108 protein-coding genes and 1 other annotated feature (1 of these 109 running past the window's edge) are annotated in these 115,343 nt (G+C 45.1%); of the genes, 9 read left to right on the plus strand and 99 right to left on the minus strand.

All coding sequences use genetic code 11. From position 1 onward, the window contains the following. Positions 1 to 368: 368 nt before the first annotated feature. Positions 369 to 1,841 (minus strand): DUF4179 domain-containing protein, encoded by a 1,473-nt coding sequence (locus tag G9G57_RS20610; protein WP_164965491.1) that lies wholly within the window; start codon positions 1,839 to 1,841, stop codon positions 369 to 371. Then, positions 1,828 to 2,355, minus strand: coding sequence for a sigma-70 family RNA polymerase sigma factor (locus tag G9G57_RS20615; RefSeq protein ID WP_164965492.1), 528 nt, complete (start codon positions 2,353 to 2,355; stop codon positions 1,828 to 1,830). The genes G9G57_RS20610 and G9G57_RS20615 overlap by 14 nt, the downstream gene beginning before the upstream one ends. A 550-nt stretch (positions 2,356 to 2,905) precedes the next feature. Between G9G57_RS20615 and G9G57_RS20620 the strand changes: the two genes are divergently transcribed. Then, positions 2,906 to 3,733 carry a copper amine oxidase N-terminal domain-containing protein gene (locus G9G57_RS20620; protein ID WP_238799331.1) on the plus strand — a complete coding sequence of 276 codons (828 nt, stop codon included), beginning with the start codon at positions 2,906 to 2,908 and terminating at the stop codon, positions 3,731 to 3,733. A 283-nt stretch (positions 3,734 to 4,016) separates the two neighbouring features. Here G9G57_RS20620 and G9G57_RS20625 read toward each other — a convergent pair whose 3' ends face one another. From G9G57_RS20625 to G9G57_RS20675, 11 genes are all read right to left on the minus strand, one after another. After that, positions 4,017 to 5,399 carry an MFS transporter gene (locus G9G57_RS20625; protein ID WP_164965494.1) on the minus strand — a complete coding sequence of 461 codons (1,383 nt, stop codon included), beginning with the start codon at positions 5,397 to 5,399 and terminating at the stop codon, positions 4,017 to 4,019. Between the two features lie 5 nt (positions 5,400 to 5,404). Continuing rightward, on the minus strand, positions 5,405 to 5,938 hold the full coding sequence (locus G9G57_RS20630; protein ID WP_016821035.1) for a PadR family transcriptional regulator: 534 nt from the start codon (positions 5,936 to 5,938) through the stop codon (positions 5,405 to 5,407). A 404-nt stretch (positions 5,939 to 6,342) separates the two neighbouring features. Further along, entirely contained in the window at positions 6,343 to 7,152 is an 810-nt protein-coding gene (locus tag G9G57_RS20635; RefSeq protein WP_113050538.1) for an SDR family oxidoreductase, read from the minus strand. Positions 7,153 to 7,417: 265 nt separating this feature from the next. Continuing rightward, positions 7,418 to 8,254, minus strand: coding sequence for a hypothetical protein (locus G9G57_RS20640; protein ID WP_016821033.1), 837 nt, complete (start codon positions 8,252 to 8,254; stop codon positions 7,418 to 7,420). Positions 8,255 to 8,266: 12 nt separating this feature from the next. After that, positions 8,267 to 9,019 carry a vWA domain-containing protein gene (locus tag G9G57_RS20645; protein WP_013370788.1) on the minus strand — a complete coding sequence of 251 codons (753 nt, stop codon included), beginning with the start codon at positions 9,017 to 9,019 and terminating at the stop codon, positions 8,267 to 8,269. Between the two features lie 85 nt (positions 9,020 to 9,104). Further along, positions 9,105 to 11,150: a hypothetical protein gene (locus G9G57_RS20650; protein WP_164965495.1), complete on the minus strand. Its 2,046-nt coding sequence runs from the start codon at positions 11,148 to 11,150 to the stop codon at positions 9,105 to 9,107. Between the two features lie 202 nt (positions 11,151 to 11,352). Then, positions 11,353 to 11,628, minus strand: a complete 276-nt coding sequence (locus G9G57_RS20655) for a WXG100 family type VII secretion target (RefSeq protein ID WP_007430133.1) — start codon at positions 11,626 to 11,628, stop codon at positions 11,353 to 11,355. Positions 11,629 to 11,885: 257 nt separating this feature from the next. Next, positions 11,886 to 12,422, minus strand: a complete 537-nt coding sequence (locus G9G57_RS20660) for a WXG100 family type VII secretion target (protein ID WP_164965496.1) — start codon at positions 12,420 to 12,422, stop codon at positions 11,886 to 11,888. A gap of 5 nt (positions 12,423 to 12,427) precedes the next feature. Then, entirely contained in the window at positions 12,428 to 13,270 is an 843-nt protein-coding gene (locus tag G9G57_RS20665) for a hypothetical protein (RefSeq protein ID WP_016821030.1), read from the minus strand. 16 nt (positions 13,271 to 13,286) lie between these two features. Next, positions 13,287 to 17,282, minus strand: a complete 3,996-nt coding sequence (essC, locus tag G9G57_RS20670) for a type VII secretion protein EssC (protein WP_164965497.1) — start codon at positions 17,280 to 17,282, stop codon at positions 13,287 to 13,289. A gap of 67 nt (positions 17,283 to 17,349) precedes the next feature. Continuing rightward, a complete protein-coding gene (locus tag G9G57_RS20675; protein WP_013370783.1) occupies positions 17,350 to 17,670 on the minus strand; it encodes a hypothetical protein in 321 nt (106 codons plus the stop codon). A 389-nt stretch (positions 17,671 to 18,059) separates the two neighbouring features. On the opposite strand from G9G57_RS20675, the gene G9G57_RS20680 reads away from it, so the two are divergent. After that, positions 18,060 to 18,299 carry a hypothetical protein gene (locus G9G57_RS20680; RefSeq protein ID WP_013370782.1) on the plus strand — a complete coding sequence of 80 codons (240 nt, stop codon included), beginning with the start codon at positions 18,060 to 18,062 and terminating at the stop codon, positions 18,297 to 18,299. 128 nt (positions 18,300 to 18,427) lie between these two features. Here G9G57_RS20680 and G9G57_RS20685 read toward each other — a convergent pair whose 3' ends face one another. Beyond that, positions 18,428 to 18,577 (minus strand): hypothetical protein, encoded by a 150-nt coding sequence (locus G9G57_RS20685; RefSeq protein WP_016821028.1) that lies wholly within the window; start codon positions 18,575 to 18,577, stop codon positions 18,428 to 18,430. Between the two features lie 215 nt (positions 18,578 to 18,792). Here G9G57_RS20685 and G9G57_RS20690 point away from each other — a divergent pair, with 215 nt between their 5' ends. Then, the gene (locus G9G57_RS20690; RefSeq protein ID WP_230681838.1) at positions 18,793 to 19,815 is read left to right on the plus strand and encodes a flagellar motor protein MotB; all 1,023 of its coding nucleotides are present in this window, start codon (positions 18,793 to 18,795) and stop codon (positions 19,813 to 19,815) included. A gap of 31 nt (positions 19,816 to 19,846) precedes the next feature. On the opposite strand, the gene G9G57_RS20695 is transcribed toward G9G57_RS20690, so the two are convergent. The 3 genes from G9G57_RS20695 to G9G57_RS20705 all read right to left on the minus strand — a co-directional run bounded on the left by G9G57_RS20695 (position 19,847) and on the right by G9G57_RS20705 (position 22,434). Then, on the minus strand, positions 19,847 to 20,185 hold the full coding sequence (locus G9G57_RS20695) for a L,D-transpeptidase (RefSeq protein ID WP_016821026.1): 339 nt from the start codon (positions 20,183 to 20,185) through the stop codon (positions 19,847 to 19,849). 82 nt (positions 20,186 to 20,267) lie between these two features. Continuing rightward, positions 20,268 to 21,365, minus strand: coding sequence for a ribosome small subunit-dependent GTPase A (gene rsgA / locus G9G57_RS20700; RefSeq protein ID WP_017427963.1), 1,098 nt, complete (start codon positions 21,363 to 21,365; stop codon positions 20,268 to 20,270). A gap of 472 nt (positions 21,366 to 21,837) precedes the next feature. Further along, on the minus strand, positions 21,838 to 22,434 hold the full coding sequence (locus G9G57_RS20705) for a DUF2087 domain-containing protein (protein WP_013370777.1): 597 nt from the start codon (positions 22,432 to 22,434) through the stop codon (positions 21,838 to 21,840). A 260-nt stretch (positions 22,435 to 22,694) separates the two neighbouring features. Here G9G57_RS20705 and G9G57_RS20710 point away from each other — a divergent pair, with 260 nt between their 5' ends. The 3 genes from G9G57_RS20710 to G9G57_RS20720 all read left to right on the plus strand — a co-directional run bounded on the left by G9G57_RS20710 (position 22,695) and on the right by G9G57_RS20720 (position 24,784). Next, entirely contained in the window at positions 22,695 to 23,666 is a 972-nt protein-coding gene (locus tag G9G57_RS20710) for a YpdA family putative bacillithiol disulfide reductase (protein ID WP_016821023.1), read from the plus strand. Between the two features lie 22 nt (positions 23,667 to 23,688). Continuing rightward, positions 23,689 to 24,132, plus strand: a complete 444-nt coding sequence (locus G9G57_RS20715) for a DUF441 domain-containing protein (RefSeq protein WP_013370775.1) — start codon at positions 23,689 to 23,691, stop codon at positions 24,130 to 24,132. Positions 24,133 to 24,271: 139 nt separating this feature from the next. After that, a complete protein-coding gene (locus G9G57_RS20720; RefSeq protein WP_013370774.1) occupies positions 24,272 to 24,784 on the plus strand; it encodes a hypothetical protein in 513 nt (170 codons plus the stop codon). 133 nt (positions 24,785 to 24,917) lie between these two features. Here G9G57_RS20720 and G9G57_RS20725 read toward each other — a convergent pair whose 3' ends face one another. Together G9G57_RS20725 and G9G57_RS20730 are read right to left on the minus strand one after the other, a co-directional pair. Then, positions 24,918 to 25,220 carry a HesB/YadR/YfhF family protein gene (locus G9G57_RS20725; RefSeq protein ID WP_016821022.1) on the minus strand — a complete coding sequence of 101 codons (303 nt, stop codon included), beginning with the start codon at positions 25,218 to 25,220 and terminating at the stop codon, positions 24,918 to 24,920. 334 nt (positions 25,221 to 25,554) lie between these two features. Further along, entirely contained in the window at positions 25,555 to 25,755 is a 201-nt protein-coding gene (locus G9G57_RS20730; protein ID WP_225164874.1) for a hypothetical protein, read from the minus strand. A 50-nt stretch (positions 25,756 to 25,805) separates the two neighbouring features. On the opposite strand from G9G57_RS20730, the gene G9G57_RS20735 reads away from it, so the two are divergent. Beyond that, positions 25,806 to 27,563, plus strand: coding sequence for an ABC transporter ATP-binding protein (locus G9G57_RS20735; RefSeq protein WP_164965498.1), 1,758 nt, complete (start codon positions 25,806 to 25,808; stop codon positions 27,561 to 27,563). Beyond that, positions 27,563 to 29,653 carry an ABC transporter ATP-binding protein gene (locus G9G57_RS20740; RefSeq protein WP_164965499.1) on the plus strand — a complete coding sequence of 697 codons (2,091 nt, stop codon included), beginning with the start codon at positions 27,563 to 27,565 and terminating at the stop codon, positions 29,651 to 29,653. The genes G9G57_RS20735 and G9G57_RS20740 overlap by 1 nt, the downstream gene beginning before the upstream one ends. Before the next feature lie 113 nt (positions 29,654 to 29,766). Here the strand turns inward: G9G57_RS20740 and G9G57_RS20745 are convergent, their stop codons facing one another. The 3 genes from G9G57_RS20745 to G9G57_RS20755 form a co-directional block, all read right to left on the minus strand. Continuing rightward, the gene (locus G9G57_RS20745) at positions 29,767 to 30,735 is read right to left on the minus strand and encodes an S-layer homology domain-containing protein (protein WP_164965500.1); all 969 of its coding nucleotides are present in this window, start codon (positions 30,733 to 30,735) and stop codon (positions 29,767 to 29,769) included. A gap of 276 nt (positions 30,736 to 31,011) precedes the next feature. Beyond that, entirely contained in the window at positions 31,012 to 32,736 is a 1,725-nt protein-coding gene (gene argS / locus G9G57_RS20750; protein WP_017427959.1) for an arginine--tRNA ligase, read from the minus strand. Between the two features lie 60 nt (positions 32,737 to 32,796). Continuing rightward, positions 32,797 to 33,055 (minus strand) — a binding site (T-box leader). A 77-nt stretch (positions 33,056 to 33,132) separates the two neighbouring features. Further along, complete coding sequence (locus G9G57_RS20755; RefSeq protein ID WP_016821017.1) at positions 33,133 to 33,462, minus strand: four-helix bundle copper-binding protein; 330 nt, start codon at positions 33,460 to 33,462, stop codon at positions 33,133 to 33,135. 263 nt (positions 33,463 to 33,725) lie between these two features. Here G9G57_RS20755 and G9G57_RS20760 point away from each other — a divergent pair, with 263 nt between their 5' ends. Beyond that, positions 33,726 to 34,241, plus strand: coding sequence for a MogA/MoaB family molybdenum cofactor biosynthesis protein (locus G9G57_RS20760; protein ID WP_016821016.1), 516 nt, complete (start codon positions 33,726 to 33,728; stop codon positions 34,239 to 34,241). 66 nt (positions 34,242 to 34,307) lie between these two features. On the opposite strand, the gene G9G57_RS20765 is transcribed toward G9G57_RS20760, so the two are convergent. The 77 genes from G9G57_RS20765 to fliP form a co-directional block, all read right to left on the minus strand. After that, on the minus strand, positions 34,308 to 35,771 hold the full coding sequence (locus G9G57_RS20765; protein ID WP_016821015.1) for a nicotinate phosphoribosyltransferase: 1,464 nt from the start codon (positions 35,769 to 35,771) through the stop codon (positions 34,308 to 34,310). Positions 35,772 to 35,897: 126 nt separating this feature from the next. After that, positions 35,898 to 36,464 (minus strand): cysteine hydrolase family protein, encoded by a 567-nt coding sequence (locus G9G57_RS20770; protein WP_102997909.1) that lies wholly within the window; start codon positions 36,462 to 36,464, stop codon positions 35,898 to 35,900. 67 nt (positions 36,465 to 36,531) lie between these two features. Then, positions 36,532 to 37,320 (minus strand): NUDIX domain-containing protein, encoded by a 789-nt coding sequence (locus G9G57_RS20775; RefSeq protein WP_013370763.1) that lies wholly within the window; start codon positions 37,318 to 37,320, stop codon positions 36,532 to 36,534. A 65-nt stretch (positions 37,321 to 37,385) separates the two neighbouring features. Then, positions 37,386 to 37,790, minus strand: a complete 405-nt coding sequence (locus G9G57_RS20780) for a PaaI family thioesterase (RefSeq protein ID WP_058710541.1) — start codon at positions 37,788 to 37,790, stop codon at positions 37,386 to 37,388. Between the two features lie 139 nt (positions 37,791 to 37,929). After that, the gene (locus G9G57_RS20785; protein WP_025679785.1) at positions 37,930 to 38,382 is read right to left on the minus strand and encodes a RicAFT regulatory complex protein RicA family protein; all 453 of its coding nucleotides are present in this window, start codon (positions 38,380 to 38,382) and stop codon (positions 37,930 to 37,932) included. 83 nt (positions 38,383 to 38,465) lie between these two features. After that, on the minus strand, positions 38,466 to 40,019 hold the full coding sequence (gene miaB, locus G9G57_RS20790; RefSeq protein WP_025679783.1) for a tRNA (N6-isopentenyl adenosine(37)-C2)-methylthiotransferase MiaB: 1,554 nt from the start codon (positions 40,017 to 40,019) through the stop codon (positions 38,466 to 38,468). Positions 40,020 to 40,315: 296 nt separating this feature from the next. After that, positions 40,316 to 40,888, minus strand: coding sequence for a phosphate propanoyltransferase (pduL, locus tag G9G57_RS20795; RefSeq protein WP_016821010.1), 573 nt, complete (start codon positions 40,886 to 40,888; stop codon positions 40,316 to 40,318). A gap of 144 nt (positions 40,889 to 41,032) precedes the next feature. Beyond that, entirely contained in the window at positions 41,033 to 42,118 is a 1,086-nt protein-coding gene (locus G9G57_RS20800; RefSeq protein ID WP_064963088.1) for a low temperature requirement protein A, read from the minus strand. Positions 42,119 to 42,306: 188 nt separating this feature from the next. Next, a complete protein-coding gene (locus tag G9G57_RS20805) occupies positions 42,307 to 43,374 on the minus strand; it encodes a dipeptidase (RefSeq protein WP_064963089.1) in 1,068 nt (355 codons plus the stop codon). 118 nt (positions 43,375 to 43,492) lie between these two features. After that, positions 43,493 to 43,753 (minus strand): stage V sporulation protein S, encoded by a 261-nt coding sequence (locus G9G57_RS20810; RefSeq protein ID WP_007430104.1) that lies wholly within the window; start codon positions 43,751 to 43,753, stop codon positions 43,493 to 43,495. Between the two features lie 129 nt (positions 43,754 to 43,882). Next, positions 43,883 to 44,677 (minus strand): TIGR00282 family metallophosphoesterase, encoded by a 795-nt coding sequence (locus tag G9G57_RS20815; protein WP_058710511.1) that lies wholly within the window; start codon positions 44,675 to 44,677, stop codon positions 43,883 to 43,885. Between the two features lie 76 nt (positions 44,678 to 44,753). Then, on the minus strand, positions 44,754 to 46,298 hold the full coding sequence (rny, locus tag G9G57_RS20820) for a ribonuclease Y (RefSeq protein WP_013309958.1): 1,545 nt from the start codon (positions 46,296 to 46,298) through the stop codon (positions 44,754 to 44,756). Positions 46,299 to 46,659: 361 nt separating this feature from the next. Then, complete coding sequence (locus G9G57_RS20825) at positions 46,660 to 47,409, minus strand: regulatory protein RecX (protein WP_164965501.1); 750 nt, start codon at positions 47,407 to 47,409, stop codon at positions 46,660 to 46,662. 208 nt (positions 47,410 to 47,617) lie between these two features. Next, positions 47,618 to 48,679, minus strand: coding sequence for a recombinase RecA (gene recA / locus G9G57_RS20830; RefSeq protein ID WP_025364668.1), 1,062 nt, complete (start codon positions 48,677 to 48,679; stop codon positions 47,618 to 47,620). 225 nt (positions 48,680 to 48,904) lie between these two features. Further along, positions 48,905 to 50,173 (minus strand): competence/damage-inducible protein A, encoded by a 1,269-nt coding sequence (locus G9G57_RS20835; protein ID WP_164965502.1) that lies wholly within the window; start codon positions 50,171 to 50,173, stop codon positions 48,905 to 48,907. Between the two features lie 95 nt (positions 50,174 to 50,268). Further along, entirely contained in the window at positions 50,269 to 50,856 is a 588-nt protein-coding gene (gene pgsA, locus G9G57_RS20840; protein ID WP_016821003.1) for a CDP-diacylglycerol--glycerol-3-phosphate 3-phosphatidyltransferase, read from the minus strand. Positions 50,857 to 51,065: 209 nt separating this feature from the next. Beyond that, complete coding sequence (locus G9G57_RS20845) at positions 51,066 to 51,557, minus strand: YajQ family cyclic di-GMP-binding protein (protein ID WP_013370750.1); 492 nt, start codon at positions 51,555 to 51,557, stop codon at positions 51,066 to 51,068. A gap of 145 nt (positions 51,558 to 51,702) precedes the next feature. Further along, on the minus strand, positions 51,703 to 51,867 hold the full coding sequence (locus G9G57_RS20850; RefSeq protein ID WP_013370749.1) for a hypothetical protein: 165 nt from the start codon (positions 51,865 to 51,867) through the stop codon (positions 51,703 to 51,705). A gap of 84 nt (positions 51,868 to 51,951) precedes the next feature. Further along, entirely contained in the window at positions 51,952 to 53,046 is a 1,095-nt protein-coding gene (locus tag G9G57_RS20855; protein WP_153794924.1) for a helix-turn-helix domain-containing protein, read from the minus strand. Between the two features lie 30 nt (positions 53,047 to 53,076). Further along, positions 53,077 to 53,850 carry a DUF3388 domain-containing protein gene (locus tag G9G57_RS20860; protein WP_013370747.1) on the minus strand — a complete coding sequence of 258 codons (774 nt, stop codon included), beginning with the start codon at positions 53,848 to 53,850 and terminating at the stop codon, positions 53,077 to 53,079. A 229-nt stretch (positions 53,851 to 54,079) separates the two neighbouring features. Further along, positions 54,080 to 54,334, minus strand: coding sequence for a DUF3243 domain-containing protein (locus tag G9G57_RS20865; RefSeq protein ID WP_016821001.1), 255 nt, complete (start codon positions 54,332 to 54,334; stop codon positions 54,080 to 54,082). A gap of 102 nt (positions 54,335 to 54,436) precedes the next feature. Beyond that, on the minus strand, positions 54,437 to 55,204 hold the full coding sequence (gene ymfI, locus G9G57_RS20870; protein ID WP_016821000.1) for an elongation factor P 5-aminopentanone reductase: 768 nt from the start codon (positions 55,202 to 55,204) through the stop codon (positions 54,437 to 54,439). A 20-nt stretch (positions 55,205 to 55,224) separates the two neighbouring features. Then, a complete protein-coding gene (gene yfmH / locus G9G57_RS20875; RefSeq protein WP_019687011.1) occupies positions 55,225 to 56,505 on the minus strand; it encodes an EF-P 5-aminopentanol modification-associated protein YfmH in 1,281 nt (426 codons plus the stop codon). A gap of 2 nt (positions 56,506 to 56,507) precedes the next feature. Beyond that, the gene (yfmF, locus tag G9G57_RS20880) at positions 56,508 to 57,788 is read right to left on the minus strand and encodes an EF-P 5-aminopentanol modification-associated protein YfmF (RefSeq protein ID WP_164965503.1); all 1,281 of its coding nucleotides are present in this window, start codon (positions 57,786 to 57,788) and stop codon (positions 56,508 to 56,510) included. 160 nt (positions 57,789 to 57,948) lie between these two features. After that, positions 57,949 to 58,800, minus strand: a complete 852-nt coding sequence (sleB, locus tag G9G57_RS20885) for a spore cortex-lytic enzyme (protein ID WP_107734221.1) — start codon at positions 58,798 to 58,800, stop codon at positions 57,949 to 57,951. A 225-nt stretch (positions 58,801 to 59,025) separates the two neighbouring features. Further along, entirely contained in the window at positions 59,026 to 61,707 is a 2,682-nt protein-coding gene (locus G9G57_RS20890; protein WP_107734222.1) for an FtsK/SpoIIIE family DNA translocase, read from the minus strand. 103 nt (positions 61,708 to 61,810) lie between these two features. Next, on the minus strand, positions 61,811 to 62,023 hold the full coding sequence (locus G9G57_RS20895; RefSeq protein WP_019687008.1) for a YlzJ-like family protein: 213 nt from the start codon (positions 62,021 to 62,023) through the stop codon (positions 61,811 to 61,813). Continuing rightward, positions 62,020 to 62,868: a ClpP family protease gene (locus G9G57_RS20900; protein WP_164965504.1), complete on the minus strand. Its 849-nt coding sequence runs from the start codon at positions 62,866 to 62,868 to the stop codon at positions 62,020 to 62,022. The genes G9G57_RS20895 and G9G57_RS20900 overlap by 4 nt, the downstream gene beginning before the upstream one ends. Before the next feature lie 229 nt (positions 62,869 to 63,097). Next, the gene (locus G9G57_RS20905; protein ID WP_013370737.1) at positions 63,098 to 64,777 is read right to left on the minus strand and encodes a ribonuclease J; all 1,680 of its coding nucleotides are present in this window, start codon (positions 64,775 to 64,777) and stop codon (positions 63,098 to 63,100) included. 345 nt (positions 64,778 to 65,122) lie between these two features. Continuing rightward, positions 65,123 to 66,004, minus strand: coding sequence for a 4-hydroxy-tetrahydrodipicolinate synthase (gene dapA / locus G9G57_RS20910; protein ID WP_016820993.1), 882 nt, complete (start codon positions 66,002 to 66,004; stop codon positions 65,123 to 65,125). A 41-nt stretch (positions 66,005 to 66,045) separates the two neighbouring features. Next, the gene (gene dapG / locus G9G57_RS20915) at positions 66,046 to 67,263 is read right to left on the minus strand and encodes an aspartate kinase (protein WP_017427947.1); all 1,218 of its coding nucleotides are present in this window, start codon (positions 67,261 to 67,263) and stop codon (positions 66,046 to 66,048) included. A gap of 36 nt (positions 67,264 to 67,299) precedes the next feature. Next, positions 67,300 to 68,337: an aspartate-semialdehyde dehydrogenase gene (locus G9G57_RS20920; protein WP_016820991.1), complete on the minus strand. Its 1,038-nt coding sequence runs from the start codon at positions 68,335 to 68,337 to the stop codon at positions 67,300 to 67,302. Positions 68,338 to 68,471: 134 nt separating this feature from the next. Further along, positions 68,472 to 69,065 carry a dipicolinate synthase subunit B gene (locus G9G57_RS20925; protein ID WP_016820990.1) on the minus strand — a complete coding sequence of 198 codons (594 nt, stop codon included), beginning with the start codon at positions 69,063 to 69,065 and terminating at the stop codon, positions 68,472 to 68,474. Further along, on the minus strand, positions 69,062 to 69,961 hold the full coding sequence (dpsA, locus tag G9G57_RS20930) for a dipicolinate synthase subunit DpsA (RefSeq protein ID WP_016820989.1): 900 nt from the start codon (positions 69,959 to 69,961) through the stop codon (positions 69,062 to 69,064). Before dpsA ends, G9G57_RS20925 begins: the two co-directional genes overlap by 4 nt. Before the next feature lie 191 nt (positions 69,962 to 70,152). Then, positions 70,153 to 70,599 (minus strand): dUTP diphosphatase, encoded by a 447-nt coding sequence (dut, locus tag G9G57_RS20935; protein ID WP_016820988.1) that lies wholly within the window; start codon positions 70,597 to 70,599, stop codon positions 70,153 to 70,155. After that, the gene (locus tag G9G57_RS20940) at positions 70,583 to 71,842 is read right to left on the minus strand and encodes a M16 family metallopeptidase (protein WP_017427946.1); all 1,260 of its coding nucleotides are present in this window, start codon (positions 71,840 to 71,842) and stop codon (positions 70,583 to 70,585) included. The genes dut and G9G57_RS20940 overlap by 17 nt, the downstream gene beginning before the upstream one ends. Before the next feature lie 66 nt (positions 71,843 to 71,908). Further along, positions 71,909 to 72,916, minus strand: a complete 1,008-nt coding sequence (locus tag G9G57_RS20945; protein WP_017427945.1) for a polysaccharide deacetylase family protein — start codon at positions 72,914 to 72,916, stop codon at positions 71,909 to 71,911. Positions 72,917 to 73,140: 224 nt separating this feature from the next. Next, positions 73,141 to 75,243 (minus strand): polyribonucleotide nucleotidyltransferase, encoded by a 2,103-nt coding sequence (gene pnp / locus G9G57_RS20950; protein ID WP_016820985.1) that lies wholly within the window; start codon positions 75,241 to 75,243, stop codon positions 73,141 to 73,143. A 214-nt stretch (positions 75,244 to 75,457) separates the two neighbouring features. Next, entirely contained in the window at positions 75,458 to 75,727 is a 270-nt protein-coding gene (gene rpsO / locus G9G57_RS20955) for a 30S ribosomal protein S15 (RefSeq protein ID WP_007430074.1), read from the minus strand. 132 nt (positions 75,728 to 75,859) lie between these two features. Further along, positions 75,860 to 76,798 carry a bifunctional riboflavin kinase/FAD synthetase gene (locus G9G57_RS20960; RefSeq protein ID WP_016820984.1) on the minus strand — a complete coding sequence of 313 codons (939 nt, stop codon included), beginning with the start codon at positions 76,796 to 76,798 and terminating at the stop codon, positions 75,860 to 75,862. Between the two features lie 167 nt (positions 76,799 to 76,965). Then, positions 76,966 to 77,904: a tRNA pseudouridine(55) synthase TruB gene (truB, locus tag G9G57_RS20965; RefSeq protein WP_017427943.1), complete on the minus strand. Its 939-nt coding sequence runs from the start codon at positions 77,902 to 77,904 to the stop codon at positions 76,966 to 76,968. Then, positions 77,901 to 78,878 (minus strand): DHH family phosphoesterase, encoded by a 978-nt coding sequence (locus G9G57_RS20970; RefSeq protein WP_016820982.1) that lies wholly within the window; start codon positions 78,876 to 78,878, stop codon positions 77,901 to 77,903. The genes truB and G9G57_RS20970 overlap by 4 nt, the downstream gene beginning before the upstream one ends. Positions 78,879 to 78,927: 49 nt before the next feature. Beyond that, positions 78,928 to 79,278 carry a 30S ribosome-binding factor RbfA gene (gene rbfA, locus G9G57_RS20975; RefSeq protein ID WP_013370723.1) on the minus strand — a complete coding sequence of 117 codons (351 nt, stop codon included), beginning with the start codon at positions 79,276 to 79,278 and terminating at the stop codon, positions 78,928 to 78,930. Between the two features lie 20 nt (positions 79,279 to 79,298). Next, positions 79,299 to 81,827 carry a translation initiation factor IF-2 gene (infB, locus tag G9G57_RS20980; protein ID WP_017427942.1) on the minus strand — a complete coding sequence of 843 codons (2,529 nt, stop codon included), beginning with the start codon at positions 81,825 to 81,827 and terminating at the stop codon, positions 79,299 to 79,301. Continuing rightward, positions 81,820 to 82,143 (minus strand): L7Ae/L30e/S12e/Gadd45 family ribosomal protein, encoded by a 324-nt coding sequence (locus G9G57_RS20985; protein ID WP_007430068.1) that lies wholly within the window; start codon positions 82,141 to 82,143, stop codon positions 81,820 to 81,822. Before G9G57_RS20985 ends, infB begins: the two co-directional genes overlap by 8 nt. Then, a complete protein-coding gene (gene rnpM / locus G9G57_RS20990; RefSeq protein ID WP_007430067.1) occupies positions 82,136 to 82,444 on the minus strand; it encodes an RNase P modulator RnpM in 309 nt (102 codons plus the stop codon). The genes G9G57_RS20985 and rnpM overlap by 8 nt, the downstream gene beginning before the upstream one ends. A 23-nt stretch (positions 82,445 to 82,467) precedes the next feature. Then, positions 82,468 to 83,565, minus strand: coding sequence for a transcription termination factor NusA (nusA, locus tag G9G57_RS20995; RefSeq protein ID WP_016820980.1), 1,098 nt, complete (start codon positions 83,563 to 83,565; stop codon positions 82,468 to 82,470). A 101-nt stretch (positions 83,566 to 83,666) separates the two neighbouring features. Beyond that, positions 83,667 to 84,128: a ribosome maturation factor RimP gene (gene rimP / locus G9G57_RS21000; protein ID WP_013370719.1), complete on the minus strand. Its 462-nt coding sequence runs from the start codon at positions 84,126 to 84,128 to the stop codon at positions 83,667 to 83,669. 314 nt (positions 84,129 to 84,442) lie between these two features. Beyond that, on the minus strand, positions 84,443 to 88,759 hold the full coding sequence (locus tag G9G57_RS21005) for a PolC-type DNA polymerase III (RefSeq protein WP_017427941.1): 4,317 nt from the start codon (positions 88,757 to 88,759) through the stop codon (positions 84,443 to 84,445). Positions 88,760 to 88,961: 202 nt separating this feature from the next. Beyond that, positions 88,962 to 90,410 carry a proline--tRNA ligase gene (gene proS, locus G9G57_RS21010; RefSeq protein WP_016820978.1) on the minus strand — a complete coding sequence of 483 codons (1,449 nt, stop codon included), beginning with the start codon at positions 90,408 to 90,410 and terminating at the stop codon, positions 88,962 to 88,964. Between the two features lie 50 nt (positions 90,411 to 90,460). Then, positions 90,461 to 91,732 carry an RIP metalloprotease RseP gene (gene rseP, locus G9G57_RS21015; RefSeq protein WP_017427940.1) on the minus strand — a complete coding sequence of 424 codons (1,272 nt, stop codon included), beginning with the start codon at positions 91,730 to 91,732 and terminating at the stop codon, positions 90,461 to 90,463. Positions 91,733 to 91,840: 108 nt separating this feature from the next. After that, entirely contained in the window at positions 91,841 to 92,980 is a 1,140-nt protein-coding gene (locus G9G57_RS21020; protein ID WP_038978128.1) for a 1-deoxy-D-xylulose-5-phosphate reductoisomerase, read from the minus strand. A 145-nt stretch (positions 92,981 to 93,125) separates the two neighbouring features. Then, positions 93,126 to 93,917, minus strand: coding sequence for a phosphatidate cytidylyltransferase (locus tag G9G57_RS21025; RefSeq protein WP_164965505.1), 792 nt, complete (start codon positions 93,915 to 93,917; stop codon positions 93,126 to 93,128). 17 nt (positions 93,918 to 93,934) lie between these two features. After that, positions 93,935 to 94,702 carry an isoprenyl transferase gene (locus tag G9G57_RS21030; RefSeq protein WP_016820974.1) on the minus strand — a complete coding sequence of 256 codons (768 nt, stop codon included), beginning with the start codon at positions 94,700 to 94,702 and terminating at the stop codon, positions 93,935 to 93,937. An 85-nt stretch (positions 94,703 to 94,787) separates the two neighbouring features. Then, positions 94,788 to 95,342 carry a ribosome recycling factor gene (frr, locus tag G9G57_RS21035; RefSeq protein ID WP_014599669.1) on the minus strand — a complete coding sequence of 185 codons (555 nt, stop codon included), beginning with the start codon at positions 95,340 to 95,342 and terminating at the stop codon, positions 94,788 to 94,790. Further along, positions 95,342 to 96,070, minus strand: coding sequence for a UMP kinase (gene pyrH / locus G9G57_RS21040; protein WP_013309918.1), 729 nt, complete (start codon positions 96,068 to 96,070; stop codon positions 95,342 to 95,344). Before pyrH ends, frr begins: the two co-directional genes overlap by 1 nt. A gap of 120 nt (positions 96,071 to 96,190) precedes the next feature. Further along, positions 96,191 to 96,841, minus strand: a complete 651-nt coding sequence (tsf, locus tag G9G57_RS21045) for a translation elongation factor Ts (RefSeq protein WP_013370709.1) — start codon at positions 96,839 to 96,841, stop codon at positions 96,191 to 96,193. A gap of 132 nt (positions 96,842 to 96,973) precedes the next feature. Further along, positions 96,974 to 97,672, minus strand: a complete 699-nt coding sequence (rpsB, locus tag G9G57_RS21050) for a 30S ribosomal protein S2 (RefSeq protein ID WP_013309916.1) — start codon at positions 97,670 to 97,672, stop codon at positions 96,974 to 96,976. Positions 97,673 to 98,107: 435 nt separating this feature from the next. Beyond that, positions 98,108 to 98,425, minus strand: coding sequence for a hypothetical protein (locus G9G57_RS21055; protein ID WP_226888625.1), 318 nt, complete (start codon positions 98,423 to 98,425; stop codon positions 98,108 to 98,110). Positions 98,426 to 98,856: 431 nt separating this feature from the next. Next, positions 98,857 to 99,504: an endolytic transglycosylase MltG gene (locus G9G57_RS21060; protein ID WP_164965506.1), complete on the minus strand. Its 648-nt coding sequence runs from the start codon at positions 99,502 to 99,504 to the stop codon at positions 98,857 to 98,859. Continuing rightward, complete coding sequence (locus tag G9G57_RS21065; protein WP_164965507.1) at positions 99,501 to 100,025, minus strand: DUF6115 domain-containing protein; 525 nt, start codon at positions 100,023 to 100,025, stop codon at positions 99,501 to 99,503. Before G9G57_RS21065 ends, G9G57_RS21060 begins: the two co-directional genes overlap by 4 nt. 41 nt (positions 100,026 to 100,066) lie before the next feature. After that, on the minus strand, positions 100,067 to 100,387 hold the full coding sequence (locus G9G57_RS21070; protein ID WP_017427934.1) for a hypothetical protein: 321 nt from the start codon (positions 100,385 to 100,387) through the stop codon (positions 100,067 to 100,069). Positions 100,388 to 100,468: 81 nt separating this feature from the next. Beyond that, complete coding sequence (locus tag G9G57_RS21075; protein ID WP_038978127.1) at positions 100,469 to 101,878, minus strand: DUF342 domain-containing protein; 1,410 nt, start codon at positions 101,876 to 101,878, stop codon at positions 100,469 to 100,471. Positions 101,879 to 101,922: 44 nt separating this feature from the next. Further along, positions 101,923 to 102,711, minus strand: a complete 789-nt coding sequence (locus tag G9G57_RS21080; protein WP_016820968.1) for a FliA/WhiG family RNA polymerase sigma factor — start codon at positions 102,709 to 102,711, stop codon at positions 101,923 to 101,925. Positions 102,712 to 102,725: 14 nt separating this feature from the next. After that, positions 102,726 to 103,139, minus strand: coding sequence for a hypothetical protein (locus tag G9G57_RS21085; RefSeq protein WP_013370699.1), 414 nt, complete (start codon positions 103,137 to 103,139; stop codon positions 102,726 to 102,728). 2 nt (positions 103,140 to 103,141) lie between these two features. Continuing rightward, the gene (locus tag G9G57_RS21090; protein ID WP_010346358.1) at positions 103,142 to 103,639 is read right to left on the minus strand and encodes a chemotaxis protein CheD; all 498 of its coding nucleotides are present in this window, start codon (positions 103,637 to 103,639) and stop codon (positions 103,142 to 103,144) included. Next, positions 103,632 to 104,258: a chemotaxis protein CheC gene (locus G9G57_RS21095; RefSeq protein ID WP_013370697.1), complete on the minus strand. Its 627-nt coding sequence runs from the start codon at positions 104,256 to 104,258 to the stop codon at positions 103,632 to 103,634. Before G9G57_RS21095 ends, G9G57_RS21090 begins: the two co-directional genes overlap by 8 nt. 3 nt (positions 104,259 to 104,261) lie before the next feature. Beyond that, positions 104,262 to 104,723: a chemotaxis protein CheW gene (locus G9G57_RS21100; protein WP_013370696.1), complete on the minus strand. Its 462-nt coding sequence runs from the start codon at positions 104,721 to 104,723 to the stop codon at positions 104,262 to 104,264. 62 nt (positions 104,724 to 104,785) lie between these two features. Then, positions 104,786 to 106,882 carry a chemotaxis protein CheA gene (locus tag G9G57_RS21105; RefSeq protein ID WP_016820967.1) on the minus strand — a complete coding sequence of 699 codons (2,097 nt, stop codon included), beginning with the start codon at positions 106,880 to 106,882 and terminating at the stop codon, positions 104,786 to 104,788. Between the two features lie 33 nt (positions 106,883 to 106,915). Then, entirely contained in the window at positions 106,916 to 108,460 is a 1,545-nt protein-coding gene (locus G9G57_RS21110; RefSeq protein WP_164965508.1) for a chemotaxis protein CheB, read from the minus strand. Positions 108,461 to 108,491: 31 nt separating this feature from the next. Then, positions 108,492 to 109,379: a MinD/ParA family protein gene (locus G9G57_RS21115; RefSeq protein ID WP_102997888.1), complete on the minus strand. Its 888-nt coding sequence runs from the start codon at positions 109,377 to 109,379 to the stop codon at positions 108,492 to 108,494. Beyond that, positions 109,376 to 110,821, minus strand: a complete 1,446-nt coding sequence (flhF, locus tag G9G57_RS21120; RefSeq protein WP_107734239.1) for a flagellar biosynthesis protein FlhF — start codon at positions 110,819 to 110,821, stop codon at positions 109,376 to 109,378. Before flhF ends, G9G57_RS21115 begins: the two co-directional genes overlap by 4 nt. Beyond that, positions 110,818 to 112,851 carry a flagellar biosynthesis protein FlhA gene (flhA, locus tag G9G57_RS21125; protein ID WP_016820963.1) on the minus strand — a complete coding sequence of 678 codons (2,034 nt, stop codon included), beginning with the start codon at positions 112,849 to 112,851 and terminating at the stop codon, positions 110,818 to 110,820. Before flhA ends, flhF begins: the two co-directional genes overlap by 4 nt. A 23-nt stretch (positions 112,852 to 112,874) precedes the next feature. Further along, a complete protein-coding gene (gene flhB, locus G9G57_RS21130; protein WP_019686992.1) occupies positions 112,875 to 113,987 on the minus strand; it encodes a flagellar biosynthesis protein FlhB in 1,113 nt (370 codons plus the stop codon). Beyond that, entirely contained in the window at positions 113,987 to 114,772 is a 786-nt protein-coding gene (gene fliR / locus G9G57_RS21135; RefSeq protein ID WP_029514992.1) for a flagellar biosynthetic protein FliR, read from the minus strand. Before fliR ends, flhB begins: the two co-directional genes overlap by 1 nt. An 11-nt stretch (positions 114,773 to 114,783) precedes the next feature. Further along, on the minus strand, positions 114,784 to 115,053 hold the full coding sequence (gene fliQ / locus G9G57_RS21140; RefSeq protein ID WP_107734240.1) for a flagellar biosynthesis protein FliQ: 270 nt from the start codon (positions 115,051 to 115,053) through the stop codon (positions 114,784 to 114,786). 37 nt (positions 115,054 to 115,090) lie between these two features. Continuing rightward, positions 115,091 to 115,343, minus strand: partial view of a flagellar type III secretion system pore protein FliP gene (gene fliP, locus G9G57_RS21145; protein ID WP_013309901.1) — the end only. It continues 503 nt past the right edge of the window; only the last 253 of its 756 coding nucleotides appear in the window; its start codon lies off the right edge, out of view; its stop codon occupies positions 115,091 to 115,093.

The following is a 115,343-nucleotide window of genomic DNA, read 5'->3' on the forward strand; positions in this document are numbered from 1 at the left end:
GGCATGCTCATTTTAACTATACCACATGATTTAGAATCACTTTACTGGTAATCTTGACAAGCTATTAGCTGGTATAGTTCAATAAAAAAGAACGCTCCCGCGCCTTCGCTTGGGCTACGTCCTCCTCATTATATTTCATTTCCAATCACCTATTAAAGAACGTACGCGGGTAGCATGTAGTGCTTAAACAAAGGACTTATCTTAACCTAAGCACTAAGAAAAAACTTTATTTTCTTTTGACACTAAGAGTTAGTCAATTCTATCGCTTAACAATGATGGTTCTTTATATATATTCTATGATCAAAGCGATAAACCCTTAAAAAGAAAAAACAAACTTCTTCCCTGGTAGGAGAATCTCGTTTCTTCTACTATTTGAGCAATACTGTCCAGTCAGGATCTTTGTATCGTTTATCCACCACTTCCCTTACCAGGATAAGCTCCTTCGGAATCTGATTTAGCCTCGTAATTCGGAATTCATAAGGCTGCTTTGCCTTACGATCCCCCATACTGATATATCCCTCTCTCCAATGATTAGTCAGCGTATTTTCAATCGTTGATGCCCCCACAGCAAGTACGTCATACTGCTTACCTGCTGAATCATATGCTCTCCACTCCTCATGCATTATTTCATTATCCATTTTCCCGTAGAATGAGATCACAGTTTCATGTGCGCCTTTATTGACTTGCGATTTCTCAAGTGAGGCCCTAACCAACTCCAGTCTATCATTCATTATTTTAAAAGCTTTGGGCTCAGTCAGCTCAGATGGTCTAAAGGAAATCTTGCTTCCGTCCATTTCTGCAACCGAGTATGCATCCAGGACAAAGCGGTATGGTTCATCCTCAGGCAGGTACTTGAAGGTATAACTCCAATGCATTTTTCCGTTTCCAATAACTCTATGATCAGATGTCATTAAGCTGTCCATGTATCCCGTTTTTCTTGGATTCACCGAGTGAATCTCTTCCCCATCTGTAGTCTCGAAATGAAAACTCAACATCTGCTTTTTCCATAAGTCACCGGAGGATCTTGCCATTGCCCTGTCATCAAGTTCGGTCTCCAGTTCGAAACGTACTCCTTGCACCATTCTCGTTAGTCTTTTTAATGTAACCTTCATTCCGTGCGGCGTTGTATAACTACCTGCCAGCTCCTCTATTTTTTTCTGCTTGTTTGCCTCTTTCATATCAATGTCAAAGCTAAAGTCCCAATTTCCTTTTATTAAGGTTTCGTTACTTTGTCCAAGCGATCCAATACTCCCTTCTATCGTAATCTTGTCTGTTCTGAGTGGATCACTAAAGAAATCAACCATATAATAAAAATCACTCGTGTACCCCATATCGTACATGCTGCCCACTACGTTTCCTTTATCATCTTTGATCGTAATCTTATTCTCATCGCCAAGACCGAGCTTGTCGCGATCATGCTTACCATTTTCATCAAAAAGTTGAAGTGCAATGGTTACTCGAGTAGGATCAGCAACAGCTTCATTAATCACCAGCGTGTAACCTTTGTCTTTCACCTTAATATGAGGATTAATCACCAAGCCCAATTCCTGTGCACGCAAAAGTCCGATATCCGGGTTGTCTTTGGCAAATAATGACCTGATTACTTCGGCAAATGTCGGGACGGTAAGGATAGAAACGGCGCCCAGAATGAAAAAGAAAGCAACAATGGCTAGTGCCCATCTCCACCTTTTAAGGGGGAATCTCTTTTTCACTTTCTTATCAGAAAGGGATGAAAGGGCGTTCCCTACCGCGTTCTCTACTGTATTAGGAATGACCAAGTCTTGTGCTCTGGACTTTAGAAACTGTTTAAGCATAGGGTCAACCGGATCATGATAGTTCATACTTGGCTTCTCCTCCCCCAAGGGCGAGCTTGGATAATTGCTGTCTGGCCCTAAATAAGCGTGATTTTACTGTCCCTTCAGATACATTGAGCACTTTGGATATATCTTTGACCGATAAATCTTCAATATAAAAAAGCGTCACTGTAGTTTGAAGTTGTTCATCCAGCCCAACAATTACCTCAAACAGCTCAATTTGTTCATAGTCACCCTTATATGATGTCTTTCTTAAATCATAAGGGACAAGGAATACTCTCTTCTTTTTCCTGATAATCCGATTACACTCGTTGATCAAAATCCGAATGATCCATGTTTTAAAATAAGCAGGCTCTTTCAGTCCATGTACATTTGAAAAAGCTTTGGCAATGGTCTCCTGTATAGCATCTGCACAATCTTCTTCGTTTTTAATGATTGATCTTGCTACTACATATAAGCTTTGTTGGACAGCTCGTATAATATTCACAAAAGCTTCTTTGTCCCCTTGTGTTGCAAGCTCTGCTTTCTCTGTTAAATCCATGAAATGGTCCCCCCTTTCTTCCTTTTAAAGTTCTTCTATAAATTAGATCATCAAGGAATGGATTTGGTTTACAAGAAAATCAAAAATTTTCCCTTTTAAACAGAATATAAAGAGAGTTGCGTAGTAAAAATATAATTCTTGAGGAAGAAACAACATTATTACCCTCTTTATTGAATGTTACCGCTACATCGATTCACTTTTTGATTAATTATACAATTTTATTTTGTAAATGGTAAATTATAAAATCTTGATTTAATATATAGTTTTGTACATAGTATATTTATGCCTTATATAAAAAAGGAATATAATAACTTTCATGTGATTATAACAACGAAATTTGACGAAGTTGAATGGATTTTAAGGTCAAGAGTTTGTGTACGTGTGTACCTTGGCGAAACAGTCAAACTTATGATTATTGTTCTATGCCACGGAGTAAAGTTGTAGTGGATTACGTACCTGGAGGAGAGGAAACAGATAGTATATTCTTAGTTTGAATTTTGTGAGGGGCAGCTTCGCCCCTCTCTTTTAAGGAGGAAATTTCGTGGGAAAGATGTTGTTCAGGATTATGTTTATAGGCGCATTGTTTTTTTACTTTTCTCAACCCTATACAGGAAAAATGTCAGCTCAGAGTATAGCTCCAAACACTCCATTTTTGAAGATAAACAATTACTATGTCTTGTTCACAGCTCCTAAGGCACCTTATATTGATCAGAATAATCGCTATATGGTGCCTTTGAGATCCATTAATGATTTGTTGGGAGGACAAACTACGTTTAACCCAACTTCTAATACGGCCACAATTAAGTTTGGAACACACAAGGTTGAGTTTAAAATGAAATCCACTGAGATTGTTACCGACTCGAAAACGTCAGTGATGGATACTGTCCCTGTGCTTTATAAAAACGCGATGTTTGTCCCTTTAGGGGTACTTACCAAGAACTTAGACATACACCAGGAATGGGATCAGCAAAATAAACTGTATTCCCTCTCGGGGAATGAATTAATACAGACACCTATGATGGAGAATGTAGAAGATTTGGATCATTTTAGAGAACAAGTGGATAATGAAAATGCATTCCAGTTGTTATCGTACAAATTGACTATGGGAGAAAAAATTCATCTGGCCATAACAGCTAAGAATATGACAGGGAAAAAGATTAGTGAGGGCATTGAAGATTTAAATACCACTTTTATTTTTTCTGACAATAGCACGGCCGGGGAAAATAGAAATCGTAAAAGACCCAGTATAGAGAAGGATGAAATTGTAACCCGCGAAGATGACATAGATTATGTGAAAACAATAGAGAATAATAAAATTATCAAACATGAGCTGTCGTATATTCTCTTTAAGGGCCGAACGCTAAAGACTCACGAGTAAAAAGGTACTTTTACTTGTAGAGTGGAATGGGTAAATAGTAAAGCTGATCCTAGAAAGGATCGGCTTTACTATTTAATATGAGCTTTGTGAATTTCAAATTCCCAACGTTTACAAAAACAACTCAAACTTGTCTATAGATTTTTGCAAAATTCACTTTAGTACCGTTAACATTTCCGACAAAACCAACAATAAGAGATGAAGAATTAGATTTTATTCACGTTAAGCTATACTTAATTACACAGTAATAAGGTAGCTTATCAACTATAACTTCACAAGAACGTACTCAGTGTTTTACATATGAAACACCGATTGTTGCATGACCAATATTTTTAGGTAGAAACAGTACTTCAATTGCTGGGAATATCATCAATAGACCAAGAACAACAAAACCTTGTTCATATGCGATAGTAATTGGGAAGAAGATTTGTAATAAACCCACAACAACTGTCATAAGTGATATTCCCATCCCTTGAGCTAATGTTGAAACGACAGCATTCAACGTATTGGCACTATTTCGATCTTTAGTGTCTACTTCAGAAAAACTCAGTCCACTGTAAGCAGTTAAGGCTAGTGATCGTCCTACACCTGAGACTAATGCAAGAAACATGATCACAATAGGAAAAGTATTAATTTGAATGAAAGCTAAAGCAATTGATGTAATAAATATCATCACAAATGATGACAATAATGCTCCACGATAGCCTAATTTACGAATAATTGCATTGGTAAAAGGTTTGATTCCAATATTTCCAATAAAAATAAATAACACATAACTACCTGCTTTTACTGCTGACCAATGAAAGACCGTTTGTAAAAAAATTGTGAGGATATATGGCAATGCCCCAACACATAGCCACAAAACAGAACCACTTGTCTGGCAGATTCTAAAAGAAGTTATTTTTAATGCATCAAGTGAAAATAGTGGATTGTCTACTTTTTTCAAGTGCTTGAACACTATAAATCCTAGTATCACGCCTAAGACAATTAATCCTATTGCACTAAGCCAATAATTTTTTCCGTGAGTGGCTAGCTCTGCTCCAACTAGAATTATGCTGGATGAAAAGGTAATTTCTAAAAACCCCAAAAAGTCAAAAGTTGTTGTTTTATTTATCTTATCAGCATCGATTAATTTTATACCGATTAATACGATAATTAAACCTATTGGCACATTGATCAGAAAAATCCACTGCCAGCTCCAGTAAGTAACAATAAATCCGCCAATCAATGGTGCTATTGCGGGTGCTACAAGAGCAGGCCAAATGAGATAACTAAACATTTTCAATAGCTGTGAGGGCGGTGTCTTTTCTAATACAATCAGTCTTGCTGTAGGTGTCAATAAAGCACCAGAAATTCCTTGTATAATTCTCATTATTAAAAGGAAAGTGAAGCTTGGTGCTACTGCACTACCTAATGAGCTAAGGGTAAAAATAATAACAGCAATAATCCAAATCTTCTTTTTCCCGAATCGATTAGCCATCCATCCACTCAAAGGGATAAAAACGGCAACTGTAATCAAATACACACTGATGAGTAAAGCAATTGTTGCCGAACCTGTATGAAAATATTGAGCCATTTTAGGTAGTGCGGTAGTTACAATTGTTCCATCTAAAATCTCCATAAAGAGACTCGCAGCCATTAACAGGGCTGTTTTTATTTCTTTTGTCATTCTGTTTACCACCCTCCTTTCTTTAATTCGTGTTTAAATTTTTCAATCCATTCAATTGCCACATTTGCTTGCTGTAGTCGTAACTCAAACCTCTTACTTGCATACCAGTGATCTTTTGAATCTTCTTCAGCTAATTCTTGTAGCGCGTCTTGCGTATCTTCTACGATATCTTTTTGTTCCTGATAGAATTGATCTAATAGTTGTATTTGTTCATCTAGAGCAAGATGCTGCATCACATCAAGCTTTATTAAATAGATATCAGCATTGTGAGCCCCACTTGGAACAGGCATTTTTATTAGTTCAAAAAAACGTTCCTTTCCTTTATCTGTAATAGTAGCAACTTTTTTATTTTTCCCGTCTGATCCTACATTAGTTATTTCTACAAAACCTTTGTTCTCTAATTTTTCAAGTAGGGGATAAATCACGCCATAGCTAATTTTTCTATGACGTCCTAAAGTGGCTTGCAATGCATTACGTAAACTATAACCACTTTGCGGTTCTTCCATTAATTCACCTAAAATAAAAAATTCGTTCATCATTTTAATCCTCCAATATATCTTTTAGATACATCAATCATATATCTTTTAGATATATAATGCGAGTTATTTGTATAAGAAATTTAAAAGCTATGTTGCAAAGAATCCTACCGACCGCGAATGGTAGCGATATGATGACTCCAATGCCATGCGTATAGAGTGCGACAACAAAAATGCAGGAATTAATACCCTAAGGTATCAATTCCTGCATTTTCGAAAAACACGATGCTTAAAAAGCTTGAATCCACTATTGACTTCTAACGATAAAAGTGAATATAAATTTATTTCAACAAATTCCGAGGTGCGAAGAATCTGTTTTTTATGTGAGCTTCACATTCGCACCGTAACCAATATAGTACACACAGGATACCACAAACATTTCTCTGCCCCAGAGAATACTCCATTTTCTAAAACAATAACGACTCTGCCCCGTCAATCACAATTTGTGCGCCAGTGATGTGACGCGAATGATCAGAGGCCAAGAATGTTACCAAATCAGCAACCTGTTCAGGCTGCCCCGGTCCATCTGCCAACGGCTGATCTCCCTCGGGAAATTGCACAGGGATGGTAATCTGCTTCAACCCTTCCGATTTCTCCGTGGTTTCATCAATATTCGTCGAAATGGCCCCTGGATAAATGACATTGACACGAATACGGAACTTGGCCAGCTCTAGGGCTGCCATTTTTGCAAAACCGGTTTGACCTGCCTTCGATGTGCTATAGGCTGACATCCCAAAGCTGGTAAAGCGCTGATTTCCATTAATCGAGCTGGTAATGATAATGCTGCCGCCGCCATTCTTTTTCAAATGCGGTATTGTATATTTTACCGTCAGGAAGGTGCCATCCAGATTCGTAGACAAGGTTTGCCGCCAATCCTCAATGCTCAGCTCCTCGATCGGTCCGACGACCCCGTTAATCCCCGCATTGGCAAAGATGATATGTAGCCCGCCAAACAATTCAACCACTTCCAACACTGCTTTTTCCACACGCACCGGATCGGCAATGTCCACGTCAAAAGCCCGGGCTGACCCTTCACGTATGGCATTAATTTCTCTTTCCGTCTCCAAAATGCGATCATTACTTACGTCAAAAAGAGCGACATTTGCTCCTTCTCTAGCCATTTGGATGGCCGTTGCCTTGCCAATACCAGAACCAGCACCTGTAATTAGAGCAGTTTTGCCTTCAAAGCGCGCGCCTCCTGCATATGTATAGCTCATACGTATCGCTCCCTTTCAATAATCTGTATAATCACAAGATTACCCAAAAGGGTATACTTTATAATCACCATTTTTGCGCATTTTTTGCTGTTCCTTTGCGATATTCAGGAAAAGATTGAATATTTCGTGCATTAGTGCATCTTTTCTTCTTCTCTCTCGTTACATTCCGTAAATATCTTACCTATTCGCAGTTTTCTATGTATCTATCAAAAAAGGACGTTCTACAACCATCGATATGGATGCATACGTCCTTTGGCTTATTCATTTACCACTGCAGCTCAATAAATGCCGCATCATCATCAAGTCCCCCGGTATGAGACGCATCAAGTAATACCTGTATCTGCTCATCAGGGACAGGCTCGCGAATAGGATCTAAATCGGACAAACCGTCCGTGTATACCTGTAATCTCATTGGCATATCTGCGGGTATGCTTCTTTCGTACCAATGCGGCTTCCCTCCAATCGGTCCACGGCTTGTAGACCAGCGTTCCGCAGTAGAGAAGGTATGATCAAATAGTTCGCTGATTTCTTCCGTACCGTTCCACAATCGCAAACGTGAATCCCCTTGCCAGGCAAGTCGGAGACGACCACGGGTACCTCGTTTCGGCAGTTCGATTTTACCGCAAATATACATGGACTGGCTTCCCTGTCGACGTTTATCTTCCAATACTGAACGCATTAAGCCTGATTCGTGATCCAGAGGCTGCCGATCCAGTTCCTCAGTAGCTGCACCTGCCAGACGCTCAAGATACTCCCTCAATTGATTAGCAGACAGATCCTGTCTCTGTTCCATCCAATCCAGTAAAGAAGAACCCAGATAGCGAGCTGCAAAATCTCCTCGGTAACTGAGCCCGACACCATCACACAAGACAAAACAACAGACAGATTTATGAATACGTACTGCGGCAAAATCCTGTCCGCTTTCTCCCATACTAGCAGATTCAGCAGACCTTCCATAGCCATAACGACACATAAAACGACTGTGATGAGATGATAAAGGCTGATCGCCTGTCTGAGAGCTTATGTAAGCAAATTGCTGAGTCAGCCTTGCATTCAATCCCTTTTTTTTGCTCGTGGGGAGCAGGGACAGCAGTGGATTCATGCTTTTACCTCCTTACCGTACAGGCGTTGCAGCTGACATTTGAAAACCAATGGACACCAGTTCCGCACAGGTTCCAGGCAGCATCATGATGGCTCCTTCACCTAACTGATAATCTGCCTCAAACAGCATTTCCCGATAGCTTTCAGGAAGCACAGAAGACATATTACGCAGTTTCACAGCATGTTCATCCTGCAAAGGCGTATTATGCGTCAGACCTTTCCAGCGACGGGGGTCCTGAATAGGCGTTTCCAGCAACCTGTCGGATAAAAATATATTTTCCACCAGTACATTGCCATCTGGTACACTCATGTTCATAATGCGCTTCGCAATCGGTTCCGGATCATCGCCTGTGGAAACACCATCTGTCATATGGCAGACCAAAGGTGCAGGACAATCCTGCATCCCTGGTAATTCCGCCTGCAAAATACGTTCAGCTTGCAAGAAGGCCTTTGCTGAATCTGAGAATCGTTTGGGTGTCAAATCAGGAAGCGAACCAATAGCCGCGATTTCATCAATTCCCTTGACACCATTCAGCAGGTCATATACGTCGTCACTATAAGCCAAAATTGCAATCCGATAGCGCGCAGTCAACCGATTTCCCTTGGTCGATCGGAAAACCATCTGTCGGATCGCCAGTGATATAGCTTCGTATACAACGTCAATACGCCGCCGCCCTTCCATCAGCATATTCATCGACGCGCTGATGTCAATCAGGTAAATGATCAGGGCGGGAGTACGTTGTGAAGCCTGTATTGTATAATTCATGGTTTGTACATGCTCCCCTCAGTTACCTTCGATCTGTATCTGTTTCCTAATCTATCATTCCGCCATTATATAAACATATGAAACATCAAATTTTAGGCAGTCTAAAATTCGTATCTCCTAAAAAGTTATAAATAGAGGAAGCCCGATAGCCCACTTCACCTACTGAACGATAATAAGAAGGATTGCTATCATATAATGCTCTAAAACGTTTGGCAAAGCTCTTGGCCTTCGCGGTGCTTCCACCTTCCTGAGAAGCATACGCCTTGTTATAGAGGGAAATAAGCTGGAGAACATTCTCCTTGTTACGTGCCTGTACAGCATCTTTTCGCTTTTGTTCCGCCTCAGCTGCTGCTTTACGAGCTGCTTCTTCCTTGGCGGCACGAGCTTCCTGCTCCTTTTTCAAGGCCAGGTATTTTTCATATTTTTCCTGTTGATCATATGCTTTTTGCTTCGCCAACTTGGCAGCAGCCTGCTTGTTTTGTTCCTTTTGGGCGAGATAAGCTTCATATTTAACCTGTTGAGCGATTAGGGCTTGCTGTTTCTTCTGCTCTTCCTGTTGCTTTTGAGCAGCAAGAGCCTGTTGTTTGGCCTGCTGTTCAGCTTCCTGACGTTGTTTCTCCGTTAGCGATTTTTGAGCGGCCTCCTGCTCAGCAGCCAACTTTTCCTCGGCTGCTTTTGCAGCCTTCAATGCCTCTTCTTGCTTTGCAGCCTCGATTTGTCGCTGATTAGACTGATCCGCAAGAATACTCACAGTTGGGATTCCAGCTGCCAAAAGAACGACTGCGGCCGATGCTGTCACGATAAACATTTTGGAGCGATACCAGGCTTTCGATTTCTCAGGTTGCTCTGGCATCTTGGGGTTCAGCTGCTCCTCCAGTCCTGTGATCGCAGCCGACACTTCTACATGCAGAGGACTGCCATCTTCTACAAAGTGATACAACGAACGATATACTTCCAGCGCTGCAGCAGGTTTGTTCTGCTGCTCTAGTTCACGCGCCTGTCGAAACAGCTTATCCGTTACTCCACGCTCTCCCTGCTCTAGGGCAGCCTGATTTAACATTTCAGCCTGTTCAGCCTTGAGCGGAGCAGGTGTTGCCAACGAGGATACCGCTTCACTGGAAGCGCCGCTCACAGCAGCCACACCGACTGTATCTGTCCCAACTGGCTCCGTTTCTGTATCCTCCACCAGAATTTCCTGCTCAGTAACGGCATTAAGTACAACTAGCCATTCGCCAAAGGTAGGACAACTGCTTAGATCCTGACTATCCCAAGCACGGCTGAATAGTTCTACCACCTTGCTGCCCCAGCGGGCTTCAAGCGATTTCCGCAAAATAAAATAACGTTCGCAAGGCGTCTGCATTTCATGTTGATCAAAATAACTTTCGCCCCACGCTTTATCGACCACCACACGGTCAGACCAGCCTAGCATTTCTCCAATAATGATAGCCCCTGCAAAACGGTCTGCATACGCGCTCCATAACCCGCTGTGAACGGTACGATGTGCAGCATACCCTGGCGATCCTGCCAATAGTGCATCTGGACGATCCATTTTGGTACTATACATTTGCTCCACGTCTACCAATTCCACAGCTGACGTGCCTTCAGGCAGTTCCACTTCAGAAAAAAACGGAAGCATAACATTGGGCGCCGATAAATCACAGTGAGCCAATCCTTTTTGCTCCATCGCTGAACCGATCCCTGCCAGTGCTCTGGCTAAAGCCAGACTATCGGAAGCCTCAAGCTGACGCTGATCTGTGAGACAATCGAACCATGTCATACCATGAACCCATGGCATCAGCACCGCATACAGCAAATCAGGCTGCTCAGCGATCAGACTTCCGTTTCTTTCTGGAGTGAGCACATCACGCTTGCATACCTGCAAACCGGGAATATCCCCGTATGTTTCCATATGCTCAGATTGATAAACCATAGCCGGGATGCGGAACTTCGGAAAAAACACTTTAAGGGCTTTCGCCTCATGCGGTGCTCCGTTTTTGGCAATCAGCTGGTATACAATTCCCTGCCTCCCTGCTTGTGCATAGGCTAAACCGGGTGCAGCGGGATGTCGTCCAACCACATAAGCTGTGCCGTTTATGATCAATTCGTCTCCCGGATTCGGTTGAAAAGACATGAAACATCCCTCTCCTTATATCATTCAGTATGCTAGTTTTCCTCACCTTATTATATACGTCTATGGATGGCAAGAAAACCGGGTATCCGAAGATCGCCCGGTTTTTCCTATACAATCTGTGCCAAACCGTGAGGAATAGGTTCACATATTGCTTCATTATAGAGTGATATATGATAAGTTAATGCCGATCAGGCACGACAGCTTATTTCGCTTGGTCAACCGTACGGAATTTGTTAGCGATAGCTGTCAATTCTTGGCTAATGCTATTCAAAGTCGTTACGAAAGCTTGCATTTGTTTGCTTGCTTCTTGAAACTCTTGGAAAAAGCGTTGTTTAGTCATACCTTCCCATTGACCTTCCATACCGGAGATGGACTGAGTCAAACTGGAAACGATCTGCTGGCTTTGCTCACCACTTTGTTTAAATTGGTTAGCTACCTGATCAACCTGTTCTGGGGTAATTAAAATGCGTCCTGCCATTTTTTGCGTCCTCCTTGATGATAAAAAATGTTTTTGTTTAGCTGGTTCAAATTGTACTATGGCTATTTAATCCCCTACAAAAGGCAAAGGACCTAATTGCAATAATCCCACTTTTTAACTATAAAACAGCATCTAACAGTACAATCTTAATAAAACAACCACCTAATAAGTCCCATATTAGTCCCATAAAACCGGGAATGGTATAACAAATTCATATGGATTACAGGCCGATCCAGATCATCCCGGAACGATCCGAACTAAGCGACAGGCTGATCTCTTGCTATAGACGGATCAGTAAAATACCAATCCTGCGGACTGCTAGAAGACGCCTGCTTCAGAATATCCTGATGCAAGGTGCCCACATCCGAAGGCTGTACACCTGCAATAGCATGTACGACAGACTGCGGGTTGGAAATTAGACTGCTTCCTTCCGAAGCTTGCCCAGGCAGAATAGACGGTGATTGTTGATTCGACCAATCGAGCATCGTGACGGGTCGTCCCAATGGTTGGCTGGCAAATGGCAGAATCGTTTGATAGTTGTGGTCAACAGACTGAAACTGCTCTGCCTTTCGGTTCAGTTGTGTACCTGATGTATGGAGATAAGCATGAATCTGTTCTGATATCCGCTTGGCTTGCATCCACTGATTCAAGATCGCCTCACGCGCAGATACATCCCAATCCAGCGATTGTAACGCCTGCTCCAAACCTGCTGTTAACTGTTGAATTTGCTCCGCCGCATGCTGTAGCTGCCCGCTAAGCCCCCGAAGCACATCCGGTTCAACTCGAATGCGCATATCCATCACCCTTCTTCTGTCACTTCTTCAGTCACTGCCGACTGTTTCAACCAATTCAATAATAAGTCCACAAACTGATCTCTCGAAGCCATAGCTGCAATCAACCAGTCTCCGTTACCCGCAGAGCTCATCCGAAATATCCAGTTCATTGCAGGACAAAGGACAAAAGCTGCCCGTTGTGACTCCCACTCTCTGCCGTTCCAGACCAGCAATTGCAATTCTCCCTCGGCTACACGGGAACTCAAAGACTGAGCCAGTCTCATTGCTCCCTCTTCATCTCCGCTAGCCTCAGTTAGCTTACTGCTGATTTGAGACAAACTTTCTCCTGCAGATTGCTCGTAAATTTTATTAAAGGCCTGCTTGGAAAACATAAGCGCGGGAGATTCAGGTACAAGCCGATCAACCCAGCCCATTTTATCAATCAATGTTTCGCAAGCCTTTTCCACATTACCCAGATCGTACAGACGATATTCATCGGGTTCGTCAACAGATTTCACAAGCTCCACCACACGCTCATTCGTGCAATGAAGATAGCCTTCAAACTGCTTACCTCCCCTTACATAGCGTATACGGCAAGCCCTGTTGGATAATCCCGCGATAGCAACTCTCGAAAAAACGGTAGGAGGCATAGCCAGCTCTTTACCCTTATCGGCCTGCTTCAGATAACCTTTTTCCAGAAGAGCAGCTTTGACCTGCTCCCACTCTTCCGCCAACTCCTCTGCTAGATAGCCCTTAAACGGATCTTCCACCCCAAGCAGTCTGTCAGAACCCAATACGCCTGCCAGAAAAAACAGTTCCTTTGCCTTGAGGGTTATTAACTTCTGCTTGGAAGCTTGAAACGTTAACATTATGAGCCACCTCCCTTCAAACTACAACATGCCATCGGTCACGAATTTTCGTTATCCAATCCTCACAGCTCATTTGCTCTGAGAAGGGAATCGCCGCTTTTATCCTGGTAAATTTGCGTCGTACGTAGTATCCCTGCCCAGGAGGCAGGACTTTTAGGCCACCAGTAGCGGCATTCGCTTCTGAATAGGGGATACGAAAGAACGATAAATCATTCGAATCCAGTGTTCCAAAAAGCATACCGCTTTGGCTTGCTTTGACATCATTAAACCAGTCCACACCAAAGGTAGGAAAATCAGCTGGCACACCCGATAGCACGACATGCACATTGCGATCACGTCCCAACCGTACAATGGCGGAAAGCTGATCCTTTATCATAAAATCGTTCAGTTGCTTGCTTAACATATCTGCATCATCAATGACCAGGAGCAGTTCGGGATCATTTCCATCCTTGCTCCGTTGTTGAACGATATCATGCACCTGTTGTACCAGAGGTCCCATTTCTTCCTCGCTTTCGGCAGCAACCTTGACATGAGGAAGATGCCGTAATCGGGATAGTCCCCCACCTCCATAGCGTGTATCGATCGTATAGACTTGCATTTGATCCGGCGAGGTGTAATAAGCGAGCGATATAATCCAACTCATCAGGAAGGAGGTTTTTCCACCCTCCATTGGACTACCTACGATAAAATTAGGCCCTTCTTTTAAATTTAGGAGAAAAGGCTCAAGATCGTCACTCTGTAGGCCTACAGGTACTTCGTAAGGAAGCGCACCTGATGGTCCACTCGTCCGATCCCACTGCTGAAGCAGTTCCAGCAACGGAATCCGCTCAGGCAATGGGAGAATGGCCGGTGCGTGCTTACCCTTCCATCCCTGCGCAATACCAGCGATATTGCGACGAAGTTGTGCTGATCGTTCCGCTTCATCTTCTCCTGGTGAAGGCAGTGCCGTCTGGAACTCCAGCGGAGGAACATGCCCTTTAACCAGAGCCCGGCCCGGAATTAAAGGTCCTGGTGTTTTGGCCGGTCGTCCTACCGCATAATAGTAGTCACTAGGATCAGCCAATTCGAAAGAAACAGCATTAGGTATGTTACTGCGGAACTTCTCAAACACATCGGTAATCCGGTTCGCTGTAATGATGAAGGTGATACCTAGACTGCCTCCTTCACGCAAGAGTGATTCCAGCAGTTCATTTTCATCCGGATACGCATTACGAAAATTAAGATATCCATCAATAACTACGACAATTTGCGGCACATCTTCAACAGCAGAACGACGAAAAGAACTTATTGTTTTGACGCCAGCCTCAGAAAGCATTTCCTTGCGTAGGGCCACCATCTTGAACAAATAGCGGAACAACCGTTTAATCCGGTCATCCTCCTCTGCCATCATAACAGCACCGATTTGTGGAAGCTCTCCAAAGTCGCGCATGGTTCGACCCATGTCAATGATATAACCGTTCCAATGATTCACAGCGTAACGCTGTGCCGTGGACATCAGCAACGTATGCAAAAAGGTCGTTTTCCCCATGCCCGGCATGCCATACACAGCCCAATGACCATGATCCAGCGACGCATACATCGGCTCCTGCCGTTGATTCGGCAAATCATCGACCAGCCCAATAAGAGACTTCAGCTCCAACGATGATGATGTACTATCTATTTCGGTACATTGCGGTAGATTAGTTAAATCCAACATTTCTGGCAGCGGCGGAAGCCACGGTCCCTGAAGACGTTCGATTCCTGCCTTAGCTGCTTCTTTTGCAATATAATCAATAAATACTTGAAGCTGTTTAGGAGCTTCTTCTCCTTTTAAGCCTGAGCTTGCCCGTTCTCCGCCCGTCAATAGCGCTTCACGTTTGCCGTTCAATCTCACTTCATGAACAGGTAAGGCAGAAGAAATGTCTCTGTTGCCTATATACGGCGCACCGCTCCAAGCAAATTGCATTTCTTCAAACACTTCGTCGCTACCCACTTGAAAATATCCTCGTCCCGGCTTCGTTATCCACGCGGCATTCGGTATTTTCAACATATCACGGCTATCACCTTCGCTTTGCACCCGCAAGCAGATGCGGAACCTGGAGTTACTCCAAATCTTATCATCGACAACACCTGCCGGCTTTTGAGTCGCCAAAATCAGATGGACACCTAATGTCCGCCCAATCGCGGCAATGCTGATTAGCTCGTCCATAAACTCTGGCTGATCCCGCTTTAACTGTGCAAATTCATCAATAATAATAACCAGATGAGGCAGCGGTTGTTCCTGCCGCTGCCGGAGTAGTCTGTAATATTCATCAATATGCTGTAAATTGCCTGCATCGTTCAATATCTTTTGTCGACGAACCAGTTCTGCTTTAAGAGATATTTTAGCACGTTCAATCAAATTATTGTCCAGGTTCGTGATTGTACCCACAACATGCGGCAAGTTAACGAACGTGTTGGACATGCCTCCACCCTTGTAATCGATCAGCATAAAAGCAAGATCATGTGGGTGAAACTCAGCAGCGAGCGAGGCTACGATAGACTGGATAACCTCACTTTTCCCTGAACCTGTCGTACCAGCGATCAAGCCATGGGGCCCATGCCCTTGACGCTCTATTTTATCATGCAAGTTAATCATAATCTTTTTGCCGCCTGCCCGCACGCCCATCGGCACAGGTAATGTATCAGGATGGCGGTTACGTCGCCACCGGTCTGCCACATCCAGTTCTTCCACACTTGCTACACTCATCATATCAAAAAGAGGCAGAACAGCGGGAATATCAGAAGCCGAAGAACGCTTCAAGCGAATAGGCGCCATGTACCGCGCCAGTGCATCGGCTTCCTCTTTGGACAAACGATCCGGTTTAAAACTTTGCTGTTCAACCTCCGCCGATTCTGATTTAAGGGCGTATACACCCTGTTCCTTGGAAGCTTCCACGATCAGCTGACACTGCATTGGCAAAGCTTCTTTACGAGAAGCCAGCACAATTGTACACGCATCTATGGCTCGGCCGTCCTCCAGCAGCAACGGCAACAAAGGTTCTTCCTCAATCAGTTGGGTGTCAGATAAAACAATCACATAACACGGGGCTTCCATCCCTTTGCCCTGACGTTCATTGCGATTATTTTTTCGACGGTTCAATCTAGCAAACAGAAAGTCAGCTAATTGATGGGCGCTACTACTGCGGTCTGACATCATTCTCTGGATTCGGTCATCATCCCATACATGTGGGAGCCAGCGCATCCAAGTCCATTCACTTTCCTCTCGCTCATCATAGAAGGAGGCGATTTTCACTTCATCTGGCGAATGACGAACCGTTACTTGTGCCAAGATGACTCTTAACGCAGCCAGAGTATGCTCCCGCTCGCCGACCAATCCGATCACTTTGGATTGAAACAGTGGCAATGTAATGGAAGCAGCGTCCACCAAACGAAATTCTTCTTCCAGTTCATCTGCAGCTCCCAACAAAGGATCTCGGTCATAACCGTCAGGTCGTGGGATTTGCAGTTTAATATGAAAGGGAACTTGTCCAGTCCCGATACGTACCTGCAAGAAATCTTCATCCTCCGGTGATCGTTCCCAAAGAGAACTGTTGCGGTTTTTTACGATTTGAGTGCATATTTGCGGATCACCGTGAATTTCATATAGCGTGCGAACTTGTTCTTCGCGTTTCATTTTGAGTTCTTCACGATGCTTTTGGAGCTGCTCCCGGTACATGCGGTCCCGTTCCTCCAACTTGCGCTTATATTCCTTCTTATTATTTAAATAGACGAAAAAAGGAATCGTATAAGATGTAAGCATCATGACCACCGTGACCATCTGGAACATCAAATAGTTACTGTTGCCCATCTTGCCTGTTCTGCTCATATATACATAAAAGCCTATAGTCACCAACGTCATCATTAACGGAATAAGTATAGATATAATAGAAAAAGACGGCTTGCTCGGCTCAGCCGGAGGCCGTAAAATCTCTAGCTTCTCCTCTCGGAGGGCCGGTCTTAATCTCGGGGATCGCTGGTATAATACATTCAAGACAAAAGTCCCCCTTTTCGCTTACTATTTCATTTTACCAAGGTTTCATATTATTTCATGTGTGTATTTACCCATTTTTTTCAGTTTGAAACAAAGAACGCCTTCCATATACAGGCGCCTCGTCCTGAGTTGTCGAAAAAGCTCGCTGAATGCGCACGGTGCAGCCTTCCCGTAAGCCTGCTCCTGTGAGTAGCTGGTTATCCTCCACTCTGAACCAAAGCCCTTCCGGGAACTTTGCTTCCATAATATATTGCATGCCTTCAGCCGGAGGCTCACCAAAAATACGCACACCCAGCATCAATTTTAAATGTTCTACCGAGTATTCATCTGCCACCTCAATATCAAACCACTCTGTTTCCTGTCGTCCTGAAAGCACGGTCAGGATCATCTGTCATCCCTCCCGATCCTTAATTTATACAGCAATACTCACGCAAAAAGCCTATTTCTACGGAAATATGGCTATCGTAACTGTAGCATCCGCCTATTAGACTGTCAATTTGTTACAAAATACCCACACTCAAAATAAAACGGTGACTATAGTCATGCTTAAAATTAATAGTAGAGTCATATGAATCAAAAATAGGGATTTACAAATTTCATTTGCGTGCTTACGTCATTTTGTCGATTAGGTAGAACTAAATTCGATTGTTACCCAAATTGTTGTGAACACTTTGTAAATTTTTCAGACCTTTATGTTTTTATAAGGTGTTTTTAAGGTAATTTTAAGAAACGGGCACTACAATAAAGCCATGAAATAACTCAGGTGAGGTGATTTTTGTGAGAACATTAATTACATTTCAAAACAAACGTATTCCCGTATACTTCAATCAAGAAAATAAGCAACCGGTACAAAAAACCTTAAAACTTCTAAGTAATACTTTGGAGAACAAAATCTCCAGTGGCAAGCGTGCCCTTCAAAAATGTCTTAACTCTTTGATCAGTATAGAGATTGTCGGTTGTGAAGCCATCCTGCATAGCGTTAGTGAAAATGATTCATTGGCATTGTCCCTCTATTAAGAGGGACTTTTTTTTGTTTGCATTAGACACAAAAAAGAGAGGGGCATTTCAGCACCCTCTCCAAATCAGCGGTTATGAAACATGCTACATGTGACTTACCGCAGCCTATGCATTTGATCAGACTCTATTTATAGTATTCTGCGATAACCTTTTTTACCGCCTCGTTCCTTTTTCTGCGCCTTCTCAATTCGTATTCTAAACAGTTCTAGTAAATTAGCGCGTGTATGTTCTTCCCGGCAGTTGTCCAGCTTTTTTAAGATAAAACGGTCAATGGACATATGACTCAGGCTCCTTTACAGCAAGCTGCCCCTGCTTTTCAAGGGGATGATCCGGCTATCCATTTTTAACCATTCCATCTGTTGTTTAAACACGTACGATTTGACTAGGATAAAGCAGGCGGGATTACATACCCTTTAAATAGGGTAAATACATAAAGTTTCGAAAGTTTTATCAGTTTAGCCTGGAAGCTACGGACAAGGAGCGAGCAAAAACCATGAGTAAGCACATAATGACCAAAATAAGCTGGAACCTTTTATGTATGTTCTTCATCCTAACTATGCTGGCTGCATGCAGCAGGGAGAAAGCCTCAACTCGAAGTATGGCCCAACACGAAGCTGAAGCACGTGCCTATACCGTGACAGGTAATCCGAACCAAGCTGCATCATCCCTTGATGAACGAGCTGCCAACGATGCACCTGTCCACCAGCAAGGCAGCAGCTATGTCGAAATATCAGGTGACGTAAGTATAGATAAAAATACAGTGAAGGTTACAGGGCATTCCAATCTGCCGGCTGGAGCACGGATCAAAGGGAATCTTGCAGTCAAAAACTCTCTGTTAACCGGATATACGGACGAGACAACTATTCAAAAGGACGGAAGTTTTATACTCCAAGTGCACCGACCTGGTATACAGGGGAGTATGGATCTGACTGTTCTGTTCCGTCCAGATGACCAAGACAAAGAAATACGAAATCTGTATGGTAGTGGTGGCAACAAATTAGAAGGCCCTTATGTATATCAATACGAAGAAAACGAACAACTTTTGCAAGAAATTCGGATAGGTGCTGAGTTTGATCCTGAACAAGACCGCCATGTCCCTCTAATTAAGCCTGTCTGGAACAAACCAAAGGACTACGGTAATCCTCAAGTGTGGATTAAGCCCGATGTGAGGCAAAAAGGAAATTATTATCACGTATATGCGCGCAGCAATTTGCTCGAGGGTTCGGACGTCAAGCTCACAATTGATTTTCCGGGACGATGGCAGTTTGGCTACGATGATCAAACCAAGGTCATGCCTGATGGTTCCTTCAGCATGAGGGTCAAAAAGCCGAGCCTTGCCAACCGCTACACCCTGGTCATAAGTTTCGAGCCGAACGAAGATATGTGGATCAACGCCAAACAGGCTTATGGTACAAAAGGAGAGCGTCTTGCGGGATCATTAGTTAAATCCGCAGACGACAAAAAGGGCTCCAAACGGATTGAAGCCCGTGTCCAAATTCAACCCAAATCGTACTAGGCAGCCAAAGGAATCCTATATCATCTAGCTGTTATGGCTGTATCGTGACCGGCGTCCCTATACTTACCTTCTCTTGAAGCTCCAGTACATCCTTATTATGCATTCGAATGCAGCCATGTGACACCAACTTGCCAATGGACCATGGCTCATTGGTGCCGTGAATGCCATAATGCGGCTTGGACAGCCCCATCCAGAACGCTCCGAAAGGACCGCCCGGATTGGGCTGTTTGTTAATAATCGTAAAATGCCCATGCGGTGTTTGTGTAGCCACCTTCCCAATACCGACTGGATAACTAAGAACGATCTGACTTCCATCTTTTAAATATAGACGACGATCCGATAAATCCACCACAATGCTGTAGTTCGGCATATGTTCACCCCTCTACACCATATGCCGACTACCACATAGATTTTCTTAAATTTCTACAAATGATGTTTCATGACAGCTCGCCTTACCACTCCACATCACGTCGCCAACCACCTCGCTGATCCCTGCGGCCCGGAGTTGTACTTGAACGGCTATCTTTTCTACGTCGGTCTGCTTCCTTGCGTGCCTGATATTCCAGTTCCCGCTGCATCTTGCGATAATTGTTCACTCTGGATTCAGATAATTCCCCTCTTTGGATAGCTTCCTCCACCGCACATCCAGCTTCTCCCTTATGCTTGCAATCGGCAAAACGGCATTGCTGAGCTGTTTCCATAATATCAGCAAAGGTATGAGCTACACCCGTGGAATCATCCCATAGATTAAGCTCGCGCATACCGGGTGTATCGAGCAGAACGGCTTGCTTTGCAATGGGAAAAAGCTGTCGGTGTGTGGTTGTATGCCTGCCTCGGCTGTCTTCCTCCCTCACATCCTGTGTCAGTTGAACTTCAGCCCCGGATAGCCAGTTCACTATTGTGGATTTGCCACTACCGGAAGAGCCAGTCAAAGCAACCGTACACCCAGGCTCAAGGAACGCCTCCAGCTGCTCTCTGCCTTCGTTCTGCAAAGCAGAAATTACGATAACGGGTACTCCAGGAGCAACTCCTTCCGCTTCTGCAACCCGCTGTTCGACATCTTCACAAAGGTCACTCTTACTCAACACGACAACCGGGTTTACTCCGCTATTCCAGGCCATGATTAAGTACCGTTCTAATCTGCGCATATTAAAATCATGATTCAGCGCATTAACAAGGAAAAGCGTATCTACATTGGTCGCGATCAGTTGCTCCTTCGTCTCAAAGCCTGCAGCCTGTCTAGATATTTGGCTTTTGCGTGGCAAGAGAGCATGGATTACTGCATCCGATACTTCGTCCGACGTGGTGATGGCCACCCAATCCCCTACAGCCGGCATTTCCGCCGGGTCAACAATAGCATGTCTTAGCTTACCTGAAGCGGCTCCCCAGCGTTCCCCATCCATCGTAATAAGCTTCACCTTTTGTCCATAATCGGCAATCAAGCGGGCAGGGCGTATCTGCGTGTTTCCTGCTCGTTCCTCATAGTTTTGCTTCCATTGGTCCCACAAACCGTTCCAGTAATCAGACCAACCGTATTCATGTATACTCATTATTTTCCTCCTGAGATCATGTTTAATTTTTTTTGGTGTTACTCAATAGGTGTACATTTTTCTCTCCGCAAGCAAACAACGCAAAAAATCCGCAGGGAAACCCCTGCGGAATGTATACAGCTCAAGCGATGTGATCCGTTCGTTCACTTATGCAAGCAGTCTTACACGGACTACTTTCGAAACCAACAACCGGATAACAAAACACTTGACCATAAAAAAATCCGCAGGGAATCACTCCCTGCGGATTTCGTTGGTTCTACTGTCCAACCAACTGCTGAGCTAAGACTATAGATCTAACAGTCTTTAGCCGTGCATCGTCCGTGCGGGAGACAAGTCATTCTGCTGCTGAACCCATTCACTCATGTTCGTACGCATATAACATCGCCTCCTCCTAAAATTTCCTTTATCATACAAGTCCATCAATTGTCTGTCAAGGCTGATTCTAAACATTTAAAACTATTTCAAGTTTTGTTTAACGTACCTGATCCCATCGTGTCCACATTTCACGCGGGTTCAATTCGTACATTTCTCGCTCCCTGTACATAAACTGATGCATGATCAGTTCACGCCGAATCGTCGCAAAATCCTCATGGTATTGCTTGATCCACTCGTTTAGTTCACGTTCAGGATAGATGCGCCCTGGCTCCAGTTTTTCGGCGAGCATCTGTAGTACGATCAATTTTTTCTTATACTGGGCAGGAATTTGACGCAACTTGCCGTCCTTGGCAAAAAAATTGCGTAAAACCGTTGCTTCCAGCGTTTCATTCAATTCGGACATATCTTCCTCTTCCTCTCCTTTTTCAAAAATAAAACGCACTGTCGCCTCGGCATGCTGCCGAATCAGCTCTGGGTTCAGTGTAAAATACACTGTGTTTTTATCACGGCGTTCCTTAATCAACCCGACCTCTCGGAGTTTGGAAGCATGATGCGTAACCGTAGGCTGTGACAGATTTAGCTTTTTCGCCAAAGCTTGACCATGCATCTCACCACGGGATAAAAGGAGTAATATTCGCATACGCGTTGGGTCCGCAAGTGCTTTATGATAATTGACCATTTTATCTAGTTGCACCGTAACTGCACCTCTTTTCACTACTACAGATTTCCTATGCAAGCAAATTCGCTTAACCTAAATAGATAATTATCTAATTATATGTTTGTCAAATGTTTCTGTCAATTCTCTCTTCCATCATCTCTTTCTGAAAACGGCTGGATATTGTGCACACATTACGGTAGGATTATTATTTGAAAACTTCTCACACACTGAGCTATTTGCATCAATTCTGAGATCCGTTTGACGAAATAAACTAATACAACTGGAGGTTCATCCAAATGCACGACGTAATCATTATCGGTGGCGGACCTTGCGGACTATCCGCTGCAATCGAATGCAGCCGCAGAGGTTTGCGTACGATCATTATTGAAAAAAGCAACATCGTTCACTCCATTTTTCTGTATCCAACAAATATGCAGTTTTTTAGCACCGCTGAACTATTGGAAATCGGTGATGTTCCGTTCAGCACTCCCAATGACAAGCCTTTTCGTCATGAAGCACTTGCGTACTATCGCAAAGTAGCCTCACATTATAACCTGGACATTCAGCATTATGAGGAGGCTCAATCCATTCAGCGGCAGGAAGACGGTACATTTACCGTACATACTCTAAGCAAACGGGAAATAACCAAGAGCTATTCTTCACGCTATGTCGTCGTGGCTACGGGATATTTTGATCATCCGAACTATCTGGGCATTCCCGGGGAACAATTGGATAAAGTCACTCACTATTTCAGCGAAGCCCACCCCTATACAGGAACCCGGGTCGCAGTCATCGGCGGTAGTAACTCTGCGGTAGATGCTGCAATGGAATTGGTGCGGGTCGGGGCTACGATTGATATGGTTTATCGTCGTAATGAGTTGTCTCCATATATCAAACCGTGGGTTCGTCCATTGTTCGACAGTATGGTACAAAAAGGGAAGATCACACTGCACTTAGGCGCACGCATTACTGAAATTCATCCAGACCATGTTATCGTCACTCCGATGAATACAGAAGCATTCCAGCTCGAAAATGATTTTGTACTGGCATTGACTGGATTTCACCCAGAACGAAAACTACTGGAGTCTGTCGGCGTCCACATGGCTGAAGATCTGGACAAACCCGAATTTAATCCTGCCACGATGGAAACTAACATCCCAGGTATATATGTCGCCGGAGTTATCGCTTCAGGCAGCAATGCCAATGAAGTGTTTATCGAAACAGGTCGCTGGCACGGGCGTCAAATCGCCGAACATATCCAAAGTTAAACGATCGAAGGAGAACAACTGAATGGATTACAGCTCACTTATCCTACTGGTACTGGCTGGCCTTGGAATTATCAGTGGCAACTCAACCGTGACGATTGCTATGGTAGTACTACTACTGCTGCGGGTAACCAGCTTTCATACTGCTTTCCCCTGGCTTGAAAAGTATGGCTTGACGATCGGAATTATTATTTTGACGATTGGGGTCATGACCCCGCTAGCCAGCGGTAAAATCAGCATCAATCAGGTGACAGAGTCCTTCCTGCACTGGAAGTCCCTGCTCGCGATTGGTATCGGAATTCTGGTAGCCTACCTTGGCGGCCGCGGAGTAACTTTGATGTCCGGACAGCCTATTATTGTGACAGGTCTACTGATCGGGACCGTCATTGGCGTTGCCTTCTTTAAAGGGGTTCCTGTTGGACCTCTGATTGCTGCCGGGCTGCTCTCCTTATTAATCGGTCGCTCCTAAATTTCTAGACACAGGATTGAAAAGAGCCGTTCAACAAATATACAAATGAATGATGGCAATCTGCATATCTGGCTGAATTCAGTCCCGCTTTGTGTTATACTCAAATCGCATAATTTGGTAAATGCAGGAGGCTTGACCGATGTCTCGACAATTTGTAACGGAAGCTGTAATGGTGGCTATATATGGCCAGTTGCTTACATCTCCCGCCCCTGTGGAATATATAGTGCCTTACACATCACTGCTAGAGCTGTACGAATTCCAGGACAGTACAGAGCCTCTCATGGATAACCCTATGGATGATCAACATGTGAAGCGAAAGGTAAGTGAGCTGATCAGTTATTTTGAAGAACCGTTGAATCAGAAAAAAATTCGGCGTGCCCTTCAGATGCCTTGGGCGAAAAGCTTGCCAATCCTATTCGATGCCAATACATCACTCATTGTCATTAATGCTGTTGATACGGCGCATTACGGAGAATATTTTGATCCGATTGAAACCGAACTGGTGTTGACAGCTCAGCGTGAAGCATTACCCATCCTGACTGATCAACTGGACTGGATTCACCGCATTATCGAAGCTTCCGTACCTGTACATGTGTACGATATTGATGATTTTGATTTTGCAGTCGATGGTCCGATGTTTAACAACCCTTAACAATGCGGCATCCTGCCCTAACCACAATAAAGCGGCGGAGTATCATGTGCAGGTTCATCCCCTGCCACACGATACTCCGCCGCTTTTCATGTGCATAAACCATTACTGGCATGCTATTTTTAACGTGGAGGCATTAAGCTTGTTCATCCTTTTCATAGGTGTAAATAATGTCGTCATGTTCCTCCAAATACTTAACTTCCAGATGATGGCCCTTCAGATACCAGTAATCCTGGTCCTCCATATAAAACGTAATGCCAGCCGCTTCATGCTGTAATGCAGGGTGCTGCGGAGGCTCTACGGCAATTCCCAGAGAAAAGCCTGGATGCAACCCACCGCCGGAACTATAGCGAACAAAAAAACGGATGGAATCTCCACGATTCAAACCGAGCTCCTTAATGTACCACTGTGCCGCAGGTTCAGTTACCTGTATGCTCATGCGTTATGCTCATCTCCTTGTACAATGACGTCCTGTTAACTATATCATAGCATCTTTTGGAATAACGACCAACCGTCTCTCCCCATGCAGCTTCCTGGACAAGTCATATACATTTTTTTGAAAAAGGTTTGACAATTCGTAAAAAAGGGTGTTAAGATTCAACCATACGAGATCCATTTTGAAATTTATTACCAATTTGAACGATAACTCATGTAAGAATAACCCCATTTTGAGGAAGAAAGGAGTGTTTCCGGTGCTAAAATTTATGATTGTATTTCACCCACATCTACAAACAAAACAACTTCATACCGGAGCATCTCCCCTGTCGCATCCTTTAGAATTGGGCCATTTCTGTTGTATGGTTTAATACGAGTGGCTGCCTGCGTTTGAGCAGTTTTTCAGTGGTGAGTGTGCTGAAAATACCTGCACGCCATATGATATTGAGATTTAAGGCATATCGTCTGCGGACGGTATGCCTTTTTTGCGCCTGTTGCCGAATCGTACTTGTGGCAGCAAGCCGCTGTTGTTTCTTCAAAATGGTACACAACTCTCGAATGAACTTGACATGAAAGGATGGGATTCCTCTTGTTCTCAGTACTCAAAAATTTAGGCTGGTTTTTTAAAAGAGAACGAAGCCGATACGCCATTGGATTGTTTTTGCTGATTGCGGTTGGCGTTTTAGAGCTTGCTCCACCTCGGCTGCTAGGCAGCGCCATTGATGAGATTGTACGCGGTTCGATTTCCTGGTCCTCGCTTTGGCGTTATATTTTGTACATCATAGGCATTCTTGCCGTCATCTACTACATTACGTACATATGGATGCACAAGCTGTTTGGTGGTGCTAATCTGGTGGAGCGCCTATTGCGCACACGTTTTATGAATCATCTGCTGCGGATGACCCCTCCATTTTTTGAACGCAATCGTACAGGCGATCTGATGGCTCGTGCCACGAACGATCTTCGATCTGTCGCAAGTACAGCAGGCTTCGGTATGTTGACATTAACGGACTCCACTGTCTACCTTACCGTTGTATTGGTTGCCATGGGCACCCTGATTAGCTGGAAGCTAACACTGGCGGCCATTCTGCCCCTTCCTTTTATTGCGCTGGCCATGAGTATTTACGGTAAAGCCGTACATGAGCGTTACACACTAGCACAAGATGCATTTGGCGATATGAACGACCAGGTGCTGGAGTCGGTGGCTGGTATCCGTGTCATTCGGGCTTATGTGCAAGAACGAATGGACGAAAAACGTTTTGCCGATATTACTGAGGATGTGTTTCGTAAAAACTTGGCAGTGGCCCGAATGGATGCTCTCTTTGAACCAACAATCCGTTTATGTGTAGGACTTAGTTACGTTATCGGACTCGGGTATGGTATTTATCTGGTATTTCATAACGATATCACGCTAGGCGAACTGGTATCTTTTAACATGTATCTAGGAATGATGATTTGGCCGATGTTTGCCATTGGCGAACTGATTAACATTATGCAGCGCGGTAGCGCTTCCCTGGACCGGGTCAATGAAACTCTCGATGTCCAGCCAGACGTTCAGGATGTAGCCCAACCTGTTCCAGTGGATCATCCCGAATCCATCACTATGAAAGACGTGACTTTTCGTTATCCTACCTCCACGGTTGACAATCTGTCACATGTGAACCTGGAGCTCAAACGCGGAGAAACACTAGGTGTCGTAGGTCGAACAGGCAGCGGGAAATCAACTTTGCTCAAACAGCTATTGCATGAATATCCGACTGGCAGTGGTGATATTTTAATTTCCGGCACTCGGCTGGAGGACATTGCAGTAGAACAATTACACAGCTGGATTGGCTACGTGCCGCAAGAACAAATTTTGTTCTCCAAATCGGTGCGCGAGAACATTCAGTTCGGGAAGCCCGGGGCAGATGATGGCGACATCATGGAAGCGATCCGTACGGCTGCCTTTGACCAAGATTTGGGTACCCTGTCCGATGGGCTGGATACACTGGTCGGAGAAAAAGGCATCGCCCTGTCCGGCGGTCAGAAGCAGCGTGTTTCGCTTGCGCGCGCCTTTATCGGTGATCCAGATATTCTAGTGCTCGACGATGCACTGTCAGCAGTAGATGCTCGCACGGAAGCACGTATTATTGACAATATCCGGCATAAGCGCTCGGGTAAAACAACCTTGATCTCCACTCACCGTCTATCGGCTGTAGAGCATGCAGACCGGATCGTCGTGCTGGAGCAAGGACGTATTATTGAGGAAGGAACCCACAATGAGCTGCTTCAAGCTGACGGATGGTACCGACAACAATATGAACGGCAACAAGTGGAATCTGATCTGACCTCAGGGGAGGTATCCTAATGAAACCCAATATCGGCAAAAGGCTGTTCCAGTATGCACTGACGAGCAAAGCGGGTTTTATTGCCGCTCTCATCGCCCTGGCTATTGGAGTAGCCGCTGAGCTGGCCGGTCCCTTCATCGCCAAAACGATGATTGACGACCACATGCTCGCTATTGAAAAACCATTTTATGAAACGACTAGTGTGGACGGCACTATAAGTTATGCTGGAACCCATTTTAAACGTGAAGATCGCTTTGAGGCCGGGGAGACCAAAGGGCGCGAAGCGAGGATTTTACAAGTCGGCAGATCTTTTGTATTTGTCGATGGTTCCGTCCAGGTAGCGGATGGTAACCGATCCTTTACGAACGGTACGCTGACCGTGACACGCGGCTCCGACACCTTTCATTATAAAGCTAAGGCTCTAACGGCTGATGAGCTGTATAGCTTTTACAAACCGGAAATGCCCGGCATTTTTCAGCTGATTGGGTGGTATTGCTTCTTTTTAGTCGTTTCGATTTTTGCCGAGTTCGGCAAAACATACTGGCTGCAATCCTCGGCGAACAAAGTCATTCAGAAGCTTCGGCTTGATCTCTATGCACACATTCAGCGCTTGCCAGTTTACTTTTTTGATAACTTACCCGCAGGCAAGGTCGTATCCCGTGTTACGAATGACACGGAGGCAGTCAAAGATTTGTTTGTGGCTGTACTCTCAAACTTCACTTCAGGGATTGTAACGATGGCAGGGGTATATGTGGCACTCTTTCTACTGGATTTCAGACTGGGTCTTATCTCTCTATTTATTGTACCGTTGCTGATCTTATGGATTGTATTGTACCGCAAGGTTGCAACCCGCTATAACACGATCATCCGATCCAGGCTCAGCGAGATTAATGCGATTATTAATGAATCCATTCAGGGGATGTCCATTATTCGTGTATTCAGGCATCAGAAACAAACACAGCAAGAGTTTGAAGAGTTAAATGATGACTATATGAAGCATCAGAATAAAATGCTGAATTTGAACGCTTTTACTTCGCACAATTTGGTCAACGTGTTGAGAAACCTCGCTTTCGCTGTCGTGTTGTGGTATTTTGGATCTGCGGCGCTTGGCACTACAGGTAGTGCGATATCACTAGGGGTATTGTATGCCTTCGTCGATGTGCTGGGTCGATTGTTCCAACCTATAACGGGGATGGTCAACCAGCTCGCCGTACTGGATACTTCCATCGTATCCTCAGGACGCGTATTTGAATTGATGGACGAAACTGGAGAGCCGGTGACAGATGGTACGATGCCGCGTTACAAAGGCCAGGTAGAATTTAATGATGTTTCCTTTGCCTACAAAAAGGATGATGTGCTTAAGCATATTTCCTTTACAGCACAGCCCGGCCAAACGGTTGCTCTTGTCGGGCATACCGGATCAGGTAAGAGCTCAATTATCAACCTGCTATTCCGGTTCTATGATCCGCAAAAAGGAACGATCACCATTGACGGAACGCCTGTCAAAAGTATTCCTAAGCAATGGCTTCGCCATCATATGGGTATTGTGCTTCAAGACCCATATTTGTTCACAGGTACGGTAGCCTCTAATGTCAGTCTCGGAGATAGTAGAATTACGAGAGAGCAGGTGAATAAAGCGCTGCATGACGTTGGCGCCGACAAACTGCTAGCCCATTTGCCCCAAGGATTTGATGAGCCTGTTATTGAAAAAGGCAGCACCTTATCCGCCGGGCAACGTCAGCTTATTTCTTTCGCTCGCGCGTTAGCCTTTGATCCGGCCATTTTAATTCTGGATGAAGCTACCGCCAATATTGATACCGAAACGGAAGCGCTCATCCAATCTGCTCTTGAAGTGCTCAAAAAGGGACGTACGACCTTTATCATTGCCCACCGTTTGTCCACCATTCGTAGTGCAGACCAAATTTTGGTGCTGCATCGGGGTGAAATTGTTGAACGGGGTAGCCATGACGAGCTTATGGCCCAAGGCGGACGTTACTTCCAAATGTATCAACTCCAGTCAGGAACGGTTGCAGCTGAATCTGTGTCTTCCTCAGCTACATCTTCTGCGCAAAATGACTTACTTACAGGCAAAATCGCATTTAAAGCTTAAATGATACTAGAGCTTGGGCTTACAATTAACATTTAGCATTAAAAAGCCAGCGGTCTCCATTCATATGGGGAACTCGCTGGCTTAATTTTATATATGACATATGGCTTAAAGTTTTACTTTGCTACAGACGTGCCTGTTCCAGTGGGCGGAAGCACGGTTCCATCGACTGCTTTGAGCGTAACCTTATACTTACTGTCTACCAATGTACTGGTGTGGGTATCCGTAATGACTTGAATATTCATTTCCCCTGGTTTTGGACTAGTCAGCTTGTAGTAAATGACTGCATTCGTTTCATCTACGTAGTCGATGTGATCCACTTCAATGCCATAACCCGGATTAGGTGCCTGCAGACGAGTGATGGTCACTTTGTTCTGCTGGTCATTCGCCTTCTCTATGCTCATACTAATATTGGTTTGTTGAGCCGGGTCTACAGGCTCAGCTGGATTTTCCGGAGTGGCTTGCACCGGTTTATGATTTTGTACAAACTCGGATGCATGATAGACCATTTCAGCTGCCTCCATCCGCGTTACTTTACGATCCGGGTTAAAGTTGCTCCCCTCATCCAATGTTGCAATTTTGGTCAACAAAAGAAATTGAACTGCTTCGTTCGACTCTTGGTCTAATTTTTTGCCATCTGCTATGTTAATAAGCATACGGACCGTTGGATATTCCCCCGTTGCACTCACTGCTTTATACAGAATATTCGCGAATTGCTCCCTAGTCATGCGGGTACTTGGATCAATATCCGGTGACAGAGGGATTTGGTGCTGGACTGCAATCCGATAGGAATCGGCATACCATGCGGAAGTCGGAATGTTTGCAAAGGAGCCCGTTGTAAAATCAGGCATAACCTGAAGATCCATCGCCCGAACAACCAAGTGTACTCCTTGTGCATACGTGAGCGTTTGATCCGGTGCAAACTTATCCTTGGTTATCCCTTGAATAATTCCTTTGTTCTGAAGTGAACTTACGATCTTCTCCTGCTCAGCTCCCTTTATATCACGAAAAGCAGAAGCCGACGTAGCCACAGCCAATGAACAGACGACAAGCAGCGCAGCTGCCACGCTTTTATTTTTGATCATGAGATACACCTCCATGTTTACTTTGCTTCTATACTTACGGACGCAATAAAACCATCAAATGTTTCAAATATGCACAAATTGGTTGCAAAACATTGGAATACCCTGCGATTAGTGTAACCCGTCTTGCTCTTTTCTGCTCACCATCTCCATGCAAACCCAAAAGTGTCTATGATAGTTTTCCTTTTACAGCGCCTTTTAGAGAAAAGAGCTAATTCGCAGTAATTTTAGCTAGCAAAAGCAGCAGTGAACCTAACAAAAATACCCACTTGTGGTAGCTTACATCCGGTTAGGAGCTTTCAGTCCAAGAAGTCGCAGTGTACTTGCCAGCATATCTGCAGTCTGTTCCGCCAACTGAATGCGCCACTGTCCACCATCGACAATCCTTTCCTTAGCATAAAAACGGTTGAACGCCTGTGCTGTATCCAATGCAAATCTAGCAATAACCGAAGGTTCCAGTTGCTGAGCAGCACGTATCAGCTGCCCGTGATAGCGATCCAACTGCTTAAGCAAGGTCCAGCCTGCGTCACCCAGCATTTCATCCGAAACGATATTCCATTCAGGAGAATGCCCTTCTTGACCAAGGACGTTGTCACTGGAATTAGAATCAACCTCAGCGCGAGCGCGAGCTTTCTCCAGAAGGCTGCGTATACGCGCATGGGTATACTGCACATAAGGGCCAGTCTCACCTTCGAAGGTCAATGCCTCCTCCAACGAAAAATCCACTTCATTCAGACGGTTATTTTTTAAATCGCCAAAAATAATCGCTCCGATGCCGACATCTTCTGCTATTGCCTCTTGTTCCAGCAAATTGGGATTCTTCTCCGTAATAATGGCTTGAGCACGCGCTACAGCTTCATCCAGCACTTCCTCCAGTTTCACCACCTTGCCGCGTCTTGTGGACATTTTTTTGCCTGCAAACCGCATTAAACCAAACGGTACATGCCCACATTGCTCTGCCCATGCCTCCCCTGCATGCTTGAGCACCGCAAATACCTGTTGGAAATGTAACTTCTGTTCCCCGCCAACGACATACAGCAGCCGATCAGCCTTCATCACTTCATGACGATAAATCGCTGTTGCCAGATCACGGGTGGGATAAATGGTAGTCCCATCCTTCTTCAAAATAAGACACGGCGGCAGCTGCTCGTCTTCCAGACGAACCACAAGTGCTCCATCACTTTCCTCCAGCAATCCTTTTGCTCTTAATTGGGCAACAACTGCCTGCATTTTATCATTGTAAAAGCTTTCCCCCAACACATGGTCAAACGAAATGTTAAGGCGTTGGTACATACGATCAAATTCACCCAGACTGACTTCAACAAAAAACTCCCATAGTTGTTGAGCCTCAGTATCCCCGTGCTCCAAACGTCGGAACCATTCGCGACCTTCATCCTCCAAAGACGGGTCATGCTCAGCCTCCTGATGAAAACGGACATATAGCTTCAATGATTCCCCGATCGGATCCTGTTGTAGCTGCTCTTCATTACCCCATCTTTTATAGGCCGCAATTTGCTTGCCAAATTGTGTTCCCCAATCCCCTAGATGATTCACACTAATCGGTACATATCCGGTTTCACCAAGTATGCGATACAAGGCGGCACCGATAACAGTAGAGCGAAGATGACCGATACCAAATGGTTTCGCAATATTGGGCGAGGACATATCAATTACTACTCGCTGTCCATGCCCAATATTGGGCTTGAGAAACTCAGTCTTGCTCAATTCAGCTAGCATCGGTGGAATATGAACAGATCGATCCAATGTAATATTTACATAGGCACCCGATGCTGTAGCGGTTAGACCCGCTTCATGGCTTACTAGCTCTGCCAATTCCATTGCAATATGCTGTGGAGACTTTCGAAATTTCTTAGCCAGCACAAAACAGGGAAACGCCACATCTCCCCATTCAGGCTGCGGAGGCACCTCGAATAAAGATAAAACTTCTTTCTCCTCCAAGCCCGTATGAGCTAAAATAGCTTGGGTAGCAATCATCAACAACATGTTCCTCTCTCCTTCTTTTTATAGGATCTAACAAAAAAAAGCCCTCGCCTCTTGATATAATCAAGAGACGAGAACTTCGATATCCCCGCGGTACCACTCTTTGTAAATCGGTTGTGTAGATAAAGCTAGCTTACACAAATCGCGATTTCACTCCATTGACAAATAACGGTGTCAGCCGGGTTGATCTACTAGAAGTTCTTATCGTTGGATCAACCGTCTCCCGGGTGCGCTTCACATCGGATTTCATACCGGCTTCCACCTCTTCCGGCTCGCTGTAATGATACGGTTCCGTTGCTACTCTCCCGTTCCTTGACGTTAATTCCCACCATTATACAAACCTATTTAGTAGAAAGCAACCTTTTATTCCCTCTTCAGGGACTAGTTCTGTATATGTAATTACACTGCCACCAATTGGCGACAAGCCTCAACACAATGACGGCAGGCCTCTGCACAATGTTTGCAATGATTATGGGAATGCTTGCTGCATTCAGCAGCACATACCTCACAGGCTTTGGCGCATAGCTCACAGATTTCCTCGGCAAAATCCGTTCCGCGCTGCAACATTTGAGCAGCAAACCCACATATCTCTGCGCATTCCCTACTCACTCGAATACATTCACGCAGCATAGCTAAATCATATTCCTTCAAACTTGCTACATAGCATACATTGCAAGCGTTCATACATTCCAGGCAAGCATCCACGCATTTTTGGTATGAATGATTCATAATACATTACCTCCCAGTTGTTGATCCTGCTGTACTATTACCCGCTGAGCCTTGAAATTAATCAATTGATGTTCGCGCTTTCAACAAAATAAACCCAGAAAATCCCGACTTATGTAAGGAAGTGTATTATATTCCAAGGTGCAAGCGCAAGGATATTAATCACATAACTTTTTATCCCTCGTTTCTGACTTGCATCCAGTCGGTCATTCCTCTATTGTAAAAAAAGAATATGCTTAACCATGAATCAAGGAGTGAAGATTGTAATGAACATAACATCTGTAGAGGAGCACCGACGGGAGTCTCCGCAGCAGGTTAACTGCATGGTCGTGACCGTCTCTGATACACGAACCATGGAAACCGATACTGGGGGCCGACTGCTCAAGGAACTACTAGAAACGAATGGGTATAAGGTTGTTCGATATGTTATCGTCAAAGACGACTATGAGGGTATCCGGCAGTTGGTAACCGAAGCTGCAGCACATGAGGACATCGAGGCTGTACTTTTAACAGGTGGTACTGGCATTTCTCCGCGTGATACTACATATGAAGCCATCTCCTCTTTACTGGATAAGGAACTACCTGGCTTTGGTGAAATCTTCCGTTACTTAAGCTTTGCTGAGGACATTGGATCAGCAGCTATATTAAGCCGGGCTGTAGCGGGTACTGTGGGCCAAACAGCTGTGTTTTCTATGCCTGGCTCCCGCGGAGCCGTTCGTTTGGCAATGGAACGCATTATTGTCCCTGAACTGCGACATGTGATGAGAGAAATTTATAAATAAGCTCCTATTCCACACATGCGCCGACACAAAAAGGCACCCCATATTTGAATGAGGTGCCTTTTCACATTATTCTTTTTCTTCAACTTCGGGCTGCATGTAGCTATCAATCAGCCTTTGCTTCAGCTCCCATACCTTCTCGCTAAGATTAACACGATAAATTTCAGGATTCAGCTTCCGCAAATATTCTGGCCAAAACAGTTTCAACTGTGAAGCATGATAGGCACGAATTTCATCCAGTTCGGGAAGCTCGTATACCTTCTGTCCATTTATAAAAATAGGTTCAAGCATCGGTACAGCTTCGTAATTTTCAACATACTTCTTCATATATGGATGCAAAGGGTTAAACAGCTTCAGGCGCTTACCATTGCGCGGACGTTCTTCATCCGGGAAAGAAATGTAATCAGCTACAGCTCTCCCTTTCTTCTTATCCACAATGCGGTATACATCCTTTTTGCCTGGTGTAGATACTTTTTCCGGGTTACCCGAGATCTTAATCGTCGGCAGCATTTCACCGTCTACTTCCCGCTCAACCAGCTTGTACACTCCGCCTAATGAAGGTTGATCTGAAGCCGTAATCAGCTGTGTTCCTACACCCCATACATCAATACGTGCACCTTGGGCTTTTAGATTGAAAATCGTATTTTCATCCAAATCGTTGGAAGCAACAATTTGTACGTAATCCAAACCTTCGGCATCCAGCATTTCCCGGGCCTGAATAGATAGATAAGCCAAATCACCGCTATCCAAACGGATGGCATTCATACGCTTGCCTTGACTCTCCAGCATCTTTGCTGTCCGAATCGCATGAGGAACACCGCTCTCCAGCGTGTCAAAGGTATCTACCAGCAATGTAACCTGATCTGGCAAAACCTTCGCATACACGTCAAACGCCTCTTGCTCCGTCATAAAGGTTTGTACCCATGAATGGGCATGTGTTCCTTTTGTCGGAATCCCAAAATGTTCGCCTGCCAGCATATTAGAAGTCGCATCGAAACCTGCAACATAAGCTGCACGCGCTCCCCAAATGGCTGCATCTGCCTCCTGCGCACGCCGTGTACCAAATTCGAGCAGTGTATCGTCACTGGCCACCTGCTTGATACGCGATGCTTTTGTCGCAATGAGTGTCTGGTAATTCATAAAATTCAACAACGCCGTCTCGACAAGCTGCGTTTCCATAATTGTTCCTTCAACACGGACCAGAGGCTCATTTGGAAAAACAAGCGCCCCTTCTTTCATCGAATGGACCGTTCCGCCAAACTTAAACTGGCGCAATGCCTCCATGAACATGGGATCGTACTTTTCCTCCTGCTCTGACAGATAGCGAATGTCCTCTTCTGTAAACCGCAAATTTGAGATGTAATTCACAATGCGTTCCAGACCAGCGAACACGGCATATCCATTACCGAAAGGGAGCTTACGAAAATACGCCTCGAACACAGCTTTACGTTGGTGACTTCCGTTCACCCAATGGGCGTACATCATATTAATCTGATATTTATCTGTATGTAATGCGAGGCTCGTTGACTTCATCGTATCATCCTCTCTGACTGTCCCTGGTCCCTGGCTTGGTGACGGCATACCGTCTTATCTGCCCAGATTCAGCAATATCCGGCTCTAATTTGTTATCGGACATTGGTGCACAATCGTTCAGTTATTTTACTTCTTCTGGAGCAAAAGCGTATCTTCAGCCGACCGCACCGTGGCTCCAAGACTTCCCTCAAAATGGCCCAAAGCCCAATCATGTCCCGCCTGATTAAAGCTCGCCACAGCGTCCTTGTATACGGTAATAGCAAAACCTTTGTTGTAAGCATCTACAGCTGTATGCAGCACACATATATCTGTACACACACCAATCAAATGAACTTCCAGAATCCCGCGTTCGCGCAACCTGAGTTCCAGATCCGTACCAGCAAAAGCACTGTACCGTGTTTTATCCAACCAATAGATACGATCACTTTGTTGCTTATGAAGGCTATGGAGTTTACCATACAATTGTCGTCCGTTGGTTCCACGTATATTATGTGGAGGAAACAGCTTACTCTCCGGGTGATAGAGGTCGTTCTCCTCATGTAAATCCACAGCCATGACAACAAAGTCCCCTTGATCCACGTAGGCCTGCGTAATAGCTGTGATCCGTTCATCTAGCTCAATTGCAGGTTGCCCCACAGGCAGACTACCGTCCACAAAATCTTTCGTGTAATCAATAACAATCAGTGCCTTCATCGTACAGTCAGCTCCTTATCATCAAAGTGAGGTTGTACGCTCTATGCGTGACCTATTCCAATAAAAGTTACGTATAGATAGATAAACGCGGTACTCTATCACTAAAGCGATACAACTGGGCCGGTCTTTGTGAATACTGATTGGAACTGAGCGGTTTGCCATTCTCATCCCGCACCTCTTCCAGTATTCCCTGTCTGCTACGAGTCGATGTTATTTTGCGAATAAAATTCGGCTCTTCGAAATCCGGTACGACGCTCTGAATCACCTGATACAATTCACCCAGTGTAAAATGTGGTGGTAAAAACTGCTTGGCTATCGTTGTCTGAAGCATCTGCAACTGAATTTTGCGATAAGCATCAACTATGATATCCCGGTGATCGAACGCCAGCTCCAATTCCTCCAACGCTTCTCTGATCGTAAATAATCCAACCTCAGAAGCATCATCAGCCGCCTGACGCTGCTCTAGCATCCATTCCTCTACCAGTGCAAAAAACGCATGCGATATAATCCACCCACGCGGATCACGACCTGGTCCACTATATACGCCCAAATACTCCAGATGCCCGCCATCTACACCCGTTTCCTCTAACAGTTCCCGCTTGGCCGCTCCATATATGGATTCATCTTCTTGACAAAACCCTCCAGGCAACGCCCAGCGTCCCGCAAACGGCCAACTACGGCGCTTGATGAGCATTACTTTCAGCTCACGAATCGGCAATGTTTTTGTTACCGTCTTGCGCTCACGCTTCGTTAAAGTAAACATTACGATATCCGCCGGAGCACCATCCGGGGTACGGTATTTCTTAATGTTATAAGACGCCTTCTGCGCCTCTTCGTTTATACGATTGCTATCCATTGGCATCACCATATTATATCGTTTTGATAAATTCATTATGACATAATAAAAAAATTTGTCAAGCGTCAGGCCTTGCCTGAATCACTTGCTTGTTGACGCAATACTCGGAAGGTTGCTGTAGCTGTACAACCGAGCGTACCTTCACTATCCCTCACTTCTGCCTGAGTGGTTATGGTGCGGCCTGCCTGATGAACAATCCGTGCCTTAACCTCCAGCCGTCCTTGTCTCATGGCTGACAAGAAATGAACGTTCAGATTCGTTGTTACACATGAATCCATATTTCGTGAAGCCATACTGACCATCCCCATCGCCTGATCCATCAAAGTTGTGAGCACCCCCCCATGTACAATCCCCATCACATTGGTATGGTGTTGTTTGGCCTCCAAAGCGATATGTGCCTCGTTAGCATCAGCTGTAATCAGCTCACATCCTAAGTACTCCCAAAAAGTATTTTCTTCACCCTCTAGCATCTTACGCAACTTACCATTCCCTCGCTTTCATCCCATCTATGATGTCCCAATTCTTTTGGTATCTCATGAACATTTACAATGAGTAATTGCTTTCGAAAAAAAGGCGTGGAAGCTAAGCCTCCACACCATAAATCTTATTCTAGTCACTGCAATTCGAGGAGGAAGTAGTCTTTCCCTCTTCTACGTTCACCTTTTCAGCAACCGTATCACGGATGGCCGTGATCACCATCTGCAGCAGCTCATTAATTTCTACCTGACTCTGCTGAAACTCCGTTACAATTGGAATACCGTCAAGCTCCTCCTGTAGCTCTTGAAGTTCAGCCTCTATTTTGGCAATCATTTTTTGATTTTTTAAAGATTCAAATGCTACGATTTCCTTTTGCTTCTTCTTCATCGTTGCAATCAGTTGCTGGATGCGCTCATGATCCTGAATCTTTTCTTCTGCTTTCCGAAACACCTGTACTTCCTCACTGCTGCCCAGAATACCCGCCAACTCTTTGGCCTTTGCCAATATCATATCGCGATTGACCAAATGATCATGCTGGCGCGCCGCCGATTGAAGTTCTGTTTGTTGCAACCGCTCCTCTGTCATTGTCCATCGCTCCTTTTCTCACTTAGATGGTCTTGCATGCAGCCCTTTAATCAGACCGCATGCAGGCCGCTAGACTATTCTTTTTATCCGTTAACCGCTACTGGCGTTTGAACCAAGTCACCTTTAATGTAGAAGGTCATAGGCTCTGTAATTTTTACTTGGACAAAGGAACCAATCAGGTCCTTAGAACCTTCAAAATGAACCAGCTTATTGGAACGAGTCCGACCAGCAAGCACTTTGCTGTCATTTTTACTCTCGCCTTCCACCAGCACTTCAACCACCTCGCCACGCAATCGACTATTAAAGCGAAGGCTGTTTTGATTCACAGCAATGTTCAGACGCCGGAGACGCTCTTTTTTGACCGACATAGGCACATTATCTTCCATCGAAGCCGCTGGCGTACCTTCACGTGGTGAATAAATAAATGTGTAGGCAAAGTCATAGCCCACTTCACGCACCAGAGATAGTGTATCTTCGAACTGTTCGTCTGTTTCACCCGGGAAACCTACGATAATATCTGTTGTCAGAGAAACATGCGGAACAGCCGCTTTTATCTTCGCTGCCAGCTCCAAAACACGCTCACGAGTATATTTTCGGTTCATTTTCTTCAATATATCCGTATTACCGGATTGTACAGGCAGATGAATATGCTCCACCAGATTGCCGCCCTTACCAAGCACTTCAACCAAATGGTCGTCAAAATCACGCGGATGTGAGGTCGTAAAACGTACACGCGGAATATTGATTTTGCGCATATCATCCATCAGATCCCCGAATCTGTAATTCATATCTTTTAAATCCTTGCCATAGGCATTGACATTCTGACCCAGCAGGGTAATCTCTTTAAATCCTTGACGGGCCAAATCCCGTACCTCAGCAATAACATCCTCTGGCCGACGACTTCTTTCCTTACCACGTGTGAAAGGAACGATGCAATAAGTGCAAAACTTATCACAGCCATACATGATGTTTACCCAAGCCCGCATACCCTCACGCTTCTTCGGCAGGTTTTCGATAATGTCGCCCTCCTTGGACCACACTTCAACCACCATTTCTTTGCTAAAGAGGGCTTCCTTGACAAGCTGAGGCAAACGATGAATATTATGGGTACCAAAGATCATATCAACAAAACCGTGTTTTTGCATAATCCGATTCACAACATTCTCTTCCTGCGACATGCAGCCACACACACCGAGCAGCAGTCCCGGCTTTTCTGTTTTGAGATGCTTGAGGTGACCCAGCTCACCAAACACTTTATCTTCTGCATTTTCACGGATAGCGCAAGTGTTCAATAAAATGATATCTGCTTCCTTCCGATCCTCGGTTGCCTGGTAGCCCATTTGCTCCAGCAAGCCTTTGATGGTTTCAGAATCATGCTCATTCATCTGGCAACCGAATGTATATACGATATAATGCTTGCCTTCACCGATATGCTTTAGCTCATCCGGGACTGCATTATCATACAATACCTGGACGTCCTCTTTACCACGCTGTTTTTCTTTTCTATGGTTCGGCTCCGCCATAATGTTGATTTCACGTCCACGAATACGAATCTTTTTGCTATGCTCATCTTCAGAAATAATCTTCGCATCCGAGAAATCAAAATATTTGGAGTAATCTTTTGTTTCCTTAGCCATTCGCTGGTCACTCCTTACACCATCTATTTCACGAGCTCATTTGTGATTTTACTGTATCTTTAGGCATTGGTTATTTTATTTTAGCTCCAAAAAAACCTTTGAAAAAGGCATTACACTAAATTATAGCATGATTTATAGACCATAGCCATAGATCATCCCCGGATACGATTCAGATGCAGTGTGATGCTAAAGTTTTTATGTTTATAGGTAAGGATTTGTGTATGTATAGCATATAAAAAAAGTCCGACTCTTTTGCAAGAATCGGACTTTTACAACTTGTGTATCAAATACGTGTATTAGTCTACGATTTCAGCAGTGTCACCGTTTTTCACACCGGCTCCGTTCGCTTCATCCGTGTCAATATGCATATCCAAAGCAAAAGAATCGGACACACGTGCAAGAACATTTTCAAATACAAGGCCACGTTCGCCGCCTACACGTACTTTCAGCAGCTGCTTGTCTTTAATGTCCCACTTAGCTGCATCAGATGTATGGAAATGAATATGACGGGCTGCTACAATAACGCCCTCTTGCAGTTCCACTTCACCAGCTGGTCCTTTTACTGTAATTCCTGGTGTACCATCAATACTACCAGATTCGCGTACAGGTGCCTTTACACCAATTGCAAAGGAATCTGTGCGAGAGATTTCCAGTTGAGAAGCGGGACGAGCAGGTCCCAAAATGCGAACCTTATCAAATTGGCCCTTAGGACCAATTACAGCTACCGTTTCATTTGCAGCAAATTGTCCTGGTTGGGACAAAGGTTTAAATTCAGTCAATTGATAGCCTGCTCCGAACAAAATTTCAATATGCTCTTGAGTCAGGTGAATATGACGGGCGGAAACGCCGACAGGTACGATTTTAGTCATCGTGTGGTCACTCCTTTTTCTCTATACAATACTTTACACATCTATGCTATTATACTCCTATTTCGACAAGAAAGAAAAGGATAGCACATAAAGTTCCCTTTTTCGCCCTAACCAGCCATACATATCGTCCCTATAAAACTTGGATCAAACCGTCATTTTAGCAAACAGAAGAAAGAAAAGCATGATCGCAGCTACGATGAGATGAGGAACTACAATAAATATATTCAGAATAAACAGGACACAGAGAATTCCAGTTAAGAAAAGAATGACTCTGAGACGAGGTTTAAGGTGACTTAATCTGTACTGATGGAATACCAGCAAAACTGACAAAAAATAAATAAAAACAGAAGCAAAAGTAAAGCAAAGTACAAAAGTATAGGCTGCTTGCCCCAAAAATAAGAGCTGTATGGAAGCCGCAAGCATGCTAAGAGAAAGATAAATAAACAAATGACCATAAATAATAGTCTGTCCTGCTGTTTGTTTTGATTTGTCTACGCGCTTCTCTATATTCTCAAAATATTGCCACCAGATTGCAATGACTAGCACAAATGTCAAAGCAGCAAATACAATGGAGGAGACTGTGAAATGATCGGATTGTAAAACAGAAAGTATACTTATCACTGATTCTCCAAGCAGGATTAAAGTAAACTGTGCAAATCGCTCCAAAAGATGCTCTGTATGGATAGGTGTGATCACCAGCTTTTTACGACCGATCAAAGGAACGAGGATATCCACCGCAATGCCAGTATATAAGATCAAATATCGAAGCCACGAGTCGAAGAAAAGGGAGCAGCTAGAGATGACTATCCCAACCCAAAGATAGGTTCCAAAAAAACGAGCTGTCTCCTGTTTATGAGCTGTTTCTTTGGAGGCCGAAAGCAAATATTGAACGACAGTCAAACCTCTTAAACCAATATAGCCAACAAAAAAAGATGCATAGTACGCATCAAAATCTACATTAAGGCTGGCAGTCATGATTAACACAAAAAATAATTGCAGGATCATAAACATTCGATGCGTTATACTGTCTTGACCAAAACGATTGTTATAGACAGTTTGCCCCACCCATGCCCACCAGATCGGAATAAAAATCAAAATAAACTTCTCTAAATTATGCCAACCAACACTGCCATGCTCAACATGTAGTAAAACATGAGTCGCCTTGGACACAGCTGCTACAAACAATAAATCATAAAAGAGTTCAAGCCAGGTAACCTTTTTTATCAACATGATGTAACGGAGCTCCCCTCTTGTATGGCGGTATAGCATTGTGCTGTCAGGCTCGCTCCTACGTATGTCCAATTTCGGAAAGCGTTATTTTAGCCCCATGCAATCCTCGGATGCTCCAATTATTTCGTAATCGTTCTCGCTTTGTCAAGAAAATGCTCAGCCGAAAGCAACTGCTATATTAAGCTATTTTAAGAAGACATTTTAGATGGCAGATTCGTTCGCAAATAGTCCAGTGCATGTTCTCCCAGCCATCCCTTGACCAGCTCCTCAGAGTAATGCTTCAGCAGTAGTTCTGCAAAAGCCGGATATTTCCCTGCGTGCTCCAGTCCTCGCACATGGGCCTCGATACCATCAAAATCAGAGCCAAACATCAAATGTCTTTCGCCACCTAATGAACAAATGTGCTCAATGTGCGGTAGCAGGTCCTCAGCGTGCACTGTACCCTGCTCTTTCAGAAACATCGTAACAAAGGTCAATCCAATTCGTCCGTTACGGGCGATCAGTGCCCGAATCTGTTCATCTCGCAAGTTGCGGGGATGGGCACATTTCGCAAAGGCGTTCGAATGCGAGGCGATGGGCGGTAAGGCCGCTTCCTCCATCACTTCCCAGAATCCTTGTACGGACAAGTGTGATACATCTAGCAGCAGTCCCATACTATTACAGCGATGAACCAAATCACGTCCCTTGCGGGTCAAGCCGCCTTCTCTAAGCTCCATAATACCGTCAGCAGCCCAATTTGCATAATTCCATGTCAGACCGATCAATCGTATTCCCATGGCATAGCATACATCCGCATAAAACGGATTTCCTTCCAGCGCATCTACCCCTTCGAGTGAGAGTAACGCCCAAGGTGGCTCTGTACGATTCGTCCCACTCTCATACCCATTCGTCATCTTCCCTGCTTGCTTCTCTACGCCTGTATGCTGTACTTGCTCCACTTGACGTATAGCGGACGTATTTTTGAGTGCTGCCAAGTCCTCTCTCCACAGTAGAGGTTTTAACCCGCCTGAGCTAGAGGTAACATGCTGCCTGAACAGTTCAATTTGACGAACCACATGCTCAAATCTTGGCGTGCCCAATACCTGTGATATATAAATAGCGAACGTTTGCAATCTTACGTTGCCTTCTAGCAAACGCTCTTTTGTGACATCAAGTGATGAATGACTGAAATCCACCTGCGAATCAAGCTGCATTTTACATAACACATCACAGTGCAGGTCAACAACTGGCCAATTCGCTTCAAACTTATCATTCATGCACCATACCTCCATTGGATTAAAGCCCACAAATTTATTTTGAAAACCATAATAACTAAACCACAAAGCAAAAAAGCCCGTTTACAAAACGTAAACAGGCTCAGGCAACTTCCATTTATTATCTTGGTTCTACAATCAATTTGATTGCAGTCCGATCTTCTCCGTCAATAACAATGTCTGTAAAAGCAGGAATACAAATCAAATCCACTCCGCTTGGTGCGACAAATCCCCGGGCAATGGCTACCGCTTTAATGGCTTGGTTTAGTGCACCCGCTCCAATCGCCTGTAATTCTGCATTTCCGCGTTCACGCAGTACTCCTGCGAGTGCGCCTGCAACTGAATTGGGATTGGATTTTGCTGATACTTTTAATACATCCATAGTAAGTACCTCCCCTGGGAATGATGATGGTTTGATTCCACTATTAGATGTTATTCGAGGGTCAGCAAAAAATTCCTGCTTTTTGGTGACAGTTTTCCTTATTCTTTCCTTAAGTAGCTCACAACAAAGTTAATCCATCCGCCATTCGTCTTCTTTAAGCCTGATTTTCTCAATTTTGCGGGCTTTTCCATCGTGATCATTGAGCTCTACACTGATGGCATGAAAGTGCCATTTGCCCATGTCCACTTGAAAGCGTACCGGAAGCTGGGTCTGAAATTTCTGTAATACAGCCTCTTTCTGCATACCAAGCACGCCCTCATAAGGACCTACCATTCCCGCATCTGTCTGATACGCCGTTCCTTGTGGCAAAATCGTATCGTCATTACTTTGTACGTGTGTATGTGTCCCTACCACGATGGATGCACGTCCATCCAGATGCCAACCCATAGCAATTTTTTCGGAGGTGGCTTCAGCGTGAAAGTCTACTAGAATATGTTTATGCTTTTTGCGGAGCTCGTCTACAATGTCATCCGCTGCACGAAATGGACAGTCAATAGCCGGCAAGAAGGTTCTACCTTGCAGATTAACAATGGCTAGTTCCTTCCCCCCACCTTTTACCACAGTATAACCCCGGCCTGGTGTACCTGGTGGAAAGTTAGCGGGACGGATGATCCGCGGCTCATCATCTATAAAATCAAATATTTCCTTATTGTCCCATGTATGATTCCCCATCGTAATCCCATGAACGCCCCAATCAAAGAACTCTCTGGCGATGGCTTGAGTAATCCCTCTTCCCGAAGCTGCATTTTCTCCGTTCACGATAATAACATGCGGGTTGTATTTTGATTTTAGCGAAGGGAGATTCTCCCTCAGTGCCTTTCTGCCTACACTGCCGACGATGTCTCCAATAAATAATACGTTGATAGAAAACCCTCCCTAGTCTGCCTTACATAATGAAAAGTGGCCCTACAAACAGCGGCCACTTTTCATTGAAATGCTTTTATTTTGCGTATTCTACCGCACGAGTCTCGCGAATAACGGTAACCTTAATATGTCCTGGATAATCCAGTTCATTCTCAATCGTTTTCGTTATATCGCGAGCCAGTCGGAATGCTTCCGCATCATCAATTTTCTCTGGCTGTACCATGACACGAACCTCGCGTCCAGCTTGAATTGCGTATGATTTTTCAACGCCTTCAAAAGATTCGGAGATGCGCTCGAGCTTCTCAAGACGACGGATGTACGTCTCTAGCGTTTCACGCCGTGCTCCTGGTCTTGCTGCTGACAGGGCATCTGCCGCTCCAACCAGCATGGCGATCACTGAAGTCGCTTCGCAGTCGCCGTGATGTGAAGCAATGCTGTTGATAACGACCGGGTGTTCCTTGTACTTCTTCGCCAGCTCCACGCCAATTTCAACGTGTGATCCTTCCACTTCGTGATCCAGCGCCTTCCCGATGTCATGCAGCAAACCTGCTCGTCTTGCCAGTACAACGTCCTCGCCCAGTTCCCCGGCCATCAGACCTGTCAAGTATGCAACTTCCATCGAGTGCTTCAATACGTTCTGTCCATAACTCGTACGGAACTTGAGACGTCCCAAGATCTTGATCAAATCCGGATGCAAGCTATGCACACCCACTTCAAAGGTGGCCTGTTCACCATACTCACGGATTCGTTCGTCCACCTCTTTACGGGATTTTTCCACCATCTCTTCAATACGAGCCGGATGTATCCGTCCGTCCGCTACGAGCTTCTCGAGTGCAGTACGCGCAATCTCTCTACGAATCGGATCAAATCCGGACAATATAACAGCTTCCGGCGTATCATCAATAATGAGGTCGATTCCTGTAAGGGTTTCAAGTGCACGGATGTTACGGCCTTCGCGTCCGATAATCCGGCCTTTCATTTCTTCATTCGGCAATGTCACAACAGAAACCGTCGTTTCTGCTACATGATCTGCCGCACAGCGTTGGATGGCCAGTGTGATGATTTCACGAGACTTTTTATCCGCTTCTTCTTTGGCCTGCTGTTCAATTTCCTTAATCATCTGAGCTGTTTCATGACGAACTTCCTGCTCTACGTTGGTCAGAATAATACTTCTTGCATCCTCCATCGTAAGATTAGAAATACGCTCCAACTCAGTTACCTGGCTCTTGTAAATCAAATCAATTTGCTGCTGGGTTTCATCGATTCGTTTCTCTTTGTTGGCCACTTGTTCTTCTTTGCGTTCCAGCGATTCCAATTTTTTATCCAGCGATTCTTCTTTTTGCAGCAATCTTCGTTCCTGTCGTTGAATTTCATTACGACGTTCACGAGTTTCTTTTTCAGCTTCGGCACGGATGCGATGAATTTCATCTTTCGCTTCCAATACCGTTTCCTTCTTCAGCGCTTCTGCCTCTTTTTTCGCGTTCTCCACGATTTGCGCGGCAGCCTCTTCCGCACTGGAGATCTTAGCTTCTGCAATAGATTTGCGAATAAAATAACCAATCCCGAACCCAAAGAATAACGCGGCTACAGCAACGAGAACGAACCAGATCGCAGTCATCATACTGTTCACCTCCCCGTTGGTTCCTCCAAGGCATTCCTTGGGACTTTTTGAAATTGTCACATTTACTTTGATCGTCAAACTAAGATAACGACACAAGGTCGCTTCATTTCATATGCACATGCTTTCACACGTACAATTCCGCCTGGCATAGCGGCATCACTTGTTATTTGGCGATGAGAACTTTACTGTGGATTCCGCTTTTTTGGAAGGAAAAAGGGCACTCCACAAATATCGTTTCATATATATTTTATTATTTGACAAATGGCATTGTCAAGGGAATGCAAACATTAGTAGACTACCGTGCAGCTGTCCATATAATAACCGGCTTATCTAGCCAAAGGTTCAGCTACCGTTTTGCAACTTATTCCTCCCAATGCAGAAATTCTTCGTCTTCGAATGCTCCGTCTTGCTCGGCCGCACTGAGATGATTGACCACGCGGCGTGTCATATCCCCTGAATAGCCGCGTCTCATAAGAAACGGGAATGTTTTCCTTTTTTTATCCATTATATCACCACGTACCTGATTCCATTTCTTACGTCCAACTGACAATGCACTCTCCCACTCCTCATTGTCGGTGATCTCACTTAATGCTTCCCCGATAGAAGCTTTAGAGATGCCCTTCTGACGAAGTTCTTGCCTGATCCACATCTTACCCTTACGTTGGCTTGTTATACGCTGTCTTGCCCACTGACGGGCGTATAAATCATCATCTACAAGCTTCTCCCTTTGCAATCGTACCAGTATCTCATCAATAACAGCCTGATCCACTTCCTTTTGCGCTAAACGCTGGGCAATTTCCTGACGTGTACGAGGCTTTTGCCCCAAATAGCGCAGCGCATGTACATAAGCCTGTTGTTTTTCATCTGCCAGAACGATATCTTCTAGTTCTTTTTTGACGAATGACGTTCCTTTGAACATGTTGTACTTGATCATTACATCTTCCAATACAGACAGTGAATATGGACCAAAATGAATGATGTATCTTCCACGGTTGCGTCTCTGCCCCTGCTCCACTCTAGTAATCATCAATTCCACATGATCTGGAAAAAGAGAAATCCCTTGCTGTTTATCTTCTTCCGAAGTGTATTCATCTTTATCGTCCAACTGCACTAGTTTCCCTCACTTTGAAATTCACGAAAGCAGCCTATGATCACCTGCTACGCAAAAGTTAGATTCTGCTGACAAAGCAGACTTTATTTGATGCAAAAATGCCCTGCACACCTGTGCAGGGCATCAGAATTATGCTATTCAAACGGACTGTACCATAATCCCTGGCTACAGTTCACATGACAGATCAAAAGCGAAGTCTCAGGCAAGCTTATTCAAGCTCCAGCAATTCCTGTTCTTCCTTGGCCTCCTGCGCCAACTCTTCTTCTGTCGGTGGAGCAATTGTTGTAATCAAATTACTGGCCACCCGGATTTTTTGCTCAATCGTACTAGCAATGTTCGGATTTTCCTTCAAAAATTGCTTTGCATTCTCACGTCCCTGACCAAGGCGCTCGCCTTCGTAGGAATACCAAGCTCCGCTCTTGTCGACAATGTCATGCTCCGTACCGATGTCAATCAAGCTTCCTTCTTTGGAAATACCCTCACCGTACATAATATCCACTTCGGCCTGACGGAAAGGAGGCGCAACTTTGTTCTTCACGACTTTAATACGTGTGCGGTTACCCACGATGTCGTTACCCATTTTCAAGCTTTCGATACGACGAACATCCAAACGTACCGTAGAGTAAAACTTCAAAGCACGTCCACCTGGTGTAGTTTCAGGGTTACCGAACATAACACCTACTTTTTCACGGAGCTGGTTGATAAAAATAGCAATGGTTTTCGATTTATTAATGGCTCCAGACAGCTTACGTAATGCCTGTGACATCAAACGCGCTTGAAGACCGACATGGGAATCTCCCATTTCGCCTTCAATCTCTGCCTTCGGTACAAGTGCCGCTACAGAGTCTATGACGATAATATCCACTGCCCCACTACGCACAAGAGCTTCGGCAATCTCCAATGCCTGCTCACCTGTATCTGGTTGCGATAGTAACAACTCATCAATATTGACACCCAGCTTGCTCGCATACGACGGATCAAGCGCATGCTCGGCATCGATAAAGGCGGCTTGTCCGCCTGTTTTTTGCACCTCTGCGATAGCATGAAGAGCTACTGTCGTTTTACCGGATGATTCCGGTCCATATACTTCAATAATCCGGCCTCTTGGAAAGCCGCCCGTTCCTAACGCAATATCCAAAGCAATCGAACCACTGGGGATTGTTTCCACTTGCATGTGGGTAGACTCACCCAACTTCATAATGGAACCTTTACCAAATTGCTTTTCTATTTGACGGAGCGCCATATCCAGCGCAGCACGACGATCTGACAATAAACTCACATCCTTCATTGTTTGTACTTTAATAATACCTTGTTTTGACACGCTTGCCAAGCATTTTTTCGAACATACATTCGTTTTTTTATTTCCCACAACTCTCTTCTATAATTAAACCTTTCTCATAAAACGAAAAAAGAACCGCTGGCAAAAAGCTTTGCAACGGTTCTTCCGATAAGAAGATTATATCATGAATATCTATCTAAAACAACTCATCGATAATTAAGAGAGTTTCTCGTTCTCTACCAATCGACGCCACAATCTGTACAAGATAGCTTTGACGGATCGCAAACGGATGGTCTCACGGTTACCGCTTAAATTTAGCTCATATGCCTCCGTTTCCTTGTCACGCTGAGCAATACCAATATATACCAGACCGACTGGCTTCCGCTCGGAATATCCGGGCCCAGCTACACCAGTAACGGAAAGTCCGAAATCACTGTCCATAATCATTCTTGCCTGCTCTGCAAGCACAAGGGCTACTTCCTTACTCACTGCGCCTGGCGCATGGTCGCCTTCCAAATAATCATAGGGCACATTGAGCAATTTCATCTTCATTTCATTGGAATAACACACGATTCCACCTTGAAACATAACAGCACTGCCAGGTATAGAAGTGATGTGTTCCATCAGCATACCGCCTGTACAGCTTTCCGCCGCACTCACAGTGAGTCCGCGTTTGGCCATTAAATCTACAATCACCTTCTCCAGCGTAACATCTTCACTTGCATACATATATTCGGAAAGACGTTGTTGAATTTGTACTTCCGTGGCAGTCAGCTTAATTAAAGCTTCACTCTCACTGGCCGCCTTGGTGGATATACGGATCGTAACTTCCCCTTCCTTGGCATAAGGAGCAATCGTGGGGTCCGTCTGGGATTGGATCAGATCTAGCAAGCGAGTTTCAAGAGCTGACTCACCGATCCCTGCAAATTTTAGCATTTTCGAATAAATCGGCATCTCCTCACCGCTCAATGCCTGCTGAAGCAACCATGGTTTGGCATGATTTGCAAACATAGGTTTAAGCTCCTTAGGCGGTCCGGGCAAAACCACATAAAATTTACCGTCCTGTGCAATTGCATCCCCTATAGCTAAACCTGTCTCATTTTCAAGCGGAGTGGCTCCTTCAATAGAAAGCGCCTGCCGGCGGTTATTCTCGGTCATTTCGACCCCGCGGTTCCGGAAAAACTGATCAAGCTTGTCCATGGCAAGACGATCTATCTGCAATTTCCGCCCCAATACAGCCGCTATCGCATCTTTTGTCAAATCGTCCTGAGTTGGTCCCAGCCCACCAGAAAACAAAATAATATCCGCACGCTTCTGAGCAAGTCGTACCGCTTCCTGAAGTCGATCCATGTTATCGCCAACTACAGTCTGAAAATATACATCAATTCCGATTGTAGCTAGCTCTTGTGATAAATATTGGGCATTTGTATTTACTATTTGTCCAAGTAATAACTCTGTTCCTACTGCAATGATTTCAGCTTTCATCAATTCGTCCTCCTATGATGCATATATTGTGGGAATTATGTAAAGAAACAGCAATAAGTTAAGTCCCTATTGCTGTTTCCATAAGATTTATCCTGTTACACTTTAGAGGAGCTCAGCAAATGGATATTCTTTACAAAGTAATCAATACCCGAATAAATGGTGATTAACACAGCTGCCCATATCGCTATTAAATCAAACGGAATACCCAGAAAAACAAACGGGAAATTATTAATGAGCAGTGCTACAATAGCAACGATCTGGATGATCGTCTTTAATTTCCCCCAATTGCTTGCAGCAACCACAGAGCCATCCAATAAAGCGATCTGTCTTAGACCCGTAACCGCAAACTCACGACTGACAATCACAACGACAACCCATGAATCAATTTTTCCCATTTCTACCAAAGAAACCAAAATAGCAGTTACCAACAGCTTATCAGCAAGGGGGTCCAACAGCTTGCCCAAATTGGTGACCATATTATTTTTACGAGCCAAATATCCGTCAAGGCCGTCTGTGCTGGCTGCTACAAGGAAAATAATAGCCGCAATCAGCTGATTATACGGCAGCTTGAAAGCACCGATCTCAATCGGTGGCGGATAAAAATCAAAATCCACCAGCAAAGCCAGCATCATCACCGGGATAAGGCAAATCCGCGTTATTGTAATTCTGTTGGGTAAATTCACAACACACTCTCCCCTGATTATCGTACTTGATTACAAATGGCAGCTTTCGGATTGAAATCAATCCTATGTAAAATCGCTTTCGACGAGCGTTATACACCTTAATGTCTGCATTTTCGTTACAAGTATAATATGGCGCAAAACGCATGTCAAAATAACCTGCTGCACATCAAGCAACGTTTAGTCCTACAAAATCTATGAGAGAAAACGGCTTATTTCATGTTTGTAAATTGAAGCTCCAACGGCAGATCAGCTTTCCGCAGCAATTGAATAATGGCCTGTAGGTCATCCCTGTTTTTTCCAGTTACTCGAATTTGATCACCTTGAATCTGACTTTTCACTTTTAGCTTGGAATCCCGAATAAGGATATTAATTTTTTTGGCGTTATCCTGATCAATTCCCTGCTTAAGAGAAAGACGCTGACGCACTGAACCTAAAGAGGCTGGTTCCAATTTTCCAAATTCCACATTTTTAAGGGATAGACCTCGTTTGACCATTTTAGATTGCAAAATATCAATCACCGCATTCAGCTTGTATTCATCTTCCGATGCAATCGTAAGAGCATCTTTCTCAAGCTTGAGGCTACTTTTGCTCCCCTTGAAATCAAATCTCGTTTCAATTTCACGCTCCGTCTGATGAACCGCATTTGTTAACTCCTGCATATCCATTTTGGAGACGATATCAAATGAATTTTCTGAAGCCATCGTTTCACTTTCCTTTCCACAACAAAGTTCAATATCTAATTATAGGCTAGTCATTTACAAAAATCCAATAATCCGTTCACTAAAAAGGCGTTCTTGCCAGTTCCCCGACAAAAACGCCTTTATTTACAATTGCAGTTTAACTTTTCTAATAGTGACTTCGTGTTGGATTTCTAAACATATCCAAAATTCCAAGCACAATGTGAGCAAGACCAAAGCCTAATATGCCATAGCCCCATGCATTCGGTGTTAGATAATAGCCCAGTAAACTGACAATAATCCCGAGCCCAGTCACAATCCAGCTGACGGTCATAACGTATACACCTCACTTTGCGGAAAATGAAATGACTGACTTTCCAAGAATTACAGTCATTAGTATTTCCCCTCAACAAGGCGTTTATTCACCATCAGTAGTTGTACTAGAATCTGTCCCACTTTGTGGAGTATCCGTACTACCATTTGTCGTCGTATCCGTTGAACCCGTCACCCCAGTACTCGCTCCAGTGGAAGAAGCTTCCCCTTGCTGTATCAACACCCGAGTCGTCGATTTATTATCGGTTATCGGTTGGCCGGCGACGGAAATATCCGTGGCAGAAGACCGTCCTGATTTGATATATAAGCCTTCTGGACCGATATCGAAAGACATGGCATCTCCACTTTTAGTCATACCATAGCTCAGCTTTTCTCCACGGGAATTTTGTCCCTTGTACACCTCAAGCCAGCTTTCGCCCGTTGCTTTAATATCAACCTTGACCGTGGCCCCCGTTGCACTGGAGACTTTGAAGATCGTCGTCTTGCCTTGCTTACCATCCTGAGCCACAGTTACTCCCTGCGCTGGCGTAGTCGTATCCGGCTGCTGACCAGGATTTGGAGTAGTCGCATCTGTAGTTCCCGTACCACCTGGCTGGGTTTCCCCGGTTTTTCCCGTATCAGGGGTCTGCCCGCCAGCACCATTTGGTGCCGTTGTCTGACCATTATTCGGTGTCGTAGTTGTATTTGGAGTAGACGTGTTTGGTGTCGTACTTGGCGTTGTGTTAGGTGTTGTACTTGGTGTACTTGGTGTTGTAATCGGCGTTGTATTTTCTGCTGTTTTTGGAGTGGAATGGTTGTTACTCACCCAATAAGCATAAATAACCCCAACAATGAGAACTAGAAAAAGCCACATTAACGCTGTAGGCAACCATTTAAGATTGCCAATCGTCGCGGGACGGCTGGAGCGTTTTTGTGTAACAGGCTCCATGACTGCTTCCGGTTCAGGTTCAGGCACATTGCTTTGGTGCCCTTCCAGAAGCTCATCGGGATTCAACCCAACCGTTTCGGCGTATGTTTTAATAAAAGCTCTGACATAAAAGCTTCCCGGCAGCACTTTGTAATCGCCCGTCTCAATGGCTTCCAGATAACGTTTGCGTATCTTCGTCATTTCCTGAACATCGTCAAGGCTCAATCCTTTTTGCAGCCGGGCCTCCTTTAATTGCTGACCCAGTTCTGACATGTCATCATCTCCTTGTGTAATTACACTTATTTAAAGATCTTCTGTATAACTGGCTGTAAAGGTATCATAAATAATTTCCTCAGCCGGATTATTGCGAAGTTCAATAATGATATTGAAATCGTCAAAGCTGTATCCCGATTCACGCACAAATACATCAGGATGCTCAATCACTTTGGTACTTGGCATGCTCATAATTTCCTGAAGCAGGTGATAATGTCTTTCATTGGATCGAATGGTACTCACAATGCCGTCAATAATAAACACATTGTTGGGATTCATTTCTTCCTCAGAAAGCTGACTGCGTACCGTCTGTCGTAATAACGTCGACGACACAAAAGTCCAACGCTTCATTGCACATACACTACTGGCAATAATGGATTCCGTTTTACCAACACGCGGCATTCCGCGAAGACCGATTACCTGATTGCCATCCCTCTTTAATACTTCACCCAAAAAATCGACCAGCAACCCAAGCTCATCACGTGTAAAACGGAAAGTTTTACGATCATCCGAATCCCGATCGATGTAACGGCCGTGTCTTACTGCCAATATATCGACCAGTCTCGGAGCACGTAAGGCCGTGACTGTAATGTTGCTGGCTTTTTTCAACGTATCTCCGAGAATGCGTATTTTCTCGTCATCGTCTGTTTCGAGAAGCATCCCCCGTCTTTCGCCTTCAACACCGTTAATCGTCAGTATATTAACCCCCAGAATACCAAGCATGGAAGCAATGTCCCCCAGCAGTCCGGGTCGATTTTTATGTATCTTGTATTCCATGTACCACTGTTTTGTCTCTTCCGTCACGTTAGCACCTCATTCACATTCAAACCGTCAACAATGCCAAATCAAAGCCTTATTGTATCATAAGATAGCATCATTCGACAAAACCCAATTATTGAAATTCGATAGGCTACAGTGTGTTGTAAGCCTCAATCACGTTTATGATATATAAATTACAATGGAATTACAAGAACAGCTCTGTAACCATTACAGAAAAGCCCCCCAAAAGGGAGCTTTTCATGTTGGTTCCTACTTATGCGTTGCTCTTAGCTAATTTAACCATTAGCCGGGCGATGGTGTGACGTTCGTCCTCATCGGCAACTCCCCACAGTTCTTTCAGTGCGCGGTTGGAATGGTTGGCTGGATCGACCTTCTCATCCAGAAAATCACCGATTTCGTAAGCAAGCTCCGCAATGGTATCTTGACTGATTCCCAGCTTCTCTGCTTGCTCTACACGCTGACCAAGGAACTTTTTCCAAACATCAAAATTCTGAACAACTGTTGACATACTTAAATCCTCCTTAGATGATTCAGATTTAAAATCAACAGTTGTAATATGCTCTTCACAGACGCTTACTATACTGGTGGATTCCTCCAAGCGCTGTTTTCCTTACGTCACCCATCCTCCGTTAGGACTTATGACCTGGCCATTAATATAACCTGACTCAGGAAGCGCAAGAAAATAAACTAGGGACGATATTTCATCAGGCCGTGCCAATCGTCCGGCAGGGATTTCTTCTTCCAAACTGTTAATTTCGCCTGCATCCAAATGATCCAACATTGATGTGTCTACCGCCCCTGGAGCCACAGCATTCACTGTTACGCCAGAAGGCGCAACCTCTTGAGCCAGTGCTTTAGTGAAAGCGTTAATGCCTCCCTTGGTAGTGGAGTACAATACCTCGCACGAAGCTCCACATATGCCCCACACAGACGAAACATTCACAATGCGGCCATAGCGTTGGGAAATCATATGCGGCATAAAAACCTGCGTACACAAAAAAGTTCCCTTAACATTCACGGCCATCACTTCGTCCCATTCCTCTTCCGATACATCTGAAAGCAGCCCATAATGAGATAATCCAGCATTATTCACTAGAATATCTGGCTTCATTCCGTGATTATCCAGCTTTTCCCGCATACGTTCAATCTGCTCCTTACTCCGCAGATCGGCTGAAACAGTCATTACCTTGCCTGAATAAGTCATGCAACGACGGGCAACTTCATTTGCTTTTTCATGGGACTTCATGTAGTGAATGACCACATTCATCCCTACTGCTGCAAAACGCTCGGCAATAGCCGCACCAATTCCACCACTTGCTCCTGTAATCAGCACAGTCGTATCGCCAATAGCCTTTAACTCTCCGCCCTCGGTGGTCATCGGTTCCCTCTCCCTGGACATTACGGACTCACCACCAGCGATATTGCCATTTGATCCCACTTTATATGATCTTTCAGACGACGGTTTACATCCTCAAGCGTGATACTTTCATAAACCGGAAGCAATTGAAAAAAATCACTGCCGCGGAAGCGATGTCTTGTAAACTCATGCGCAATATTTTCGGGAGAATTGAGAGTGCGTAGATAACCGCCGATCTTCTTTTTACGCGCTCGTTCAAAATGTTCTGCTGCAAACCCCTGCTTCTGAATAGACTCTACCTCTTCTCGTATCCTAGCCAACAGCCGATCAGGGTCTTTGGTATCCCCGCCGATCGCAGAAAATGCATACTGTTGCGTACTATTGTACTCATGGCCAAAACTGTCCGAAATCAGGTCCTCATCGTAGAGCTTCTGATATAGCTGTGTACTGGAACCAAACAAGAGATCAAGCATCAGCTTGGTTTCCAGATCATGACGTAGCAAAGCTTCTCCCGTTAGACCTACTTCAGCCTCCTTGAATCCAAACAGCAACTTTGGCAAAGAAACAGCCAGCTTTACCTCATGACGCGGCTCTGCAACCGTTGTGGGTTCATCATCGAAAATCCGCTCGATCTCCCCCTGCGGCTTATAGTCTTTTTTCGCCTGATTATTACGTACCAATTCGATTACTTCGGCTGGATCCACTCCACCTACTACAAAAAGAATCATATTACTTGGATGGTAAAAAGCTTCATAGCAACTGTACAATGTTTCCTTCGTAATCGTACTGATGGATTGAATAGTACCTGCTATATCAATATGCACCGGATGGACCTTGTACAATGCCTCAATCAGACCAAAGTAACTCCGCCAGTCGGGGTTATCTTCATACATATTGATTTCCTGGCCTATAATGCCTTTTTCCTTCTCCACATTTTCATCTGTAAAGTAAGGATGCTGAACAAAATTGACTAGTGTGGTCAAATTCTCTTGAATGCGTTCGGTTGCCGAAAACAGATATACAGTCTGATCAAAGCTCGTAAATGCGTTCGCCGATGCTCCATTAGAGGAAAAGGTAGCAAAAATATCGCCTTCGGGCTCTTCAAACATTTTATGCTCCAAAAAATGAGCTATGCCATCCGGCACCTTGACGGACTGTTGACCTTCTACCCGGAAATGATTATCAACCGAGCCATATTTAGTTGCAAATGTGGCATACGTCTTCTGAAAGCCCGGTTTGGGCAACACATAAACGTGCAAGCCATTATCCATTACTTCATAGTACAGCGTCTCCTGCAAGTGCTCATACGATATATGCTCCAACGCTATTCCCCCTTCTGGTCTCTCAAGAAATAAATAGTGTCCAGTCGGAACGTCCGGGCGGCATCCTGAACATCCTGCACCTTGACTGCCTCCACCTGGCTCAGCAGCTCCTCGACCGTCCGCTCTTTGCCGGAAAGCTGTCTGTTAAAATCATAGGCAATCATCTCAAAAGCGGAGTCCTGCATTTCCTTTAGCAAGTTGCGTATCATTGCCTGCGTTTGGGTCATTTCTAGCTCGGTAATTGCTCCATTTTGTGTATCTTCCAGTTGCTTGCGGATAATAGTAACCGCTTTTTCATAATTAGGAATTTCGATACCGGATTGTATTGTGCCAATGCCTTTATGCCCGTCATAGCGTGACGAAGCATAGTACGCCAAACTCTCCTTCTCCCTCACATTGACAAACAGCTTTGAATGCGGATACCCACCCAGAACGCCATTGTACATTAATGCAGAAGCATAACGTTCATCGCCATACGTAATAGAGGTTCGTAGCCCCATGTTGAGCTTGCCTTGGTTTACATCAAGACGCTCTACTATAGTTTGAACATCACGTTCTACCGATTTGGGCTGTTCAGGTACATATCCCGTTTCCGCCGAGCAGTTTAATTGAAAATAGCGATCCACAAACTTTTCAACTTCTTCCAGCGTGGTATCTCCCACGACGTATAAATCCATGCTGGCATTATTCAGCCAGTCTCCATAAGCCTCATACAAATTTTGTGCATTTATGCTGTCCAGATCTGATCGTTGACCAAGAGGATGCAGACGATAAGGCTCATCTTTGCACATCTCCTCCATACAGCGCTCCCCAGCATAACGTATTTTATCGTTAACTATAGATTCCAGCTTCTTACGAACATTTTCTCGTTCCTGCTGTACATATCCCGTTTGAAATGCACCGTTTTCCAATGCAGGCTTCGTCAGAACCTCTCCAAGGAAAGAAAACGAACGATCCAGCAAACTATCCGGACTGCTTACAAAGTTGTCATTAATTGTATCCATGCGAAATTGCACGATCTGATAATCTCCACGTTTGTATACATCGAATCCAAAACCCGCGCCATACAATTGTTCTAACTGCTCTCTAAATTGTGTAGTCTGCGGATACGATTCTGTACCCCGACGCAGAACGAAAGGCACCAGTCCTACACGAGTTACAGTTTCCTCACGTAGCGGAGTACCTACATACAACGATATGGCGAACGTCTTAAAGCGCTTGGTGGGCAGTACATGAATCCTTAGTTGTCTGCGTGTGCCACGCTCGAAACCTGTTTTGTTCAAGTCCAAAACTCCTTTGTGACGTCAATTTGCGTCTAGCCTTTGATTAGCAATAGTTACTGTACATCTTTTTCCTGTAAAGAGGTAAAGTGTACCAATCTTTATTCTAACCATGCAAAAGCCAAGAAGCAACCGGAGACAAGCTCCCGGCTGCTTCGGCGTTTTACATGCAGAAAATATGTTCCCCGATGGTTTTCACCTGCGGACGGCTCCAAATCCATTTGGAGGTAGCTGTTTTAGGGTTAAAATAATATAGACATCCTCCGCTTGGGTCCCAGCCGTTCAGGGCTTGACGTACCGCCTTTTGTGCAGTCTCATTCGGCGTGAGCCAGATTTGGCCGTCTGCTACAGCAGTGAAAGCCCCCGGCTGAAAGATTACCCCAGACGGTGTATTCGGAAAACTTGGCGACTTGACCCTGTTCAAAATAACAGCCGCCACGGCAACTTGTCCTTCAAACGGCTCACCGCGGGATTCACCATAGACCGCATTGGCCATGATTTTAAGATCGTTTTCAGACAGTCCCATGGTGTTGGCTGATCCCATCGTTTCCTCATTTTGATCAGATTTATCGTTTTTGTTCGCTGCCTGTCCCTGATCAGAACCTTGATTATTACGATGCATAGGCGTTTCCGTCGGCTTCCAGTGTGGAGTAGCATTCACCAGCTTTAATTTGGTTTTCGCACCAACCACTCCATCGGGTCTGATACCAAACTCCTTTTGAAAACCCTTTACAGCCTTTAGTGTACTGCTGCCAAAATGGCTGTCCACTTTTCCACCAAAAAAACCCAGCAGCTTCAATCGTGATTGCAGTTCATATACATCCTGGCCATAAGTGCCAAAATCAACCGCTTCTGAACTGAATGTCGGCTGAACAGGCTGCGCCGCTGTTACTTTCTGCTGCGTGCTTGGCGACTCTACTCGCTGCTGTACAGAGTCGTTTTTAAAAAGTCCTGTGTACGTAATAGCCGAGGCTGCGAGGATACCCGTGCAAATCCAGACCATTGTTTTTTTCATATGCTGCGCTCTACCTTTCTTTTGTGGGATTAACAGGATGGCTACGTTTATTATGACAAGCTCCGCTAGAAGCTATTCACCCTTTTAATCTTCTTTGAGCAGGCAGTTCCACACCTCAAAAAAACATCACAAAAAAACGCTATTTGCGTGCATGGAGTTGTCATATTTAACAACTCATCATGCGTACAAACAGCGTTTAAATGGAATGCTGATAAAAGATAATGCTCAGGAGCTAACTTTATTTTGCTGATATTGTTCCATTGAGATAAGTACCTCACGGGGCTTACTTCCCTCGTAAGGACCGATGACACCGCGGGCTTCCATGGAGTCAATCAGTCGGGCAGCACGTGTATAACCGATCCGCATACGGCGCTGAAGGAGCGAAACGGAAGCTTGTTTAGCCTCCAAAATGATGTTGACAGCCTGATCATACAGCTCATCCAGCATTTCATCCGCATCAGTGGATACCTCTTCCACCTCAGGCACAAGCGTTTCATCATACTGAGCTTCCCCCTGTTCACGCACATAGTTAACAATGTTTTCCACTTCCTGATCACTCATAAACGCTCCCTGAACGCGGACCGGTTTGGAAGCCCCCATCGGCATGAACAGCATGTCACCACGTCCGAGCAGTTTCTCAGCACCGCCCATATCCAGTATGGTGCGGGAATCCACCTGCGAAGAAACGCCGAAGGCAATACGTGAAGGAATATTGGCTTTAATAACCCCTGTAATTACATCAACCGAAGGTCTTTGTGTTGCAATAATCAGATGGATGCCTGCTGCACGCGCCATTTGGGCAAGACGCGCAATCGCATCCTCCACATCTCCTGCAGCAACCATCATTAAATCTGCCAGCTCGTCCACAATAACGACAATGTAAGGCAGAAATGCATCCGGGTTATCCTTCATCAAATTGTTGTAGCCCTCAATATTACGGGTGCCTGATTTGGAAAACAACTCATACCTTTTTTCCATTTCAACTACGATTTTCTTCAATGCCAGTGAGGCACGCTTGGGATCAGTCACGACCGGAGCCAATAAATGGGGGATTCCGTTGTACACGTTCAACTCCACCATCTTGGGATCAACCATCAGAAATTTCACCTCATCTGGCTTCGCTTTGTACAAAATACTCGTGATAATCCCATTGATACACACCGATTTACCCGAACCCGTAGCTCCAGCTACAAGCAGATGGGGCATCTTAGCTAAATTACCAACAATCGTTTGTCCTGCAATATCACGGCCAAATGCAATCGACAAATTGGAAACTGATTCCTGGAAAACTGTCGTTTCCATTACCTCACGCATGGTTACGATAGAAACTTCATTATTCGGAACTTCTATTCCTATGGCGGACTTGCCGGGAATAGGTGCCTCCATACGGATATCCTTTGCAGCAAGCGCAAGTGCAATGTCATCCGTCAGACTTACAATCCGGCTAACCTTCACGCCAATGTCCGGCTGGATTTCATAGCGTGTGACGGCTGGACCACGTACAACCTCCAGCACTTTCGCCCGAACACCGAAGCTTTCCAGCGTGGCCTCCAGCTTGCGTGCTGTTTGCATGTAATCCTTTTGTCCCATACCTTTGCCTGCATTTTGCGGTTTGGCAAGCAAACGGAACGATGGAAGCTTGTACGGCTTAGGCGGTGGTGGAGCTGGAATAGCTACATTGTTCCCTTCAGCTTCTTCGCCTGTCAATCCATTAGCAATCGTCTGAGCCAGTTCCTGAGCTTCTTCTGATGTCCCATGGATCGTTGCCGAATCATTTATATTTATATTCGTATTCGCATCGGCATCCATAAAATTACTATCCAGAGGTTCATCAATGGAATCGTTCCGCACTCCACCTGTCAGGGAGTCTTCAAGTTCAGCCTCTGATCTTTTTTCCTCATTTTTCACTTGTTCGAAGAAGTCCCTAATGATTGGCGATCTTTTTACCGGAATTGAGGCTTCCTGCTCAGCGTGTTCGATTACGTCAGACAGCTCTTCTCCCTGATTGCCATTTCTCCACTGAGGCTGCACGTCACCAGCCTCATATAGAAGATCATGTTCATCTTCATCCGCATGTGCAGTTTGCTCTTCCTTGTCCGCCTTATCTGTATTTTTAAGGCCAAACAACTGAAAGAAAATTGGCTGCTTACGTGCTGGAGGCTGCATTTCATCAAAATCATCATCCATATCCTCTTCATAGGCAGGAATAGGCTCAGATTTGGGTTTTCTATTTCCACTGCCTTTGCTAGATGCAGAAAGCGGAGTGGCTTTACCAGTCCATTTTTTCCGCACGCTTCCCCCGGCTGTCAGTAGCTTGGTCTTTACAATCCGCACTAAATCCACATAAGACAGCTGGGTCATCAGCATAAAACAAATGACGAACATGACAATCATGATCAGCTTAGCTCCTGTGAGACCAAACAGCCACAACAGAACGGTAAGCTGTAATGCGCCAACGTAGCCCCCGCTAATATCCTTATTCAGCATCGAGGTATGGCCTTGCTGATCAGGCGACAGCAACTGCTCACGCATATCTATATGTATCTGGCTCATCACTCCGCCCGGCTGAAGCGCGTTAATCGGTCCCAAACGCTGCTCCATAGATGAAATAGAACTCATAAGTGTAAAGGCAAATACCAACAACAGCAAACCCGTCTTCCGTGAGTTCCACTGGTTCGGCCACTTGCGGTGAATCATCACCATCAGACCATAATAAATGCCAATCAGGGGGATCACAAAATAGAATTTCCCCAGTACAAGCCCAAACATCTTGGATAGCGACCGACCAACTGCCGCTTCACCCGATAACGCAATGACCGCCAATGTAATCAGCACAATGCCGTAAATTTCATATTTTAAAACTCCGCCAAATATGGCTTTCTTTTTTCTTTTTCTTCTTCTGGACATACAAGGTCACCCCCCAGAAGAATATTATACCACGTCACTCGCTATCCGCACATATGTTCTTTTTCAGCAGCAAATGACCTATTTCTGTACTATTCGACAGCTTCTATGACCACTCAATGATCTGACCTGGTCCATAACGAGGATTGAGGTAGGCATCCAATGGACAGTCCAAGAGCCTTACTATGATCCCCCGACGACTTTCAAGCGGCTGTACCTGCATAAGTAGACCATCTACCCGGACCTCTACAAGCTCCTCTGCCTCCTTCCACATACCTTCCCACACCAATTCCATTGGCATTACAGTATATAGTGTCATTGGGGCAGCTCCTTGCTGTGCTCACTTGAAAGGGTTCCTGTAGGGGTCCCTGTGGCATTGGGCGAAAAAGGTGCATAAGAGGGCTGCTGTGGAGTCCCTGTCATGCCGTTCTGCTGACGGCGCGTCTCAATGATGGTATTCAACTGTTTCAGCGCCTCTCCTATACCACCAACCGCATCCATCAAACCGTATTTTACTGCATCAATTCCTCCGACCGCTGTACCAATGTCGCGGTTTAATTCACCAGTTTTGAACATCAGTTCCTTAAACCGCTCTTCTGTAATGCGAGAATGAGAAACGACGAAGCGGACGACACGCTCCTGCATTTTTTCCATATATTCAAAAGTCTGTGGGACTCCGATGACCAGGCCGCTCATACGAATTGGATGAATGGTCATCGTCGCACTCTCGGCAATATAAGAATACGTAGAAGATACAGCAATCGGCACACCGATGCTATGTCCACCTCCTATAACAATGGTCACTGTTGGTTTACTCATCGATGCGATCATTTCTGCAATAGCCAGTCCTGCCTCTACATCACCACCAACTGTATTCAGCAAAATCATTAATCCTTCGATACGTGGGTTTTGCTCTGCCGCTACCAACTGCGGAATAATATGCTCATATTTTGTTGTTTTGTTTTGAGGCGGTAAGATGAGGTGTCCTTCAATCTGACCGATAATCGTCATACAAAAAATATTGGACTCGCTTCCGGGCATGGAGGTTTGACCCAGCTGCTGTAAAGCCTCCATAGCAGGTAAAACGGGTCTTTGTCCAACCTCTGGTTGTTCTGGCGCTTCCGTTTCCTCGTTGCCAGAAGATAAATTGCTGTAATGTTCCATATGGGTGATCTTCCTTTCGCTATACGCATCTATGTGCCCCGTCTTCACCCTATAGTATGGGATGGAAATGGAATATTTTATACCCACCTCCATGCCTTTCCTCGACCCTAAAATCAAAAAAAGCCTCTCTTTCCGCGGAAACCGTCCAATATTTCCTGCGGGAAGAGAGGCGACTGTGTGCCTGTGACTTAAGTTTTTAATTCAAGTTTTTGAACATATTTCAATCGAATCACACTTCCATTATAATTGGCAGAATCATCGGTCTGCGACGAGTTTGCTCATACAAGAAGCGACCTAGTGCATCCTTGACATTTGTCTTCAGGGAAGCCCATTCATTTACATTTTCACTCATGAGCTTATGCAGTGTACTTGAAACAATACGATTTGCTTCATCTAGCAAACCTTCTGATTCACGAACATACACGAAACCACGGGAAATGATATCTGGGCCTGACTTAATCGTGCCATCTTGCTTGCTCAGTGTGACAACCACTACCAAAATACCGTCCTGTGACAACAATTTGCGGTCGCGCAACACGATATTTCCTACATCTCCTACACCTAGTCCATCGATCAGTACGTTACCTGCTGTAACTTTACCAGCTCTGCGTGCTCCGCCATTCTGAATTTCAATGACTTCACCGATATCCGTGATAAAGATATTTTCAGGCTCGATACCTACTCCTTCAGCCAGAAGAGCGTGACGACGTTGCATTCTGAACTCGCCGTGAATTGGCAAGAAGAATTTTGGTTTCATCAGATTCAGCATCAGCTTGAGTTCTTCCTGGCTGCCGTGTCCAGAAACGTGGATACCAGGATTAGCTGCGCTGTAGTATACATTGGCACCCAGACGGAACAGCTCATCAATAGTGCGTCCAACATATTTTTCATTACCTGGTACCGGAGTAGCTGCGATGATCACTGAGTCCCCTGGAAGAATATCTACCTTACGATGCGTAGAACGAGCCATTCTTGTCAAAGCGGACATCGGTTCACCTTGACTACCTGTGCAGAGAATAACTACGCGATCCGCTGACATTTTGCCCACTTCTTCAGGCTCAATCAGCATTCCATCTGGAATTTCCAAGTAGCCCAAATCAGAAGCAATACCTACGACATTAACCATGCTGCGACCAATCACCGTTACTTTGCGTCCGGTTGCCTCAGCAGCATTAATGACCTGCTGAATGCGATGTACGTTCGAAGCAAAAGTGGCTACGACCACACGCTGTCTCGACTTGCGGAAAATATCTTCCAACACAATGCCAACGCTCTTTTCCGAAGGTGTAAAGCCCGGTTTTTCGGCATTGGTACTGTCTGACAATAAAGCCAATACGCCACGTGTGCCAATCTCAGCCATACGCTGCAAATCTGCATATTGTCCGTTCACCGGAGTATGATCAAATTTGAAGTCTCCTGTATGAACAACAGCGCCTTCAGGAGTATCAATGCAAACACCTACTGAATCAGGAATACTATGGTTGGTTTTGAAGAATGTTACTTTCAATGTGGAGCCCAGTTTGATTTCGGAATCAGCATTGATCAAAATACGTTTGGTTTCACCAAGCAGATTCGCTTCCTTCAGCTTGTTTTCCACCAGTCCCAGCGTCAATTTGGTACCATATACAGGTACATTCAAATGTTTCAGCACGTAAGGCAAACCGCCAATATGGTCCTCGTGACCATGAGTCAGCACAATGCCTCTTACTTTGTCGCGGTTCTCTGTAAGGTAGGAAATATCAGGAATAACGATATCGATGCCAAGCATGTCCTCTTCCGGAAATTTCAGACCGGAATCCACCACGACAATGTCATTGCCGTATTGAACGACATACATATTTTTCCCGATTTCACCGACGCCGCCCAAAGCGAAAATCATCAATTTATCGTTGTTTGTTTTTTTAGACAAATGAATCTAAACCTCCTATGGTAGTTGGACGTCGTACCTTGATTTGTTATTTAATTTTCAAAAAAATACCGCACCCAGTCACTTGACCCCATTATACATGATTAAAATACGAAAAAACAAGTCATCCTGTTCGTTACGCTAGGTTTCCCATTGCCTTCCCAAACCATAAGTAAGTGTCATTTTATCTACATACCTGATTAACAGCATAGCAAAAAGGACGTTCTATAAGAACGCCCTTCATGCCAGAGGACCTTGTCAGACAATAACCGAGTCGGTGTTGCACCTACCGACTGCCCTTAACAAGGGTACTCCTTATATTTGTAAACATCTTACAGCTATTTCTTTTTAGCGGGTAAATAAATTCTTAATAAACTTCGCTTCATCTTCGGTAGGAGGAATAAGCGGCAACCGAACTGAACCTACCTTAATCCCTCGTAATTCTAATGCATACTTTACAGCCACCGGATTAGGTAGAGGATGAGGACAGCCGAACATGCCCTTAAAAATTGGGAACAACTGCTGATGCAGTTTGGCTGCCTCCTGCGCGCGTCCCCCTACAAATGAATCCAACATCCGCTTCATTTCTGCACCTACCACGTGGCTCGCTACGCTGATAATGCCATAAGCACCTACAGCCATGGCTGGCAGTCCGGATGCATCATCCCCGGAATAAACCAGAAAGCCTTCTGGTGCTGACGCTGCAATCTGTGTGACCTGTGCAAGTGATGCACATTCTTTGGTTCCTACAATGTTCGGAATTTGTGCAAGTCGCAGTGTCGTTTCAGCTGTTAGGCTGGCTCCGGTACGGCTTGGAACATTATACAGTATAGCTGGAAGGGATGTGGAGTTTGCAATACTTTTGAAATGCTGATACATCCCTTCCTGATTCGGTTTATTATAATATGGCACTACCAGCAGCACACCGTCTGCTCCCGCCTGCTCCGCAGCACGGGTGAGATGGATGGAATGACGTGTATTATTGCTTCCCGTCCCGGCAATAATTTTACATCGCCCAGCTGCTTTTTCTACAACAAATGCAAACAACTTAATTTTTTCATCATCGCTCAGGGTAGGAGACTCCCCTGTTGTTCCAGATACAACAAGTGACTCTGAATGCTGTTCTTCTATTAAGTAATCAATCAACGAGGACAATGCAGTCCAGTCAATCTCTCCTTGCTGATCAAAAGGTGTCACCATTGCGGTAATCAATCTGCCGAAGTTCACCATGCTGCCTCCTTTTTTTGCAAGTCCGAGCACGGACAATGCGCCTATTGATGGAGTTCAAATTTATTATGCAATGCGCGTACAGCCTGCACCATATCTTCCTTTTTAACAAGTACCCAGATCGTGGTGTTGGAATCTGCCGATTGAAGGATCTGTACGTCTGATTCTGTCAATGCCTCCACAATTGTCGCCATAATACCTGGTACCCCGTTGATACCACCGCCTATGACCGAAACTTTAGCACATCCGGCCAGTATCTTAGGCTCTAGTCCTAAACCGTTAAGTACTTCAACCGCTTTGCTTCCATCATTATCAAATACGGTATAAACCGCCCCTGATGGAGTTACGTTAATAAAATCAACGCTGATTCCATGTTCAGCCATAGATTTGAACACTTGTAATTGCAAGTGCTCCAAACCTGACTTTAATTCAACAGTAATTTGAGTAACATTGCCGACATACGCAATACCGGTCACGAAACGGTCTACGATATCTGCCTGCACGTCTTTAAAGCCTTCTCGGTGGGTAACCAACGTCCCCTCTCCTTCGGAGAAGGTTGAGCGAACCCGTACCGGAATATTCGCCTGCATGGCGATTTCAACAGCACGAGGATGGATCACCTTGGCTCCCTGATGAGCCATATTACAAATTTCTGTATAGCTAACATGTGCAAGCGGCTTCGCATTTTCCACAATACGCGGATCAGCGGTTAATATACCATTCACATCTGTATAAATATCCACCATATCTGCATGTAGAGCAGCCCCCAGCGCCGTAGCTGACGTATCGCTGCCTCCCCGACCAAGGGTAGTCATATCACCATCAGCAGTTTGTCCCTGAAAACCTGTCACAATGACAACTCTGCCTTGGTTCAGCTCTTCCACAATTCGGTCTGGCTTGATATCCAAAATGCGAGCATTGCCATATTGATCATCCGTAATAAAGCCTGCCTGTGCTCCAGTCAGCACCGTAGCAGGAATACCTTCCTTCTCCATCAGGCTGCATAACGTAGCGGCAGAAATGATTTCACCACAGCACAGCAGTAAATCCCGCTCGCGCTTAGGAAGACTGTCACCGTTAGAAGCCGCCCAATCCAGCAGCGTGTCCGTTGCATAGGGCTCTCCTTTTCTCCCCATGGCCGACACAACAACAACCAATCGAAGATTTTGCTCCAGCTCCCGCTTCACATGTGCCAGCACAAGTTGACGCGCTTCAGGTGTGGACAGCGAGGTTCCCCCAAATTTTTGCACCAAAATACCCATTATTTTTCCCCCATATTACTCCCTGCTTTAGGAACGTTACTCCGCCTTTGCAGCAATAATTTCCGCGATTTGCACCGCGTTCCATGCCGCTCCCTTGAGCAGATTGTCGGATACGACCCACAAATTCAATCCACGGCTATTGCCCAAATCACGACGTACACGCCCTACGAATACGTCAGGTTTTCCAGCAGCTTCGGATGCCAACGGATAAAGCTGGGCAGTAGGATCGTCTACCAGCGTTACTCCAGGTGCGGAAGCCAGCAGATTACGAACTTCTTCTAGATCATAATCATTTTTAAGCTCTACATAGACAGATTCCGAGTGACCATATACAACAGGAATACGAACACACGTTGCCGTTACGTCTACAGAATCGTCACCTAGTATTTTTTTCGTTTCGCGTACCATTTTCATTTCTTCCAGTGTATAACCATTATCCTGGAATTTGTCAATTTGCGGAATAGCATTGAAAGCAATCTGATGCTTTACTGGCAACGAACCTACCGGCAGCAGATCTGGCTGAACTTCATCACCGTTAAGAATGGCTGCGCTTTGACGATTCAATTCATCAATAGCACGGCTTCCAGCGCCGGAAACGGCCTGGTACGTGGATACTATGATACGAGAAATGCCATACTGATCATATAATGGTTTCAAAGCAGCTACCATCTGAATGGTGGAGCAGTTCGGGTTCGCGATAATTCCCTGATGCTCGGCAATTTTGTCGCTGTTCACCTCAGGTACTACAAGAGGAGCTGTCGGTTCCATTCGGAATGCGTTGGTGTTGTCAATGCAAACTGCCCCATGACGAACAGCATGCGGCGCCAGTTCCTTACTCACGTCTCCGCCTGCACTAAACAAAGCAATGTCGATTCCTTCAAAGCTGTCGGGGGTAGCAATCTCTACTGGAATCTGCTGACCTTTAAAGCTAATTAACGTGCCGGCAGAACGAGGCGAAGAAAGAAATTTGATTTTGTCCACAGGAAAATCGCGTTTTTCCAGCAGATTTACGATCTGTTCCCCTACAGCGCCTGTCGCTCCAACGACAGCTACATTAAACTTTCTATTGCTCATCTGGTGTATCTCCCCTTCTCGACTAAAAAACCATTTTTTATTCTGAAAGCATCCACCGTCAACAAGAAATTAGACCCGATGGATTATCGAATCATCTTCTAGGCGAGGGATGCTCAGCAGTTAATTATAGTACTTCATGGGGTCTTGCGTTCCACAATCATCGGCTGAATCTGCCTGCCCTGCAATGCTTCATAGGCAGCCTCGGGAATCAATTCCATATTGGCTACAAGCGAGTTCGGCTTTTTAACTGGATTATCCTGTCCGAACGGCACAAAAAAGATGTTCTTGGCTACTAGTAACTTGGCGATATTGGCAGCATTTAGACCAAGTCCATCATTAGTAGATATGGCTAAAAGAAGTGGACGGCCGTTGCGTAATTGCGCCTTGGCAGCCATCAAAACCGGACTGTCCGTCATCGCATTCGCTAACTTGCTCATCGAATTCCCCGTCAAAGGTGCAATCACCAGCACATCGAGCATTTGGGAGGGTCCCAGTGGCTCAGCCTCCACAATTGTAGAAATGATATCATTCCCTGTTATATCTTTCAACTGTTTTTGCCAACTTTGCGAAGTACCGAAGCGAGTATCCGTTGTTAGTACGGTATTGGATATAATGGGAACGACCTTCGCACCCTCATCAACAAAGCGCTGTATAACAGGCATTACCTCTTCAAATGTGCAATGTGAGCCTGTAATAGCATAACCTACCGTTTTCCCTTGCCAACTCATTGTGCATCCCCCCGATCAGGATTATCTTCCATTAACAACTGCACCAGCGTATTCGCTATAATGGTACCAGCAGTTTTGGGAGCAACAATACCGGGAAGACCGGGGGCAAGCATAGCCGTAATTCCACGCTTTTCCGCATACCGGAAATCACAACCGCCTGGGGCGGAAGCAAGATCTATAATCACGGTACTCAGTGGCAATTTAGACAGAATTTGCGCTGTGATAATCATAGAGGGTATCGTATTAAAAATCAAGTCAACTCCCTTTGTCTCATTCGCTAAATCCCTTGTCATAAAAGGCTTCCAACCCATCTCCACGGCTCTCGCTGCATCCTCCGCCCGCCGTACTCCAACTTTCACTTTGGCTCCCAACCCCTGTAGTGCCCTTGCCATGGTAAATCCAGTCCGTCCCATGCCTAGAACCATACAATCTGCACCATGGATCGTAAAATCAGTATGCTGAATTGCCATCATCAGTGCGCCTTCAGCCGTAGGTATAGAATTGTATATGGCCACATCATCTCTCTCCAGCAGCTCAACCAGCTTCAATTCATGCCTGGTACAAATTTCTTTTAAGTACGCTCGCGCCATCCCTGTATATACAACGCAATGCGGTGGAAGAGCAGCAGCATGCTCATTCAGAAACTGGAGCTTTTGTGCTCCGAAAAGTGCATTCACGTTGCCTTCCTCATCGCATCCCACCACTGGCAGAATCAGTGCGTCTGACGATTCCAGCAGCTTGACAGACAATGGCTCTAATGTAACTCCTTTGAGTGGTACTTCGAGCTTGTCAAAGCCGACCACAGTGACAGTAGCATCCATGTCGACACATTTGCGGATTACCTCAAGCTGCCTCGCATCGCCACCCAAAACAACGATGCGCATTCCTGTTAGCATCCGGATCACTCCTTTCCGAGACACGATATGCTTTTATTCTATGCAGATGCCCGGGAAGGGGTGAAAAAACACAAAAAAGCCGCCCCTCTACGGAACGACTTTTATGTGTATGCTTACTCTTAAGCGAGTAATATTGAAGCTTCCTACAAAATGGACAATTGTATTACACTGCATGCAAGTGAACCGTAGACTCAGCGTCCTGTATGACCAAAGCCTCCAGCACCGCGTACAGTTTCAGACAAATGGTCTACTTGTTTTAACTCCACCTCAGGCACAACCTGAAATACCATTTGTGCAATTCGCTCATTGCGCGTAATGGTGAACGGTTCCTCGCCTAAATTGATAAGAAGCACCTTAATCTCTCCACGATAATCTGCATCAATCGTTCCAGGCGTGTTAAGACAAGTAATACCATGCTTGAGAGCCAGTCCACTACGCGGACGGATTTGTGCCTCTAATCCTGCTGGCATGGCTATTGCAAATCCAGTTGGAATGAGACAACGTTTGCCAGGTTCCAGAACCAAATCCTCCTGTACTGCTGCATACAAGTCAAATCCCGATGCAAGCTCTGACATTTTGCGGGGGAGCTCAATATCTTCATTGCCCCCGAGTCTGTTAATTTCAACGTAAGTTAACAAAATAGTCCCTCCTCATATCCTTAACCGCTGAATCGCTCGCTCCGACCATTGACAGAGCAAACGGCTCCGAAAACATCCGATCCAGCACTTTGTTCACATCATCAGCCGTCACTTGTTCGATGTGTTCGATCATTTGATCCAGCGTATAATGCTGACCCAACATTAACTCATTTTTTCCAAGACGGTTCATTCGGCTACCCGTACTCTCAAGGCTTAAGATCAGACTTCCTTTTAGCTGCTCCTTGCCTTTACGAAGCTCATTAGCGTCCAAACCATTGATAGCCACATCTCGTAACAGCTCCAGCGTCAAATCGAGCACATCCTTTGTTTGCTTAGGAGCGGTACCTGCATAGATTGTGAACATTCCACTATCGGCATGGGAGCTATGATAGGAATAGACCGAATAAGCCAGTCCGCGTTTTTCACGAATTTCCTGAAATAAACGTGAGCTCATGCCCCCGCCGATCGCGTTATTCAGCAAAACCATAGCATACTGGAGATCGTCGCCTATTGCAAATCCAGGCAGAGATAGACAAATATGATTCTGCTCCGTTGCTTTCTCATGGTACAAGAGCTGACCGTTAAACGCAGGTACTGTCAGTGGCGAAACGGTTCCGTGATTATCGAAATGCCCAAAATGTTGCTCCAGCAATTCTACAAGACGATCGTCAACATTACCAGCTACACTGATAACTGTATTGTCGATTGTATAGTGCTCCTTCATATAATGGCTGAGATGTGAGCTATCCATAGCTAGCAGGTGATCTTCGGTTCCGAGAATCGGATAAGCCAGTGGGTGTTCGCCATAGGCCGCCCGAGATACAAGATCGTGCACCATATCATCCGGTGTGTCCTCGTACATGGAGATTTCCTCCAAAATCACATTTTTCTCTCTTGCGAGCTCTTCCTGATCCAATTTGGAATTAAAGAACATATCAGACAGTACATCGACTGCGATCGGTAGATGCTCATCTAGCACTTTCGCATAATAGCACGTATATTCCTTCGAAGTGAAAGCATTAACATTTCCTCCGATGGCATCGAATTGCTCAGCGATTTCCTTAGCACTAAAACGCTCTGTTCCTTTGAAAAGCATGTGTTCAATAAAATGAGAAATACCGCTATTGTCCGGTGTTTCGTTCCGGGAACCGGTTTTAACCCAGATGCCGAAAGAAACAGAACGCACGGTTGGAATTTTTTCGATGACCACTCTTAGGCCGTTTTTGAGTTGAATTCTTTCCACGCTTGGCCCTCCTAAACTGAATTGCATACTTTGCCATAATGTTCAATCCTAACAGAAAAAAGACGTTCACTCAACCGGAGCTGGTAGCTGCCGATCAGGGGAAAGCGTCTGACTGACAGTTCCAAGCACAAGTCCTTTACTACGAATGGCATGAATCATACCTTTGAGAGCAGCAGCCGAGGAATCTGTTGGGTGCATCAATATCAGGGAGCCTGACTCAACCTTGCTGTTGATTTTATGAACCACCGATTCCGGTGACGGATGTTTCCAATCTACGGTGTCCAATGTCCACAACACAGTTTTGAGTCCATGCTCTGCGGCTATATCCACTGTTTGTTGATTAAAATCCCCCGATGGAGGGGCAAACCAATTATTTTTGACACCCAAAGTTTCTTGAAGAAGCATTTCCGTCTTTTCGATTTCTTGTACGGCTCTGGCTCGGCTCAAACGACTCATATTGGGATGAGAATAAGCATGATTCGAAAGCTCATGCCCTCTTCTTTGAATTTCCTTGGCAAGTTCAGGATTTTTCTTCAGCCAACTTCCATCAAGAAAAAATGTAGCCTTAACCCTCTCCTGATCCAATGTATTCAGTATAGGCACGATAAACTCATTCCCCCATGCTACATTGATCATGAAGGATACCATCGGTTTTTCAGGATTGCCCCTGTAAATGGGGACATTCCCCAGTTGATTTAAATGTATTTTGGGTGCCAATTGGCGATATACATATTGAATAGGCCGATCTGGAGCTGCAATGGCTTTGCGATATGTAGCATCCAAATCGACTTCCAGTCCGTTATAACCTGGAATAGCCTTCCATACCCTGTCGACCTTGGCATCAACTGGTTCTCTCCGCTGACGTGCTGCTTCTGTCCTTAGTCGCTGCATAAGCGCATTATCAGGCAAAGCTACCACCGCCATCGTGGGTGTAGCTTCAAGCTCTTCGGCTCCTGTAGCGTTTCCATTGCGTAATTGACTAGCGTAGTCACGAACCCCGCTAAACTGCCCGATTACCAGTGTGACGGCTAAAGTGGCTACCACCCACACCGCTCGTTTCACCCTACTCATCATTCCTTCATCCTCCCGCTCGTTTGTCCACATTGTATGCGGGGAGGACAAGATCTATGACGTAGTAAGCTATAGAAGCCCTCTTGGGTGCAGCTTGTGCATATGTATGAAAAAAGAGCCAGAAACGTAGCTCTGCCTCTTTCCAAAAGCTTAATTTATGCTATTCAAATCCCTTATTCTGTACAAACGTATAGAATCCCTATTACAGTAGTTCGCGGTCTCACAACCTAGGACTTAGCAGGAGCTTCAGCCGTCAGTACTGCCTTACGGGACAAATTGACGCGACCTTGCTGATCGATTTCAGTTACTTTCACCGTAATCGTATCACCAATAGCAATGACATCTTCAACTTTGGCTACACGCTCAGTAGACAGTTGAGAAATATGAACCAGACCATCTTTACCCGGTAAAATTTCAACAAATGCGCCGAATTTTTCAATTCGTTTGACTGTACCGATGTAAATCTCGCCGACCACGACTTCTTTTACGATACCTTCAATAATGGAACGCGCCTTCTCATTCATCTCTTGATTTGTAGAAGCGATGAACACACGACCATCTTGTTCAATATCGATTTTCACGCCGGTTTCTTCGATGATCTTGTTGATGATTTTACCACCAGCTCCAATAACATCACGGATTTTGTCCGGGTTAATGTGCATTGTCATAATTTTTGGAGCGTACGGAGACAATTGCTCACGTGGCTTCTGGATCGCTTCCATCATTTTGCCAAGAATGAACAAACGTCCTTCTCTGGCTTGCTTGAGCGCATCCTGTAAAATATTGCGGTCAATACCGTCAATTTTAATATCCATTTGAATGGCAGTTACGCCTTCCGCTGTACCAGCAACTTTAAAGTCCATATCGCCCAGATGATCTTCCATACCTTGGATATCTGTCAGTACGGAAACATGATCTCCATCCTTAATCAATCCCATGGCCACACCTGCAACTGGAGCTTTAATCGGTACACCTGCATCCATCATAGCCAGTGTGCTTGCACAAATACTAGCTTGTGAGGTCGATCCATTCGATTCCAGTACTTCGGAAACCAGACGGATCGTGTACGGAAATTCAGTTTCGGAAGGAATTACTTTGGAAAGCGCACGCTCACCAAGAGCACCATGTCCGATTTCACGACGACCTGGCGCGCGCAAAGGACGAGCCTCACCTACGCTGAATGGAGGGAAATTGTAATGATGCATGAAGCGTTTGGTTTCTTCCAGATCAATACCGTCTAGAATTTGTACATCCCCTAGAGCACCAAGAGTACAAACGCTAAGCGCCTGCGTTTGCCCGCGTGTAAATAAGCCTGAACCGTGCGTACGCGGCAAAATGCTAGTGTCACTTTCAATTGGACGAATTTCGTCAAGCTTACGACCATCAGGACGCACTTTATCATGCGTAATCAGACGACGGACTTCTTCCTTAACGATATCATAGAGAACTTCGCTCACATCACTCAAAAGCTCAGGTGTCTCTATGTATTGTGCTTCAAAATGGGCAACGGTCTCTTCATTAACGGCATCAATCGCCTCTTGACGGGCATGTTTTTCTGCAATTTTAACAGCTTCCACCAAACGATCAGCTGCATAAGCACGTACTTCACTGTTCACTTTTTCATCAACAGCATGCAGCTTAACCTGCATTTTCTCTTTACCTGCTACTTGCACCAATTGTTCAATAACTGCCACAATGTTCTTAATCTCATCATGTCCGAACATAATAGCTTCGAGCATAACTTCCTCTGGAATCTCATCGCCTTCTGCTTCTACCATCATAATGGCATCTTTTGTTCCAGCTACAACGAGATACAGATCGCTTGCGTTCTGCTGTGCAATATCTGGATTAATTACAAATTGTCCGTTTACACGACCTACAGCAACCCCGCCAATTGGACCGTTAAAAGGAACATCCGAAATACTGAGTGCTGCCGAGGTTCCAATCATGGCTGCAATTTCAGGTTCACAATCCTGATCAACACTCATGACTAGGTTTAACACCTGCACATCATTACGGAAACCTTCAGGGAACAATGGGCGAATTGGACGGTCTGTCAAACGACTGGATAAAATCGCCTTTTGACTCGGGCGTCCTTCACGCTTAATAAATCCGCCAGGAATTTTCCCCACAGCATACAATCTTTCCTCATAGTTCACGGTCAGCGGAAAAAAGTCCAAATCTTTCGGTTCACGGGAAGCGGTCACAGTACACAGCACAACTGTTTCTCCGTAACTCACCTTAACTGCCGCATTGGCTTGTTTTGCAAGACGTCCTGTTTCAAGCACCAGCTTTCTTCCGCCGAGTTGCATTTCTACGCGTTGCTCCATGGTATCCCTCCATTTCATTTCATTGTAAAAGTTCTATACACATCCAGTATTTCCTGCGCAGGTCTTATTCATAAGAAGCTCACAGACAAAATAGGATATGTAATTCAAAAAAAGATTCCTCATTTCAAAAAAGAACCCGGCTGCTGTCCGCCGTCGCCTTAGCAGGGACAAGCGGTGAACAACCAGGCTTCTTTTCTCATTACATGTCTGAAAATTAACGACGCAGTCCGAGACGCTCGATCAACGCACTGTAACGTTTAACATCAGTCTTCTTCAGGTAAGCCAAAAGTTTACGACGCTGACCGACCATTTTCAACAACCCGCGGCGGGAGTGATGGTCTTTCTTGTGCGAACGAAAGTGACTTTGCAAGTTGACGATGTTTTCAGTAAGGATAGCGATTTGTACCTCAGGTGATCCTGTATCGGATTCATGAGTTTTGTACTCCTCGATCAATTGCTGTTTACGCTCTTGAGTCAATGCCATCCTGTTCACCTCCTTCATTATAATCGCCATTAGCCTCGTAACCGCCGGTGAAAGCGGACAACCAAGCTAAGGTTCATCGTTGTTTACACAACATAAGTCAGTATAACACAGCGCCTGTCTTATGTAAATAAATTAGCCCAACAGCTTTTTAGCCGTTTGTGCGTCATTGCCAATTTGGCTGATCAGCTCATCCACTGAAGAGAATTTGCGTTCAGGACGGATGTAATGGTGAAGCTCAACAAGCACAGGCTCCCCATAAATTTGTTGATTAAAATCAAAAAGATGTACCTCAAACGACGGATTCAGCACACCTTCATGAAACGTAGGCTTAACTCCTACATTCATTACACCATTTATCCAATGATCACCCACGAGCGCCCGTACAGCGTACACACCCTTAACTGGAATGACATATGAATCATCCAGCTTGAGATTAGCTGTCGGAAAACCAATTGTGCGTCCGCGCTTCTCTCCATCCATCACAGTACCCTGGATACGATAAGGGCGTCCCAACCAGCGTGACGCATGTGCTAAATCCCCCGTCTGTAAAGCACGGCGAATGCCGGAGCTGCTTACCTTATCCCCATCCAGTTCGAACGGTGGTACAGTGTAAACAGACATCAGCTCCCCTCCCAGCTTCCGAAGCGTATCCTCATGCCCGGCTCCCCGGTGGCCAAACCTAAAATCAAAACCTACTACCGCCGTTCGAATTTGTAATGGAAGCAGCACGTCTGTTATAAAAGCCTCCGGGCTAACCTTGGAAAACTCTTCGTTAAAACTTAAAATATAAAGTACATCCACACCCATATCGGACAGAATAGTCTGCTTATCCGCAAGCGGTGTTAAATAACCTTCATAATCGCCTTTTTTCATGACTTCCTTCGGATGAGGGTGAAATGTCATGACAGATACTGGCACATTCTGTTCATGAGCGAGCGCGACAGCCTTACGTATTACGCTTGCATGTCCCAGATGAAGGCCGTCGAACTGGCCGATCGCCGTGACTTGTGGACGTCCCCATTGCTGCAATAACTCATCACTCAAAGGATAAGATAACGATACGGTAATCATATTCATTCACCTGCATTTCACATCATTTGACTAACTTCGTCAAAAATTATAGCACAATTCAAGGTGAAAAACGTCTATCAGCATAATTTCACGGAAGCCAAGCCGTGCCTTGGGGAAGATATCTGGCGTTTATAGTATGGTTCAGCACCGCTGTAATTTTATAAATTCTATAAACTTAAAAAAACTTTAATTGGGGCGATTGCACCTGATTCATCCCGTCCATATATGCCTAAAAACGTTTTATCCTCTTTATATAATCGGAAAGGTTGGTTGTCTGTCACTGGTGGTGTAATCATACTCAGCGACAGGCGTTGGCCTTGCAGAGCTGCAGCTGCCTTAGCTTCAGCCACTGTATGCTCAGGCATATAGTCAATCGCTTTATCGGTGGCGATAAGCCGCTCACCCAGGCTACCCTCGGCTACATAGCGCTCAATTTCTTCAAATGTTAAACAATGTTCCGCAGAAATTCCCGCAGACATCGTTCGCTCCAGCTTAACCATTGTTGAAGGATATCCCAATTCACGGCCAATATCAACACATAGTGTACGGATATAAGTACCTTTGGAGCACAAAGCACGAAAAGAAATATCCACATGCGGCCCCATCTTCGCAAATCCTGTCATTTCCAGCTCATAAATGCTCACTTCACGGCTTTTACGCTCCACAGTTTTGCCTTCTCGAGCCAGCTCGTATAGACGTTTTCCATCTATTTTGAGAGCAGAGTACATGGGTGGGACTTGGGAGATCGTACCAACGAAACGTTCCAGAACCGCTTTGGCTTCCATTTCGGTAACCTCAACCGGACGTTCGCTCTCTTCTGTAATTGTCCCAGTCAGGTCTTCGGTATCAGTGGCAATGCCTAATCGCAGTGTAGCCCGGTATTCCTTGGGCCGCTCTTGCATGTACTCCACCACTCGGGTGGCGCGTCCCAGACACAAGGGCAGAACACCAGTTACCTGCGGATCTAGCGTCCCAGTATGTCCGATTCGCTTCATCCCCAGTAAACGGCGAGCCTTGGCCACGACATCGTGAGAAGTAAATCCAGCAGGTTTATAGACAGGTAGAACACCTTCCCAAGTTGCCTGTCCCTTCTTTATTGGGTTCATAGCTCAGACTTCACCCGCCCTACAACGGTCTCAATGATATCTTCTAGCTTACCCTCTAGCCGACAGCCAGCCGCACGTACATGACCACCGCCTCCGAACGATTGAGCGAGCGCAGCTACATCAACGTTCCCTGCCGATCTCAAACTTGCCTTGGTCGCTTGATCATTAATAACTTTAAAGAAAATGCCTACTTCAACCCCACGAATATTTCTTGGATAATTCACGATACCTTCCAAGTCCTCATTTACAGCACCGCATTCCGTCATATCATCAGGTGTTACAACGACCCAAGCAACTTTACCATCCTCTGACATCGTGAGCGTTTGCAATGCTTTGGTCAGCACTTTCATTTGGGGAAATGTCATTTCCTCGAGCAATTTCTCGGACAAAAATGGGCCATCAACACCATAAGCAAGTAGTTGCGATACCGTAGACATCACTTTCGGTGAAGTGTTGGAGTAGCGGAAGCCTCCCGTATCCGTTAACAACCCTGTATATACAGCTGTTGCTACTTCTACATCCCAAGTTACTGCAAACTTTTCCAATAAATCAAAAAGAATTTCCGCTGTTGCCGCAGCATCTGACTTAATCACATTAATTGCACCATAAGCGTCGTTCGTTGGATGATGATCAATATTCAGAATAATGGCATCTTCCGTAAAAAACTGCTCTGTCAAACCAACACGACGGTAATCCGCACAATCTACACAAATGATTCGGTTGTATTTCCGTTCTGGCGGTTGTTGACTCATATCCATAATCTCATCGGCATGCCATAAAAAATCCATGCGTTTAGGAATAGGTCCCTCATTCAGCATGGTAAATTTCTTCCCCAGACATGAGAGAAGCCAGCCCACCGTTACGGTGGAGCTGACTGCGTCTCCGTCCGGCTGTACATGCGATACGATCAGGTAATCATCATGCTCCAGAATAAATTCCTTCGCTTGTTGAAGCGCCTGTTCATAGGTATGCATTGCCGTCTCCTTTACATTCAGTTATGGTTCTTCAGACTAACAAAAATCCCTATTTCTCATCCTTGTCGATATCACTCAACAGCTTTTCAATTCGGCTGCCATAAGCAATAGATTCGTCAATTTTGAAAATCAGCTCAGGAATATGGCGAAGCCGTATCCGTTTGCCAAGTTCAGAACGAAGATAACCGTTCGCTTTGTCCAGCGCCTTTAGAGAAGAAGTTTTTTGTTCTTCATCTCCAAGTACGCTCAAGTATACTTTCGCTTGGGACAAATCGTTTGTGACATCGACACCAGTCACCGTAATAAAACCGATACGTGGGTCTTTTAATTCGGTCTGTATGAGTAGGCTTAGTTCTTTCTTAATCTGTTCGCCAACTCGACCTGTACGTATTTTAGCCATGGGTGTTCACCTCTCTGCCGTTAGCGCTCCACTGTTTCCATGACGAACGCTTCAATAATGTCGGATTCCTTAACATCATTATAACCATCAAGGGTGATACCACATTCGTAACCTTGGGCAACTTCTTTTGCGTCGTCCTTAAAGCGTTTCAGTGAGTCGATTTTACCTTCAAAAATAACGATACCGTCACGGACCAGACGTGCTTCTGCTGAACGAGTAATTTTACCAGACGTTACCATACAACCAGCAATCGTACCGACTTTAGTAACTTTAAACACGTTACGAACTTCAGCGTGACCAATCACATTTTCTTTATATTCAGGGTCCAGCATGCCTTTCATAGCCTGCTCGATTTCTTCAATGACATTGTAAATGACGCGATGTAGACGAATGTCCACTTTTTCAGCTTCTGCTGTAGACTTCGCCTGATTATCAGGACGAACGTTAAAGCCAATAACAATGGCATTGGATGCCGCAGCCAAAATAATATCGGATTCAGTGATTGCACCTGCACCACTGTGAAGGATTTTGACGCGTACACCTTCAACTTCAATCTTGTTCAAGGAGCCTTTCAGCGCTTCGACAGAACCTTGTACGTCACCCTTAATAATGACATTCAGATCCTTCATCTCGCCATCCTTGATGTGTTGGAACAGGTCATCCAGCGTTACGCGGGTATTACTGCCCAGATCGGATTGACGTTGTGTAATCGCACGTTTATCAGCGATAGCACGAGCTTTACGCTCATCCTCGAACACCATGAACGGATCGCCTGCAAGTGGAACTTCTGTCAAACCAGTAATTTCAACTGGTGTGGAAGGACCTGCTTCCTTAAGACGACGGCCTTTATCGTTGACCATGGCACGTACACGTCCGAAGCAGTTACCTGCTACGAATGCGTCGCCGACTTTCAGTGTCCCGTTTTGAACGAGAATACGGGCTACAGAACCGCGACCTTTATCCAGCTCAGCCTCAATAATAGTACCACGTGCCCGTTTATCAGGGTTCGCTTTGTACTCATTCACTTCAGCTACGAGCAGGATCATTTCGAGCAAGTCTTCCAGACCCATTCTTTGTTTAGCGGAAACGTTAACGAAAATTGTATCGCCGCCCCACTCTTCGGGCACCAATTCATATTCTGTAAGTTCCTGCTTTACTTTGTCCGGGTTGGCATCCGGTTTGTCGATCTTGTTTACAGCAACGATTATTGGTAGACCTGCTGCTTTTGCATGGCTAATGGCTTCAACCGTTTGTGGCATAACACCGTCATCAGCTGCAACCACAATAATCGTCATATCTGTTACTTGAGCACCACGTGCACGCATAGCGGTAAAGGCTTCGTGACCCGGTGTATCTAAGAAAGTGATTTTTTTGCTGTTAATTTCAACTTGGTATGCACCAATGTGCTGTGTAATACCACCAGCTTCGCCACCTGTTACATTCGTGGAGCGAATGGCATCCAGCAAAGTTGTTTTACCATGATCGACGTGACCCATAATGGTTACAACCGGTGGACGTGTTCTCAAATCCGCTGGATCATCATTTTCTTCCACAGTTTCAAAACGATCTTCTTCCACTGGGATTTTCACTTCTACCTCGACGCCAAAGTCACCAGCAAGCAAGAGAATGGTATCCATATCCAGTTCTTGGTTGATGGTCGCCATTGTTCCGAGCATAATTAGCTTCTTGATGACTTCTGACGCATCCTTATGAAGAAGCTTGGCTGTTTCACCAACAGTCATCTCACCACGCACAATAATTTTCTTAGGCGTGTTGTCGATTTTCTCGCGACGCTCCTGTTGTTGACCTTTACCACGGTTGTTGAATTTGCCGCCACGATTGTTTCCACCGCGGTTGTTGCCTCCACGGCCACCGTTACCACCCCGTCCTCCGCCTTGACGGTTATCGTCAAAACGTCCTTGACCGAAACGGTTACCGCTGTTGTTGGAGTTACCACCTGTACGGTTGCCACCACTGCGGTTGGAATTGTTGCTTCCTGCGGAAGAAGAAGTTCTTACTGCCGCACCACCCTGGCTGCTTCCCTGAGGACGCGAACCTGTGTTATTGCTACCGGTACGCTGTTGTCCTCCCTGCTGTTGACCATTACTGCGGTTCTGAGTGCCTTGCTGGCCGCTTGGTCTACTAGAACCTTGTTGACTGCGGTTTTGACCGCCCTGCTGACTGCTTTGCGCTTTTGGAGCGCTACTTCGGTTACTGTTTTGGTTGTTGTTTGTCCTATTCATACTTACCTGCTTTTCCTGTTGATTTTTGGTTTGCTCCGTTGAATGATTACTATTCTGGCTTGAACCGGTCTGATTCGAGCTTACTTGCGCCGTGCCTGCTTCGCCTTGCTTGACCGCAGCATTGGATTTAATATTCTTAAAAAAGTTTTCCACTTTACCTACGGCATCATGTTCCATGACGCTCATATGGTTGTTTACGGGAATATCCAGCCGTTTAAGAATGGTGATAATTTCTTTGCTGCTCATGTTCAACGATTTGGCGTATTCGTATACCCGCACTTTGTCTTTGCTTTCTTGTTTACTCAATATACTCCACCTCCGACATTATCCCCGCATGTTTCATGATCAATTTCGCGAATCCTTGATCCGTCACAGCCAGCACGACCCGTTCAGGTTTGCCGATGCTGCTTCCCAAGCTTTCCCGGTCAAATCCTATCAATAAGGGGATTTTGTACGTCCCGCATTTGTCGCGGAATTTCTTTTGAGTATTCATTGAAGCATCTTTCGCAAGAATGACCAGCTTGGCTTCTGAAGACCTGATCGCTTTATAAACGATCTCATCACCTGTTAGCAGCTTGCCAGCTCTCATGGCAAGCCCCAATCCAGACAGCGCCTTATTCATCCTGCACGCTGCCTTGTGCCGCCAGGAATTCTTCCTCGACGGCAGCAAAATCACGACTTAGCTGCTCATAAATATCAGGATGGACCGAGTGCTTCAATGCTCGATCCAGTGCCTTGCTCTTTTGAGCCAGCTTGAAGCAGGCGGCTTTGCCGCACAAGTAAGCGCCGCGTCCCGACTTTTTGCCAGTCAAGTCAATCAACACTTCGTCTTCAGGGGTTTTGACGACACGGATTAACTGTTTCTTTGGCATCATTTCATGACAGGCGACACATTTGCGCAAAGGTATCTTTCTCTGTTTCATGCATTAACCCCCCTACACTCCGCTTAATCTACAGAAACGGAATCCTGATGCATTTCATCGGTGGATGTTCTCGGTCTGCCGAGCTCTTCCTCCGCCTGTGTTTCACTCTTAATATCAATTTTCCAGCCAGTAAGCTTAGCAGCAAGGCGAGCATTTTGCCCTTTGATACCAATAGCTAGAGAAAGTTGATAATCAGGTACTATAACGCGAGCCATTTTCTCTTCTTCAAATACCTGTACTTCAAGCACCTTGGACGGACTCAAAGCATTAGCCACGTATTCATCAACATTATCAGAATAGCGTACAATGTCGATTTTTTCGCCACGCAGCTCGTTTACAATGGTCTGCACCCGCGTTCCTCTTGGTCCCACACAAGAACCTACTGGATCAACCTCGGCGTTACGAGAATGAACTGCGATCTTAGAACGGAAGCCTGCTTCACGCGCTACGGAACGAATCTCTACAACACCGTCAAAAATTTCAGGTACTTCGAGTTCGAACAAACGCTTAAGCAGACCCGGATGTGATCGGGACAGCATAATTTGCGGTCCTTTGGTTGTGTTCTCCACCTTGGTAATATAAGCCTTAATCCGATCCAAATGGTTGAATTTCTCATTAGGCATCAGCTCGCTCAACGGAAGAACTGCTTCCACCTTGCCAAGATCAATATAAATATTACGTGGGTCTTGGCGCTGTACAGTTCCTGTTACAATATCCTCTTCCTTGTCCACAAACTTGTTGTAGATCAATCCCCGTTCCGCTTCGCGAATGCGCTGAGTCACAACCTGCTTCGCTGTTTGTGCAGCAATCCGTCCAAAATCACGTGGTGTGACTTCAATTTCAGCGATATCCTCCAACTGAAAATGTGGGTTGATCTCACGGGCTGCTGGCAACGAAATCTCGGTGCGAGGGTCCAATACCTCCTCAACGATCAGCTTGCGGGCATATACCTTAATGACTCCCGAGTTGCGGTTCATATCAACACGCACGTTTTGTGCGGTATTGAAATTCCGTTTGTAGCTGGAAATCAGGGCTGCTTCAATGGCCTCAAACAGCACGTCCTTACTGATCCCCTTTTCTCTTTCCAACTCGTTCATTGCTTCAATAAAATCCATACTCATGGATTACTGCTCCCCCTTTCAAATGATGGCACCTGCGTACTGGTCGGCACACGAGGCAAAAAACATGTAGTACATGTCAAACAGCAACAATCAAATCTGAATTAAAATATGATCGCGAGCCTTGCACCAGCTACCTTGTCATAAGGTATGGTATGCTTCTTTTGTCCGCTTTGGACGGTAAGTTCCCCATCTTCAAAAGAAAGCAAACGGCCTTCGAATTCCTTCAGACCGTTAATCGGCTCGTATGTAGTAACGAATACGTTTTTGCCTACCGCTTTAGTGACATCCTCCGCTTTTTTCAGCGGTCTTTCGGCGCCTGGTGAAGACACTTCCAGAAAATATGCTGTAGAAACAGGGTCATTTTCATCCAGCTTTTGACCCAAATATTCACTGATCATACTACAGTCGTCCAGATCAATTCCTCCGTCTTTATCTACAAAAACGCGAAGAAACCAATTGCTACCCTCTTTGACATACTCGACATCGACCAGTTCAAAACCATGCTCATCGAGGTAAGGTTGGGCCATTTCTTCTACTACTGATTTGATCTTTGGTGTGCTCAAAGATTATAACCTCCAAAAGTGAACTTTCCTGTGGTGAAAAAGAGATACCCTCTTACTGTGGGCAATGCTTCTCCATCACCGGCATTTTCATTTTCATTTGATGTAATGTTCATTTTGGGCTCACTGCAAATAAACCGGCGTACCGGTTGCCTGCCCAAAAATAACCTTTTTTCACGTTGTACCTGTATATCAAACAGTAAAGAGTGGGTTTCCCCACTCTTTTAGCAACGGTTTTATCTCCATGATTACCAAAAAAATTATAACATAACCGTAGTTATGTGACAAGTGCCAGAGCTTGACTACTGTGGTTCAGATTAAAACAGAGACAGCTGATTACTCTCTGGCAGACCTCGAAAGCAACCCATTTGGGACAGCATTTCGACAATGGTTTTACTAGCCTTCGATTTCTGTTGAAAATCCTCAACGGACAAAAATTCACCCTGTTCACGGGCCGCTGCGATGTTACGTGCTGCATTATCTCCAATACCCTGAAGAGCTCCGAACGGAGGAATGAGCGAGTCCCCGTCCACTTTGAAACGAGTAGCTTCGGAACGGTACAAATCAATAGATTTAAAACTAAACCCGCGAGCCGTCATTTCCAAAGCCATCTCCAGAATTGGAAGCATCCCTTTTTCTTTAGGTGGAGCCTGAAAACCAAGCTGCTCAATTTCGACAATCTTCCGTGCAATCGCATCATACCCTTGACAGCACAGATCAATATCAAAATCGGCCGCACGTACTGAGAAGTAAGTTGCATAATACTCGATCGGATGATACAGCTTGAAATACGCTGTACGCACTGCTGAAATAACATAGGCTGCAGCATGCGCCTTCGGAAACATGTACTGGATTTTTAGACAGGAATCAATGTACCACTGCGGCACCTTGCATTTTTTCATTTCTTCAATCCATTCGGCACTAAGCCCTTTACCTTTACGTACGCTCTCCGTAATTTTAAAGGCCAGACCTGCATCCATCCCCGCCTTGTAAATCAAAAACAGCATAATATCATCCCGACAACCAATTACGGTCTTGATGTTACATGTATTATTTTTAATCAACTCTTGTGCGTTCCCCAGCCATACACCCGTACCGTGAGACAAACCGGATATTTGCAGTAAATCGGCAAAAGAACTCGGCTGCGACTCTACCAGCATCTGGCGTACAAATTTGGTCCCCATCTCTGGTACACCATAGGTGGCAACAGGCGTGCGGATTTGCTGCGGTGTTACACCGAGTGCCTCCGTGGAGTTGAACATGCTCATCACCTTGGGGTCATTCATTGGAATGGTCGTAGGGTCAACCCCGGTCAAATCCTGAAGCATTCTCATCATGGTCGGATCATCATGGCCCAGAATATCGAGCTTGAGTAAGTTCGCATCAAAAGCGTGATAATCAAAATGCGTCGTTTTCCATTCCGAGCTCGTATCATCAGCCGGATACTGTACTGGTGTAATGTCCTCGACCTCAATATAATCAGGAACAACAACGATCCCGCCCGGATGCTGTCCGGTACTACGTTTTACACCCGTACAACCAGAAGCCAGCCTGTTCAGCTCGGCTCCGCGCCATTTTTTATGATGTGCCTCTTCATATTTTTTGGCAAATCCAAACGCCGTTTTCTCAGCTACTGTACCAATAGTTCCTGCACGGAAAACGCTTTTTTCACCAAACAATACTTTCGTATAATTATGGGCAACAGGTTGATATTCACCAGAGAAGTTCAAGTCAATATCGGGAACTTTATCTCCTTTAAAACCGAGGAACGTTTCAAAAGGTATATCCTGCCCCTCACCCTTGAGCTTGCCACCGCAATTTGGACAGTTTTTATCTGGCAAGTCAAAACCGCTTGGAACACTTCCATCCAAAAACCATTCGCTGTGTTTACAGTCAGAATTACCGCAAATATAATGGGCGGGCAGCGGATTTACCTCAGAAATACCGAGAAAAGTAGCAACTACAGAAGAACCAACAGACCCCCGTGAACCTACCAAGTATCCATCCTGGTTAGACTTTTTAACCAGACGTTCAGAAATGAGATAGTTAGCGGAGAAACCGTATTTAATAATAGGTTCCAATTCTTTTTCAAGGCGAGCTACAACAACCTCAGGTAAGGATTCACCATAAATGGATCGAGCCGTCTCATAGCATGTATTGCGAATTTCCTCATCTGCTCCGTCCAGTAATGGCGTAAAAAGCTTGTCAGGGAACAGTTCCAGTTCTTCAAAACGCTCTGCCAGCTCGCTAGTATTTGTCACAACAACTTCATACGCTTTTTCCTCACCCAAAAACTCGAACTCTGCCAGCATTTCATCCGTTGTACGTAAATGAGCATCTGGCTTTCGGATATCCTTTAGCGGGCTAAATCCAGTAATGCCGTGAATGGTAATATCACGGTACAGCTTATCGCGAGTTTCCAAATAGTGAACATTGCCTGTAGCAATCACGGGCTTATCAAGACGTTTTCCTATTTCGCATACTTTACGTATGGCCGTTTTTAGTGCATCAGGCCCGCTTACCAGTTGCTTTTCCACCAGATGCATATACATCGTCAAAGGTTGAATTTCCAACACATCATAAAACTGTGCAATCTCCTCGGCTTCTTCCTCGGACTTGTTTAACACGGCCTCGAAGAATTCTCCTTTTTCGCAGCCAGAAATAATAAGCAATCCGTCTCTCATCTCAGACAATTTCGATTTAGGAATACAAGGCACACGCTTGAAATATTCGGTATGAGACATAGAAACCAGCTTGTACAGATTTTTTTTACCAACCGGATTGAGAGCATAAATGCAGCAGTGGAAAGGACGAACAGTCGATAGGTCCTTTCCCACATAATCATTCAAGCGGTCGAGCATTTTAAAACCCTTAATTTGCTCTGCATCGTTTAGTAGTCCGTTTAACACTTCTGCCAACGCAACTGTATCATCAATAGCCCGGTGATGGCTTTCCAACGCGACTTTATATTTAGTAGTCAGTGTGTTCAGACGGTGATTTTTCAACGTAGGAAACAGCAAACGAGCCAGTTCCAGCGTATCCAGCACCGGATTGGTCATTTCGGGCAAACCCATCTTTCGAAGAGTGGCCTGGATAAAGCCGACATCAAACCGCGCATTATGAGCAACCAATACTGCATCACCAGCAAAAGCTACGAACTCCTTTATAACAGGTTCGACATCCGGCGCATCCTTGACCATTTCATCGTTAATGTTGGTCAGTTGCTGAATGTTGTAGGGTATACGTTCATGCGGATTGACAAAGGTTGCATAACGATCAATTTCCTTGCCCTCATGCATTTTAACAGCAGCAATCTCAATGATTTTATTTTGTGTAACTGACAAACCGGTGGTTTCAATATCAAAAACGACATAAGTCGCTGTTTTCAAATTTAAAGGCTGTGCCTGCATTACAACCTCGACAGCATCATTAACTACATTGGCCTCAATGCCGTAGATCATTTTAATGCCGTTCTTCTTTGCAGCCTTAGCAGCATCAGGGTAGCATTGCACACCGCCATGATCTGTGACCGCAATCGCTTTGTGCCCCCATTTGGCGGCTGTTTTGACATATTGATCAATCGAGGCGACAGCATCCATGGCGCTCATCTTTGTGTGTAGATGAAACTCAACCCGTTTTTCCGCTGCATTATCCTTACGTCCGGGTGGAGCCTGTACTTCAACTAGATCGGAAGGAATCATAACCAGCTCAGGAATTTGCATAAAACGGTCATATTCAACTCGTCCCCGCACTTTGACCCATTTACCGTTAGCCAACAGACTGAGAATTTTTAGATCTTCTTTAGTTTTAGCAAACATTTTCATTTGCAAGGAATCACTAAAGTCTGTCAAATAATACGTAAACAACGTACTGCCATTGCGCAATTCTTTACTGTCCAAACCGAAGATTGTTCCTTGTAGGGTGACTTTCTTCTCTTCGTCCTGAATCTCTTGCATCGGAATAGCGGGTTCTTTGATGTCATAACCAAATTGAAGCCGCACGTCCCCTTCTTCTTCTTCCAAAGGCGGCATTTCAGCTTCCATACTTTCCATCATCTGCTGAATGACTTCGCGTTCTTCCTGCATTTTCTTTTCCTGGAATTCCTGTAATGCCTCCTGGTTACTTTCACCCACCTGAACTTTAATACGCATAGAGAGCCCGAAATATTTATCGTAAAACTTAATAATAGCTTGATCTATCTGCTTTTTACGCGCTAGTTCCAATGACATACTATCGCTCATTGTTAGTAATAATAGACCGTCTTCCCACTCATGCACAGCCCGGTTCATCCAACCGTTAACAGATGGAATTTCACGGTGCACCCACTCTAAAAAAAGCTTCCAGTATTCACCGATAATATCACCAGGTTGAACCTGCTCACTGTACTGAAAGCGGAATGTGATTTTAGCGATATGACTCATTTTTTCCTGTACTTGAATACAGAACGTACGATACACCTGAGCGGGGACCAGTGTCTCCTTGGCAATAGTGATATTCCAATCCTTGTTGGTACGGCTAATCTCAACCTGATCGATCCAACCGTCCAAAAAATAAGGATCCACCACTCCTGCCGGCATTACAACCTGCTTCATTAGCAGCTCCAGCCGCTTTCTCTTTTCTTCAGCTCCGCCCATGGCTCTCCCCCCGATTTCCAATCTACCTTTCTGAAAACATGAAAAGCTTCTGCGTCTAAAACATCTCCGACCGCAAAAGCTTTTCGTAGCCTTCTTCAACCCTCATCACAATAATATAGATAGTAGTCCGGAATATTAATCCGTAACAGCTATTCCTGTTGGCGAAGAGAATGAAGTGAGTATAGGGTATTGCTCTTCTTTATTAGTACGCCCGTGCGAACACTACTGTATGCTTGGCTGGTTTGCCACAGCACAAACATGTTGTCTTTTGCTCGGTTGTTTTAAACGGTATGTTACGGCTTGTAGCGCCTGTCACTTCTTTAACTTTGTCTTCACATTCTTCAGATCCGCACCAACCAGCCAAAGTAAAGCCACGTTTCTCTTCCATGAGAGTCTTCATCTCATCCAATGTATCGACGGAATAGAAGTTTTCTTCCATGAAGTTCTTTGCACGGTCAAACATCTCTTGTTGTACCTGTGCGAGCATCGCGTGTACTTCTTCAAGCAGATTGTCCTGTTGGACAATCTTTTTCTCGCCGCTGATACGGGATACGAGCACACAGACACCGTTTTCCATATCACGAGGGCCGATTTCCAGACGAACCGGTACACCACGCATTTCATATTCATTAAACTTCCAGCCTGGACTTACATCGCTGCGGTCGTCCATTTTAACACGGACACCCGCTTGTTTCAACTCGGCAAACAATTCATCTGCACGAGCGATAACTGCATCACGTTTCTTAGGTGGTCCAATAGGAACCATAATAACCTGCGTAGGTGCCACCTTAGGAGGCAGTGCAAGACCACGGTCATCTCCATGGACCATAATCAATGCACCGATCAAACGTGTACTTGTTCCCCATGAAGTCGTATGCGCGAATTCCAGGTTGTTTTCACGGCTCAAATATTTAATGTCAAATGCAACGGCAAAATTAGTCCCCATATAGTGGGATGTTCCAGCTTGTACCGCTCGTCCATCTTTCATCATCGCTTCCAGTGAAAATGTATCCTTCGCACCTGCAAACTTTTCAGAAGGTGTTTTCTGTCCAGTAATAACCGGAATAGCTAGAACTTCCTCGATGACCTCACGATAAACTTCCAGCATTTTCATCGTTTCTTCACGTGCTTCTTCTTCTGTTTCATGTGCTGTGTGACCTTCTTGCCACAAAAATTCACTTGTGCGCAAGAAAGGCAACGTACGTTTTTCCCAACGCACCACATTAGCCCATTGGTTAATTAGCACAGGCAGGTCACGATAGGATTGAATCCATTTCGAGTACATATGACCGATCATGGTTTCCGAAGTTGGACGGATTGCAAGACGCTCTTCCAGCTTTTCCCCACCAGCCTCAGTCACCCATGGCAGTTCAGGATTAAATCCCTCCACATGCTCTTTTTCTTTTTGGAAAAAGCTTTCTGGGATAAACATTGGAAAATAAGCATTGCGATGTCCCGTTTCTCTGAAACGCACATCCATAGCTTCCTTAATGTGCTCCCAAATCTCAAAACCATCGGGACGGAATACAATACACCCGCGAACTGGCGAGTAATCCATCAGTTCTGCTTTTTTAATAACATCAATATACCATCGGGAAAAATCTTCGCTCTGCGGCGTGATTTCCTCGACAAACTGTTTATCGTTCGACATAGAAATGCATGTCCTCCCATACAGACCATTTTTATAATGACCGTCTCTAATTAACCATTAATTAAGCGTAAAATATCGTTATACGTGACCGCAATCATTAGCAGGAATAGCATAGCAAAACCAACGAAATGGACCATTCCTTCCCTGCTCGGATCAACAGGACGTCCTCTTACCGCCTCAACACCAAGGAAAACAAGTCTACTTCCATCCAACGCCGGAATAGGCAGTAGATTGAATATACCCAGATAAAGACTCATGATCGCAGTCCAATATGTCAACTGCTCAATGCCTTGCTTAGCGATTTGTCCCGTCACTTCAAAAGTACGTACGGGACCTCCCAGGTCATTGATAGAAAAGCGTTGGATAAGCTGGCTAAATCCCTGAAAAATAATGTCTGTCGTTCTGACCATGGATTGTCCGGCAAATTTGAATGTTTCCCCAACACCAGCTTGGCGTTTTGGAAGTTCAGGCACAATGCCCACCTTGCCACCCTTTTGTCCTTCCATTGCACGAGGTGTAATCGTAAGATCAAAGGTTTTATCATCACGGCGAACTGTCCACTTCATCGGCTTGTCTTGAGAATCCGCAATCAGTTTGATCATGTTTTCAACATTCGCACCAATTGCAACTCCGTTCACCGATTCGATGATATCTCCCTTATGCAAATCAGCTTCAGCAGCTGGCATACCTGCTGTAATTTCACTAATTTGGACATACGTCGGGTTGTCCACTTGTATGCCGACCATCTGGATGTGCAAACCAAACAGAATAAAGGCAAGAATAAAATTCATCAGGGGGCCAGCAAATATAGCCATCGCACGCTGTCCTACTGTTTTACTCCCATACTGTCGATCCTTCGGTGCAATTTGAATGGACTGTCCTTTGGTTACCATCATCGCTTGTGGGTGTACAGTGTATTGCTGATCTTCGCCATCCACATCCAATTTTACAGTTAACGCTTGTTCCAGATCAATCTCCAACACTTCACCGCGCACTACATTTTTGCGGTTATCCAGTTGGTCCAAATAGATGGTCTTAACGACGCCATCTGTCACGCGTACAGCAATCGTTTGTCCGGTTTCAATTTCATTGACCTCCGGATCTTCTCCCGCCATACGTGCAAAACCACCGAACGGCAGCAACCGTAGCGTAAATCGTGTCTCGTTTCTTTTATAAGAGAACAGTTTCGGACCGAAACCGATCGCAAACTCCCGTACCAGAATCCCGGCGCGTTTGGCAAAATAATAATGCCCCCATTCATGCACCGTCACTATGACGAAAAACATGAGCACCGTCATCAACACTATTTGAATCGTTTCCAATCGTTTCCGTTCCCCTTTCAATGAGATCGAGTTTGTCTTCCTAGATTATCATTATTCTCCGAACCCGCACAAGAGAATCATAATTCGTTTCTTGACCCCAACATTAACCTACAACTTCGAAGCTATACTACGAGTCTCGCGGTCACAAGTTTCAATCGCAGACAAATCAGGATCAGCCATATTGACATGCTGTTCTAGCACCTGTTCAATAATCGCTTCAATATGCAGAAAAGAAATTTCTCCACGTAAGAAACGAGCAACAGCAATCTCATTAGCAGCATTAAAAGCGGTCGGTGCTGTACCACCCATTTTACCACATTCGAAGGCAAGCCTTAAACAAGGAAAACGATTAAAATCCATTTCCTTAAAGTGGAGTTTGCCCACTTCAGCCAATGACAGAGGCTTTGCCGGAGACTTCATCCGCTCAGGATAAGTTAATGCATATTGAATGGGTACTCTCATGTCAGGGTTCCCAAGTTGAGCAACAATGCTTGTATCTTGAAACTCGACGTAGGAGTGAATAATGCTTTCCGGATGAAGCAGCACATGGATCTGCTCATAGCTAAGCCCGAACAACCAATGTGCCTCGATGACTTCCAGCCCTTTGTTTACCATCGTTGCTGAATCAATTGTAATTTTGGCCCCCATTGACCAATTAGGATGCTTAAGTGCATCTTCCACGGTAACTTCACGCAGCTGTTCTCTTGTCAAATCTCGAAAAGAACCGCCTGATGCTGTGAGGGTAATATGTGCCACATCTTTCATACGCTCACCATTCAAGCATTGGAAAATAGCTGAATGCTCACTGTCAATCGGCAGCAACGGCACTCCTTTCGCCCGAGCCCGCGCTGTGACCAGATGACCAGCCGTAACCAGTGTTTCCTTATTGGCCAAACCGATCTGTTTTCCAGCCTCAATCGCGGCCAGCGTGGAGTGCAATCCGACACTGCCCATTACAGCTGTCACAACCATATCCGCCTCTGTGTTCGCGGCCAGCTCAACGAGTCCTTCATTTCCCCAGTGTAGTTCGATTCCAGAAGGCAGTAAAGGACGAATTTCATCAGCTAACTGCTGAGTACCGACAGACACTTTTTTGGGATGATAGAGACGCGCTTGCTCAGCAAGCAACTTTATATTGGAGCCACCTGCTAAAGCCTCAACAGTGAACTGATCTGGGTGCATGGACACCACATCCAACGTTTGAGTTCCAATAGATCCGGTTGAACCAAGTACCGTAATTCTTTTCATGATGCACCTTCCTATCCTGAAAATCACTTTTATCAGGAGCTCATTGTTTGTTATCCAGGCAACTATGGAACTGATTCTATCCTTCTAATAGCGCAAGGCTAACAGTATAAAGGTTGATCCTCAGCATAAGTTGTAATCACCAGACTTATGGAAGCAGCATCAGCATATGTACAAATGGAAAAACGACAATCCAGCTGTCGCAGCGGTCTAGTATACCACCGTGCCCTGGCAGCAGATTACCAGAATCTTTGATGCCGTACACTCGTTTGTATGCAGATTGTACCAAATCGCCCAGTTGTCCCACAACAGCACATGACAAACCGATGCCGAAGGCTTTACCCCAGGGTAACAGTCCACCTGACAAACCAGCGAATACCAGAGCTATAACCAGCGCTAAAACAACTCCGCCAATGGACCCTTCGACCGTTTTATTTGGACTAATCGCAGGCCATAGCTTCGTCTTCCCTGCCATTTTGCCTACAAAATATGCCCCTGCATCGCTTGCCCAAATACAAGACAACAACAAAAAAGTCCATAACAGTCCATGTTCCATATGACGTGATTCCGCAATATACGAAAATCCAAATCCTATATATACAGTACCAAGAAATAGTATAGCTACCATTTGAATCGGGATTTTATTTTTCGTTCCTACTGTGATCATCATAAACACTATCATTACCAACCAGAGCAAACTGGCAAAGGGTAGCGGTGAATGCAAACCCAAAGGTTGATATGGGAATACAAATGCTAATATGCTTACGTAGCCAAGTATTGCTGTACCTCCAAAAGGAGATACCTGCGTCATTCGAGCGAACTCATAAAATCCGATTAGGGCCATCACCAATATAAGCAAATGGTAGGCCAAGCCGCCCCACAGGACCATTGCCAAAAAGAATATGCCTGCCAGAATACCGGTAATTAATCTCTGTCTCAACGGCTTTCATCCTCCATTTACTTCAGTCCGCCATACCGTCGTGATCTTTTCTGATATTCGATCACTGCTTCGTATAAGTGCTCTTTCTTAAACTCGGGCCAATAAATATCAGTAAACCACAGTTCACTATAAGCAAGCTGCCAAAGCATAAAATTACTGAGTCTAAGCTCCCCGCTTGTTCGAATCAATAAATCAGGATCTGGCATACCCGTAGAAAGCAACGTGTTGCCAATTAGCTCAGATGTTATATCTTCCGGCTTCAGCTTTCCATCCTCAATTTGACGGCCCAATGCTTGCATGCATTCTGTGATCTCTAACCGACTGCCATAATTTAATGCAAAATTAAGTACAAGTCCGGTATTATTTTCGGTACGTCGAGTCGCTTCAGTCAGCGCTTCAACGGTATGGGAAGGTAAATGCTCCTTGTTTCCCATCATACGCACTTGCACATTTTTTTCAACTAGCTCATCCAGCTCAATTGCCAAAAATTCTTGAGGCAGTTTCATTAGAAAATCAACTTCGTCCTTTGGACGTGTCCAATTCTCAGTTGAAAAAGCAAATAAAGTTAAATACTTAATACCCAGTTCATCCGCTGCAATTGCTGTGCGTTTCACTGCCTTCATTCCATTTTGATGCCCTACAATCCGCGGCATTCCAATCCGTTTGGCCCATCTGCCGTTCCCATCCATGATGACAGCAACATGCTGCGGAATATTGTCTTTTGAAATGGCCGGTGTTTGCTGTTTTTGTTCCCCGTTCCACCAAGACCGAACCCGTTTGATCATTCCAGTTCCTCCAGCATTCTCTGAAAATGTGCCTCAGGCTTGAAAAGAGACAAACCCCACCGTAAGGGAGGGGCTGCCAATCTTTTTAAACTTCCATAATTTCTTTTTCTTTTGCAGCTAAAACTTTATCTACTTCAGCGATAAACTTGTCAGTCGTCTTCTGGATATCTTCCTGATGCTTACGAGATTCGTCCTCGGAAATATCACTTTTCTCCATTTTTTTGATATCATCATTTGCATCACGACGAATGTTACGAATAGCGATTTTTGCTTCTTCACCGCTCTTTTTCGTCAGCTTCACCAAATCAGTTCTGCGCTCCTCCGTTAAAGCAGGAATACTCAGACGAATGGTGTTACCATCATTCGAAGGCGTCAAACCTAAATCTGATTTTTGGATAGCACGCTCGATATCAGCCAAAGAAGATTTGTCCCAAGGCTGAATCATCAAGGTCCGACTGTCAGGTGTATTGATATTCGCCAGCTGATTGACTGGAGTCATTGCGCCGTAATATTCAACCTGCACACGGTCCAGTAATGCTGGTGTTGCCCGTCCTGCACGCAAAGATGCAAGATCACGTTGCAATGCCTGGATTGCTTTTTGCATGCGCTCTTCAGCGCTCTTTTTCACAGATTGTGGCATTAATTTACACTCCCTTTGACGATCGTACCAATTTTTTCACCCAGTACGACACGTTTAATGTTACCTTGCTCTGTAATAGCAAAGACAATCAACGGAATATTGTTATCCATGCACAGCGAGGAAGCTGTAGAATCCATGACACCGAGATTTTTGTTAAGCACATCTAAATACGTAAGCTGCTCATATTTTTCAGCTGTGCTATCTTTAAACGGATCGGCGGAGTACACACCATCTACTTTATTTTTAGCCATCAGAATCACTTCTGCTTCAATCTCAGCGGCACGTAGAGCAGCTGTAGTATCAGTCGAGAAGAACGGATTACCCGTACCTGCAGCAAAAATTACGACCCGACCTTTTTCCAAGTGACGGATAGCTCTACGGCGGATGTAAGGTTCTGCAATCTGTTGCATCGCGATGGATGTTTGTACACGCGTAGGTACTTCAATTTGTTCCAAAGCATCCTGTAAAGCCAGTGAGTTCATCACCGTTGCGAGCATACCCATGTAATCTGCCGTTGCCCGGTCAATGCCATTGGCACTTCCAGCAATACCACGCCAGATATTACCGCCTCCGCACACAATAGCAACTTCTACTCCTAGTTCCACCACGTCCTTGACTTGCTCAGCAATCGACGCAATAGTATCCGCATCAATACCGTAACCGTTAGGACCTGACAGCGACTCCCCACTAACTTTCAGAACAACACGTTTAAACACAGGTTTTTCCAAATGATCACCCTCCAATTTCATATATTCTTTATGTAACAGGATAGGTGTCCTGTTGCAAGAAAAGGAACACCGATGTGTTCCATTTCTGTTTATTCATATGCAATTACCGATCGTTGGTAATTATTGTTTCACTTGAGACATAACTTCTTCGTAGAAGTTGTCTTCTTTTTTCTCCAGACCTTCACCCAGTTCGAAACGAACAAAGCGACGTACGGAGATGTTTTCACCAATCGTGCTGATTTTCTCGTTGATCAGTGTGGAGATTGTTTTGTCTGGATCTTTAATGAAAGATTGCTCCAGCAAGCAGAACTCTTCGTAGAATTTACCGATGCGGCCTTCAACCATTTTTTCAACGATTTTTTCTGGTTTTCCTTCGTTCAAAGCTTGTGCTTTCAGGATTTCTTTTTCTTTTTCAATCTCTTCCTGTGGCACTTCTTCGCGACGAACATAACGAGGGTTCGATGCAGCGATATGCATTGCAATGTCACGAACAAAATCTTTGAACTGGTCAGTTTTCGCCACGAAGTCTGTTTCGCAGTTTACTTCTACCAGTACGCCGATACGGCCGCCAGCATGGATGTAGGATTCAACAACGCCTTCAGTAGCAATACGGCCTGCTTTGTTGGCTGCAGCTGCAAGTCCTTTTTCACGTAGAACTTCAACCGCTTTTGTCAAATCACCATTTGCTTCTTCAAGCGCTTTTTTACAATCCAGCATTCCTGCGCCTGTTTTTTCACGAAGCTCTTTTACTGCGCTAGCATTAACTGCCATATTATTTCCCTCCAAATTTGATTTTCAGTGGTATATGCGAGCTTTATTCCTTAAAAAAAGGGTAGTGAGAGGTTTTCCACCTACCAACCACCCTTTTCATTTAATTCGTATAGATATTTCCGATTAGAAATATTATGCTGTAGTTTCTTCGCCTTGGTTAGCTTCCATAACTGCATCAGCCATTTTACCTGTCAGCAATTTAACAGCGCGGATCGCGTCGTCATTACCTGGGATAACATAGTCGATTTCGTCTGGATCGCAGTTTGTATCAACGATACCCACGATTGGGATACCCAATTTGCGAGCTTCAGCAACCGCGATACGTTCTTTGCGCGGATCAATGATGAACAGAGCACTTGGAAGGCCCTTCATGTTCTTGATACCGCCCAAGAATTTTTCAAGACGATCTTTTTCTTTGCGAAGAATGATAACTTCTTTTTTAGGAAGAACAGCAAATGTACCATCTTCTTCCCAAGCTTCCAATTGTTTCAAACGATCAATACGTTTTTGAATGGTTTGGAAGTTAGTCAGTGTACCACCCAACCAACGTTGGTTGATGTAGAATTGACCAGCGCGTGCTGCTTCTTCTTTAACAGAATCTTGCGCTTGTTTCTTCGTGCCTACGAACAGAATTGTACCATTCTCAGCTGCAATGCTTTTTACGAAGTTGTAAGCTTCCTCAACCTTTTTCACTGTCTTTTGCAAGTCAATGATGTAAATACCGTTTCTTTCAGTGAAGATATAACGATCCATTTTCGGGTTCCAGCGACGTGTTTGGTGACCAAAGTGAACCCCAGCTTCCAAAAGCTGTTTCATGGAGATTACTGCCATCTTCACGCACCTCCTAAGTTTGGTTTTTTTGTGTGTCCTCCGCCGACATCATTTTTTATAAAGACTTCCTATTGGAAGCACCCTTTATAAAATTAACCGACGTGCGTTTTTAACACCGTCAATTAATATACCATAACACTTGCAGCGTTGCAACCAGCTTTTCGACAATAATTGAAACGGTGTAAAAAGCAACCCGTACACTTCCATCTGCCTGGCTTCTTAGAAAAATGTTTGTGACAATAAAGTGTTAGACTCTCGCACCGCATTGAACGGACAGATAGTTCCAATATGTGCCCTGTTAGCCGCATCTGTTCAATATAGATGGCGCCATGCTGGGCGTACAGTAAAAAGCCATGACAGACTAACGGCCAAGGCTTTTTACACACGATCGAAATCGGTACCAATTCCCGATTAGTGCCCCATCATCGCTGGGTCCTAGCTGTCCCCGCCGACGGTACCTTCTTCTTCCTGCTGCTGCGGTTTACGCAGAAGGAGCGACAGAGCTACACCCGCAGTCGTTAGGCACGTGGGCAGGAAGAACGTATCGCCGTAACCCGCGACGTCAGCATTCAACGGATTCGCGTCCGCTCCCGCATTTGCGGTGTGGGAAGCGATTTGCGACGTCAGATAACCCGTCAGGCCTGCGACCGCGAACGAGAGGACAACTTGCTGAGCCGCTGTTGTCAATGGTGTGACTCGGCTCACCAGGCGGCGAGGCGCAGAGTTCAGAACATGCGTGTTGAGCGGCATCATGGAGAACCCCATTCCAAGACCCATGGTGCAGATGCATAGGATAATAACCCAGAGCGGAGAATCCACCGATATACGGGACAAGATGAATAGAGAAAATTAGGAATAGAATTGTTTTATTGTTTTTTTATTCATCAATGCCGCTATCGATTATTTCATAGCGTTAATTTGTGTTCAATTTATTTTATATCCCTCTCCGATAGATCTGAATATTGATCCAAATTGAGGATAGTTTTAACAATACACCGTGGTGCAATCCGCCAGGAGATGACCTTTGAATCCTTCAGGGGTCTTTTTATGTCCAACTAGCTCTGAATTGCAATAGGCTATGCTGTAAGCTATTGTGGGCGCTTCATACCCACTTTGAACTAAACAATAAAAATCACTTTCGTTCGCATCGAAAAAAATAAAAAGCCGTCCTCTTCCCGATTAGGTCAGTTGGACGGCTTTTTCGTTATTTTAGTAATAATAGAACTGAAATCCTCACCTTTAGCAAACTGATAGGTGCCTGTACGAATTTTGGTATTGATTTTTTGAGCCTTAGCTGCTGCCTCAAATGCACTAGCATCCGATACGACTCCTGCCCGTTCCAATCCAGATGCCACACTTCTTAAATTGCTCCCTGATGCAATGCTATATTGCACTTGTGGAGTGGCAGGCTGCTTGGGAATATTGGGAGTGGCTGTAGTGCCATCTCTTTGAGTTTCCGGCTTGTTCGGACTTTGTGGTACTGACGTGCTGGTCGAAGGCTTAGAAGCAGCCGAGGATGTGCTGTTTGCAGGTACCTTAGGTGTTGAAGGCGTTTGAGCTGGTTTAGCCTTTTGAGGTGCAACTGGAGTCTTGTTGCCTTCCTTGATCAGCTTATTACGCCATTCCTCTTCTGTCATTTTCGGATCAGAACTGTCACTGATCTGAAGATTTAACTCGGCTGCTGCCTTTTCTAGTTGTTCTCGCGTCATGTTTTTCGGGTCTGCCGAAGATTGCTGCGACTGCCCCTGACCAATTATTGCCAGCTGCAGCAGCAATGCCCCCATGATAAGACCAGTACCCATGCCTAACATAAATGAGCGGTTTTTGATCATGTCACATCCTCCCGTTCCGCGAGTTGTAATATGAGCTGTACTTCGCCCCGCTGGATGCCTGATTGCTTAGCTATATAATCCACCGACTTGCCTTGCTCATGCATCGCGAACAACTCTTGATAACGATCTCGGATGGACTCTTGTTCCTGCTCAGTTTGAGGCTCTTGCAATGCCGTTTGCTCCTCTAAAGTTACAAAAGAAGCTTCTGAATCTGAGATTGGCATAGAGACGGTAGCAAGCATTGCCTGACGCTCAAGCTCCACAATACGATTCCGAAGCTCAGCTACTTGCTCCTGTAATGCTGCCTGCTTAACCGCATGCTCCTGCTTCATACCAGATACGAGTTCAATCAGCTCGTCATTATCGTTTTCAATATCGGCCATATATTGCTCCAATGTAGCCTCAACCTTTTGAACGACGGCCTCTTCTGTTCCCCGGCTTGGCTGGCGCTTTGGCAGAAGCCAGGCGTAGACAACAGCTGCGGCTCCCAGCAGAACAATATAAATCCATGGTTGATCCACTGCCCATCGTCTCCTTTTATAACGCTTCTCCACCCATTGGATCAGAGCGAAAAATCAATATGATGTCCCTTATACGGATGCTCTGCCGGATGCTCCTTAGGCAGCTCAGTCTCATCTGAGCGAGAGCGGCTCTGCTGGGAAGAATCTTTGCTCTGCTCACCTGTTTGCCTCTCACCGACGAATGTTTCCGCAGACTGATCTATGGCACTGCTTCGCTGACGCATGTTCTCCGTCTCCAGCGCAGTCTTTTGTCCAAGTAATGCCTGGTCATTCATTGGCCGCTGCTGGGACTCACTATGGTATTTGCCTGCTTCACTGGTGCGAGGTACAGCAATTTGCAATTCAACAGCCTTCAAGCTCATGGGACCACACCCTTTCCGATTGGGCATCCGTATCAGACTACCGAGAAATATAATAAATTGAATTATTATCAGTGTAATGAATTACATGTAGGAGGACATGCTGATATCTCCCTCATGATAATAAAACGCCATTCTTTCCACAGAATCTTTAATAAATTTTGTATATCTGCCGATAACTATCTTAGAGCCACCATAAATTACATTTTTCACTTCTACCCGGGCGCGGCTCGTATCTTCTAATGTTCGTTCTATTTCAAGCATTCTGGACTTAGTTTCCAAAAGTTCCTGTTCATTAGATTTTTTAGTAGATGTCAGCTTGATTCGCATAGCCATTCTGTCAGGTGCGAGCTGTCCAGCAGCCGCTAGCTGATCCAATATTGTAAGAGCTTTGTTCGTTTTATCCTGGCTGTCTGTCTGTTGCTTCAACCGTGCGCGAAGTTCTGTCAGTTCATCACGCAGTTCGGGAAGCACACCCACTTCAATATTAGTAGCTGTGGACATCGTGTTACCGACGGTACGAGCCACTACCTTTTTACCAGCTTGTACACTGCCACCTACGATAAGCCCTTTTGTGCCTTCGCAGATTACATTATTACTCGCTTTGATCTGGGAATGCATGATGCTCTGGGATACAAGCACATCGGCTCCCGCGATCACGTTACCATCTTGTATAAACGAGCATTTCACATTTTGTGCAGCTTTCACAAATCCTTTATGGTATCCGATAATACCGCCGCTGATTTCCACTGAACCATCTGCCTCAATTTCAGCGCCTTCCACACCGCCAATGACACGAATGTCACCAGCCGCCCGAACGCGAAAACCGGTCAAGACATTCCCGCGAATGACGACGGTTCCAACAAAATCAATGTTACCGACGCTATAATCGACATCCCCATTCACTTCATACACAGGGAACACATTAAGCTTGCCCTTTTCAGTTGTAGTCACTAAACCATCAATAGCCGCATACATCGCAACGCCTTCCGGATGGATCACTACATTTTTTCCAACTTTAAAGCGTGCCTCTTTACCTGGAAGAAAAGGAATTTCCTCTCCGGTTACAGCAATCCCTGGTGCACCTGGCAGAGGATCCACACGTTCGGCAATCAGTTGTCCACGTTTTACATTTCTTAGACGAGTTAATTCTTTATAATCTACCCGTCCATCCACAGTTTCAAGTGGCTTATGTGCATCTTCACCGGTCACAATATCGGCCAGATTAATTTTTCCGTCTGTACCGTGGATCGGCTGCTTTCCCTGAGCAATCAGTAATTTCCCGAAGAAATGATCTTCCGGATTTGCCGCAAATGTGCGGATTGCATCGGTAATTACACCGTAGGATATTTTTTGGTTGCTTAGAAAACGTTCTAATTCTTCCACAGAACAGGCAAAGCCTTCTTCACGTTTGGCAAACTCCAAGTAGGCGGATTGTTTGTCAGGTGAGACAACCACTTTTAAAAACTGATCCAAAGCATACTGCTTCTCCACATGGGTGCTCCTTCCGTCTAACTGTTACTGTAACCTCCCGTACGTTAATCTTTACGCATTAGCAAATCCCGTTGTTTGTCCAGTGTCGCTCTCAGACGTAATATTGCTTTGGAATGCAACTGAGAAATTCGCGAAGGAGAAAGTGACATGACCTCAGCAATTTCGCTGAGTGACAAATCCTCGTAATACAATAAAGAAACAACGATACGCTCTTTTTCAGTTAATTTATCAATGCCTTGTGCCAAGGCATCACGCAGTGTAAATTCATTGACCTTATGATCTGGATTTTTCGCCTTTTCATCTACCAACAAGGAAAGCCGTGTTTCCGACTCTTCTTCGCGGATCGGGTCCTCCAGTGAGACAATCGACATTACAGCGACCTCTTGGATCATACTTTGAAACTCTTTCTCGGAGACGTCCAAATAATGACTCATCTCTTCGTCGCTTACTGTGCGTAAATACCTTTGTTCTAAATGCTGGTAGGCGTCTTCGATTTTTTTCGCTTTTTCCCTAACTGAACGAGGAACCCAATCTCCTTGACGAAGACCATCCAAAATTGCTCCGCGAACACGCCAAGAAGCATAAGTCTCAAACTGCAAACCACGCTCATAATCAAATTTCTCTAAAGCATCAATCAAACCCATAACACCGTTGCTCGCCAGATCATCCTTGGATACATTTTTAGGTAAGCCTACTGCAAGACGACCCGACACATATTCCACAATATGGAGATACTTTTCAATTAACTGCTTTTTTGCTTCCTTGTCACCGTGTTCTTTCCATTGTTCCCACAGCTCGGAATGGTTCAAATGAGCGGCTTTTCGCTCGTTCATCGGCTTCACCCTCCTTATTTGTCTGTCAGGTGACGAACGGCCTTGGCCAATTCTTCAGGGTCCTTGTTGGAAACCAGCTTGGGTGGGTTTAAAGGTGCAAAACCATTATTCCCCTCGTCCGTCTGCTCTGGTTTCGGTTTCAGCAATTCATTCAGGTTTTCATTTTCGTCTGGTGTCGTCAGGTCCAGATTTCCCCCTACGCCATCTACCTGAGAGCTTGCCCGGTCTTGGGCATTACCCAGATCTGGCCGCGCTACCACACCCAGTGTCCAGCGCAGCACAAATGCAAGTAGGAACCAAAAAACGAAGGCGATTAAGCCACGAATTAAGCTCGTGGTCAGCAGATTGCTGCCAACGGACAACACAAAAGTCAGAATAAATCCGACTACTCCAGACCAAAGATTAATGCGTAAGCTACCAAATAACATGTTTATAATTCCTTTACACCTTTTTGTACGCTTCGAATATTCAAAACGCCAGTTTCAGAGTCCAACTCAATCGTTCGTCCATAATTGCCACCCGTATCTTCCGCAATTAAAGGAATGCCCAGATCTACAAGCATTTCCTTGCACGATTCTACATTGCGCGGGCCAATCCGCATGGTGTCTCCACTACCTGCAAAGGCAAACATCTGCGCTCCTCCTGCCATTTTGGCAATCAGTCTGCGCCGTTCAGCACCCAGTTTCAACATTCGTTCAAATAACTCTGGCAGTGCTGTATCCGCATATTTGGCAATATTCAACTGCCCTTCACGCGCAATATCCGAGGACGGTAACATCACATGTGCCATGCCTGCCAGTTTCAAATGAGGATCATAGAGGGTCAATCCGACGCAGGAGCCAAGCCCTGTCGTGCGAATCGAGTTCGGGTTGCTGGTAACATTTAAATCTGCCATGCCGACTTTAATGATGCTTTTATCCTCAATCATCGTTCATCGGGACTCCTAACGACCTAAAGATTTTCCCGAACGATTCTGGATCAGGAATCAGGAAAAATTGACCCTCAATATGATTCTGCCCTTCCAGAAACGATGTGTCAATCAATAAAGCAGCATCCCCCATCTGCCCAAACTGCAGCAGTCCGTAGCTGAGAATAGCTCCTGCCATATCCAGTGCCAGCGCAGGGACTGTTGGATACATGGATAAACGTGTGAAATCCGCCAACGAAGAAAGGTAGGAGCCTGCTAAAATGTTACCGATCTCCGACAGAGCTGAATGCTCCATTTCGTTAAAGCTATCCTCGTCATCCGAAGGAATATTCGCCAAACGGGAAAGTAAGCTTTTCGCCGCCTGAGGTTGCAATATGAAGAATAGATTACCAGGGGCTTCCCCTTCGACTCTAAAAAATATTGCAACAACAAGTTGTTCATTTCCGCCGACTTTGTCCGCAATTTCCTCAAAGGGCAGCATTTGCACTTTGGGCACACCCATATCGACTGGTTTATTGAGAAGCCGGGAGAGCGCTGTAGCAGCGTTCCCCGAGCCAATGTTGCCGACTTCTTTCAATACATCCAACTTGAAGTCTTCGAGATTTCCCAGATTCTCCATATATTAATCCTCTAAACCTTCCAGTTGGTTCATTTCGCTACGGTTCAAAACTTCGGACAAGTTCAGCATAATCAACAGACGTTCTTCACCAATTTTAGCAACTCCGCGAAGATATTTAGCCTTAACACCGCCAACCACTTCCGGTGGTGTCTCAATGTTGTCAGTATTCAGGTCAATAACATCATTCGCTGAATCCACGATAAAGCCGACTTGCATCTCGCCCACAGCAACGATAATAATACGTGTTTGATCGGTATATTCAGCTTCTGGTAATCCAAAACGGCCACGAAGATCAATAACCGGAATAACCACGCCTCTCATGTTGAATACACCTTTAACAAAATCGTAAGTTCTCGGAACCCGTGTAATCGGCACCATGCGTTCAATAGATTGGACTTTTTCTACTTCAACACCGTATTCCTCTTCACCAAGCTTAAATACGATAACTTTAATTTCTTCTCCCATGTTTAAAAACCCTCCTTATTGATGTCCGCAATCTCATATTTCTTTTATTTTTAATGAAGACATTATTTAATGAAAACATTCGGGTCAATGATCAAAGCAACCTGACCGTCACCCAGAATCGTGGCACCTGAAATTCCTTGGATGTTTGGAAGATACTTGCCCAGATTTTTAAGGACGATTTCACTTTGTCCCAAAAAGTCCTGTACGGAAAGAGCTGCCAGACGGTCTCCCTTACGGATGACCACGACCTCTGTCTCTTCTTCTTCATCTTCGTTGAAGTCCGGTACCTCAAACAGCTGACTCAAGGAGATAAGCGGGATATGAGAATCGCGGAAAGCAATCATCTTATTGCCATGCACAGAACGGATTTGCTTACGCTTGACGATCGCAGTTTCCACAATGGAAGACAAAGGAATCGCATATTTTTCAGAACCGATCTGTATCATCATGGCTGCAATAATGGATAGAGTCAACGGTAATTGTACAGAGAAATTAGTGCCCTGGCCCAATGTGGAGTGAACCGTAACATTACCACCCAAAGCGGTAATTTTAGATTTAACAACATCCAGACCGACACCGCGTCCTGATACGTCTGAAATGACTGCAGCTGTACTAAAGCCCGGAGCAAACAATACTTGATAAGCTTCCTCGTCGGTCATGGAAGCTGCTTGTTCTGCTGTCAAAATCCCTTTGGAAATAGCACTGTTTAGTACCTTTTCACGGTTAATCCCGTTCCCATCATCCTCAATCTCGATAAATACGTTATTACCGCTATGAAAAGCACGCAGTTGAACGGTTCCAGTTTCTGGTTTACCAGCTGCAATCCGGTCGGCTACCGACTCGATGCCATGATCCACGGAGTTACGTAGCAAATGCACCAGAGGATCACCAATCTCGTCGATAACCGTCCGATCCATTTCAGTCTCTGCTCCAGTAATAACCAATTCCAGTTTTTTATCCAGCGACTTGGCCAGATCGCGAACCATACGCGGGAAACGGTTGAAAACAGTATCTACAGGTACCATCCGCAATTTGAGAACAACATTTTGCAAATCACTGCTCACACGACTCATATGCTCAACCGTTTCCGTCAGTGCTGGATTGGAAGCCTCACTGGCTAACTGTTCTAAGCGCACACGGTCAATGAGCAACTCGCTGAATAAATTCATAAGTACATCCAGACGTTCAATATCTACGCGAATCGTACGGTTGTGCGTAGGAGCAGCCGCCTTGGCTGCTGGCGCTTTACCTGCAGCTGGCTTGGCAACAGAGGCCGCAGCTGGAGACTGCGGCTGAGATGGAGCGGGTGGCTGCACGGCAACAGCTGCTTCCTGTACCGCCGCTGTCTCAGCAAGTCCAGCAGTAACTTCGCTCATTTGTTTAAGCGATTCCTGATCCAGTTGTACCACTGAGACCGTGTCAATTTCAGAGATACCCGTGATTTCCTTTTCCAGCTCCCCAACTTCTTTCTGCGTTATGTAATATAACGAGAAGCTTTGTTCGAATTTTTCCTGCTCGATATCCTGTACGGACGGATAGGCCTTGACGATTTCACCAGAGTTTTCCAGTGTGTTGAATACCATAAAGGCACGTGCCGCCTTCAGCTGGCTCTCTGAACTGATTGTTACCTGTATATAGTGAACACGATGCCCTTCAGAAATCGATTGCTCCAGTACAGAATACTGGAATTGGTCCAAAACCAATCCAGCACTATCGTTAGTGCCTGCTTTTGTAGAAGGAGACTCTTCAGTGGCAGCATTTGAGCCGGACTTTAGGAAATCCCCGCTCACGATAGATTGCAATGAAGATACAATAGAGGAGACATCCGCTTTTCCATCGCCTCCCTCTGTAATGTGCTGCACCATGGATTCCAGGGCATCCAAACCTTTAAATAAGGTATCGAATATAAATTCATGCATCGCCAGCTTGTTGTTACGTACCAGATCAAGAACGTTTTCCATTTGGTGAGTGAGCGATGCCAGGTCTTCAAACCCCATCGTAGCAGCCATTCCTTTGAGGGTATGGGCAGAACGGAAAATCACCTGAACGATGCCTAGATCGGTTGGGTTGCTTTCCAGTTGAAGCATATTTTCGTTAAGAGATTGCAGATGATCATTCGACTCATCAATAAACATGTTTAAATATTGGTTCATGTCCATTGTGAGACACCTCCTCCATGAGTTACACTCCGATTATTTCACAACTTGTACAAGCTTGGGGGCGATCTCCTGCATTGGCAGAAGGTGGCGCACACATTTTAATTCAACTGCTGAGCGGGGCATTCCGTACACTACACAAGTCTCCTCATTTTCAGCAAATGTGGATTGAACCCCAGCGTCATAAAGCTTTTTCATCATTTTAGCCCCGTCGCTACCCATTCCAGTAAGCAATACTAGATGTCTTTCCAGCGCGGTTAAAGAGAGCAGCGATTCGAACATCGTATCTACAGAAGGACGGTGACCATTGCGAGCCTCCTCCATCTTCAGTGACACCGTGTATTTACCACCGGCTCCAGGCACAATTCTTAGCTGATATCCCCCTGGTGCGATGTAGGCTGTTCCCGTCTCTAGCGTCATCCCCTGCTCAGCCTCCACAACGCGTAGTGGACTCAACGTGTTCAAACGTTGTGCTAGCGAACGAGTAAAGTTTGGTGGCATATGCTGAACGATAACGATTGGAGCTGGAAAATCCCCAGGAATGCGCTCCAACAGGGTCTTAAGAGCCCGTGGTCCGCCAGTAGAACATCCGACCGCCACCAGTTTTCGAAAGCTGGACGTATGCACACCTTTTTTAAGTGACAATCCCTGTGGTGCAGCTGGACTTGTAGGTGCTGTTACTGGAGGCGTTGCAGCCGCAGGAGCGGAAGAAGCTGATGAAGTTACCGTCTTCCGTGACTCCGGCTTGACAAGCCCTGCTTTATCCTTACCCTGTATTGATTTGCCAGCAGCCGGATCAGAGCTCTTCAGCTGTCCCGACGTTATTCCCGTACTCATGGACAAGTCTTCTTTTTTCTGCACATGAGGTGCTTGCACTGGTTTCCTTGGCTGAACAGCTGGCTTGTCTATGCGGCCACCTGTAGCAGATGTTCGAGACAGCTGCTTTTTAGTTTCCTGCTTGGCAGCTGTTGGGACGGACTTCCCAGCATCTTTCTTTGGTTGAGCCGATGCAGCAGGTGGAGGAGCAAGCGGAACAACAGGAGGCTTGTCTGCCGAAGCTTGACTTCCAGCTCGTTTCTCAGCCGCAGCCTGTCCAGGTGGCTTTTCCATTGGCGTTTTTTTCGCTTGTTCCATTGCAGCTTTGCGCTCATTCGCTTCCTTGCGCTCCAAGCGGCTGCGTACTGCTTGCATAGCAGTATGCATCTGTTCGAGCAACGCCTTGCTCACCTGCTCAATATCTTGCGCATGAGCAATGGAAGGCTTTCTTATAAAATCGAAAGCTCCTGCCTCCAGAGCCATGATGGTCTCCTTCATGCCTTGTTCATTAATGCCTGACAACATAATGACAGGTAGCGGATGGGCTGCCATAATCAGTGGCAACGCTTCAAGACCATTCATTTCAGGCATTTCGACATCCATGGTGACCAAATCAGGCTGCAATTCTTTCACTTTCTCTACAGCCTCTCTGCCATTGGCGGCTGTACCTACGATGTTGAACGACTCATCCCTTACAATAAGATCTGTAATAATTTTGCGCATAAAGGCCGAATCATCTACAACCAGCACCCGGTAAGCACACATGTTAAACACCCCTGTTTCCTCTCATCAAAAATCAATGCATAGAACGCCGCAACCATTTTTGCATAAATCCTTTGATTCCACTCAATGCACCTGGTTGTGGAACCTGTGGCATTGCTGCAAAACGGTGTGCCAGATTCAGTACATCTTTTGAAGCCGCGCATCCCGGAAAAGCAACCATAAAAGGTACTTGTCTTTTGACTGCCTGCATGACATGAGTATCATCACTGATATGTCCAAGCAGCGGGATTTCAATCTCCAAAAAGCGTTTCGCAACAAGTGCGATCTTATCGGCAACTTGACGGGCCTCATTATCGTTATCGGCACGATTGACTATAATTTTGAATACCGTATCTTTCTGCAACCCGTTGACGACTTTAATTAGTGCATACGCATCTGTTAAGGACGTCGGTTCTGGGGTGGTTACTACCATACATTCGTCAGCTGAAGTGATGAATTTAAGATTTTCTTTGGATAAACCTGCACCTGTATCAAAAAGAATATAATCCATGTCTGCTGCCATTTTTTCTACTTCTTCGGCAAAATAATTCAGATTCTCATCTGATAACGCAAACAGTTCGCTTAAGCCTGAGCCTCCAGCAATATAAGGCAAACCACCTATACCCGTTTGAATAATCTCATCAATTGATTTTTCACGTTTTAACAAGTGAAGAAGATTGTATTGTGAATGGGCCCCCATCAACACATCAATATTAGCCATACCGATGTCAGCATCAAACACAAGTACCTTTCGACCAAGTGATTTCAGGGCCAATGCAAAGTTCAGCGTAAAATTGGATTTGCCCACCCCGCCTTTACCACTGGTGATCGTTATAATTTTTGCGTGACGATTACGTGGGGGTAATCGATACTTATCCAAGGATGAAGCCATTTGTCTAAGTGATTGGGCTTGATCACTCATATGGAATCTCCGTTAACTCCTGACGATACTTTGGCTCCAAGTAGCATATTTGTCACCATTTCTGCATCGGGATGAAGCAGGTCGTCAGGAACATTTTGTCCATTCGTAATATAGGCCAACTGCATCGGAAACTGGTGTAAAAGATTAAACATGCCGCCACAACTGCCCGTCTCATCCATCTTGGTAAATACAACCTTCCCAAGACCAAACTTACTGAAATGTCCAGTTATATTGAGCATATCCCTGCTTTTGGATGTCAGGCTGAGTACCAGATACGTCTCACTTTCATTAATAGGTGAAAGCAGACTTTGCAGTTCTGATACAAGCAGTTCATTACGATAATTTCGCCCTGCAGTATCCATGAGGATCAAGTCACAATGCTCCAGACGTTGAATAGCCCTTTGGACGTCACCGGGAGATTGCACAACTTCAAGCGGTACATTCAAAATCGTAGCATATGTACGCAGTTGCTCGACGGCTGAAATCCGGTACGTGTCAGAAGTAATAAATCCAACTTTGCGATGATGTTTGAACAACTGTTCCGCTGCCAACTTCGCAATGGTTGTCGTTTTTCCTACTCCGGTAGGTCCTGCAACATACACAATTTTGGTATCTTGGGAGATCCCTTTATCCAGTCTTGTCTGTATAAAACTGGTCACTTCCTCACGAAAGGCTTGTTCCCAATCAAAAGTTTCAGGCGCAAAAGGATGCTCACTTCGACGCACATGTACCTGTTCGATCCAGTATTCCAGTAAATCACGTTCCACTTCCTGTTCCAACACATGCTCACAGATCTCATGTAGCGCCTCAGGCCAAGTACTTTCCATTGAAGAGTTTCTGGAGAATCGAGTCATCATCGCTTTCATTTCCCGCAATTCATTAAGCAATGCCTGATTTTCCTCAGCTCCACTCTTGTCTGGAACACTTGCTTCGATTGGCCGTTTATGCAGCTCACTGGATGATTTCAGGTTCGAAAGCAATACTTCTTGATCAAATGCCTGAGATAGAGTCTCTAGGTTATTAGCAGACCTTGGCGACAAATGCTCCGTTGCTGATGCAACTTGTTCTGTATTAACCGTTAAATCAGCTTGTTCTTCTTTGGAACTACCGGTTATCTGTTGTGTAACCCGCCGATAAGCTTCTGGAGCTGCTTGTCTGGGGACTACAGGTACTGATGGTTTTTCCAGCTTCTCAAGGGTGCTCATTAGAGGCGAAGCAGCCCGGGCAAGCTGGTGTGACGAGCGTTCAGTCCGCCGAGACTTTTGAGGTTGCTGCTCCTCAACTGCAGCAACCACTTCAATTTTCTTTTTACTGAACATCCCCATAAAACCGCCGACCTTCACTTCCTTGGTACTTAAAATGACGGCATCTGTTCCTAAGTCACCCCTGATTTGCAGCATGGCTTCTGGCATGGTATCCACTAGATATCGTTTCACTCTCATAAGTTCACCACCCCGACACTTTGAATTTCAACGTTCGGCTCCAGCTCACTGTACGACAGCACCGGGACATCCTGCATCGTCCGCTCCATCACTTGCCGCAAATACATACGTATTGTCGGTGACGTTAACACAATAGGCTGCTGTCCCGATTGAATAAGACGGTTGATTTGCTCCATCATCCTTTGATACACCGTTTGCGTTGACACCGGATCAAGAGCCAAATAGCTACCTTGCTCCGACTGCTGCACGCTCTCAGCAATTTTCTTCTCCAATCCTGGTCCCACGGTAATAACACGCAACGTTTCTCCCTGCTGTGCAAATTGCTGCGTAATCTGACGTGATAACGCTTGACGAACATATTCAGTCAGCACGTCTGGATCTTTTGTATAAGTACCATAGTCAGCCAGCGTCTCGAATATAGTCACCATGTCGCGAATAGAGATTTTTTCTTTCAACAGCTTGGCCAGCACTTTTTGTACGTCCCCAATCGCAAGCACAGAAGGAATAAGGTCGTCCACCAGCACTGGATAATTCTCCTTGAGATTGTCAACCAGCGAACGTGTTTCCTGTCTGCCAAGCAACTCATGGGCATGCTTCTTAATCGTCTCTGTTAGATGAGTAGCTACAACTGAAGGTGGATCAACCACTGTATAACCTGACAGTTCAGCAACATCCTTCGTGTTCTCGTCAATCCAGAGCGCAGGCAATCCGAAGGCCGGTTCTGTCGTTTCAATCCCTGTAATGGAGTCGTCGTCGTATCCCGGACTCATAGCCAGATAATGATTCAACAACAGTTCTCCACCGCCTACTGTATTGCCTTTAATTTTAATTACATATTCGTTAGGCTTGAGCTGAATGTTGTCCCGAATACGAATAACCGGCACAACCAAACCCAGCTCCAAGGCGCATTGACGGCGAATCATAATAATCCGATCCAGTAGATCACCGCCTTGCTGTGTATCCGCCAACGGAATCAACCCGTACCCAAACTCAAATTCAATCGGATCTACTTGAAGCAAATTAATGACACTTTCCGGACTACGCACCTCTTCGATTTGTTGCTCCTCCTCCAGCTGTTCATCAGCAATTTGCTTGCGTTCCATATTGCCCTGCATTCTTCGGGCTGCAAAAAACAATAGAATCGCAAGTGGAAGAGTTGTAATAATATGAATAGGTGTGAAAAGGCCCAATAATGCAATGGTGGCAGCCACTATGTAGATCAATTTTGGATATGAAAAGAGCTGTCCGGTTAAATCCTCTGCCAAGTTGCCATCCGACGTAGCCCGCGTAACAATCAAGCCTGAAGCCGTGGATATGAGCAGCGCGGGAATCTGGCTGACCAATCCATCACCGATCGTGAGAACAGAATACGTTGACAGCGCTTCTTGAAATCCTTTTCCCTGAACGGCCATACCGATAATAAAGCCGCCCACCAGGTTAATGATCAAAATGATAATACTGGCGATCGCATCGCCTTTAACGAATTTACTCGCACCATCCATAGCTCCGTAAAAATCCGCTTCCCGTTCGATTTTACTGCGTCGTTCACGGGCTTGCTGCTCATTAATTAGACCTGCATTCAAATCAGCATCAATACTCATTTGTTTACCTGGCATCGCATCCAATGTAAACCGGGCGCCCACCTCTGCTACCCGCTCCGATCCTTTGGTAATAACAATGAACTGTACGACCACAAGAATGAGGAAGACAACAAAACCGACGGCAATTTGGCCGCCTGCAATCCAGCTACCAAACGTAGCAACTACTTCGCCGGCATGACCCTCACCTAAAATAAGTTTGGTCGTAGAAATGTTGAGCGCCAAACGAAACAACGTTGTAATGAGCAGCAATGAAGGAAAGATAGAGAACTGTAAAGCTTCCTTCGTGTTCATTGAAACAAGTAGAATCATCAAAGCAATAGAAATATTAATGACGAGCAGAATATCCAGCAGCCATGAAGGGATCGGGAGAATCATCATAAGAACGATACCGATGACGCCTGCAAGGACGGTTATTTCTTTTATTTTCACGGGTCTCTTGGCCTCCGATCCCTTTATTTCACTTTACCTTTTAATTTATATACATACGCCAGCACTTCAGCAACGGCCTGAAAAAGATCAGCTGGTATCGCATCCCCGATTTCGGCTCTTTGAAACAGCGCCCGCGCCAGCGGCTTGTTTTCCATCGTTATAACGCCGTTTTGCTTGGCAATTTCCTTAATTCGGAGCGCGACATAATCTTGTCCTTTCGCAATAATCTGCGGCGCCTCCATCTCCGAACCGTCATATTTCAAAGCCACAGCAAAGTGCGTAGGGTTGGTGATGATGACATCTGCATTAGGAACCTCCTGCATCATGCGCTGCATAGCCATACGGCGCTGCCGCTCGCGAATTTTCCCTTTGATCAGCGGGTCACCCTCCATTTTCTTGTACTCATCTTTGATATCCTGTTTGGACATTTTCAGATTTTTCTCATGCTCATAACGTTGATACATATAATCCAATATTGCTAAAATGAACAGCACCACACCAATTTTGAGTCCCAGTTCCATTGTTAATGAAGCCGTAAAACTCAACATCTGGTCGCCGGACATCTCAGCCAGTTTGGGTAGGTCAGCCTTTGTTTTCCAAAGTACGCTGTACACCAGATAACCAATTACGGTCATTTTTAAAACAGATTTCAGGAATTCAACTAATGACCTCATGGAAAAAATATTTTTGAATCCTTTAATCGGGTCAATCTTGCTAAACTTGGGTGTAATGCCCTCTCCGGTTAATAAAAAACCGATCTGCATATAATTCGCTGCGATCCCGATGACAATGGCACCCACAAAAATAGGAGCCAGCATAATCAAGATTTGCACACCATACTCACCCATCATCAGTAGCGTTGTATTCGGTGTTACTTCCATAGACAGCCGATTCACAAAAATATCCCGAAACAAGCGGACCGCATGATCCTTAAAATACCCGCCGAAAATCATGAGGCAAAAAAACGTAACTAGCAGGACACCAGCAGCGGGCAACTCCATGCTCTTGGCAACCTGCCCTTTTTGTCTTGCATCCTGTTTCTTCTTGGGTGTAGCTTTTTCCGTTTTTTCCCCTGAGAACAACTGCAGGTTCATAGCATATTTAAATGACAAACTACGTTCCTCCAGACCAGACATTAAGGACGATTACCCATAACATCCAACAAGTTGCGCATGGATTCGAACATCACAGAAAACAATCTTTCGAATATAAAAGCAAAACCTGGCATAAGAAGCAGTAACATGAACAATCCCACAATTATTTTTAGCGGCACGCCAATGACAAAAATATTAAATTGCGGTGCTGTTTTAGCTAAAAAACCGAGTCCCACATCCGTTAAAAAGGTAGCTACTACAATGGGAGCAGCAATTTGAAAGGCCAGCATAAACGATTCCGCAAAAGAACGTACCAGGAATTCAGTTACACTGCCACCATACAGCTTTATAAAAAAATCATTTGTCAGCGGTACCCAATCATAACTGTATAAAATAGCGTTTAGCAGATGATGGTGCCCGTTTATGCTCAAAAAGAACAATACAGCTATGGCGAACTTGAAATTACCCGTAAGAGGCGTTGAAGCCCCTGTCATGGGATCAAATACACTGGCCATTCCGAATCCCACCTGTAGGTCTATAAATGAACCTGCGGTTTGGATCGCTGTCATGAACAAATATGCAGTAAACCCCAGCAACAACCCGATCAGCACCTCACGCCCTACTAACAGCACATATGCTACATCGGTCGGCACCTGTTGATGCGTACCATATGTAAGATACACGACCAAAGCTAGAAATCCTGAAATTCCGACCTTAAAGATATTAGGTACCCCTCGGGTTGAAAAAATAGGCGCTACTACAAAAAACGAGGTAATCCGACAAAAAATCAGCAAAAAAACAGGAAAACTCTGCAACAATATGTTCATCACTTTTCAGCCTAACCTATATATTTGTACAGATTGTCCAGAATGTTATACGTAAAGTCCACTAATGTGGTCAATATCCAGGGCCCGAACAAAAGCAATGCCAGCAATACGGCGACAATCTTCGGAACAAAGGCCAGTGTCTGCTCCTGAATTTGAGTTGTCGCTTGAAAAACACTGATAATCAAACCCACGACTAGCCCCAAAATCAGCATCGGAGCACTCACCTTGAGTACAATGTACACCGCTTGCCCAGCCAGGGAAATAATAAACTCCGAAGTCATTGCCGTCCTCCTTGATTGCTGTCCTTGCAGAAAGTATTCATGTATTAAAACTCAGAAGTAATGATTTGACGACCAAATACCAACCATCTACAAGTACGAAGAGCAGTATTTTAAAAGGAAGCGAGATCATTACTGGTGGTAGCATCATCATCCCCATAGCCATGAGTGTACTGGACACTACAATGTCTATAACTAAAAAGGGTATGAAAATCATAAAGCCCATCTGAAATGCCGTTTTCAACTCACTGATTGCATAAGCCGGAACCATCACCGTTAGTGGAATATCTTGA

Origin of the sequence: Paenibacillus sp. EKM211P, assembly GCF_011066175.1 — a bacterium.
Classification (GTDB): domain Bacteria; phylum Bacillota; class Bacilli; order Paenibacillales; family Paenibacillaceae; genus Paenibacillus; species Paenibacillus polymyxa.

Bases quoted from the DNA above. Each gene is read 5' to 3' on its own strand.
- G9G57_RS20610 (WP_164965491.1), bottom strand. From the start codon at position 1,841: ATGAACTATCATGATCCGGTTGACCCTATGCTTAAACAGTTTCTAAAG.
- G9G57_RS20615 (WP_164965492.1), bottom strand. From the start codon at position 2,355: ATGGATTTAACAGAGAAAGCAGAGCTTGCAACACAAGGGGACAAAGAA.
- G9G57_RS20620 (WP_238799331.1), top strand. From the start codon at position 2,906: ATGTTGTTCAGGATTATGTTTATAGGCGCATTGTTTTTTTACTTTTCT.
- G9G57_RS20625 (WP_164965494.1), bottom strand. From the start codon at position 5,399: ATGACAAAAGAAATAAAAACAGCCCTGTTAATGGCTGCGAGTCTCTTT.
- G9G57_RS20630 (WP_016821035.1), bottom strand. From the start codon at position 5,938: ATGATGAACGAATTTTTTATTTTAGGTGAATTAATGGAAGAACCGCAA.
- G9G57_RS20635 (WP_113050538.1), bottom strand. From the start codon at position 7,152: ATGAGCTATACATATGCAGGAGGCGCGCGCTTTGAAGGCAAAACTGCT.
- G9G57_RS20640 (WP_016821033.1), bottom strand. From the start codon at position 8,254: ATGAATCCACTGCTGTCCCTGCTCCCCACGAGCAAAAAAAAGGGATTG.
- G9G57_RS20645 (WP_013370788.1), bottom strand. From the start codon at position 9,019: ATGAATTATACAATACAGGCTTCACAACGTACTCCCGCCCTGATCATT.
- G9G57_RS20650 (WP_164965495.1), bottom strand. From the start codon at position 11,150: ATGTCTTTTCAACCGAATCCGGGAGACGAATTGATCATAAACGGCACA.
- G9G57_RS20655 (WP_007430133.1), bottom strand. From the start codon at position 11,628: ATGGCAGGACGCATTTTAATTACCCCAGAACAGGTTGATCAGGTAGCT.
- G9G57_RS20660 (WP_164965496.1), bottom strand. From the start codon at position 12,422: ATGCGCATTCGAGTTGAACCGGATGTGCTTCGGGGGCTTAGCGGGCAG.
- G9G57_RS20665 (WP_016821030.1), bottom strand. From the start codon at position 13,270: ATGTTAACGTTTCAAGCTTCCAAGCAGAAGTTAATAACCCTCAAGGCA.
- G9G57_RS20675 (WP_013370783.1), bottom strand. From the start codon at position 17,670: ATGATCCTGACCGTGCTTTCAGGACGACAGGAAACAGAGTGGTTTGAT.
- G9G57_RS20685 (WP_016821028.1), bottom strand. From the start codon at position 18,577: ATGTCCATTGACCGTTTTATCTTAAAAAAGCTGGACAACTGCCGGGAA.
- G9G57_RS20690 (WP_230681838.1), top strand. From the start codon at position 18,793: ATGAGTAAGCACATAATGACCAAAATAAGCTGGAACCTTTTATGTATG.
- G9G57_RS20695 (WP_016821026.1), bottom strand. From the start codon at position 20,185: ATGCCGAACTACAGCATTGTGGTGGATTTATCGGATCGTCGTCTATAT.
- rsgA (WP_017427963.1), bottom strand. From the start codon at position 21,365: ATGAGTATACATGAATACGGTTGGTCTGATTACTGGAACGGTTTGTGG.
- G9G57_RS20710 (WP_016821023.1), top strand. From the start codon at position 22,695: ATGCACGACGTAATCATTATCGGTGGCGGACCTTGCGGACTATCCGCT.
- G9G57_RS20715 (WP_013370775.1), top strand. From the start codon at position 23,689: ATGGATTACAGCTCACTTATCCTACTGGTACTGGCTGGCCTTGGAATT.
- G9G57_RS20720 (WP_013370774.1), top strand. From the start codon at position 24,272: ATGTCTCGACAATTTGTAACGGAAGCTGTAATGGTGGCTATATATGGC.
- G9G57_RS20725 (WP_016821022.1), bottom strand. From the start codon at position 25,220: ATGAGCATACAGGTAACTGAACCTGCGGCACAGTGGTACATTAAGGAG.
- G9G57_RS20740 (WP_164965499.1), top strand. From the start codon at position 27,563: ATGAAACCCAATATCGGCAAAAGGCTGTTCCAGTATGCACTGACGAGC.
- G9G57_RS20745 (WP_164965500.1), bottom strand. From the start codon at position 30,735: ATGATCAAAAATAAAAGCGTGGCAGCTGCGCTGCTTGTCGTCTGTTCA.
- argS (WP_017427959.1), bottom strand. From the start codon at position 32,736: ATGTTGTTGATGATTGCTACCCAAGCTATTTTAGCTCATACGGGCTTG.
- G9G57_RS20755 (WP_016821017.1), bottom strand. From the start codon at position 33,462: ATGAATCATTCATACCAAAAATGCGTGGATGCTTGCCTGGAATGTATG.
- G9G57_RS20760 (WP_016821016.1), top strand. From the start codon at position 33,726: ATGAACATAACATCTGTAGAGGAGCACCGACGGGAGTCTCCGCAGCAG.
- G9G57_RS20765 (WP_016821015.1), bottom strand. From the start codon at position 35,771: ATGAAGTCAACGAGCCTCGCATTACATACAGATAAATATCAGATTAAT.
- G9G57_RS20770 (WP_102997909.1), bottom strand. From the start codon at position 36,464: ATGAAGGCACTGATTGTTATTGATTACACGAAAGATTTTGTGGACGGT.
- G9G57_RS20775 (WP_013370763.1), bottom strand. From the start codon at position 37,320: ATGGATAGCAATCGTATAAACGAAGAGGCGCAGAAGGCGTCTTATAAC.
- G9G57_RS20780 (WP_058710541.1), bottom strand. From the start codon at position 37,790: ATGCTAGAGGGTGAAGAAAATACTTTTTGGGAGTACTTAGGATGTGAG.
- G9G57_RS20785 (WP_025679785.1), bottom strand. From the start codon at position 38,382: ATGACAGAGGAGCGGTTGCAACAAACAGAACTTCAATCGGCGGCGCGC.
- miaB (WP_025679783.1), bottom strand. From the start codon at position 40,019: ATGGCTAAGGAAACAAAAGATTACTCCAAATATTTTGATTTCTCGGAT.
- pduL (WP_016821010.1), bottom strand. From the start codon at position 40,888: ATGACTAAAATCGTACCTGTCGGCGTTTCCGCCCGTCATATTCACCTG.
- G9G57_RS20800 (WP_064963088.1), bottom strand. From the start codon at position 42,118: ATGTTGATAAAAAAGGTTACCTGGCTTGAACTCTTTTATGATTTATTG.
- G9G57_RS20805 (WP_064963089.1), bottom strand. From the start codon at position 43,374: ATGAATGATAAGTTTGAAGCGAATTGGCCAGTTGTTGACCTGCACTGT.
- G9G57_RS20810 (WP_007430104.1), bottom strand. From the start codon at position 43,753: ATGGATGTATTAAAAGTATCAGCAAAATCCAATCCCAATTCAGTTGCA.
- rny (WP_013309958.1), bottom strand. From the start codon at position 46,298: ATGATGACTGCGATCTGGTTCGTTCTCGTTGCTGTAGCCGCGTTATTC.
- G9G57_RS20835 (WP_164965502.1), bottom strand. From the start codon at position 50,173: ATGAAAGCTGAAATCATTGCAGTAGGAACAGAGTTATTACTTGGACAA.
- G9G57_RS20845 (WP_013370750.1), bottom strand. From the start codon at position 51,557: ATGGCTTCAGAAAATTCATTTGATATCGTCTCCAAAATGGATATGCAG.
- G9G57_RS20850 (WP_013370749.1), bottom strand. From the start codon at position 51,867: ATGACCGTCAGCTGGATTGTGACTGGGCTCGGGATTATTGTCAGTTTA.
- G9G57_RS20855 (WP_153794924.1), bottom strand. From the start codon at position 53,046: ATGTCAGAACTGGGTCAGCAATTAAAGGAGGCCCGGCTGCAAAAAGGA.
- G9G57_RS20865 (WP_016821001.1), bottom strand. From the start codon at position 54,334: ATGTCAACAGTTGTTCAGAATTTTGATGTTTGGAAAAAGTTCCTTGGT.
- ymfI (WP_016821000.1), bottom strand. From the start codon at position 55,204: ATGACCACCGAGGGCGGAGAGTTAAAGGCTATTGGCGATACGACTGTG.
- sleB (WP_107734221.1), bottom strand. From the start codon at position 58,800: ATGAAAAAAACAATGGTCTGGATTTGCACGGGTATCCTCGCAGCCTCG.
- G9G57_RS20890 (WP_107734222.1), bottom strand. From the start codon at position 61,707: ATGTCCAGAAGAAGAAAAAGAAAAAAGAAAGCCATATTTGGCGGAGTT.
- G9G57_RS20895 (WP_019687008.1), bottom strand. From the start codon at position 62,023: ATGACACTATATACTGTAATGCCAATGGAATTGGTGTGGGAAGGTATG.
- G9G57_RS20900 (WP_164965504.1), bottom strand. From the start codon at position 62,868: ATGGAACATTACAGCAATTTATCTTCTGGCAACGAGGAAACGGAAGCG.
- dapA (WP_016820993.1), bottom strand. From the start codon at position 66,004: ATGGTGAACTTCGGCAGATTGATTACCGCAATGGTGACACCTTTTGAT.
- dapG (WP_017427947.1), bottom strand. From the start codon at position 67,263: ATGGGTATTTTGGTGCAAAAATTTGGGGGAACCTCGCTGTCCACACCT.
- G9G57_RS20920 (WP_016820991.1), bottom strand. From the start codon at position 68,337: ATGAGCAATAGAAAGTTTAATGTAGCTGTCGTTGGAGCGACAGGCGCT.
- G9G57_RS20925 (WP_016820990.1), bottom strand. From the start codon at position 69,065: ATGAGTTGGCAAGGGAAAACGGTAGGTTATGCTATTACAGGCTCACAT.
- dpsA (WP_016820989.1), bottom strand. From the start codon at position 69,961: ATGCTAACAGGAATGCGCATCGTTGTTTTGGGTGGCGATGCGAGGCAG.
- G9G57_RS20945 (WP_017427945.1), bottom strand. From the start codon at position 72,916: ATGATGAGTAGGGTGAAACGAGCGGTGTGGGTGGTAGCCACTTTAGCC.
- pnp (WP_016820985.1), bottom strand. From the start codon at position 75,243: ATGGAGCAACGCGTAGAAATGCAACTCGGCGGAAGAAAGCTGGTGCTT.
- rpsO (WP_007430074.1), bottom strand. From the start codon at position 75,727: ATGGCATTGACTCAAGAGCGTAAACAGCAATTGATCGAGGAGTACAAA.
- G9G57_RS20960 (WP_016820984.1), bottom strand. From the start codon at position 76,798: ATGATTACCGTATCGTTATCTTATCCTTTGAGTGATGAGTTATTGCAG.
- truB (WP_017427943.1), bottom strand. From the start codon at position 77,904: ATGAACCCAATAAAGAAGGGACAGGCAACTTGGGAAGGTGTTCTACCT.
- G9G57_RS20970 (WP_016820982.1), bottom strand. From the start codon at position 78,878: ATGCATACCTATGAACAGGCGCTTCAACAAGCGAAGGAATTTATTCTG.
- rbfA (WP_013370723.1), bottom strand. From the start codon at position 79,278: ATGGCTAAAATACGTACAGGTCGAGTTGGCGAACAGATTAAGAAAGAA.
- G9G57_RS20985 (WP_007430068.1), bottom strand. From the start codon at position 82,143: ATGAATAAGGCGCTGTCTGGATTGGGGCTTGCCATGAGAGCTGGCAAG.
- rnpM (WP_007430067.1), bottom strand. From the start codon at position 82,444: ATGAAACAGAGAAAGATACCTTTGCGCAAATGTGTCGCCTGTCATGAA.
- nusA (WP_016820980.1), bottom strand. From the start codon at position 83,565: ATGAGTATGGATTTTATTGAAGCAATGAACGAGTTGGAAAGAGAAAAG.
- G9G57_RS21005 (WP_017427941.1), bottom strand. From the start codon at position 88,759: ATGGGCGGAGCTGAAGAAAAGAGAAAGCGGCTGGAGCTGCTAATGAAG.
- proS (WP_016820978.1), bottom strand. From the start codon at position 90,410: ATGTCGAACGATAAACAGTTTGTCGAGGAAATCACGCCGCAGAGCGAA.
- G9G57_RS21020 (WP_038978128.1), bottom strand. From the start codon at position 92,980: ATGAAAAGAATTACGGTACTTGGTTCAACCGGATCTATTGGAACTCAA.
- G9G57_RS21030 (WP_016820974.1), bottom strand. From the start codon at position 94,702: ATGATCAAACGGGTTCGGTCTTGGTGGAACGGGGAACAAAAACAGCAA.
- frr (WP_014599669.1), bottom strand. From the start codon at position 95,342: ATGCCACAATCTGTGAAAAAGAGCGCTGAAGAGCGCATGCAAAAAGCA.
- tsf (WP_013370709.1), bottom strand. From the start codon at position 96,841: ATGGCAGTTAATGCTAGCGCAGTAAAAGAGCTTCGTGAAAAAACAGGC.
- rpsB (WP_013309916.1), bottom strand. From the start codon at position 97,672: ATGGCAGTAATCTCCATGAAACAGCTTTTGGAAGCTGGGGTTCACTTT.
- G9G57_RS21055 (WP_226888625.1), bottom strand. From the start codon at position 98,425: ATGATGCCGCTCAACACGCATGTTCTGAACTCTGCGCCTCGCCGCCTG.
- G9G57_RS21060 (WP_164965506.1), bottom strand. From the start codon at position 99,504: ATGATCAAAAACCGCTCATTTATGTTAGGCATGGGTACTGGTCTTATC.
- G9G57_RS21070 (WP_017427934.1), bottom strand. From the start codon at position 100,387: ATGAGCTTGAAGGCTGTTGAATTGCAAATTGCTGTACCTCGCACCAGT.
- G9G57_RS21080 (WP_016820968.1), bottom strand. From the start codon at position 102,711: ATGAACGAGCGAAAAGCCGCTCATTTGAACCATTCCGAGCTGTGGGAA.
- G9G57_RS21085 (WP_013370699.1), bottom strand. From the start codon at position 103,139: ATGTTATTTGGTAGCTTACGCATTAATCTTTGGTCTGGAGTAGTCGGA.
- G9G57_RS21090 (WP_010346358.1), bottom strand. From the start codon at position 103,639: ATGATTGAGGATAAAAGCATCATTAAAGTCGGCATGGCAGATTTAAAT.
- G9G57_RS21095 (WP_013370697.1), bottom strand. From the start codon at position 104,258: ATGGAGAATCTGGGAAATCTCGAAGACTTCAAGTTGGATGTATTGAAA.
- G9G57_RS21100 (WP_013370696.1), bottom strand. From the start codon at position 104,723: ATGGGAGAAGAAATTAAAGTTATCGTATTTAAGCTTGGTGAAGAGGAA.
- G9G57_RS21105 (WP_016820967.1), bottom strand. From the start codon at position 106,882: ATGGACATGAACCAATATTTAAACATGTTTATTGATGAGTCGAATGAT.
- G9G57_RS21110 (WP_164965508.1), bottom strand. From the start codon at position 108,460: ATGTGTGCTTACCGGGTGCTGGTTGTAGATGATTCGGCCTTTATGCGC.
- G9G57_RS21115 (WP_102997888.1), bottom strand. From the start codon at position 109,379: ATGAGTGATCAAGCCCAATCACTTAGACAAATGGCTTCATCCTTGGAT.
- flhF (WP_107734239.1), bottom strand. From the start codon at position 110,821: ATGAGAGTGAAACGATATCTAGTGGATACCATGCCAGAAGCCATGCTG.
- flhB (WP_019686992.1), bottom strand. From the start codon at position 113,987: ATGTCTGGTCTGGAGGAACGTAGTTTGTCATTTAAATATGCTATGAAC.
- fliR (WP_029514992.1), bottom strand. From the start codon at position 114,772: ATGAACATATTGTTGCAGAGTTTTCCTGTTTTTTTGCTGATTTTTTGT.
- fliQ (WP_107734240.1), bottom strand. From the start codon at position 115,053: ATGACTTCGGAGTTTATTATTTCCCTGGCTGGGCAAGCGGTGTACATT.